Annotated in this window: 82 protein-coding genes, 1 tRNA gene and 1 pseudogene; 37 read left to right on the forward strand and 47 right to left on the reverse strand. The window is 60.0% G+C overall.

What is annotated here, in order from left to right; genetic code table 11:
* Positions 1–64: 64 nt before the first annotated feature.
* The 4 genes from ACW9IN_RS15355 to ACW9IN_RS15370 all read right to left on the reverse strand — a co-directional run bounded on the left by ACW9IN_RS15355 (position 65) and on the right by ACW9IN_RS15370 (position 4736).
* Complete coding sequence (locus tag ACW9IN_RS15355; RefSeq protein WP_457366690.1) at positions 65–1039, reverse strand: serine/threonine protein kinase; 975 nt, start codon at positions 1037–1039, stop codon at positions 65–67.
* Between the two features lie 158 nt (positions 1040–1197).
* Positions 1198–3096 carry a PhoX family protein gene (locus ACW9IN_RS15360; RefSeq protein WP_457366691.1) on the reverse strand — a complete coding sequence of 633 codons (1899 nt, stop codon included), beginning with the start codon at positions 3094–3096 and terminating at the stop codon, positions 1198–1200.
* A gap of 80 nt (positions 3097–3176) precedes the next feature.
* Positions 3177–3941 (reverse strand): TOBE domain-containing protein, encoded by a 765-nt coding sequence (locus tag ACW9IN_RS15365; RefSeq protein WP_457366692.1) that lies wholly within the window; start codon positions 3939–3941, stop codon positions 3177–3179.
* A 57-nt stretch (positions 3942–3998) separates the two neighbouring features.
* Entirely contained in the window at positions 3999–4736 is a 738-nt protein-coding gene (locus ACW9IN_RS15370; RefSeq protein WP_457366693.1) for a ComF family protein, read from the reverse strand.
* A 92-nt stretch (positions 4737–4828) separates the two neighbouring features.
* On the opposite strand from ACW9IN_RS15370, the gene bioB reads away from it, so the two are divergent.
* From bioB to ACW9IN_RS15420, 10 genes are all read left to right on the forward strand, one after another.
* Positions 4829–5884, forward strand: coding sequence for a biotin synthase BioB (gene bioB, locus ACW9IN_RS15375; protein ID WP_457366694.1), 1056 nt, complete (start codon positions 4829–4831; stop codon positions 5882–5884).
* A 170-nt stretch (positions 5885–6054) separates the two neighbouring features.
* Positions 6055–7236 carry an 8-amino-7-oxononanoate synthase gene (gene bioF, locus ACW9IN_RS15380; RefSeq protein ID WP_457366695.1) on the forward strand — a complete coding sequence of 394 codons (1182 nt, stop codon included), beginning with the start codon at positions 6055–6057 and terminating at the stop codon, positions 7234–7236.
* Positions 7229–7960: an alpha/beta fold hydrolase gene (locus ACW9IN_RS15385; RefSeq protein ID WP_457366696.1), complete on the forward strand. Its 732-nt coding sequence runs from the start codon at positions 7229–7231 to the stop codon at positions 7958–7960. The genes bioF and ACW9IN_RS15385 overlap by 8 nt, the downstream gene beginning before the upstream one ends.
* Positions 7953–8765: a malonyl-ACP O-methyltransferase BioC gene (bioC, locus tag ACW9IN_RS15390; protein WP_457366697.1), complete on the forward strand. Its 813-nt coding sequence runs from the start codon at positions 7953–7955 to the stop codon at positions 8763–8765. Before ACW9IN_RS15385 ends, bioC begins: the two co-directional genes overlap by 8 nt.
* Positions 8762–9442 (forward strand): dethiobiotin synthase, encoded by a 681-nt coding sequence (gene bioD / locus ACW9IN_RS15395; RefSeq protein WP_457366698.1) that lies wholly within the window; start codon positions 8762–8764, stop codon positions 9440–9442. The genes bioC and bioD overlap by 4 nt, the downstream gene beginning before the upstream one ends.
* Positions 9443–9562: 120 nt before the next feature.
* The gene (locus tag ACW9IN_RS15400) at positions 9563–9844 is read left to right on the forward strand and encodes a pyrroloquinoline quinone biosynthesis protein PqqE (RefSeq protein ID WP_457366699.1); all 282 of its coding nucleotides are present in this window, start codon (positions 9563–9565) and stop codon (positions 9842–9844) included.
* 315 nt (positions 9845–10159) lie between these two features.
* Positions 10160–11965 (forward strand): phenylacyl-CoA dehydrogenase, encoded by a 1806-nt coding sequence (locus tag ACW9IN_RS15405; RefSeq protein WP_457366700.1) that lies wholly within the window; start codon positions 10160–10162, stop codon positions 11963–11965.
* A gap of 271 nt (positions 11966–12236) precedes the next feature.
* Positions 12237–13529, forward strand: coding sequence for a diguanylate cyclase (locus ACW9IN_RS15410; protein WP_457366701.1), 1293 nt, complete (start codon positions 12237–12239; stop codon positions 13527–13529).
* A 90-nt stretch (positions 13530–13619) separates the two neighbouring features.
* Entirely contained in the window at positions 13620–15392 is a 1773-nt protein-coding gene (locus ACW9IN_RS15415) for an acyl-CoA dehydrogenase C-terminal domain-containing protein (protein WP_457366702.1), read from the forward strand.
* Positions 15393–15511: 119 nt separating this feature from the next.
* A complete protein-coding gene (locus ACW9IN_RS15420; RefSeq protein ID WP_457366703.1) occupies positions 15512–17290 on the forward strand; it encodes an acyl-CoA dehydrogenase C-terminal domain-containing protein in 1779 nt (592 codons plus the stop codon).
* Positions 17291–17528: 238 nt separating this feature from the next.
* Here ACW9IN_RS15420 and ACW9IN_RS15425 read toward each other — a convergent pair whose 3' ends face one another.
* On the reverse strand, positions 17529–18428 hold the full coding sequence (locus ACW9IN_RS15425; RefSeq protein WP_457366704.1) for a LysR family transcriptional regulator: 900 nt from the start codon (positions 18426–18428) through the stop codon (positions 17529–17531).
* Between the two features lie 209 nt (positions 18429–18637).
* Between ACW9IN_RS15425 and ACW9IN_RS15430 the strand changes: the two genes are divergently transcribed.
* Complete coding sequence (locus ACW9IN_RS15430) at positions 18638–19906, forward strand: aspartate aminotransferase family protein (protein WP_457366705.1); 1269 nt, start codon at positions 18638–18640, stop codon at positions 19904–19906.
* 183 nt (positions 19907–20089) lie between these two features.
* Entirely contained in the window at positions 20090–20248 is a 159-nt protein-coding gene (locus ACW9IN_RS15435; protein WP_003228885.1) for a YqaE/Pmp3 family membrane protein, read from the forward strand.
* A 5-nt stretch (positions 20249–20253) separates the two neighbouring features.
* On the opposite strand, the gene pqqE is transcribed toward ACW9IN_RS15435, so the two are convergent.
* The 14 genes from pqqE to ACW9IN_RS15505 form a co-directional block, all read right to left on the reverse strand.
* The gene (pqqE, locus tag ACW9IN_RS15440; RefSeq protein WP_457366706.1) at positions 20254–21384 is read right to left on the reverse strand and encodes a pyrroloquinoline quinone biosynthesis protein PqqE; all 1131 of its coding nucleotides are present in this window, start codon (positions 21382–21384) and stop codon (positions 20254–20256) included.
* Entirely contained in the window at positions 21377–21652 is a 276-nt protein-coding gene (gene pqqD / locus ACW9IN_RS15445; protein WP_457366707.1) for a pyrroloquinoline quinone biosynthesis peptide chaperone PqqD, read from the reverse strand. Before pqqD ends, pqqE begins: the two co-directional genes overlap by 8 nt.
* Positions 21649–22401 carry a pyrroloquinoline-quinone synthase PqqC gene (gene pqqC / locus ACW9IN_RS15450; RefSeq protein ID WP_457366708.1) on the reverse strand — a complete coding sequence of 251 codons (753 nt, stop codon included), beginning with the start codon at positions 22399–22401 and terminating at the stop codon, positions 21649–21651. Before pqqC ends, pqqD begins: the two co-directional genes overlap by 4 nt.
* 11 nt (positions 22402–22412) lie before the next feature.
* Positions 22413–23324, reverse strand: a complete 912-nt coding sequence (pqqB, locus tag ACW9IN_RS15455) for a pyrroloquinoline quinone biosynthesis protein PqqB (RefSeq protein ID WP_457366709.1) — start codon at positions 23322–23324, stop codon at positions 22413–22415.
* Between the two features lie 66 nt (positions 23325–23390).
* Entirely contained in the window at positions 23391–23465 is a 75-nt protein-coding gene (gene pqqA, locus ACW9IN_RS15460; protein WP_003194766.1) for a pyrroloquinoline quinone precursor peptide PqqA, read from the reverse strand.
* Positions 23466–23624: 159 nt separating this feature from the next.
* Positions 23625–25973, reverse strand: coding sequence for a pyrroloquinoline quinone biosynthesis protein PqqF (pqqF, locus tag ACW9IN_RS15465; RefSeq protein ID WP_457366710.1), 2349 nt, complete (start codon positions 25971–25973; stop codon positions 23625–23627).
* A 48-nt stretch (positions 25974–26021) separates the two neighbouring features.
* Positions 26022–26816 (reverse strand): carbon-nitrogen hydrolase family protein, encoded by a 795-nt coding sequence (locus ACW9IN_RS15470; protein ID WP_457366711.1) that lies wholly within the window; start codon positions 26814–26816, stop codon positions 26022–26024.
* Positions 26817–26826: 10 nt separating this feature from the next.
* Positions 26827–28518, reverse strand: coding sequence for a flavin monoamine oxidase family protein (locus ACW9IN_RS15475; protein ID WP_457366712.1), 1692 nt, complete (start codon positions 28516–28518; stop codon positions 26827–26829).
* Between the two features lie 146 nt (positions 28519–28664).
* Positions 28665–29111, reverse strand: a complete 447-nt coding sequence (locus tag ACW9IN_RS15480; RefSeq protein WP_457366713.1) for an Lrp/AsnC family transcriptional regulator — start codon at positions 29109–29111, stop codon at positions 28665–28667.
* A gap of 574 nt (positions 29112–29685) precedes the next feature.
* Positions 29686–31968, reverse strand: coding sequence for a DEAD/DEAH box helicase (locus ACW9IN_RS15485; protein WP_457366714.1), 2283 nt, complete (start codon positions 31966–31968; stop codon positions 29686–29688).
* Positions 31958–32683: a hypothetical protein gene (locus ACW9IN_RS15490; RefSeq protein WP_457366715.1), complete on the reverse strand. Its 726-nt coding sequence runs from the start codon at positions 32681–32683 to the stop codon at positions 31958–31960. The genes ACW9IN_RS15485 and ACW9IN_RS15490 overlap by 11 nt, the downstream gene beginning before the upstream one ends.
* A gap of 596 nt (positions 32684–33279) precedes the next feature.
* Positions 33280–34986 carry an ATP-binding protein gene (locus tag ACW9IN_RS15495; RefSeq protein WP_457366716.1) on the reverse strand — a complete coding sequence of 569 codons (1707 nt, stop codon included), beginning with the start codon at positions 34984–34986 and terminating at the stop codon, positions 33280–33282.
* 4 nt (positions 34987–34990) lie between these two features.
* Positions 34991–36298, reverse strand: coding sequence for an SIR2 family protein (locus tag ACW9IN_RS15500; protein WP_457366717.1), 1308 nt, complete (start codon positions 36296–36298; stop codon positions 34991–34993).
* 878 nt (positions 36299–37176) lie between these two features.
* Positions 37177–37425, reverse strand: a complete 249-nt coding sequence (locus ACW9IN_RS15505; protein WP_457366718.1) for an antitoxin VbhA family protein — start codon at positions 37423–37425, stop codon at positions 37177–37179.
* Positions 37426–37943: 518 nt separating this feature from the next.
* Between ACW9IN_RS15505 and ACW9IN_RS15510 the strand changes: the two genes are divergently transcribed.
* The gene (locus tag ACW9IN_RS15510) at positions 37944–38258 is read left to right on the forward strand and encodes a hypothetical protein (RefSeq protein ID WP_457366719.1); all 315 of its coding nucleotides are present in this window, start codon (positions 37944–37946) and stop codon (positions 38256–38258) included.
* 585 nt (positions 38259–38843) lie between these two features.
* Here ACW9IN_RS15510 and ACW9IN_RS15515 read toward each other — a convergent pair.
* The 6 genes and pseudogenes from ACW9IN_RS15515 to rpsU form a co-directional block, all read right to left on the reverse strand.
* Positions 38844–39080 (reverse strand): annotated as a pseudogene (locus ACW9IN_RS15515) (site-specific integrase); the annotation flags it as partial.
* 88 nt (positions 39081–39168) lie between these two features.
* A tRNA-Ile gene (locus ACW9IN_RS15520) sits at positions 39169–39245 on the reverse strand.
* Between the two features lie 16 nt (positions 39246–39261).
* Positions 39262–43005 (reverse strand): EAL domain-containing protein, encoded by a 3744-nt coding sequence (locus ACW9IN_RS15525; RefSeq protein WP_457366720.1) that lies wholly within the window; start codon positions 43003–43005, stop codon positions 39262–39264.
* Between the two features lie 134 nt (positions 43006–43139).
* Complete coding sequence (gene rpoD, locus ACW9IN_RS15530) at positions 43140–44990, reverse strand: RNA polymerase sigma factor RpoD (protein WP_457366721.1); 1851 nt, start codon at positions 44988–44990, stop codon at positions 43140–43142.
* A 67-nt stretch (positions 44991–45057) separates the two neighbouring features.
* Positions 45058–47028, reverse strand: coding sequence for a DNA primase (gene dnaG / locus ACW9IN_RS15535; RefSeq protein ID WP_457366763.1), 1971 nt, complete (start codon positions 47026–47028; stop codon positions 45058–45060).
* Between the two features lie 445 nt (positions 47029–47473).
* The gene (gene rpsU / locus ACW9IN_RS15540; RefSeq protein WP_002551877.1) at positions 47474–47689 is read right to left on the reverse strand and encodes a 30S ribosomal protein S21; all 216 of its coding nucleotides are present in this window, start codon (positions 47687–47689) and stop codon (positions 47474–47476) included.
* Positions 47690–47891: 202 nt separating this feature from the next.
* Here rpsU and tsaD point away from each other — a divergent pair, with 202 nt between their 5' ends.
* Complete coding sequence (tsaD, locus tag ACW9IN_RS15545) at positions 47892–48917, forward strand: tRNA (adenosine(37)-N6)-threonylcarbamoyltransferase complex transferase subunit TsaD (protein WP_457366722.1); 1026 nt, start codon at positions 47892–47894, stop codon at positions 48915–48917.
* A 32-nt stretch (positions 48918–48949) separates the two neighbouring features.
* Here the strand turns inward: tsaD and plsY are convergent, their stop codons facing one another.
* Positions 48950–49519: a glycerol-3-phosphate 1-O-acyltransferase PlsY gene (gene plsY, locus ACW9IN_RS15550; RefSeq protein WP_457366723.1), complete on the reverse strand. Its 570-nt coding sequence runs from the start codon at positions 49517–49519 to the stop codon at positions 48950–48952.
* A gap of 74 nt (positions 49520–49593) precedes the next feature.
* On the opposite strand from plsY, the gene folB reads away from it, so the two are divergent.
* The gene (folB, locus tag ACW9IN_RS15555) at positions 49594–49947 is read left to right on the forward strand and encodes a dihydroneopterin aldolase (RefSeq protein ID WP_457366724.1); all 354 of its coding nucleotides are present in this window, start codon (positions 49594–49596) and stop codon (positions 49945–49947) included.
* Complete coding sequence (folK, locus tag ACW9IN_RS15560) at positions 49938–50456, forward strand: 2-amino-4-hydroxy-6-hydroxymethyldihydropteridine diphosphokinase (protein WP_457366725.1); 519 nt, start codon at positions 49938–49940, stop codon at positions 50454–50456. The genes folB and folK overlap by 10 nt, the downstream gene beginning before the upstream one ends.
* Before the next feature lie 58 nt (positions 50457–50514).
* Here folK and ACW9IN_RS15565 read toward each other — a convergent pair whose 3' ends face one another.
* The 11 genes from ACW9IN_RS15565 to ACW9IN_RS15615 form a co-directional block, all read right to left on the reverse strand.
* Positions 50515–51744, reverse strand: coding sequence for a multifunctional CCA addition/repair protein (locus ACW9IN_RS15565; RefSeq protein WP_457366726.1), 1230 nt, complete (start codon positions 51742–51744; stop codon positions 50515–50517).
* Positions 51745–51807: 63 nt separating this feature from the next.
* Positions 51808–53373: a SpoVR family protein gene (locus ACW9IN_RS15570; RefSeq protein ID WP_457366727.1), complete on the reverse strand. Its 1566-nt coding sequence runs from the start codon at positions 53371–53373 to the stop codon at positions 51808–51810.
* Positions 53370–54641: a YeaH/YhbH family protein gene (locus ACW9IN_RS15575; RefSeq protein WP_016977872.1), complete on the reverse strand. Its 1272-nt coding sequence runs from the start codon at positions 54639–54641 to the stop codon at positions 53370–53372. Before ACW9IN_RS15575 ends, ACW9IN_RS15570 begins: the two co-directional genes overlap by 4 nt.
* Positions 54642–54754: 113 nt before the next feature.
* A complete protein-coding gene (locus ACW9IN_RS15580) occupies positions 54755–56677 on the reverse strand; it encodes a PrkA family serine protein kinase (protein ID WP_457366728.1) in 1923 nt (640 codons plus the stop codon).
* Positions 56678–56962: 285 nt separating this feature from the next.
* The gene (glpE, locus tag ACW9IN_RS15585) at positions 56963–57292 is read right to left on the reverse strand and encodes a thiosulfate sulfurtransferase GlpE (RefSeq protein ID WP_457366729.1); all 330 of its coding nucleotides are present in this window, start codon (positions 57290–57292) and stop codon (positions 56963–56965) included.
* 9 nt (positions 57293–57301) lie between these two features.
* Positions 57302–58153: a symmetrical bis(5'-nucleosyl)-tetraphosphatase gene (locus ACW9IN_RS15590; RefSeq protein ID WP_457366730.1), complete on the reverse strand. Its 852-nt coding sequence runs from the start codon at positions 58151–58153 to the stop codon at positions 57302–57304.
* Positions 58153–58533 carry a Co2+/Mg2+ efflux protein ApaG gene (gene apaG / locus ACW9IN_RS15595; protein WP_061434361.1) on the reverse strand — a complete coding sequence of 127 codons (381 nt, stop codon included), beginning with the start codon at positions 58531–58533 and terminating at the stop codon, positions 58153–58155. Before apaG ends, ACW9IN_RS15590 begins: the two co-directional genes overlap by 1 nt.
* A gap of 169 nt (positions 58534–58702) precedes the next feature.
* Positions 58703–59515 carry a 16S rRNA (adenine(1518)-N(6)/adenine(1519)-N(6))-dimethyltransferase RsmA gene (rsmA, locus tag ACW9IN_RS15600; RefSeq protein WP_457366731.1) on the reverse strand — a complete coding sequence of 271 codons (813 nt, stop codon included), beginning with the start codon at positions 59513–59515 and terminating at the stop codon, positions 58703–58705.
* Positions 59512–60501: a 4-hydroxythreonine-4-phosphate dehydrogenase PdxA gene (gene pdxA, locus ACW9IN_RS15605; RefSeq protein ID WP_457366732.1), complete on the reverse strand. Its 990-nt coding sequence runs from the start codon at positions 60499–60501 to the stop codon at positions 59512–59514. Before pdxA ends, rsmA begins: the two co-directional genes overlap by 4 nt.
* On the reverse strand, positions 60498–61838 hold the full coding sequence (locus ACW9IN_RS15610; protein ID WP_457366733.1) for a peptidylprolyl isomerase: 1341 nt from the start codon (positions 61836–61838) through the stop codon (positions 60498–60500). Before ACW9IN_RS15610 ends, pdxA begins: the two co-directional genes overlap by 4 nt.
* The gene (locus ACW9IN_RS15615; protein ID WP_457366734.1) at positions 61813–64623 is read right to left on the reverse strand and encodes an LPS-assembly protein LptD; all 2811 of its coding nucleotides are present in this window, start codon (positions 64621–64623) and stop codon (positions 61813–61815) included. The genes ACW9IN_RS15610 and ACW9IN_RS15615 overlap by 26 nt, the downstream gene beginning before the upstream one ends.
* Before the next feature lie 130 nt (positions 64624–64753).
* Here ACW9IN_RS15615 and ACW9IN_RS15620 point away from each other — a divergent pair, with 130 nt between their 5' ends.
* Genes ACW9IN_RS15620 through ACW9IN_RS15630 form a run of 3 tightly spaced genes read left to right on the forward strand, consistent with a single transcriptional unit; the run spans position 64754 to position 67219 of the window.
* The gene (locus tag ACW9IN_RS15620; RefSeq protein WP_457366735.1) at positions 64754–65779 is read left to right on the forward strand and encodes an aminoglycoside phosphotransferase family protein; all 1026 of its coding nucleotides are present in this window, start codon (positions 64754–64756) and stop codon (positions 65777–65779) included.
* Positions 65776–66450 (forward strand): N-acetylmuramate alpha-1-phosphate uridylyltransferase MurU, encoded by a 675-nt coding sequence (gene murU, locus ACW9IN_RS15625; RefSeq protein ID WP_457366736.1) that lies wholly within the window; start codon positions 65776–65778, stop codon positions 66448–66450. The genes ACW9IN_RS15620 and murU overlap by 4 nt, the downstream gene beginning before the upstream one ends.
* A 1-nt stretch (position 66451) precedes the next feature.
* Positions 66452–67219: a TerB family tellurite resistance protein gene (locus ACW9IN_RS15630; protein ID WP_457366737.1), complete on the forward strand. Its 768-nt coding sequence runs from the start codon at positions 66452–66454 to the stop codon at positions 67217–67219.
* Positions 67220–67226: 7 nt separating this feature from the next.
* Here the strand turns inward: ACW9IN_RS15630 and ACW9IN_RS15635 are convergent, their stop codons facing one another.
* On the reverse strand, positions 67227–68201 hold the full coding sequence (locus ACW9IN_RS15635) for an alpha/beta hydrolase family protein (RefSeq protein ID WP_457366738.1): 975 nt from the start codon (positions 68199–68201) through the stop codon (positions 67227–67229).
* 77 nt (positions 68202–68278) lie between these two features.
* Between ACW9IN_RS15635 and ACW9IN_RS15640 the strand changes: the two genes are divergently transcribed.
* From ACW9IN_RS15640 to ACW9IN_RS15705, 14 genes are all read left to right on the forward strand, one after another.
* Positions 68279–70273: a histidine kinase gene (locus tag ACW9IN_RS15640; RefSeq protein ID WP_457366739.1), complete on the forward strand. Its 1995-nt coding sequence runs from the start codon at positions 68279–68281 to the stop codon at positions 70271–70273.
* 18 nt (positions 70274–70291) lie between these two features.
* Entirely contained in the window at positions 70292–70921 is a 630-nt protein-coding gene (locus ACW9IN_RS15645; RefSeq protein ID WP_457366740.1) for a response regulator, read from the forward strand.
* A 225-nt stretch (positions 70922–71146) separates the two neighbouring features.
* On the forward strand, positions 71147–72259 hold the full coding sequence (locus ACW9IN_RS15650; protein ID WP_457366741.1) for an ABC transporter ATP-binding protein: 1113 nt from the start codon (positions 71147–71149) through the stop codon (positions 72257–72259).
* Positions 72260–72303: 44 nt separating this feature from the next.
* A complete protein-coding gene (locus ACW9IN_RS15655) occupies positions 72304–73344 on the forward strand; it encodes an ABC transporter substrate-binding protein (RefSeq protein ID WP_457366742.1) in 1041 nt (346 codons plus the stop codon).
* A 162-nt stretch (positions 73345–73506) separates the two neighbouring features.
* Complete coding sequence (locus ACW9IN_RS15660; RefSeq protein WP_457366743.1) at positions 73507–74754, forward strand: ABC transporter permease; 1248 nt, start codon at positions 73507–73509, stop codon at positions 74752–74754.
* A gap of 13 nt (positions 74755–74767) precedes the next feature.
* A complete protein-coding gene (locus ACW9IN_RS15665) occupies positions 74768–75592 on the forward strand; it encodes an ABC transporter permease (protein WP_457366744.1) in 825 nt (274 codons plus the stop codon).
* Positions 75593–75822: 230 nt separating this feature from the next.
* Entirely contained in the window at positions 75823–76971 is a 1149-nt protein-coding gene (locus ACW9IN_RS15670; protein ID WP_457366745.1) for an iron-containing alcohol dehydrogenase, read from the forward strand.
* A gap of 84 nt (positions 76972–77055) precedes the next feature.
* Positions 77056–77730 carry a ribulose-phosphate 3-epimerase gene (gene rpe / locus ACW9IN_RS15675; protein WP_457366746.1) on the forward strand — a complete coding sequence of 225 codons (675 nt, stop codon included), beginning with the start codon at positions 77056–77058 and terminating at the stop codon, positions 77728–77730.
* Entirely contained in the window at positions 77727–78545 is an 819-nt protein-coding gene (locus tag ACW9IN_RS15680) for a phosphoglycolate phosphatase (protein ID WP_457366747.1), read from the forward strand. Before rpe ends, ACW9IN_RS15680 begins: the two co-directional genes overlap by 4 nt.
* A 68-nt stretch (positions 78546–78613) precedes the next feature.
* Positions 78614–80095: an anthranilate synthase component I gene (gene trpE, locus ACW9IN_RS15685; protein WP_457366748.1), complete on the forward strand. Its 1482-nt coding sequence runs from the start codon at positions 78614–78616 to the stop codon at positions 80093–80095.
* Positions 80096–80105: 10 nt separating this feature from the next.
* Positions 80106–80699: an aminodeoxychorismate/anthranilate synthase component II gene (locus tag ACW9IN_RS15690; RefSeq protein ID WP_457366749.1), complete on the forward strand. Its 594-nt coding sequence runs from the start codon at positions 80106–80108 to the stop codon at positions 80697–80699.
* A gap of 9 nt (positions 80700–80708) precedes the next feature.
* Positions 80709–81758, forward strand: a complete 1050-nt coding sequence (gene trpD, locus ACW9IN_RS15695; protein WP_457366750.1) for an anthranilate phosphoribosyltransferase — start codon at positions 80709–80711, stop codon at positions 81756–81758.
* Complete coding sequence (gene trpC, locus ACW9IN_RS15700) at positions 81755–82591, forward strand: indole-3-glycerol phosphate synthase TrpC (RefSeq protein ID WP_457366751.1); 837 nt, start codon at positions 81755–81757, stop codon at positions 82589–82591. Before trpD ends, trpC begins: the two co-directional genes overlap by 4 nt.
* Before the next feature lie 149 nt (positions 82592–82740).
* Entirely contained in the window at positions 82741–83436 is a 696-nt protein-coding gene (locus ACW9IN_RS15705) for a lipoate--protein ligase family protein (protein WP_457366752.1), read from the forward strand.
* On the opposite strand, the gene crp is transcribed toward ACW9IN_RS15705, so the two are convergent.
* Complete coding sequence (gene crp, locus ACW9IN_RS15710) at positions 83433–84077, reverse strand: cAMP-activated global transcriptional regulator CRP (RefSeq protein WP_457366753.1); 645 nt, start codon at positions 84075–84077, stop codon at positions 83433–83435. The genes ACW9IN_RS15705 and crp overlap by 4 nt on opposite strands.
* 248 nt (positions 84078–84325) lie before the next feature.
* Between crp and ACW9IN_RS15715 the strand changes: the two genes are divergently transcribed.
* Positions 84326–84748 (forward strand): OsmC family protein, encoded by a 423-nt coding sequence (locus tag ACW9IN_RS15715; RefSeq protein WP_017138086.1) that lies wholly within the window; start codon positions 84326–84328, stop codon positions 84746–84748.
* A 55-nt stretch (positions 84749–84803) separates the two neighbouring features.
* Here ACW9IN_RS15715 and coq7 read toward each other — a convergent pair whose 3' ends face one another.
* The 6 genes from coq7 to hemJ form a co-directional block, all read right to left on the reverse strand.
* Positions 84804–85451 carry a 2-polyprenyl-3-methyl-6-methoxy-1,4-benzoquinone monooxygenase gene (gene coq7 / locus ACW9IN_RS15720; RefSeq protein ID WP_457366754.1) on the reverse strand — a complete coding sequence of 216 codons (648 nt, stop codon included), beginning with the start codon at positions 85449–85451 and terminating at the stop codon, positions 84804–84806.
* Between the two features lie 118 nt (positions 85452–85569).
* Positions 85570–85908, reverse strand: coding sequence for a histidine triad nucleotide-binding protein (locus ACW9IN_RS15725; protein WP_457366755.1), 339 nt, complete (start codon positions 85906–85908; stop codon positions 85570–85572).
* A 46-nt stretch (positions 85909–85954) separates the two neighbouring features.
* The gene (locus tag ACW9IN_RS15730) at positions 85955–86743 is read right to left on the reverse strand and encodes an SDR family NAD(P)-dependent oxidoreductase (RefSeq protein ID WP_457366756.1); all 789 of its coding nucleotides are present in this window, start codon (positions 86741–86743) and stop codon (positions 85955–85957) included.
* Between the two features lie 63 nt (positions 86744–86806).
* Complete coding sequence (locus tag ACW9IN_RS15735; RefSeq protein ID WP_457366757.1) at positions 86807–87772, reverse strand: DUF805 domain-containing protein; 966 nt, start codon at positions 87770–87772, stop codon at positions 86807–86809.
* Positions 87773–87841: 69 nt separating this feature from the next.
* Positions 87842–88804: an NAD(P)H-dependent flavin oxidoreductase gene (locus tag ACW9IN_RS15740; protein ID WP_457366758.1), complete on the reverse strand. Its 963-nt coding sequence runs from the start codon at positions 88802–88804 to the stop codon at positions 87842–87844.
* A 24-nt stretch (positions 88805–88828) separates the two neighbouring features.
* The gene (gene hemJ, locus ACW9IN_RS15745; protein WP_457366759.1) at positions 88829–89257 is read right to left on the reverse strand and encodes a protoporphyrinogen oxidase HemJ; all 429 of its coding nucleotides are present in this window, start codon (positions 89255–89257) and stop codon (positions 88829–88831) included.
* A 135-nt stretch (positions 89258–89392) separates the two neighbouring features.
* Here hemJ and argC point away from each other — a divergent pair, with 135 nt between their 5' ends.
* Both argC and erpA read left to right on the forward strand, forming a co-directional pair.
* Complete coding sequence (argC, locus tag ACW9IN_RS15750) at positions 89393–90427, forward strand: N-acetyl-gamma-glutamyl-phosphate reductase (RefSeq protein ID WP_025857068.1); 1035 nt, start codon at positions 89393–89395, stop codon at positions 90425–90427.
* A 165-nt stretch (positions 90428–90592) separates the two neighbouring features.
* Positions 90593–90943, forward strand: a complete 351-nt coding sequence (gene erpA, locus ACW9IN_RS15755; protein WP_007906865.1) for an iron-sulfur cluster insertion protein ErpA — start codon at positions 90593–90595, stop codon at positions 90941–90943.
* A 75-nt stretch (positions 90944–91018) separates the two neighbouring features.
* On the opposite strand, the gene ACW9IN_RS15760 is transcribed toward erpA, so the two are convergent.
* Both ACW9IN_RS15760 and ACW9IN_RS15765 read right to left on the reverse strand, forming a co-directional pair.
* Positions 91019–92110 (reverse strand): anhydro-N-acetylmuramic acid kinase, encoded by a 1092-nt coding sequence (locus ACW9IN_RS15760; protein ID WP_457366760.1) that lies wholly within the window; start codon positions 92108–92110, stop codon positions 91019–91021.
* A gap of 3 nt (positions 92111–92113) precedes the next feature.
* Entirely contained in the window at positions 92114–93532 is a 1419-nt protein-coding gene (locus ACW9IN_RS15765) for a peptidoglycan DD-metalloendopeptidase family protein (protein ID WP_457366761.1), read from the reverse strand.
* Between the two features lie 209 nt (positions 93533–93741).
* Here ACW9IN_RS15765 and tyrS point away from each other — a divergent pair, with 209 nt between their 5' ends.
* Complete coding sequence (tyrS, locus tag ACW9IN_RS15770) at positions 93742–94941, forward strand: tyrosine--tRNA ligase (RefSeq protein ID WP_457366762.1); 1200 nt, start codon at positions 93742–93744, stop codon at positions 94939–94941.
* Positions 94942–95018: the final 77 nt, after the last annotated feature.

The following is a 95018-nucleotide window of genomic DNA, read 5'->3' on the forward strand; positions in this document are numbered from 1 at the left end:
TCGGTACTCCTGCAAAACCGAGGCGTCTGCATCGCGGGCAAGCCCGGCTCCCACAGAGAAGCAGTCAGAAGAGTTTCAGGGGTTCTTCGTTGAGGGCGGCCAATTGCTCGCGCAATGCCAGCACCTGATCGCCCCAATACCGCTCGCTGCCAAACCACGGGAAGCTGCGGGGGAACGCCGGGTCGTCCCAGCGCCGTGCCAGCCAGGCGCTGTAATGCATCAGGCGCAAGGCACGCAGGGGTTCGATCAGCGCCAGTTCACGCGGATCGAAGTCATGAAATTCTTGGTAGCCGTCCATCAATTCCGACAACTGCCCCAGACATTCCTGACGGTCGCCAGCGAGCATCATCCACAGGTCCTGCACCGCCGGGCCCATGCGGCAGTCGTCCAGGTCGACGATATGGAACATCTCGTCGCGGCACATCATGTTGCCGGGGTGGCAATCACCGTGCATGCGAATGTTCTGGTGCGGCGTGGTGTCGTAAACCTCTTGCACCCGCTTGAGCAGGTCGCGGGCGACAGACTCGTAGGCCGGCAGCAGGCTCCTGGGAATGAAGTTGCTTTCCAACAGGGTGGTGAGGGAGTCCTGTCCGAAGTTTTTCACGCCCAGGGCTTCGCGGTGTTCGAACGGGCGTGTGGAGCCCACCGCGTGCAGACGGCCAAGCAGTTGGCCAAGGCGGTAGAGCTGGTCAAGGTTGCCCGGTTCCGGCGCGCGGCCCCCTCGGCGGGGAAACAGGGTGAAGCGAAAACCCGCGTGTTCGAACAGGCTCTCGCCGTGGTGAATCAGCGGCGCGACCACCGGCACATCGCATTCGGCCAGTTCAAAGGTAAAGCGGTGTTCTTCAAGAATCGCCTCGTTGCTCCAGCGCTGGGGGCGGTAGAACTTGGCGATCAATGGCTCGGCGCCTTCGATGCCCACTTGATACACGCGGTTTTCGTAGCTGTTGAGCGCCAGTACGCGCGCATCGCTGAGAAAACCGATGCTTTCGACCGCATCGAGGACCAGATCGGGGGTGAGTGTTTCAAACGGGTGGGCCATGCGAACTCCTGCGCGCAGCAGGGCGCCGCGTCCGGCCGGGTATGGTAACAGTGATAGGTGGTGACTGTGCGGACGCCTTCGCGGGCAAGCCCGCTCCCACATGTTGAGTTGTGAATGCGGTCGAGTGTGGGAGCTGGCTTGCCTGCGATGAGGTCCTATCAGGCGCCGACGATGCCACCATCATCCCGACGAATCGCCATCACCGAGGAACGCGGCTTGCCATTCGGCAGGTGCTCCGGCCAGGTCGAGCCGCCGGTTTCCCCCGGGTGCTGGATGCCCACGAACAGCGTCTTCTGATCCGGCGAAAAGCTGATGCCCGTCACCTCACACGCCACCGGTCCTACCATGAAACGACGGATTTCGCCGGTGCCCGGATCGGCGCAAAGCATCTGGTTGTTGCCCATCCCCGCGAAATCCCCCGCGTTGCTGTAGTCGCCGTCGGTGAGAATCCACAAGCGTCCAGCCTTGTCGAAACCCAGGCCGTCGGGGCTGTTGAACATGTTCTGCGGGTTGATATTCGACGAACCGCCCTTCGGTTGACCGGCATGTACAGTCGGGTTGCCCGCTACCACGAACAGGTCCCAGGTGAAGGTGGAGGCGCCGTGGTTATCGGCGTCGGCCTTCCAGCGCAGGATCTGCCCGTAGACATTTTTCTCGCGTGGGTTGGGGCCGCCAACCGGCTGGCCGTCTTCGCCGCGCTTGGCGTTGTTGGTGAGGGTGCAATAGACCTGACCGTCGGTAGGGCTGACCACGATCCATTCCGGGCGGTCCATGCGCGTGGCTTTCACCACACTGGCGGCCAGGCGCGCATGGATCAGCACTTCGGCCTGGCTGGCGAAACCGCTGCTGGCATCGATGCCGTTTTTGCCATGGGTCAACTCGACCCACTGGCCTTGGCCCCGAGGGTGGTCGGCGTTGCCATCGCCCGCGTCGAAGATCGCCACATACAAGGTGCCATGGTCGAGCAGGTCTTTGTTGGCCTTGGGGTTCTTGTGGTTGATCTTGTCGCGGCTGACGAACTTGTAGATGAATTCGCCGCGCTCGTCGTCGCCCATGTACACCACGGCGCGGCCATCGCGGGTTTCGGCCAGGGCGGCGTTTTCGTGCTTGAAGCGGCCCAGGGCGGTGCGCTTGACCGGCGTGGATTTCGGGTCGAACGGGTCGATCTCCACTACCCAGCCATGGCGGTTGAGTTCGTTGGGGTTCTTGGCGATGTCGAAGCGCGGGTCGTGGGGGTGCCAGTTGATGTCTTTGCTGGCTGCCACCACACCGTAGCGTTTTTGCCCGGCATCAAAAGTCTGCTGTGGGTTGCTGCTGCCGAAGCAGTCGGTGAAGTTCTCTTCACACGTCAGATAAGTGCCCCATGGCGTCTTGCCGTTGGCGCAGTTCTGGAAGGTGCCGAGGACGTTCTTGCCACTCTTGTCGGCGGCGGTTTTCAACCAGGCGTGGCCGGCGGCGGGACCGCTGAGGCGGATCGGCGAGTTGCCGTGGATACGGCGGTTGTAGCGCGAATCCTGGACGAACTGCCACGTGTCGCCCTGGCGGCGCACTTCGATCACCGACACGCCTTCGCTGGCTTGGGCCTTGTGCACGTCTTCGGCCGATTGCGGTGCGCCGCCATGGGCGTAGAGGTAGCGGTAGTTGGTGTATTCGTTGTTGATGGCCATCAGCGCGCGGTTGTCATCGCCGGGGAAGGCGAACAGGCTCATGCCGTCGTTGTTGTCACCGAACTGCTCTTCCTGGGCTTTGGCAGTGCCGTTGCCGGACGGGTCAAAGGCTGGTGCGTGCTTGCTCAGTGGCTGGCCCCAACTGATCAGCACCGAGGCGCTGTAGCCGGGCGGCAGGGTGATGGCGTCCGAGGTGGCCGCGGCGATGCTGGCAAAACCCAGCAGCGGGCTGGTGGTGGTGGCGTTCACGGCCAGGGCGCTGCGGGTCAGCAAGTTGCCGCCCAGGAACATCGCGGCGCCGCACAGGGCCCCGGCGCCGATGAAGCGACGGCGGGTGAGGCCGACCATCTGTTCCAGGTCGGTGGCTTGGTTTTCTTCTAATAGGCTCATTTCAGGCTCCCTGCGGTTTTTGCAGACACCTTAAGGAGCGCGCGTGACGAAATTGTTGCAGTCAGGTTGCAGGCGCGGCGCTACACCGGCGTGCCCAGCAAGACATGGCTGGGGGCGAATTGCACCTGGATCGGTTGGCCCTCGACGGCGCCCAGTGACTCAAGCACGGCAGGCTGCGCTTGGGCGCATAAAACCAGGCCGTTGGGCAGGCGAATACGCACCTCGCTCGGGCCATCATCGGCATGGAGCAGGGTGTCGATGACACCGCTCATGCAATTGTGTCCAGGTGTTGCAGGTTGCCCGGCAGCGAGCAGCTCCAGCCAGCCGGCCTTGATCAGGGCGACCACTTCCACCCCGGCTTGCAGTTCAAGGTGTTGGGTGCTGTCGTGGGTGATTTGCGCTTCCAGGGTCAAGCCGCCGGCCAGTTGCAGGCGGATCAGGTCATTGCGGCCGTGGCTTTCGATCGCGATGACCTGGCCGTGCAACTGGTTGCGCGCGCTGGTGCGCAGCATCAGGCGGCCCAGCAGGTTGAAGTCGCTGGCATCAGTGTCCGAGCCCAATACTTCGGCCTGCAGCACTTGCAGGCGTTGGTAGAGGCGCAGCACCCGCTCACCTTCCTCCGTCAACCGGGCGCCGCCGCCGCCCTTGCCGCCGACACTGCGTTCCACCAGCGGTTTCTGCGCGAGGTTGTTCAGTTCGTCGATGGCGTCCCAGGCGGCCTTGTAGCTCAAGCCGGCACTTTTTGCGGCACGGGTGATCGAGCCCTGCTCGGCGATGTGCGCCAGCAAGGCAATGCGCTGGGGGCGACGGATGATGTGTTGGCTGAGGTCGGCGGGCAGGGACATGGCAGTACGCTTGGATGAGATGAAGGGACGGTGCAGCCCGAGCGCTCCGGAGTCAAGTCAGCTGCCCGGTTTGGGCGTGCGCGCCAGGCAGTACACGTCGACCTGCCGCGCTCCGGCGTTGATCAATAGCCGCGCCAGGCTGTGGGCGGTGGCGCCGGTGGTCAGCACGTCGTCCACCAGCGCCAGATGACGGCCTACCATCCGGGCATCGGCGGCCAGGGCAAAGGCCCCGAGCAGGTTGCGCTGGCGGGTCTTGGCATCGAGGGCTTGTTGCGCCACGGTTTCATGGGGGCGTAACAACAACTGTTCATCGTGGGCGATGCCGAGGTCCTGGCTGAGCCATCGCGTCAGCATCAGCGCCTGGTTATAGCCGCGTCGGCGCAGGCGTTTACGTGCCATGGGCACCGGCAGAAGGCAGTCGGGGCGGGTGAGTTCGGCGTTGTCGAAACGGTGCTCCAGGTGCTGCCCCAGCAACTCCGAGAGCATTCGCCCCAGCGGCCAGCGTGCCTGGTGCTTGAAGCGGCTGATCAGGGTGTCGACGGGAAAGCTGTAGGTCCAGGGCGCGATGACTTGAGTGAACGCAGGCGGTTGTCGCTGGCATTGGCCGCAGACCAGGCCATCCATTGGAAGGGGCAGGGCGCACACTGTGCAGTGTTCCATCAGCCAGGGCAGTTCGGCTTCGCAGGCGTTGCACATGCAGTGGGGGGAATCGGTAGATTCATCGCAGATTAAACAGGTTTGTTTGTTTTTTAGCCAGATGTAAACCTTGTGTTTGTTGTCAGGTTGACAGTGCATGAATCTTCCTTAAATATGCCGAGCATCCGTGTCGCGCTTGTGGGTATTGCCCTTCCCGCAGCGTTTGCCCAAGCATAATCAAGGAATCGCCCATGAGCGCCAGCACCACCGCCACCTTGCGTCACGATTGGTCCCTCGCCGAGGTCAAAGCGCTGTTCGTCCAGCCGTTCAACGACCTGCTGTTTCAGGCGCAGACCGTGCACCGCGCGCATTTCGACGCCAACCGCGTGCAAGTGTCGACGCTGCTCTCGATCAAGACCGGTGCCTGCCCGGAAGATTGCAAATATTGTCCGCAGTCGGGCCACTACAACACGGGCCTGGAAAAAGAGAAGTTGATGGAAGTGCAGAAGGTCCTCGAAGAGGCTGCCCGCGCCAAAGCCATTGGATCGACCCGCTTCTGCATGGGCGCCGCGTGGAAGCACCCGTCGGCCAAAGACATGCCGTACGTGCTGCAAATGGTCAAAGGCGTGAAAGCCATGGGCCTGGAAACCTGCATGACCCTCGGCCGTCTCGACCAGGACCAGACCGAAGCCCTGGCCCAGGCTGGCCTGGACTATTACAACCACAACCTGGACACCTCGCCGGAGTTCTACGGCAGCATCATTACCACCCGCACCTACAGCGAACGCCTGCAAACCCTGGCTTACGTACGTGATTCCGGGATGAAGATCTGCTCTGGCGGCATCCTCGGCATGGGCGAGTCTCTCGACGATCGCGCCAACCTGCTGATCCAACTGGCCAACCTGCCGGAGCATCCGGAATCGGTGCCGATCAACATGCTGGTGAAAGTGGCCGGTACGCCGCTGGAAAATGCCGACGATGTGGACCCGTTCGACTTCATCCGCATGCTGGCGGTGGCGCGTATTCTGATGCCGCAGTCCCATGTGCGCCTGTCGGCCGGTCGCGAAGCCATGAACGAGCAGATGCAGGCCCTGGCCTTCCTCGCCGGTGCCAACTCGATTTTCTATGGCGAAAAACTGCTGACCACCGCCAACCCGCAAGCTGACAAGGACATGCAGCTGTTCTCGCGCCTGGGGATTTTGCCGGAGGCCCGTGAAGAACACGCCGACGAGGTGCATCAGGCCGCCATCGAGCAGGCGTTGGTGGAGCAGAAGAGCAGCGAGCAGTTCTATAACGCCGTTGTGTAACTGAAATACCATTCCCTGTAGGAGCTGGCTTGTGTGGGAGCTGGCTTGCCTGCGATAGCATCACCACGGTGTAACTGATACACCGAGGTGCTTGCATCGCGGGCAAGCCCAGCTCCCACAAAAGTCAGCTCCCACATTGGATCGAGTTCACCTGATCTCCCGAGGCCTGCATGTCTTTCGATCTCGCCGCGCGCCTCGCTGCCCGCCGTGCCGAACACCTTTATCGACAACGCCCGCTACTGGACAGCCCCCAAGGCCCGGAGGTGGTGGTGGACGGCCAGCCGTTGCTGGCGTTCTGCAACAACGATTACCTGGGCCTGGCCAATCACCCGCAGGTGATCGAAGCCTGGCGCGCCGGCGCGTCCCGTTGGGGCGTGGGCGGCGGCGCGTCGCACCTGGTGGTCGGCCATGCCACGCCGCACCATGAGCTGGAAGAGGCCCTGGCCGACCTGACGGGCCGACCGCGTGCGTTGCTGTTCACCACCGGCTACATGGCCAACCTCGGCGCCGTCACGGCACTGGTGGGACAGGGCGATACGGTGCTGCAAGACCGACTGAACCACGCCTCGCTGTTGGATGCGGGCCTGCTGTCCGGCGCGCGTTTCAGCCGCTACCTGCATAACGATGCCGAGAGCCTGACCAAGCGCCTGGAGAAAGCCACCGGCAATACGCTGGTGGTCACCGATGGCGTGTTCAGCATGGACGGCGACTTGGCCGACTTGCCGGCATTGGCCCGTGAGACGCGGGCCAAAGGCGCCTGGCTGATGGTGGATGACGCCCACGGTTTCGGCCCGTTGGGCGCCAACGGTGGTGGGATCGTCGAACATTTTGGCTTGAGCCAGGAAGACGTGCCGGTATTGGTGGGTACTCTTGGCAAGGCGTTCGGTACCGCCGGGGCGTTTGTGGCGGGCAGTGAAGAACTGGTCGAAAGTCTGATCCAGTTCGCTCGCCCTTACATCTACACCACCAGCCAACCGCCGGCACTGGCCTGCGCCACCCTCAAAAGTCTGGAGTTGTTGCGCACCGAACATTGGCGCCGTGAACACCTCAACGGGCTGATCCGCCAGTTCCGCCAGGGCGCCGAGCAGATCGGCCTGGCCTTGATGGACAGTTTTACGCCGATCCAGCCGATCCTGGTGGGTGACAGCGCCAAGGCTGTGCGCCTGTCGCAGATGCTGCGCGAGCGCGGCCTGATGGTGACGGCCATTCGCCCCCCCACTGTGCCGGCGGGCAGTGCGCGCCTGCGGGTGACATTGACGGCGGCCCACAGCGCGGCACAGGTGCAGCTATTGTTAGACGCATTGGAACCGTGTTTCCGCGTGTTAAGCCGTTCGGAGCCCGACCATGCGTGATCGATTGATATTGCTGCCCGGTTGGGGCCTCGGCGTTTCGCCGCTGGAGCCTTTGGCCGCGGCCTTGCAGGGGCTCGACGAGCACCTTCAGGTGCAGATCGAACCCTTGCCTGCGCTGGCTTCCAGCGACCTGGAGGAATGGCTCGACGAACTCGACGCCACGCTGCCGGACAATGCCTGGCTGGGGGGGTGGTCCCTCGGCGGCATGCTCGCTTCCGAGTTGGCGGCCCGTCGCGGCGAGCGTTGTTGCGGCCTGCTGACCCTGGCGAGCAACCCGTGTTTTGTCGCCCATGAGGGCTGGCCGAATGCGATGCCTGCCGAGACGTTCGACGCATTCCTCGCCGGTTGCCATGCCGACTCCCAGGTCACGCTCAAGCGCTTCGGCCTGTTGTGCGCCAAGGGCACCGAGGACCCGCGTGGCTTGTCGCGATTGCTGGTCAGCGGCGCGCCGAATGCGCCTGCCAGTGAGTTGATGCCAGGCCTTGAACTGCTCGCTCAACTGGACACCCGCGAAGCTTTGCAGGTGTATCGCGGCCCGCAGTTTCACCTGTTTGCCGGTCTGGATGAACTGGTGCCCGCCGCAGCGGCCGGCGCGCTGTTGAACCTGCTGCCCGATGTGGAAATCGGCCTGATTGAACGGGCCGGTCACGCGTTTCTTCTGGAAGACCCCCACGGAGTGGCGGGGGCGATCCAGGCTTTTTTGCATGAGTGCGTTGATGACTGATCTCACCCATCCTCCACTGCCCGGCGGCCTGCCGGACAAACGCCAGGTGGCGGCATCGTTTTCCCGCGCGGCGGCCAGTTATGACAGCGTCGCCGAGTTGCAGCGTGCGGTGGGGGCGCAGTTGCTGGCGCGTGTGCCGCCCGCCACCCTGCCGCAACGCTGGCTGGATATGGGCTGTGGCACGGGGTATTTCAGTCGCGTGCTGGGCGAGCGTTGGCCTGCCAGCCAAGGCGTCGCGCTGGATATCGCCGAAGGCATGCTCAACCATGCGCGACCGCTGGGCGGCGCGCAGCACTTTATTGCAGGCGACGCGGAACGCCTGCCGCTTCAGGCACGCAGCGTGGATTTGATTTTTTCCAGTCTGGCGGTGCAGTGGTGCGCCCATTTTGACGCGGTGCTCAGTGAAGCGTTTCGCGTGCTGCAACCAGGCGGGGTGATGGCCTTCGCCAGCCTGTGCGTGGGCACTCTGGGAGAGCTGCGCGACAGCTGGCGTGCGGTGGACGGGTTGGTTCACGTCAACCGCTTTCGCACCTTCGAGGCCTATCGGCAACTGTGCGCGGCCAGCGGACTGCGAGTGGTAAACCTGGAGCGTCAGCCCCATGTGCTGCATTACCCGGACGTGCGCAGCCTGACCCATGAATTGAAGGCATTGGGTGCTCACAACCTCAACCCGGGTCGCCCGGGAGGGTTGACGGGGCGCGCGCGGATTGCTGCACTGGTGCAGGCTTATGAGCGGTTCCGCCAGGCCGAGGGCCTGCCGGCGACCTATCAAGTGGTGTACGCCGTACTGGAGAAACCTCAATGAGCGCCGCTTACTTCGTGACGGGCACCGATACCGATGTCGGTAAAACCACCATCGCCGCCGGCCTGCTGCATGCGGCTCGCCTGGCCGGCAAGAGCACGGCGGCGGGCAAGCCGGTGGCCTCGGGTTGCCAGGTGACTGCCAAAGGTCTGCGCAATGCCGATGCCCTGGCGTTGCAGGCCGAGTGTTCGCTGCCGTTGAGTTATGCCGAGGTCAACCCGGTGGCGTTCGAACCGGCTATCGCCCCGCATCTGGCGGCGCGGGAAGCCGGTGTCGCGCTGACGGTGCAATCGTTGCTGAAGCCGATGCAACAGATTCTGGCGCGGCAAGCGGACTTCACGCTGATCGAAGGCGCGGGTGGCTGGCGAGTGCCGTTGGCTGATCAGGCCAACCTGTCGGACCTGGCCATGGCGCTCAAACTGCCGGTGATCCTGGTGGTGGGGGTGCGGCTGGGCTGTATCAGCCATGCCTTGCTTACCGCCGAAGCCATTGCGCGGGACGGTCTGCCGCTGGCGGGCTGGGTGGCCAATATCATCGACCCCAAGACCTCTCGCCTGGAGGAAAACCTTGCCACCCTGGCTGAGCGCTTGCCCGCGCCGTGCCTGGGCCGCGTACCGAAACTCAAGCAGGCCGGGGCCGAAGCGGTAGCGGCTTACTTGCAACTGGATCTGCTGGATTGACGCGATCTGACTGATTTTGGCTATCGCCAAGGCATTATGCCATTAGTGTTTTTGACGGGCGTTTCGTCGCAATCTTTGCTTCAATCAGCGTTCATGATTCTCTCAAGGCAGGCTTACGCCATGGAAATCTCTGGAAGCAGCGCGTTTTATTCGGGCCTGAGCAGCATTCAGGCCGGGCAGAACCGTGTCGACCAGGCTGCGGGCAAGATCGCCAGCGCCGCAACGACCCAGCCTTCGGATGCGCAAAACGACCGTTTGCGCGCTACTGACCGCGCCCAACCGGCGAACTCGGCCAGTGACATGGTCGAAATGGCCGAGGGCAAGTTTCAAGTGGAGCTGGGCGCCAAAGTCGCCAAGGCTTCGGATGAAATGCTCGGTACGTTGATCGATACCTACGCTTAACTTTCCCTTCGGGTAGGCCGGCTCTCCTGTGGGAGCTGGCTTGCATGCGATAGCTTCTACCCTATTTTCCTGATACGCCGCGGCGTCTGCATCGCAGGCAAGCCAGCTACCACATTCCCCCTGAACTTCTATCCTCTATGTGGCAACACGCCGCAGACGTTGCCGTGCACGCCTTTAATCCACGCCATGACAAACGGCATCCGGACGACGCTTGACATCCCCAGGTCGTAAACGTATGTTTCAAACACCTGTTTGACCGCCACAACACTTCCACGCGGTTGTTCATTCCAGATACATCAGCAGAGGTTTATCGCTATGCCTGACTACAAGGCCCCCTTGCGTGATATTCGCTTCGTTCGTGACGAACTGCTCGGCTATGAAGCGCACTATCAGAGCCTGCCGGCTTGCCAGGACGCTACCCCGGACATGGTTGACGCCATCCTTGAAGAAGGCGCCAAGTTTTGCGAGCAAGTGCTGGCCCCGTTGAACCGCGTGGGTGACATCGAAGGGTGCACCTGGAGTGAGTCAGGCGTTAAGACCCCTACTGGTTTCAAAGAAGCCTACAAACAATTCGTCGAAGGCGGCTGGCCAAGCCTGGCCCACGACGTGGAGCACGGCGGCCAGGGCCTGCCGGAGTCCCTGGGCCTGGCGGTGAGTGAAATGGTCGGCGCCGCGAACTGGTCGTGGGGCATGTACCCGGGCCTGTCCCACGGTGCGATGAACACTATTTCCGAGCACGGCACCCCCGAGCAGCAGTCGGCCTACCTGACCAAGCTGGTGTCGGGCGAGTGGACCGGTACCATGTGCCTGACCGAACCGCACTGCGGCACCGACCTGGGCATGCTGCGCACCAAGGCTGAACCTCAGGCTGATGGTTCTTACAAGGTTTCCGGCACCAAGATCTTCATCTCGGCCGGTGAGCACGACATGGCCGACAACATCGTCCATATCGTACTGGCCCGCCTGCCGGACGCACCGGCCGGCACCAAAGGCATTTCGCTGTTCATCGTGCCGAAGTTCCTGCCGAACGCCGACGGGTCGATTGGCGCGCGCAACGCCGTGAGCTGTGGCTCGCTGGAACACAAGATGGGCATCCACGGCAACGCCACCTGCGTGATGAACTTCGACGCGGCCACCGGTTTCCTGATCGGCCCGGCGAACAAAGGCCTGAACTGCATGTTCACCTTTATGAACACCGCGCGTCTGGGTACTGCACTGCAAGGTTTGTCCCACGCCGAAATCGGCTTCCAGGGCGGCCTGAAATATGCCCGCGACCGCCTGCAAATGCGCTCGCTGACCGGCCCCAAAGCACCGGACAAGGCCGCTGACCCGATCATCGTGCATCCTGATGTGCGCCGTATGCTGCTGACCATGAAAGCCTTCGCCGAAGGCAACCGTGCAATGGTGTACTTCACTGCCAAGCAAGTGGACATCGTCAAATACGGCACCGACGACGAAGCCAAGAAGCAAGCCGATGGCCTGCTGGCCTTCATGACCCCGATCGCCAAGGCGTTCATGACTGAAGTCGGTTTTGAGTCTGCCAACCACGGCGTGCAGATCTACGGCGGTCACGGCTTCATCGCCGAGTGGGGCATGGAACAGAACGTTCGCGACAGCCGCATCTCCATGCTGTACGAAGGCACCACCGGCATCCAGGCGCTGGACCTGTTGGGCCGTAAAGTGCTGATGACCCAAGGCGAAGCGCTCAAGGGCTTCACCAAGATCGTGCACAAGTTCTGCCAGGCCAACGAAGGCAATGAAGCGGTCAAGGAATTCATCGCACCGCTGGCGGCACTGAACAAAGAGTGGGGCGAGTTGACCATGAAGGTCGGCATGGCCGCGATGAAGGACCGCGAAGAAGTCGGTGCCGCCTCGGTGGATTACCTGATGTACTCCGGTTACGCGTGCCTGGCTTACTTCTGGGCCGACATGGCGCGCCTGGCCGCCGAGAAGCTGGCTGCCGGCACCACTGAAGAGGCGTTCTACACGGCCAAGCTGCAGACCGCGCGCTTCTACTTCCAGCGTATCCTGCCGCGTACCCGTACCCACGTGGCCACTATGCTGTCGGGCGCCAACAACCTGATGGAGATGAAAGAAGAAGACTTCGGCCTGGCTTACTAAGCCTTACCGGGTTCGCTTCAATAGCCGCCGCTCCTTCACGGGAGCGGCGGCTTTTTTGTATTCGGGACGCGCGTTCGTTCCGTCTGCCCGCGTCATTGTTGACGATCTTCGCGAGCAAGCCCCGCTCCTGCAAAAAACCGCAGCGCAGCACTCAGGGATTGCGACCGGCTGCCGTTAAAGTGATGGCAATGTGATACATGTCACGCAGGTTGTGCTTAACTGTCTGTGTGAAGGCAATGTGCCATCTTTTTTGCGGGTCGGAGTTTTACCCTTGTCACGCGTGTCCGCTTTACGTTTCAGTCATTTCCTTCCTTCGTTGCTGCTCTTGCTGGCCGGGCTCTCGGCTGCTTACGTCAAGGATCTCAACGTCTTCTTCACCTCGCTGTTCAACGTATTGCCGACTCTGGTGCTCCTGCTGGGCGGATCGTATTGCGCGGTGTATCGCCGCCAGCGCGAACTGTTCTTGATGATCACGGTGTATATCGCCTATTTCCTGCTCGACACCCAGACAGACTTCTACCGCGACCACGGTCGCGTGCGCGAAGACGCTGCGGTGGTGTTTCACCTGTGCTGCCTGCTGTTGCCGCTGCTGTTCAGCATCTATGCGCTGTGGCAGGAAAAGACTCACCTGTTCCGTGACTTTGTGGCCCGTGGTGCGGTTTTGTTGGCGGTGGGCAGTGTGGCGCTGGCGCTCGAGCAAAGTTATCCCCAGGCGGTGCTGAACTGGTTGGCGGAAATCCGTTGGCCGGCGTTGCACGGTAGCTGGATGAGCTTGATCCAGTTGTCGTACCCGATGTTCCTGATTGGCTTCCTTACCCTCGCGGCGCAGTACTGGTACCAGCCCCGCCCGCTGCATGCGGCGCAACTGGTGGGGTTGCTGGGCATGTTCTGGATGTTGCCGCAAACCTTCATCCTGCCGTTCACCCTGAACATCATGTGCAGCCAAGTGATGTTGATGATTGCCGCCGGCGTGGCCCATGAGGCGTATCAAATGGCGTTCCGCGACGAATTGACCGGTTTGCCGGGGCGTCGCGCGCTCAATGAGCGCATGCAGCGGCTGGGGCGCAACTACGTGTTGGCCATGACTGACGTCGATCATTTCAAGCGCTTCAACGACACCCATGGTCACGATGTGGGGGACCAGGTGCTGCGCCTGGTCGCGAGCAAACTGTCCAAGGTCAACGGCGGTGGGCGTGCCTATCGCTATGGCGGTGAAGAGTTCGCGGTGGTGTTCGCCGGCAAGAGCCTGGAGGAATGCTTGCCGCACCTGGAGGAAATCCGCGAGATCATCGCCGACTACGACATCAAGCTGCGCAACCAGGACAGCCGCCCCCAGGACGATCAGCAGGGTCGTCAGCGCAGGGCAGGCAGTGGCGCGTCGAGTGTGTCGGTGACCATCAGCATCGGTGTGGCCGAACGCCAGGCCGAGCAGCGTACGCCCGAAGAAGTGCTTAAGTCAGCCGACCAGGCGTTGTATGCCGCCAAGGGCGCCGGGCGTAACTGTGTGGTCGCTTCCGGGCAGACCCGGCGGGGCGCGGTACGCATGGAAGGCGCTGCCGGTTGAGTGATGGCGGTGTATTCAGCGACTCGACAGTGATTGTTCGGCGGGGTGGCCGGCATTAGGTTGAAACCATCTGCTGCCGGAGACATTGCCATGCCTGAGTACAAAGCTCCCCTGCGCGATATGCGCTTTCTGATCGACCACGTGTTTGATTTCCATGGCCACTACGCTGCGCTGGGGGCGACAGACGCCAGCCCGGACATGGTCAATGCGATTCTCGAAGAAGGTGCGAAATTCTGTGAGAACGTGCTCGCGCCGCTCAACCGCAGCGGCGATGAAGAGGGCTGCCATTTCGACAACGGCGTGGTGACCACGCCCAAGGGCTTCAAGGAAGCCTTTGCCCAATACGTGGAAGGCGGCTGGCACGGCGTGGCTGCGGACCCTGCCTACGGCGGCCAAGGCTTGCCGCAATCGCTGGGCCTGGTGCTGAGTGAGATGATCGGTTCGAGCAACACGTCGTGGGGCATGTACCCGGGCCTCACCCACGGTGCGATGTCGGCCATTCATGCCCACGGCACCGCCGAGCAGAAAGAGACCTTCCTGAGCAAACTCACCGCCGGCGAGTGGACCGGCACCATGTGCCTCACCGAGGCCCATTGCGGTACGGACCTGGGGCTGATCAAGACCCGTGCCGTGCCCCAGGCGGATGGCAGTTACGCGATTACCGGCAGCAAGATCTTCATCTCGGCCGGCGAGCATGACATGAGCGCCAACATCATCCACCTGGTATTGGCCAAGTTGCCGGATGCGCCGGCGGGCACCAAGGGTATTTCGCTGTTTATCGTGCCCAAGTTCCATGCCGATTCCGGCGCGCGCAACGCGGTGCACTGCGGCTCCATCGAGCACAAGATGGGCATCAAGGCGTCGGCGACGTGTGTACTGAACTTCGACGGCGCCAAGGGCTTTTTGATCGGCGAGGCGAACAAGGGCCTCAACTGCATGTTCACCATGATGAACCATGCGCGCCTGGGCACCGGCATGCAGGGGTTGTGCAATGGCGAGGCGAGCTTCCAGGGCGCGATCCAGTACGCCAATGATCGCTTGCAGATGCGCTCATTGACGGGCGCCAAGGCCCCGGAAAAGGCCGCCGACCCGATCATCGTGCACGCCGATGTCCGCCGCATGCTGCTGACCATGAAGGCGTTCAACGAAGGCAACCGCGCACTCACCTACTTCACCGCGCAATTGCTCGACACGGCGCACCTGAGCAGCGACGCCAACCAGCGGCAGGAGGCCGAAGACCTGCTGGCGCTTCTCACGCCCATCTGCAAGGCGTTCATGACCGAGACCGGGCTGGAGGTGACCAACCACGGCATGCAGGTGTTCGGCGGCCATGGTTACATTCGTGAGTGGGGCATGGAGCAACTGGCGCGCGATGCGCGGATCGCGCCGATCTACGAAGGCACCAATGGCATCCAGGCGCTCGACCTGCTGGGGCGCAAGGTGTTGGGCAGCCAGGGCAAGTTGCTGCGCGGGTTCACGAAGATCGTGCATAAGTTCTGCGCAGCGAACGACGAGCATCCGCAGTTCAAGGGGGCTGTGGCACAACTCAATCAGTTGAATCAGGAATGGGGCACGTTGACCACCCAGGTCGGTATGGCCGCGATGAAAAACCCGGATGAAGTGGGCGCGGCGGCAGTGGATTACTTGATGTACAGCGGTTACATCATCCTCGCCTACCTGTGGTTGCGCATGGCCATGGCGGCGCAGGCGCAAGGCGATGCCGAGTTTGCCCAGGCCAAGCTTGCCACCTGCGACTTCTACTTCAAGCGCCTGTTGCCGCGTACCGCGACCCATCGGGCGGCTGTGGAGGCAGGCAGCGACTGTCTGATGAGTCTGCCTGCGGAGGCTTTTGCGCTTCGGTGACTTAAAAATACCGATCAGTCACAAAGGGACCCTATGTGTCTGAAAAGTTGTTCGGGTACACTCGGAGCCTGTAAAACCGATCCTATCGAACCACTTTTCATGTTCTCACGAGGTTTGCCATGGCTGATTACAAAGCGCCGCTGCGGGATATGCGCTTCGTCCTCAATGAAGTCTTTGAGGTCGCCACTACTTGGGCCCGGTTGCCGGCATTGGCAGACACCGTCGATGCCGAAACCGTTGAGGCAATCCTCGAAGAAGCCGGCAAAGTCACTGCCAAGTCCATCGCCCCGCTCAGCCGTAGTGGCGATGAGCAAGGTTGCCGCTGGGACAACACGGCGGTGTTTACCCCGGAGGGTTTCCCACAGGCCTACAAAACCTACGCCGAAGGCGGCTGGGTGGGTGTAGGCGGTGACCCGCTCTTTGGCGGCATGGGCATGCCCAAGGCGGTATCGGCCCAGGTCGAAGAGATGATCAACTCGTCGAGCCTGGCGTTCGGCCTGTATCCGATGCTGACCTCGGGTGCCTGTGTGTCGATCAACACCCACGCCAGTGAAGCGCTCAAGGCCACTTACCTGCCGAATATGTACTCGGGCGCGTGGTCTGGCTCCATGTGTCTGACCGAAGCCCATGCCGGTACCGACCTGGGCATCATTCGCACCAAGGCCGAGCCGCAGGCGGACGGATCCTACACGATCAGCGGAACCAAGATCTTTATCACCGGCGGTGAACACGACCTTACCGAAAACATCATCCACCTGGTGCTGGCCAAGTTGCCCGATGCGCCGGCCGGTCCCAAGGGGATTTCGCTGTTTCTGGTGCCCAAGTTCATGGTGAACGCTGACGGCAGCCTCGGCGCGCGCAATACCGTGAGCTGTGGTTCCATCGAGCACAAGATGGGGATCCAGGCGTCTGCCACCTGTGTGATGAACTTCGACGCCGCGGTGGGCTTCCTGGTAGGCGAGCCCAACCGTGGACTGGCGGCGATGTTCACCATGATGAACTATGAGCGCCTGGGGGTGGGTATCCAGGGGTTGGCGTCTGGTGAGCGTTCCTATCAGAACGCCATCGAGTATGCGCGTGACCGGCTGCAGAGCCGTTCGCCGACCGGTGCCAAGTCCCGGGACAAGATGGCTGATCCGATCATCGTCCACCCGGACGTACGCCGCATGCTGCTGACCATGAAGGCGGCGAACGAGGGCGGTCGTGCGTTCTCCACTTACGTGGCCACGCAACTGGACATCGCCAAGTTCAGCGACGATGCCGCTGCCCGTGAACGTGCAGATAGCCTGGTGGCGTTGTTGACCCCGGTGGCCAAAGCGTTTCTGAGCGACCTGGGCCTGGAAACCACCGTGCTGGGCCAGCAGGTGTTTGGCGGCCACGGCTACATCCGCGAGTGGGGCCAGGAGCAACTGGTGCGCGACGTGCGCATCACCCAGATCTACGAAGGCACCAACGGCATTCAGGCTCTGGATTTGATGGGGCGCAAGATCGTTGGCAGCAATGGCGCGTTCTATAAGCTGTTCGCCGACGAAATTCGCCAGTTCATCGCTTCTGCCGGGACCGAACTGGCCGAATTCACCAAGCCACTGAGCGCCGCGCTGGACAATCTGGACGAGTTGACGGCGTGGGTGCTGGACCGCGCGAAAACCAATCCCAATGAGATCGGTGCCGCTTCGGTGGAGTACCTGCACGCGTTCGGGTACATGGCCTACGCCTACATGTGGGCAAGGATGGCCAAGGCCGCGCTGGGCAAAGAGGCCGAGGACGACTTCTACGCCAGCAAACTGGGGACGGCGCGCTTCTACTTTGCCCGCTTGCTGCCGCGTATTCATTCGCTGAGCGCGTCGGTCAAGGCGGGCAGCGAATCGCTGTTTTTACTGGATGAAGCGCAGTTCTGAGGACGGGGAGAGCGTGTAAGCATTCTCTTACATGACGTGCTGCTAATCGTCCTCTATCGCCAGATTGGATCCACGGATAATCTACTTGCCATGGACGTCGCGCAGGAAGCGCAAAGCAAAAACACGGACACGTAGGATTCTGCCAGGGTGGCGGAGTGAAATGGATGTCAGGGAAACAGTCTGCAAAGCCCCGCTTCGGCGGGGTTTTCTTTTGTCCGCGAAAAAGTCAGGCCGCCGTTCAAGTCTGTGCCTGCGGGGCATTCATCACGTCCTCCAGCAAGGTGCGCAGCAATGCCACCGTCGCTTGCTGGCGCTGCACATCGCGACACACCAGGCCGACTTTCAGCGGCACTCGCGGTTCGCTCAACGGCTTCCAGAGCAGCGACTGGCTGTTGTGTTCGTCTTGGGAGCGCCCGGGCAACACGGTCGCCAGTTGGGTATGGGGCAGGCTGTCGAGAATCCCCACCATGGTATTCAGTTCGGCCTGTACTTGCGGGCGACGCCCGAGGTTGGACAACTGCCCCTGCCAGATTTGCCGGATCTGGAATTCTTCCCCGAGCAACAGCATCGGCAACTCGGCCGCCTGTTTCAGCGAGACCTTCTTGAATTCACGCAAGGGATGATCCTCGGGGATCACCACCTTCAGCTCATCTTCATACAACAGCACACCGTGCAGCCCTGGCTGGCGCGGTGGCAGATAGCTGATGCCGATATCCAGCGAGCCATTGAGCAAGCGCCGCTCAATCTCAAGACCGGTCAGTTCGTAGATCTGCACAACAAGATGCGGCTGCGCCTTGCGCACGCGTTCCAGCATCTGCGGCACCAGGCTGGTGTGCACGGTTTGCAGCACGCCGATGGCCAGGGTGCGCATCGCCTGGCCCTTGAAGTTTCGCAAGGCTTCGACGGCTTGCTGCATGCCGTCGATCAACGGCAATGCGTGGTTGTACAGCGTGTGTGCGGCCAGTGTGGGCAAAAGGCGCTTGCTGCTGCGCTCGAACAGGCTGACATCCAGATTCTGTTCCAGTTGGCGAATCTGTTGCGACAGGGCCGGCTGTGAGATTGACAGGCGCTCGGCGGCTCGACCGACGTGGCCTTCTTCATACACCGCGACGAAATAACGCAGTTGCTTGAAATCCATAAGACTTACTTATCGAAAAAGCTGGAAAATCGAAATGGCCGCAGCCCCCCGAGACGCCTAGTCTAGCGCCTATCCACAAGGCTTACAGGGCCAGATCGGGCAATGAACAGCGTTTATGTTGGTAGCGTTTACATAGGCAAGTCAAAAAATCCAAAGACGGCGTATAGGGGGAGCATCGACCAAGGTCCGGTTGCCATCGAGTGTGACCTGTGAACCTGTTCAACCTTCGTCGTCCCGCGCCGAGCCTGGATGACCTGATGCTCGACCCCGTGCGTGACAACCCGTCCGCTGAGCGTCTGATGCCGACTGCGGTGCGGCCCCCGCAGGTGTTCACACGCGGCCAGGGCTCGTGGCTGTGGGACAGCGACGAGCGCGCCTACCTCGACTTCAGCCAGGGCAACGCGGCCAACAGCCTGGGCCACAGCCCCCAGGTGCTGATCAAGGCCATGGCCGATCAGAGCCAGATGCTGATTCACCCCGGTCATGGCCTGCACACGCCTGCGCAACTCAACCTTGTCGAGCGTCTGTGTCACCGCACCGGCAGCGACCAGGCCTACTTGCTCAACAGCGGCTCGGAAGCGTGCGAGGCGGCCATCAAGCTGGCGCGTAAATGGGGGCAACTGCATCGCGGCGGTGCCTATCGCATCATCAGTGCGAGCCATGCGTGCCATGGCCGCAGTTTCGCCGCGATGGCGGCCTCGGCGGGCGCAGGTGTGAACCGCTTCGAACCGTCATTGCCGGGCTTCAGCCACGTGCCTTTCAACGATCTGCCGGCTTTGCACGCAGCGGTGGATGCGCAGACGGTCGCCATCCTGCTTGAACCCATTCAGGGCGAGGCCGGCGTGATTCCGGCGACTGAGCATTACCTCAAGGGGGTCGAGCGGCTGTGCCGCGAACTGGGCATTCTGCTGATCCTCGATGAAGTGCAGACGGGCATGGGTCGCTGCGGGAGCTTGCTCGCCGAACAAGCCTACGGCGTCCGCGCGGATATCATCACCCTCGGTAAAGGCCTGGGCGGCGGCATCCCCCTGTCGGCGTTACTGGCGCGGGGTAAAGCCTGTTGCTTCGAGCCCGGCGAGCTCGACGGTACGCACCACGGTAATGCACTGCTGGCGTCGGCCGGGCTCGCTGTGCTCGATACCGTGTTGGCGCACGGTTTTCTCGAACAGGTTCGCGCGTCGGGCCTTTACCTGGGCGAAGGACTGGCCCGCCTGGCGTATCGCTATGAGCATGGCCAACTGCGCGGGCAAGGTCTGATGTGGGGCCTCACGCTGTCGGATGATTCCGCAGAGGCGGTCGTAAAAGCGGCGTTGCATGAAGGCCTGATCCTGAATGCCCCACAACCCGACTGCCTGCGTTTCACTCCTGCCCTGACAGTCAGCAAAAGCAACATCGACGAAATGCTCCTGCGTCTGGCACGGGCTTTCTCCCGTGTGCGCTCCGCGCAACTGCACTGCCGCAAGGGCATCGCCGTCTGATTCCTTGATCCAGAACCGTCTCGCGGCATACGCGGTGCCTCCAGCCTGACTCTTTTGGCTGGGGGCATTTTTTTGCCCCGCACCAGGGCAGTGGCTCTGTGCCAGATCCCACTGAACCCTCACGAACCTCCAGGGTCGATTAGCTACACGGCTCGCACGAGCCGATTTTCAGGAGCTGATCCCATGGATTTCATTCGTATCATCATCGCCATTCTGTTGCCGCCACTGGGTGTATTCCTGCAAGTAGGCTTTGGCGGCGCGTTCTGGCTGAATATTCTGCTGACCCTGTGCGGCTATATCCCGGGCATCGTGCATGCGGTGTACATCATAGCCAAGCGCTGAGGCCGTCAGCCTTTTGCAATGAGCCGTGAGTTGCGCTCATTGCGAAAGGCCAGTTGCGCGATGGTCTGGGTGGCCTGTTCGGCATCTTCCCGTGCTTGAAGGATGATGCCGTGCTGTTCGGACTTGCTGCACACCGGGTCGGCATTGCTGGCGTCGCCCGTGAGCATGAAGGCCTGGCAGCGGCAACCGCCGAAGTCCTTTTCCTTTTCATCGCATGAGCGGCATGGCTCGGGCATCCAGTCGTAGCCACGAAAGCGGTTGAAACCGAACGAGTCGTACCAGATGTGTTGCATGCTGTGGTCGCGCACGTTGGGAAATTGCACCGGCATCTGTCGGGCGCCGTGACAGGGCAAGGCTGTGCCGTCCGGCGTCACTGTCAGAAAGATACTGCCCCAGCCGTTCATGCAGGCTTTCGGGCGCTCTTCGTAATAGTCCGGCGTCACGAAGATGAGTTTGCACGGGTGACCTTCGGCTTCAAGCCGGGCGCGGTATTCGTTGGTGATGCGTTCAGCGCGCACCAGTTGCTCCCGGGTCGGCAACAGTCCCACGCGATTGAGCTGCGCCCAGCCATAGAACTGGCAGGTGGCGAGTTCGACGAAGTCCGCCTCCAGGGCGATGCACAGCTCGATAATGCGGTCGATCTTGTCGATGTTGTGCCGATGAGTGACGAAGTTCAGCACCATCGGGTAGCCGTGGGCCTTCACCGCGCGGGCCATCTCCAGCTTTTGCGCGAACGCTTTTTTGGAACCGGCCAGCAGGTTGTTCACCTGCTCATCACTGGCCTGGAAACTGATCTGGATATGGTCCAGACCGGCCTTCTTGAAGTCGCTGATTTTCTGCTCGGTAAGGCCTATCCCTGAGGTGATCAGGTTGGTGTAAAAACCCAGCTTGCGTGCCTCGCCGATCAACTCGGCGAGGTCCTGGCGCACCAGCGGCTCACCACCGGAAAAACCCAGTTGCGCGGCGCCCATTTCGCGGGCTTCGCGAAATACCTTGAACCACTGCTCGGTGCTCAGCTCCTTGCCTTGCTCGGCGAAATCCAGCGGGTTCGAGCAATACGGGCACTGAAGCGGGCAGCGATAGGTCAGCTCGGCGAGCAGCCACAGCGGCAGGCCGACGGGCGGCTTTTCAGGCAAGGGTGATCCAGTGCTCGGCACGGGCGACCTCCATGAATTGCTCGATGTCATCGCCCAACTCAGGCACACCGGGGAATTGCTGTTCCAGCGCAGCGATGATGGCTGCCACGTCGCGCTCGCCATCGATCAAGCCACCGATCAACGCTGCGCTTTCGTTGAGCTTGATCATGCCCTCCGGGTAGAGCAGCACATGGCCTTTTTGCGCGGGCTCGTATTGGTAGCGATAGCCCTGGCGCCAGGCGGGTTTTTTGCTGCGATCAAAGCTCATAGGGTGATCCCTTTATGCCATACCCGTTGCTCGGTCACGCTGTGATACGGCGGGCGTTTGAGTTCGTAGGCCATGCTCATGGCGTCCAGCATGCTCCACAGGATGTCCAGTTTGAACTGCAGAATTTCCAGCATGCGCTCCTGGCCTTCCCGGGTGGTGTAATGCTGCAGGGTGATCGCCAGGCCGTGTTCCACATCGCGACGTGCCTGGCCCAGGCGGGTGCGGAAGTATTCGTAGCCGGCCGGGTCGATCCAGGGGTAATGCTGCGGCCAGCTGTCGAGGCGCGACTGGTGGATCTGCGGCGCGAACAGTTCGGTCAGTGAACTGCTGGCGGCTTCCTGCCAACTGGCGCGACGGGCGAAGTTGACGTAGGCGTCCACCGCAAACCGCACACCGGGCAGCACCAGTTCCTGGGAGCGCAACTGGTCGGGGTCAAGGCCGACCGCCTGGCCCAGGCGTAGCCAGGCTTCGATGCCACCGTCTTCACCCGGGGCTCCGTCGTGATCAAGCAGGCGCTGGATCCATTCGCGGCGGATTTCACGGTCCGGGCAGTTGGCCAGGATCGCGGCGTCTTTCAGCGGAATATTCACCTGGTAGTAGAAGCGGTTGGCGACCCAGCCCTGAATCTGCTCGCGGCTCGCGCGGCCCTCGTACATCGCCACGTGGTAGGGGTGATGAATATGGTAGAAGGCGCCCTTGGCGCGCAGGGCTGCCTCGAATTCGGCGGTGCTCAATGGCGTGTCAGTCATGTCGTCTGTTCCTACAGTTCAATGCTCATGCCGTCGTAAGCCACTTCGACATTACGCCGCACCAATTCCGCCCGCTCGGGGGAGTCTTCATCGAGGATCGGGTTGGTGTTGTTGATGTGGATAAGCACTTTGCGCTGTTCGGGCAACTGTTCCAGCACTTCGAGCATGCCGCCGGGGCCGTTCTGCGCCAGGTGGCCCATCTCGCGTCCGGTCCGCGTGCCGACGCCGCGGCGTTGCATCTCGTCGTCGTCCCACAGCGTGCCGTCCACCAGCAGGCAATCGCTGCCGGCCATGATCTCCAGCAACGGTGCGTCGACCTTGCCCAGCCCTGGGGCATAGAACAATTTGCCGCCGCTGCGCAGGTCTTCGACGATCAGGCCGATGTTATCGCCCGGGTGCGGATCGAAGCGATGCGGCGAGTAGGGTGGCGCCGCGCTGCGCAGCGGCAGTGGGGTGAAGCGCAGGTTGGGGCAGGCCGGGACGGTGAAGCTGGCGTCCAGTTCGATACGGTTCCAGACCAGGCCGCCGTTCCAGTGGGTGAGCATGGTGAACAGCGGGAAACCGGTACTCAGGTCTTCATGGACCATGTCGGTGCACCACACTTGGTGGGGGCAACCTTCACGCAGGCTGAGCAGGCCGGTGGTGTGGTCGATCTGGCTGTCCATCAGGATGATCGCGCTGATGCCGGTGTCGCGCAGGGCACGGCCGGGTTGCATCGGTGTGAAGCCCTGCAATTGCGCGCGAATGTCCGGCGAGGCGTTGCACAGCACCCAATTGACGCCGTCATCCGAGATCGCGATGGACGACTGCGTACTCGCCTGGGCTCGCAGGCTGCCATTACGAAAACCCGCGCAGTTCGCGCAATTGCAGTTCCATTGCGGGAAACCACCGCCGGCGGCGGAACCTAGAATCTGGACAAACATGGTCGCTCCATCAAGCTCAAAACAAAAACGCCCCGGGCGAACCGAGGCGTTGTATTACCCAGCCGATTAACGGCTGGCGAAGTACATGGTGACTTCGAAACCAATACGCAGATCAGTGTAAGCAGGTTTGGACCAGGTCATATTCTTACTCCTACGAAGGGATGGGACGTTTACTACTGAGTAATACATATAGTCCACCTCCAGTCGGAGATGTTCAGATGTGTGCGTAGGAATGTTACGCAATTCTTTTCAAGTTAGCGCTGTCTTGGTGGAAAAAGCCTGTTGCAGGGTTGGCAATGATCAGCCTTCCAGGCGCCAGTCCTCTGTGATGCGCGGGCCGTTGGCCACGCAGCGCCAGCCGCCTGCAGCGTCATTCAATTGCCGGGCTGCGTGGTGCAGATCTTCACGGGTGCAGCCGGAGATCAACGACTGCAGCTGTTCCAGATAACCCGACGGATGGCCAGCCAGCCGGGCGTGCCAAAGCAGCTCCGCGCCTTGGGCTACCGGCAGGCTGTGTGCCGAGAATTGCTCTGCCAGGGCTTGATTGCCCAGGTCTTCGCAGCTGTCGATCAGGCTCGGCAGCTGCGCCATGAAGGTTTGCATGTGCTCAACGATGCCTTCCAGCGCTACGTCAGGTGACTGCACGCCCAGCAGCAGGCCAGTTTGCCCGTTGATCTGTCGGATTACGCTGAACACCGCGTAGCCGATTTGCAGCTCCACTCGCAGGCGTTGATAGAAGGGCCCCTGAAGTACATGGGCGAGCAGGCGCCATACGGCTTCATCTGCCAATGCCTGGCTCGGAACGGGGCAAAACAGCAACAGCGCGGCTTCACGGGAGTCGGTGTTCACTTCATGCCAGATTCGCCGGCCACCGAGAGACGGTGCCGCAATGTCCAGGCTCGCGGGTTGCCCGGGCAGACGCGCGGCTGCGACCTTGATGGCGGCTTCGTGCGCGGAAGGGAACCCCAGCCCCAGGCCTTGCCAGCGCGCGGCGCTCCACGATGCCGGCTGAGGTTCCAGGTGAACGCAACAAGTCGGTAGCGCCTTGAGCAATTCCCGGATGGCAATCATGGGAGGCAAAGCGGCGTGGACCGGTGGCGCCTGTTTCAGGCTGAGTGCCAAGGCGTCCAGTATGGCCGGCATGGGTTCGCACAATCCGGTCATCTTTACCAGCCAGTCATTACCCAGGCTTTCGCATGAAAGCTCGACACCGGCCTGGCGGGCATTCTCGCGCAGCGATTGCAATGCGCTTTCCAGGCCCGAAGGCGCCGACTGCCATTGCAGGTACAGCGCCGCTTCATCACTGTCGTTCGCCAGCGCCGGGCTGAAGGCCAGCGCCGAGGTTTCGCGACGTCCGCGGGTGCGGTCCTGGGCGAAGGTGCGCAAGCCTCGATGGGCGCTGGTCTGGCCGCGAATCAGGCCGGCGCGTTCTTCTTTGGCTTGTGGGCGCAGGAAGGGATTGCACGGTGGCAGTTGCCAGGCGTGCGCAGAGGGTTGCAGGTGCAGGCCGTCGAGCATGGCTTTCAACGCAGCGAGGCTTTGGTCCGACAGATCCCCGCAGTCGTTGCGGGCCAAGGCGAGCGCACCTTGGGTCTGTTGTTGACGAGTGATCAGCAGCGCGAACTCTTCGCGCAATGAAGTCCAATCGCTCTGTGCGAAAAAGCTCAGCCAGTCGTACAGCAGCGCCTCGATTTGCGTCGCCGAAGCGTCCTGGCTGCTGAGCGTAAAGTCGATATCCAATACAGCTTGCCCGGCGAAGTGATAGGGCACCGAGGCATGCAGGGCGCTGGCCAGTTGCTGTGTTTGCAGTGCGGCCAGCAACCCGCCCGGCGTCGAGGCGTTGAGCCAGGTGCAAAGGAAATCCAGGGCTTCTCGGGGGGCGTCGCAGGTGATGACCTGATGCAGGTGCTGGTTGGCCTGATGCTGATAGCGAGTGGCTTGACCGTGCATCAATGACGGTGGTGCGGATTGTGGGTGCAGCGGCCCGGAGGTCAGCTGTTCGCTGAAGCGCTGCGCCAGGCTTTCCAGCTCTTCCAACGTCAGTGGGCTGGCCAGGCTCAGGGTCATCTGCCCGCTCTGATAGAAATGCGTGTGAAATTCCCGCAACGCCTGCTGAAAGGCCTCACGCTCCACCGGCAAACTGTCGCGATTGCCCGCGTGAAAGCCCCGCAGCGGGTGGTCAGCTGCAAGTCCTTCCAGCAGCGCGACCTGTTGCTGCGCCTGGGCATCCTGGGACCAGGCGACGAACTCGGCGTGCAGCACTTCGCGCTCGCGCAGTTGATCTTCCAGCGCCAGGCGCGGGTGGGTCAGCATATCGGCCAGCCGCTCCAGTCCATCGGCAAACGTCGCAATCGGCAGCTCGAAGAAGAAGTCCGTCGTGCGTTCACGGGTGCTGGCGTTGACCTGGCCGCCGTGCCTTTGCACGTAGGCCATCAATCCTTCGCTTGTGGGAAAACGCGCTGTGCCCAAGAACAGCAAATGCTCAAGGAAGTGTGCCAGGCCCGGCCATGCCAGCGGCACGTCATGGCTGCCGGCGGCCACTCTCAGTACGGCCGCGCAACGCTTCAAACGCGGCGCATGCTGCAAGGAAACGCGCAGGCCGTTGGCAAGCGTCAGATGGATAGGGTGAGGGTGGACCGGCGCAGGCATGGGCACTTCCAAAACGTAGGAAGCGCCTATGCTAGCAAACCCGTTGAATCAGGGCTTGTGCAGCGCGCCGTACAACTCGGGGCGGCGGTCTTGCAGGTAGTGGTTGGCCGCACGGGCGTCGAGGATCGCCTGGCGATCCAATTGCCCGACGATCAGGGCTTCATCCAGTCCTGCCTGGGCAATGCGCTGGCCATTCGGTGCAGCGATGCTGCTTTGCCCGCAGTACTGAATCTCGCCCTCGTGCCCGCAATAATTGGCATAGGCCACATAGCACTGGTTTTCAAAGGCCCGCGCCCGCACGGTCACGTCGGCGACAAAGTCGAACGGCACCATATTGGCGGTGGGTACCAGGATCAGTTCCGCACCGGCCAGCGCCAGTCGTCGAGTGTTTTCGGGGAACTCCAGGTCGTAGCAGATCAGGCAGCCCAGTTTCCAGCCGTTGAGTTCCACCACCGGGAAATCATCATCGCCAGCGCTGAACATCGCGTGATCCAGATCGCCGAACAAGTGGGTCTTGCGGTAGTTGCACAGGCGCTGGCCGTGGGCGTCGATCAGTTGCACGGCGTTGTAGATCTGCCCGTCGTCGGCCCGCTCCGGGTAACCGTACAGAATCGCCAGCCCGGCGCTTTTGGCCAGCTCGGCAATCGCCTGTGCGGATGGTCCATCCTGCGCTTCGGCCAACGCGCCGACGGCTTCGGCGCCGATGTTGTAGCCGCTGAGGAACATCTCCGGCAGCACCAGTACGTCGGCGCCGGACGCTTCATGCGCTAACGAGTGCAGGCGCTTGAGATTGCCGGCCACATCCAGCGGTAGTGGCGGGCATTGGTACAGAGCGACGCGCATACTCAACTCCTTAATCGGCCAGGGCAATCGGGCCGATTTCGTCAAAGACATCACCCGGGCCCGGGTTCTCCGGGTGAGTGCTGCCGCCGAAGTGAGTCATGATGCCCCACACCGCATTGAGAGAGGTTTGCACAGCGCCTTCTACCCATGCCGGGGTCCAGGATACGTCGTCACCTGCGATGAAAATCCCGCGCTGTTCGCCAGGCATGTCCTTCTGCATGAAGTGCGCGTACATGCGCTGGTTGTAGCGATAGTGGCCCGGCAGCGCCCCCTTGAAGGCGCCGAGGAAGTGCGGGTCGGCTTCCCAGGACACGGTTATCGGGTCGCCGATGATGCGCGCCTTGATATCGACTTTCGGGTAGATCTTCTTCAGCGCATCCAGGGCCAGTTTCACGCGCTTGTCGATGGGTTGCGGCAGCATCTTCAATGCATCGCTCATCCATGAATAGGACAGGCAGATCACCCCCGGCTTGTCGTCGCCGTTGTCGAACAGGTAAGTGCCACGGGTCAGGCGATCGGTGAGGGTCATGCTCATCAGGTCGCGGCCAGTCTCCGGGTCTTTGTCCTTCCAGAATGGGCGGTCGACCATCACGAAGGTTTTCGACGATTGCATGTAGCGGGTGCGGTCGAGGGCCATCCACATCTTTTGCGAGAACAGGGTTTCGTCGCATTCGATCTGGGTGGTCAGCAGCCAGCTTTGGCAGGTGGTGAGCACGGCCGCGTATTCACGGGTGTCGCCGTAGTTGTCAGTCACCGCAAAACGTCCGTCGGCGGCGTGGGCGATGCGCTTCACCCCGGCCCGGGGCGCGCCACGATGCAGTGAGCTGAGGCTGGTACCGGCCGGCCAGTGGGCGCAGCGCTCCGGCACATGGCGCCAGATGCCCATGGGTACCTGGGCCACGCCGCCGACGACCAAGTGCTGATGGTCGTCGCAGTTGGTCATCACCACGCGGAAGATTTCCAGCATGGAGTTGGGAAAGTCCGAGTCCCAGCCGCCGGTACCGAAGCCCACCTGGCCGAACACTTCGCGGTGCGCAAACGAGAGCTTGGCGAAGGCTTTGGACGTGGCGACAAAGTCGTAGAAGGTGCGGTCATCCCACAGCGGCACGAGTTTGTTCCACAGCGCCTTGAGACGCGGTACGTCACGGTCGCGGATGGCTTGCTGGATATCGCCGAACTGCGAGCCGGCTTCCAGGGCATCGGCCCAGGCATCGGCCACTTCCTGGAACAACACCGGCAGGTCGGAGAGTTTCTGCGCGTAGTGGGTCTGGCCTTCGAGGTCGATCACCGTGCTGCCGGAGGCTGGGGTCAGCGGGTTGGGGAAGGGTTTGGTCTCCAGCCCGAGTTTGTCCACGTAGTGATAGAACGCAGTGGACGACACCGGAAAGCGCATGCCGCCCAGTTCGGCGATGATGCCTTCGGCACCTTCAAACGCCTGGGAGCGCAAGCGCCCGCCCATCTTCGAGGCTTCGTACACCACCGGCTTCAGGCCGAGTTTCATCAATTCGTAGGCGGCCACCAGGCCCGCGATGCCGGCACCGACAATCGCCACTTCCGCGCCATGCTGGGCGGCAGGAATACTGCCCAGTCCGGCGGGGTGTTCGATCCAGTCATCAAAGGCGAACGGGAAATCCGGGCCAAAGATGGTGATGGGTTTTTTACCGTCTGCTGGGTGGCGATTTTTTTTGTTGAATGCGTTCATGGCAAACCTGGCTGGTCACTCGGCGGGGCACGACCCGCTGAGTATAGGAAAAGATGGCAGCCAGTTTAGGGAGCGTTGCGCTCGTTAATAAGACGCAAAGTGTCGTCGAATTGAACTGTTTTTAGTCATAGTGACGATAAGGTTGATCAAATTGGCTGGCCACGGTCCAGTTTGCTGCTGAGGATGATCGACGTGGTGGTTTTTTCCACGCCGTCGACGCTGCCAATCTGGTCCAGCAATTGGTCGAGTTGCTCCGGCGAATCCGTGCGCAGCCACGCCACGTAATCGAACTCGCCACTCACCGCACACAACTGCTGCACTTGAGCCATGGCGCTCAGTCGGCGCAGCACTTCCTTGCCCGAGCGTGGCTGCACGGTAATGCCCACGTAAGCCTGCAATCCCCCATCCGCCACCCTCTGGCCCAGCCGCACGCCATAACCGGTGATCACCTGGGTTTTCTCCAGGCGCGCCAGGCGTGAGGTCACCGTAGTGCGCGCGATACCCAACTGCCGAGCAAGCATGGCCACGCTCTCGCGGGCGTTGATCTGCAAGGCGGCGATCAGTTGGCGGTCGATTTCGTCGAGGATGGGCAAGGGAAGAGCTCCAGTGCGGGCGGCAATGGTGGGCTATGTTACAGGCTTCCAGACACACAAAAGCCGCGCATTGCGCGGCTTTCTTATTTGGTGGGCCCACACGGACTTGAACCGTGGACCAAAGGATTATGAGTTGCTGGGCGAGCTGCTATGCCTAGAGAAAGCGTTCGTAGGTGAACGTAGGTTGGCATAGCTGAAGGCACCGTGGTTGTTGATGGTGAGGGTAGTTTAGCGAAACCCACAGAAGCTGGGCATTGTACTGTCAACGTACCGAATTTTATCTCCAAGTGAAGGTTCGATTTCGCCAGTTGAGTGCTTCGTAACCAGAAGAGCATGGTGACCAGGGACGCTCTCAAATGTAAGACTAGCCACCCTACCAGCTGTTGCCACGAAAACGAGTTCGCGGGTGGCGTCCGCAGGAGCAGCCAGCCTCAGAAGAAGTAGATACGACTCAACCCTGACTTTCTTTCAGATTGCTTCTAGATGTCCTGATGGCTGTGCTGATAAGAAAATGTTAGTAAGCTTCTCTATGAGAAAAGGCATGCGACAGCACGCTTTAATTTTATTGTATTACCTATGGAAGGTACCACTCTACCATATTTCTAATATACATAGGCGCTTCATGTATCGTGCCTTTAAAGGCAATGTCAGACTCTGAAATGCTCCGTATGTATGGGGTTATCTCTGCTACTTCTTCGGGGGGGAAACCATAGCGCATCAATAACATATGCATTGCGTCATTGGTGCCGAATCGCAAGAGTTCGATCATCTTATCAGCGCGGCTATCGGATCTTATATTTCTATAAATTTTAAACGCAGCAGCAAAAACATCTGATAGCGAAAATGAAACAACCTGATCTAAGTAGTCATATGTATCGAAAACGATAGCATCATAACTGACATTTCTGGCGGGAGTTCCCTTCTCGTATATTGAGTATGTTTTTTTTAAGCTGCTATCCGGTAACTGGTTTGCAGGTTGTGAGAACTCAGCATCTCCTTTTTTTCCATCGCTGCGACGAGAAATGAAGCTATAGCGAATTCCTACAATTTCTTTAAAAGACCTTCCCAGAAATGTTTGAAGCATTATGCTTATAGCACTTTTGAATACCGCTAACTCACCTGTGAACAAAGTTCGGCCTAAAGCACCTTCAAATATTGTTAGAAAATACTCATATAGCCTTGCTCGTTTTTCCTGATTGGCTTTGCCGTGCAGAGCTTCTTTAAGGGATATGCCTGGGCTGTAAAGGGTATCAAGTATTTTCGCTACTGCATCGAGAACTACTGCGGAGGAAAGACGCTCAATTTTGGATTTTGGTAAATGTAGTTCGTCATCAAAAGTACCATCTTTTATCGCGTCGAGAAGCTCGGCGGCATCATCGCTTTGATCGTATGGCACGTCAATAACAGATTTTTCATTTAGCCTGAAATTTTGGTTGACCCGCTCAATAAATAGCTCTGGGTTCTTTGTGAATACATACCCATAGTCAAATTTTTCTTTGTCCGAAAGCCTTCCGGCTCTCCCTATAAGGTTTTTGAAAGATAAAGATTTTTCTCCATCTCCCTCGCCTTGAAAGCGCATGTTATCAAGCCATACAATATCAAAAGGCATGTTAACACCTTGAGCTAAAGTGCTTGTTGCAAAGCAAATTTTTGCAAATCCAGATCGAATGAAATTTTCGACCATGAATCTGACCTCCAAGGGGACAGATCCGTGATGAATTACAACACCTTTTTTTAGAAGATCAACCATTCTTGAACGGTGGTCCTCTTGATTGGCTCCAAGTAGGTTTTGAACTGAATCTATTATTTCTTGAGCTTTAGAGTCTAATATTGGTGGAAAATTATCTATGTATTCTTCATATCCTTCGATGAATGTTCCGTTGTAAATGGATGCCTTGGATACATATATAAGTATCGAGTGTTCGCCATTAAAGGCAAAATTATTGAATCCGCCTTCAAACTCTACGCACTCTCTGATTCTGTGGCCATTTTCGTCGAATGGTGAAAATATGTAGTCACGGCCGTTTTTATGCTGAAAAACACAGATCTTTCCTACCGTGCCATGCGTGTAGGATCTGGCATAGCCGCTATCTAAGGATATTCCATGCTTTTTGAATTGTGCGTCTGGGTTGTCAACAAAAGGATGTGCAAAAATAAGTTTGGCGTTGGGGAATGCTTTTTGAATACGTCTGACCAATACGTCAAAAACTATCCCGCGGGAGCGATCTTCGGAGACATGTGCTTCATCGAAAAAGAAAACCCTAACATCAAGTTTGTTTTCTGAGATAAAAAGGTCCCTCGCTCTCTCAGGCGTAAGGACAAATATTCTCCTTAGATTTCTACTAGTAAAGATTACGTCGATGAAAGGTGTGATCATTACCCCTTTAACACCATGAAACCGCTCCTTCATAGTGTTGATGTACTCCGCGATTAAGGCTCGAGAAGGGACGACAACGACGGCGTCGCCTTCCTGCTCTGCAATAAAATCTCGAATTGAGTATGATTTTCCTGCACTGGTTGGAGCGGAGATTGATATAAATTGTTTATTGTCAACTGCGCGTCTTACGCTTGCTTGAACTGGGGTGAGATATTTTCCGTATGCGTTCTTATGCGCCTCTCCAATAGAGCTCAAAAGGAGCGAATAAAGATTATCTGGGTTTGATATTTTGTAAAATAAGCCTAGTGCAGAAATTATTTTTTCTTCCAGCTTGGCGAATGCTGTAGGGTGAAATATACGAAAGCAGGTCAGCGTTTCGAGAATATCTGAGCTAAAAGGACCGTGCCGATGAATTTCATCAAAAACGTTGGCTAGATCTCCATGCGGGTCAGCACTGTCTCTAATTCTTCTAACCTTCATGGGTTACTCCCACCAGACTTACGTTTTTCTCTTTGGCAAACTCAGCCGCCCTTTGCAGCGCGTTTTTGTATATTGTCAGATGATCCTTTGCATGTATTGAAAATGCTGCAACAACGCCGTGAAGATTGTTGTTCAGATTCTTAATGCTTGCAGGAGAGGCTAGGCTTGTCAGGTGCACCCAATCTCGCTTGTGCTTTTTTGTAGATAAAAAATCGCTTGCTTGATCTAAGGCTATACCGTAGGTGGTGCTGTTTGAAGAATATTTTGCTTCGCCAAAGTTCAGGTGATCAGCACTGCAAACACTATGGAAATCAAATCCTTCGTTTTGCTTTGCTTGGGGCTTCCAGAGTTCAGCAATTGGGATTAGCGTATGGCTAAATAGTACTTCCAAGGACTTAGCCGCCCCCATAGACACCATGAGTTCGCCAAAATCGTCTACAATAGTACCGGCTTTTTCTGCTGCGTTAAAAATTTGAACAAGTAAGGCTGCGGTTTCTTGGACGGTAAATTCGTAGGCCTCTCTGGCGCCCTCATCTAGGTCTACCATCCATGAAGTGTCGACCACAGAAATGGCAAGCATCTTTGAGATTTGCGATATCTCCGACACATGGACATGGCAAAGCCTGACGAACTGCATCTCTGTTGAATTAAGGATTTCGGTAAATTCACATCCCCACAATGCATTGGAAGTCATTTGCCCATAATTTATGGTCATATAAAAACCCTGCGTAGACGGACCGCAGGATGTGCGCGTCCTGCTGCTTCACGTGGTGCCGTCGATCCTTCCGAAGGACAGTAAGCGTGCTCGTCTGATTGCCGGTAAGCCACGAAATGCACGAGTAGGTCGCCGATATGACCTTCGGACCACGACGACTTGAACTGAGCAACCAAGAATGCGGCCGGTATAAGCCCGCCCGCGGTGGTCTTGGCTTGGGCGATGATATGGGGAAAGTCCATTTTTAACCTTTTACCGAAATCCCTTGTTATCTGAATATTACCGAAATTTAGCGTAATGGCACGATAGTATTGCAGTTCTTTCGCAATCAGATCTCAGATCTGCACGGTGACAGGGTGACGAGGGCCGGCGGCGAGAGGACCGTGTAGCTTTCTAGATCGCTCTGGTGGCGTACGGAGGTAGATTTCGACGATTTGGCGGAGACCTGCATTTTATGCCCACCTCAAATCGCTCACCTCTCTGGGGAGAGGTAAGCACGTTATTTCGGTAGGTACCTATGAATTACGTTGTGAAGGCAATCATGCAACACGCTACGCAATTGTTCTAAAAAGGTATTCGTTCGGGAAATCACCTAGCTACCAGAGGTCTTGAAAACTTGGCCCGTCAGAAATAGGCGGCTGATTGGGACGAGCGATTTGGATGGTTACCGGAATAGGAAAATCCACACCTACCATGGCTACTTCACCTTGCTTCAGGTTCGGAAGAAAGGCCGCTGCAGACCGATCAATTTCACCGCATGCACGCTCTACAACCTCTCGGTCGCGGTCATTCGTCAGCCTATGGACGAGGAGGGTGCCCATCTGGCTTAGCACACCTTCGGTGATGTCGCGTGGCCTTTGTGTCGCCAGGCAGATGTTTAGCCCATATTTGCGCCCTTCTTTGGCTATTAATTCAAACGCATCCAGATGTTGAACGTCGTCCTCGGAGCCTAGCGTTTTCCCAAGGAAATTATGCGCCTCGTCCAGAATCACAATCAGCGGTCGCTGTCTGAAGGTCTCGCTGCGTGCACGTTGTAGTAAGAGCCGTCCAATAGCATTGGCGATGACTTCTCTAGCATTAAACTCGTATCCCACTGAGCTCAGGCAAATTCGGAGCAGGCGCCTGTCATCAGCGAAGAACTCGTCGAATTTTTCTACTAGACTAGGCAGCCCCTCTGCCGGGCGAAAGATGCTACTTAGGGATGTTGATTCCATTACGCTCAGTATTCTGGTCATAAGCGATGAGCAATAAGAGAGTTCGTTACTGGCACCTCCCCACTTATTCATGTCATTCCCATAACCGGTTGGATGACAACACTCCTCTATGATTTGACGCACGAGTAGGCTGGGATCAAATGGTTGACTGGGACTTCCTACTAGGTTGGCATTATTGCCGCGATTCATCGCTTCCCTGAATGTCACCCTCGGCTGGTCGAGTTTGCGAACAATGCCTTCTGGAAATAAATCAGGAGCCAATTGCGCAAGACGCAGGCTTTTGATCGCATCCCGCAGTTTCGGCCCTTGTGTTTTGCCCGAGGGCTGAAACAGAGCAAGAAAATCAGTTTCGCTAAAGCTGGTCGGAGGAATAGATACCTCAGTCGATCCTGCTGCACGGTGGAGAGGTGTACCTAGGTGATGGTGGGCGGTGTCCGGCCCCGTCTGAGACCGATATTCCCCTGTCGCATCAATAAGCACAATTTTGCAGCTGTACCTGCGGCACTCTTCGATAAGCTTGGAGGTTGTCCAGCTTTTGCCCCCGCCGGTCGATCCAAGAATCGCGCAATGGCGTCCAAATAATTTTTCCGGGGTCACAGCAATCGGAAAACCACCATCCCCTGACACGTGTCCTAAATCCAGCGAAACGCGGGGTGGTTCACCATCAATGCCCGTAGAGGTAAGTAGAGGGATCTGTGAAATAAAGGATCCAGGTGCCGAGTACACCCGATCTCCAAGGCGCGGGTATGAGCTAACGCCGGCTGTGACTTTCAATGTATGTAGGTCTACTGAACCGAGCAGTCGGATGAAGCCGATTGCGTCAATTTGACTCGTCCCAGCAAAATCTTGAGATATCTCACTACGGTCGCGATCTGGGAGGCTGATCTCAGTGATTCGGCCCAAGAGCACAGCTTGCTGGCCTTCGATCAGCACTAGCTCACCGACCTCGCCTTTGCCGTATCGATTGGAGCCGAGGTACCTACCGCTCACTTCGCCAGCGTGGGCCAGGTTTGTTTTGATTAGCTGAGCACCTACGCTGGACACCACGCCTATCTTAAGGGCGCTATTGAGAATGCCATCTGGTGACATGAGCTTACCTCGCCACTGTACGTTTAACTGCGTTGGCTAATTGCTCTGCCGGCGACGCGGTACGTAGGTGTGGTATGTGGCTGACCGTATCGCTGAACGAGCCGCTGATGAAATGGACATCGAATCCTTGTAGGGCCAAATCGTGGAACTTTCCCCAATAGGGGCTTGAACCGTGAAATCCTCGGTTGTGCACATGGTTGATGCATTGGAAGTCACACAGGATTAGCTTCAGGCTAGGGTTGGATTGAATTGCCGAGTAGATCGGCTCAGAAAGGTGGTCATCGTTGAAGCCAAAACCTGCGACAACTAAGCAACCGTTTGACTGACGTAGGAACTCAAGAAAGCGGGAAAGGAGCTCCAAGTGTGGCTGCAGGAATGTCTGCTGATACTTGCCTTTTGCAGGGTAGATTAAGCATGCATTTGTGGCATCGGGGGTAGCATGCTCGTAGATCTCGTTCCCTTCTCGGCTCCAACTCACTGAACCGTGTAGCTTGAGTAAATGGAAAATTCCTTCGGCGAACTCGTGGCTGTCCGCTTCTCGACGCACGATGTCATAAGTGAAGTGCTTTCCATCGAACCGCCGTTTGCGGGTATATGAAAATCCGTCGATCGCGACCATGCCTAGGTCTGAAGCGGCCGTTTCAAAACACATGTCATAGTTGGTCGTGAAAACCCTCAATCGAGGATCGCGCACCCTGCGCCTGGCAAGTTTTTGTAGCAGGTTGCGATAAGCAGAGATGTCAGAGTTTGGCGAGCTTAGGAATCCGGAACAAGCCCTCAAGATAATAGCTTTTACATTCGCTAGAAACGCTCGAACTGTGCCGTCTTCGTTAAAAGAGAGATAGGCATCGCATTGTGACAGAAAGTGCTCAATGTTCGGGTTGGCACGTTCGACGTAACGGACGGCATCTGCTACGTGAGAAGCCGCTGCTGTTAGGTCGCTAGTTCCGGGTAAGCACATCGCTTCTTGCCATAGCTGCCACATGCTCGGGCCACCGACAGCGCCAAGTGATGTACCGCTTCCAGCAAAAAAACCGAGGTTCGGCACTTGGAGAGCCGATGAGAACATATCTCCTAGCAATGACCTATTAGAGCGAATCTGTGAGCTGTCAGCAGGGTCGGCGCCATTAATGACTTGGTATGCATCGGGATTAAGCGGCAGCCACTCTGGAGCGCCTGGTGGGAGGTATGCCTGTAGCCCTCTGAAACTGTCCGCCAGTGGGGCTGGGGGAATGGGTGGTAGCGGCGGCGGGAGAGGAGGTGGCGGTGGCTGTTCTATGGCCGGGCCAGGTGCAGGGGCATCAATTGTCATAGAAACACGATCCTTTGTTTTGAACAAAGCAGGCTCAAGCATCAAGATCTACTGCCTGCCTATGTGATTCGAGCAACATGTGCTGGGCAAGCCACTAGTATCATAGCGCCATACCCACACTATGCGGTCTCTTACGTCAACGTCCAGTAAATTGCCCCGGTAACAACCCGGCGGTTTGCCCATCCTGCTTTAGCCCTCAATAGCGCCTTCATAGTGTGTTTTTTCGACATGACGAAATTCTCGACGCTAATGAGGCAGCGGTTTTGCTCACTCACTTCAAAAATGCGTCTGTATGACGAAGTTACGGCGTTTTGCCTATCCTGCACTAGATCTCCATGCGCTGAATCCTTGTTCATGAACAAGCTTTGGGCGTCTATTAACCGGCGATCTGCCTATCCTGCACTAGTGCTTCACTGCTTTTCAGGCATGACCCCGCTTGCATTGCAGTTGGTGACCGACTGCACCTGCTCAGCCTGACGGCCTTCCTTGAGGGGCTTGAATGAAGTTGGTTGCTACAGCAGGAGCATGATAGAACTCGTCCAACGATGATTCGAAGGTTGTGCGGTTATGTGCGAGAGCGAACGTTGGACCGTGAAATGTCAGGGTACTGCTGATGGAAGTGGCGACGTCATCGTCGAGTTGCCGTTGGAACTACTCGCAAAAATGGGCTTAGCCCTTGGGGACGATTTGGATGTCGAGGTGTTGGATGACGCGATTCTCCTCAAGCCCAAACGTCTCATCGACGCCCCATCATGACAACCCCTGATTTGAGCCGACAGCTCCGGAGTCGTTGTTTCGCCGGGCTTGTGGCGTCGAGTGGCTCTCTGCCGACCGTGGCCAAACCCTACGGAAAGACCGCTCAGGTCGGCTGGTGGGCTTTATTTCATCGCGTTTGCTACGAACTCATCCAATTCAATCTCACCATTGATGTAGCGCTCGCCTAGAAGCTGCATTGCTTCGGTGACTTCAAATCCCGACTGGATTAGTGACGCAGTGGCAAAGCTCACAGCTTTTATCCGCTCACTCCGTTCGGACTCGGTGAGCAGCTCTGTGTCTGGCCGATCGTCACTGGTTGAGGGGGCAACTTTGCCTTGCTGTTTGGCTGCGTTTTGATTTTCGAAGGTCATACCTGTCCCTGACGAGCTTGAGAAACTTTGTTCATGCACAAAGGAATTGAAGTTGACGACCCTCAGGCTGCGCACGTTGACCAGACAACAGGATCTTGATGGAAGCCTTGGTATACATGAAATCGTGCATTAGCCAAAATGCCAAGGTTCTTGCTGGATGTGGTGTCAATGGCGGCACCGGAGGCCGCATGCGGAGCGGAGCCGAAGGCGAGCACCGAACGGGCGAGGATGCCGGGCGTAGCTGTACCCTTGACGCCACAGGAAGCGCTCAGCCTATCGCCAGGGGTAGGTCAAGGGCTCCGCCCGCCGTGCCTGCCCCGCAGCCAGTCCGGCAAGTTCGGACACGGGATGCAACCGAAGGGGTTGCCCAAGCAGGGCGCGGAGCTTCGAGGCTGATGTTCAAACATTCCAATCGTTTGGATTTCTGATCCGTGTCTGCGTGTCCCCTGATGACTCGCTGGGGAGAACATCCGTTAGACTAGCGGTTCTTCAAGGAAGCTTTTCAAAGGAGTGAACCGGTGCAAACCAATCAAACCGTCAGTTGCCCACATTGCATGAACGACGTCCCGTGGGGCGCCTCAGTTTGTAGAGGCTGTCATGCGGAAATTGCCTACGGCACGCCAGGGACAATCACCATCTTTTTCATTGTCGTTTCAGTGGCGGCAGGTTGGTATGCGGCGAAGCTCGTTCATGATCACCTCTCCACCAATTCGACATTCCTCTGGATTGTGTTTGGGGTCGTACTGGTGCTGGTAGGCATTCTGTCCATCAAGATCTGTAAACGTCTTTACAAAGGTAAGACTTGGTTTCGAAGGATTTATCGGACCAAGTGACCGTCCGGTCTTGAACGTTTGTGTACGCAAATACCATCGCTGCGTACACGCTGAAACTGTCTTGTTTTTTGCCGTTAGGTAGTTAAATTCAATAGGTTAACGTTCTTTTGTATCCCATCCCCCCGCCCTTCCCGCAAGCGGGAAGGGAGCGAGTCGCCCTCTGTCGTCAAGGGTGCAGGGGAGGCCTCCGGCCTTGATCCCCTACACCCGTGCGGTGAGCATGGGTCGCTTCTGCCGCATCAAGGGGCCGGGTCCTCGTCGCTTCGCTTCTGCGGGCCGCACCAACCCCTTGACCCGTCATCCGCTTGTTGAAGGTGCTCAAAAAAAGACCTCGCCAAAGCGAGGTCTGATGAACTTTGATTCAAGGCCTAGCGGTTCACTTTTCCCCCTGTCGCATTGCCCCAGTTTTTGCCCATATTCTGCATGACGTGCTGTCGGTACGCGGGGTTCCAGGCTGTGTTACCCGCCGCAAGGTGGTTCAGTCGTCCAGCGGTGACTATTTGCCCTGACTGCATGTTGCGGCGTGTGGACTGTCGGTTAAGCCCCTTTGGTAACCGGAGAGGCAGCACCGTCGATTCCACGAATGGTGGGCTCCTTGGTGGACGTTATGTCGCTCAGGTAGCACTTAAGTGCAGCCCCTAATGTCATTTTCTCCGAGCCACTACGCCGGATGTACACGCCACGTACCATTTCTTCTTCGGTTCGCCTCGACCAGTCCTCCGCATCACGCTTTGTGCGGAAGGTTTTGGCGACAGTGGGTCAGCCATTTTTGCGAACAAACGCCTTCTAAGTGCCGGAAGAGGTTTTGACGAGAGTAGTCATGAGAGGTTGCTCCTAGGCGGCTGGCGAAGCAGCACCGCACCTGGATCAACCAGAAACGCGAAAGCCGCGCAATGCGCGGCTTTGGAGTTGGTGGGCCCACACGGACTTGAACCGTGGACCAAAGGATTATGAGTCCTCTGCTCTGACCAACTGAGCTATAGGCCCTGTAACAGGTCGCGGATTATAGCGACGGTTTCTCTGCTGTGCTATCCGAAAAATCCTCGAGGTGCGTGCGAAGGAAGGTGGCGGCGAAGCGCTCGGGCGGCAAGGGCAGGCTGACGATGAAGCCTTGCATCTGTTCGCAGCCCTCGGCGGCAAGGAAGGCTTGCTGGGCGGGGGTTTCCACGCCTTCGGCGATGATGGTGAATTGCATGCTGTGGCCCAGGGCGATGATGGCGCGCACGATCGCGGCGTCGTGGGGATCGTCGGGCAGGCCGCGGACGAAGGATTGATCGATTTTCAGGTAGTCCAGCGGCAGGCGCTTGAGGTAGCTGAGGGATGAATAACCCGTACCGAAGTCATCGATTGCCAGTTGCACGCCCAGGCGTTTGAGCTGGTGCAGGACCTCCAGTGCTTCTTCGGCTTGGCTCATGATGAAATTTTCGGTGATTTCCAGTTGCAGGCACCCGGGGTCCAGGCGGTAGTCGTGCAGCAGCTGTTTGATGCGTGACAGCAGGTTGGGATGCCGCAGCTGGGCGCCGGCGAGGTTGACCGACAGGGGGCCGAAGTCGTCGAAGGTACGTTGCCAGATGTGCATCTGTCGGCAGGCCTGCTCCAGGACCCAGTCGCCAATTTGCAGGATCATGCCGTTCTCTTCGGCCAGGGCAATGAAATGCTCGGGCGGCACGTCACCGAAGGTGGGGTGCCGCCAGCGAATCAGTGCTTCGGCGCCGATCAGTTCCTGGGTCATCAGGCTGCGTTTGGGCTGGTAGTACAGGGACAGTTCGTCACGCTCGATGGCGCGGCGCAGTTCGTGCTCCAGGGCCACGCGTTCGTTGGCCTGGGCGGTGAGGTCGCAGGTGTAGCTTTCGACGCGGTTGCGGCCCTTGGCCTTGGAGCGGTACATCGCTGCGTCGGCGTTCTTGACCAGGGTCGCCACGTCCGTACCGTCCTGGGGATACAGGCTGGTGCCGATGCTGGCGCTGATGAAAAACTCATGCTCACCGGCCTGGAACGGCGGGGTGAAGCAAGCCAGCAGCTTGTTGGCCAGGTGTTCCGCATCGCTGGCGTGTTGCAGGCCGGGCAGCAGGATGATGAACTCGTCGCCGCCCAGGCGGGCCACGGTGTCGATGTCGCGCAGTTGCTCCTTGAGGCGAACGGCGATGTCCTTGAGCAGCAGGTCGCCGATGGGGTGGCCGAGGCTGTCGTTGATGTGTTTGAAACGGTCCAGGTCGAGAAACAGCACCGCGCCCTGCTTGCCGGTTTCCTGATGACCGTTGAGCGCCGCCTGCAGCCGGCTTTCGAACAAGGTGCGGTTGGGCAGGCCGGTCAGTGGGTCGTGGTGCGCCTGGTAGTCGAGACGCGCCTGGGCCAGCTTGAGGCTGGAGATGTCGGCGAACACCGCAACGAAGTGCGTGATCGACTGCTCGCGGTTGCGCACGGCACTGATGGTCAGCCAACTGGGGTACAGCTCGCCGTTCTTGCGACGGTTGGAAATCTCGCCCTGCCAGTGGCCCTGGGCGGTCAGCTGGTGCCACATCGCCGCGTAGAAGGCGCTGTCATGCAGGCCGGAGGCGAGCAGGCGCGGGGTCTGGCCGAGCGCTTCGAGCTCGCTGTAGCCGGTGATCTCGGTGAACGCACGGTTGACGGCGCTGATCTTCTGGCGCGTGTCGGTGATCAATACACCTTCGGCGGTGCTCTCGAACACGGTGGCGGCCTGTTGCAGCTTTTCCTGCATCAGCTGGCGATCGGTAATGTCCCGAGCGATGGTCAGCATGCAGTCGTCATCACCGATGGGTAATGGGCGGCTGGACAGCTCGCACAGGCGAATCAGGCCGTCGGCGCGGCGAATATGGCAGGTGAAGTCACGCACGAAACCGTCGCGTTGCAGCAATTCCAGCATGTGCTTGCGTTCGTTGAGGTCGACCCAGATGCCCAGGTCGAGGGTCGACTGGTCGAGAGAGGTGGCGCTGGTGAAGCCGGTCAGGCGACTGAACCCTTCGTTCACCTCAATCAGCAAACCATCGCGCTGGCGGCTCAGCAGCAAGCCGTCGGGCGAAGCGTGGAAGGCTTTGGCGAATTTCTCTTCCGACGTTTGCAGCAACTGCTGGGTTTCCTTCAGTTGGGTGATGTCGCGCACCACCACGACAATGGCTTCGACGGTATCGAGCTGGAACGGTTCGGCGGAGATCAGGCCGGTGAACGCCTGGCCGTTGCTGCGCAGGAAGGGCATTTCCAGATTGCGAATGCTGGTGGTCTGGAGCCGTTGCAACAGGCCCGGGCCGACGCCCTGGATGCCCCAGATATTCAGTTCGGTGGCGGTTTTGCCCACCACGTCCACTGCCCTCAGGCCGATCTGGTCTTCGAAGGCTTTGTTGACCTCCAGCAGGCAGCCGTCGGACAAGCGTGCGATCACCAGAATGTCCGGGCATTGCTGGAACACCGAGGCGAACTTCTGCTCGGACAGTTGCAGGGCTTCCTCGGTGCGCTTGGCCTCGCTGATGTCGATCATCAGGCCGCGCAGCACGGGCTCATGGCCGTGTTCGATCAGGCTGACAATGTCCCGCACCCACAGGCAGCGCCCATCGGCGGTGATCACTCGGTAATCGAGGCTGTGGTCGCGGTTGGCGCGGGTTTCGCGGTAGCAATAGGCTTCGGCGCGGGTCAGGTCGGCGGGGTGAATAATGTTGCGCCAGAAGCCAGGGATCAGCCAGTGCGCGCGGGGATAACCCAGCAGTTCCTCGGCATGGGGCGACACATAGCTGTAGGTGAAATCGACAACGCTCGCTTCCCAGGCAATGGCGGACAGGCTCTCCACCAGGCCGCGATAGTGGTATTCGCTGCTGCGCAGCTCCTGCTCCAGGGCGACCCTGCGGGAAATTTCCGAGCTGAGGCGACGATTGATCCGAATCACGATGGCCAACACGGTGCTCAATAGCAAAACCGCTGGTAGGCCGTAAAGCAGCAGATCGGTCCAGAAGGTGCGGTGATCGGTGAAGCTGCCGACCCAGTGTTGCTGGATGGCCTCGGTTTCGTCCGGAGTGAGGTCGGCGAGCACTTTGTCCAGAATGCCCACCAGCATTTTGTCGTCGCGGGGTACGCCCATCGCCAGTTGATAGCGGTAAGGCGTTTCGCCGCTGACGTAGAGCCCATCGAGCTTGAGTTGGCGCAGGCTCCACACGCTGGACGCGAGATCGCCGACCACGGCGTCCACCTCATCGGTGGCCAAGGCTTGCAGGGTCGAGCTGACATTGGGCATGGCGACCAGGTTGAGGTCGGGGTGGTGGGTGCGCAGCAATTCGTGGGGCGCGTAATTTTCCACCACCGCGATTTTCAGCCCGTACAGGTCCTTGAGGTTGCGCGGTTGTGCACCGCCTTCATGGGCGAGGATCACAATGGGGAAGTCGAGGTAGGGGCGCGTGAAGGCCAGGAAACTTTGACGCTCCGGCGTGGACATGATGCCGGGCAACAGGTCGAGCTGATTGTTGTGGGCCTGCTCCAGCACGGCGCTCCAGTTCGCCGGCTCGATCAGTTTGATCCGCACGCCCAGGCGGTCCTGGATCAGGCGCACATAGTCGGCGGCCAGACCCTGATAGCGGCCATTCTCGTCGCGGTATTCGAAGGGTGGCCATGAGGCGTCCACCCCCAGGCGCAGCTCCTGATGGTCCGCCAGCCAGCCACGCTCATCATCAGTAAGAGTCAACGCGCCAGCCGTTGCGGTCCAGGTCAGCAGCGACAGCAGTAACACAGTCGGCAATCTGGGCATAACGGTCTCGTTATGGCACGGGGAATGTTTCGAGTGTAGACGGGCATTGCCGGGGAGGAGGGATGCAAGGCAGTTAATCTGTGATAACTGATTGCACAAAGCAAAACCCCCGGCCTGGGCCGGGGGTTCTGGTATCACTCGTCGAGGAAGGAGCGCAAGTGCTCGCTTCGCGTCGGGTGGCGCAACTTGCGCAGCGCCTTGGCTTCGATCTGACGGATCCGCTCGCGGGTCACGTCAAACTGCTTACCGACTTCCTCGAGAGTGTGGTCGGTATTCATGTCGATGCCGAAACGCATGCGCAGTACCTTGGCTTCACGGGCGGTGAGGCCGGACAGTACGTCGCGAGTCGCTTCTTTCAGGCTCTCAACGGTGGCGACATCGATTGGCGACTGCATGGTCGAGTCTTCGATGAAGTCACCCAGATGGGAGTCTTCGTCATCACCGATCGGGGTTTCCATGGAGATCGGCTCTTTGGCGATCTTCAGTACCTTGCGGATCTTGTCCTCAGGCATTTCCATGCGTTCGCCCAGCTCTTCCGGGGTCGGTTCACGGCCCATTTCCTGCAGCATCTGCCGGGAAATACGGTTGAGCTTGTTGATGGTCTCGATCATGTGCACCGGAATACGGATGGTGCGGGCCTGGTCGGCGATCGAGCGAGTGATCGCCTGACGGATCCACCAGGTGGCATAGGTCGAGAACTTGTAGCCGCGACGGTATTCGAACTTGTCCACCGCTTTCATCAAGCCGATGTTGCCTTCCTGGATCAGGTCAAGGAATTGCAGGCCACGGTTGGTGTACTTCTTGGCGATGGAGATCACCAGACGCAAGTTCGCTTCGACCATCTCTTTCTTCGCGCGGCGGGCCTTGGCCTCACCGATCGACATGCGACGGTTGATGTCCTTGATCTCGATGATCGTCAGGCCGGTTTCGGCCTCGAGTGCGGTCAGCTTCTGCTGGCAACGGATGATGTCCGGCTGCAGGCGACCAATGGCTTCGGCGTATTTCGCCTTGCCTTTGGCCAGTGCGTCGGTCCAGCTTTCGTCCACTTCGTTGCCCGGGAACTGGCGCAGGAAGTCGGCACGCGGCATGCGTGCATCACGAACGCAGAGCTGCATGATCGCACGCTCTTGTGCACGCAGGCGATCAAGGGCGCTGCGAACACGTTCAACCAGGCCTTCGAACTGCTTCGGTACCAGCTTGATCGGCATGAACAACTCGGCCAGGGCCAACAGCTCGGCAATCGCCTGCTTGTTGGTGCGACCGTGCTTCTTCAGAGCCTTGCGGGTGATTTCCATCTGATCGGAAACCGCACCGAAACGCTGGGCTGCAATGATCGGGTCCGGACCGCTTTCAACTTCTTCCTCGTCATCGCCGCTGCTTTCAGCGTCGTCGTCGTCGGAATCGTCGTCTGCTTTCGCGACCTTGGCATCGACCGGCGGCGGTACTTCCGCAGCAGGCGGTGCAATGCCGTCGTCCGGGTCGATGTAACCGCTCAGGACGTCGGACAGGCGGCCACCTTCGGTGGTTACGCGGTTGTACTCGGAGAGAATGTGGTCAACCGTGCCAGGGAAGTGCGCGATTGCGCCCATCACTTCACGGATACCCTCTTCGATACGCTTGGCGATTTCGATTTCGCCTTCACGTGTCAGCAGCTCGACGGTACCCATTTCACGCATATACATGCGCACAGGGTCAGTCGTGCGACCGATGTCGGTCTCCACCGCGGCCAGCGCTGCAGCGGCTTCTTCAGCGGCTGCCTCGTCGGTATCGGCGTCGGCCAACATAAGGGCGTCCGCATCCGGAGCACTCTCGTGTACGGGGATCCCCATGTCGTTAATCATGCGGATGATGTCTTCCACCTGCTCTGGATCTGAAATATCCTCAGGCAGGTGATCGTTGACCTCGGCGTAAGTCAGATACTTCTGCTCACGGCCCAGGGTGATCAACTCTTTGATACGAGACTGCTGTTGCGCTTTTCCGGACATAACACCCTATCCACTGAAGGTCTTGGCGGGCAAAAAACAAGCCGAGGATTATACCCGAGCTATGACCTCACACGCCAGCTGAGGTCGGGTTTGATGCGGAAACATTCTGTTTTAAGAGGTCCCGCATCTGCTTTGCTATCTGAATTTGCTCTTCAGCCGTCAATCCCGGCTGCCTGGCTCTCTTGATGAGTTCTTCGAGAGTCTGCGTATGCTGGCCCTCGGATAACCTAGTAATGGTGTCTAAAAACTGTTGTTCAAGGTTGTCGCCGTCAATTAGCCACTCCTTTTCCGCGAGCGCTTTCAGCAAGCGACCTTGCTCCGTGCCGTGCCAGCGGGCCATCAGCTGAATTGAGTTTAGCCCAGGATTTTTCTGCACGGCCTCGATCAGGGCGATCAGCACCTGGGCATAGGTATTGCTCTCGTTGGCAAAGTGGTCGGCGCTCTCGACCTTGCCCGCCAGCTGCGGGTGATGGATGAGCGTGCGCAGGGCGATCAGCATCGGCGCCTCCACGGCAACCGGTGTGCGCGGGGCGTAGGCCTCGTCACGATCGCCGCGCTTGCCGTTCTTGCTCCAGGGCTTCTTGTCCCACTTCTTGCCGCCGGCGCCGGGTTTTTTCGGTGTCCATTCCTGCTGGGGCGCGTAGGCCTCCTGCGGTTGATGGAAATCCGAATAGTCCGGCATGGCGTCGTAGTCCATGCCGGGGTCGTAGGCCGGTGGCGCCTCTTGCGGCGCGTTGTGTACCAGTTGGCTGACGGCTTCGCCACTCAACCCGGTGATTTCCAGCAAGCGCTGGCGCATCAGGGTGCGCAGGTTGGCGCCGGGTACCTTGTCGATCAGCGGGGCGGCGAGAGTGGCCATATGGGCCTTGCCTTCGAGGGAGCGCGGATCGGCTTCTTCGGTCAGTTGCTGAAAGAAATAATCCGCCAGCGGCTGCGCATGCTGGTTGATACGGGCGCGGAACGCATCGGTGCCTTCGGCGCGCACCAGGGTGTCCGGGTCTTCGCCTTCGGGCAGGAACAGGAAGCGCGCCCGGCGCCCATCCTGCAGGCTCGACAGCGTGGCTTCGAGTGCGCGCCAGGCGGCATTTCGGCCGGCCTGGTCCCCGTCAAAGCAGAACAGCACGCTGGGCACGACGCGAAACAGGCGTTTCATATGCTCTTCGCTGGTGGCGGTGCCCAGCGTGGCCACGGCGTTGCGCAAGCCCTGTTGGGCGAGAGCGATCACGTCCATATAGCCTTCAACCACGATGATTTCATCGAGGTTGCGGTTGTTCTTGCGGGCTTCGAACAGCCCGTAGAGTTCCTGGCCTTTGTGAAACACGGCGGTTTCCGGCGAGTTCAGGTACTTGGGCTTATCGTCGCCCAGCACCCGGCCGCCAAAGGCGATGATGCGGCCACGCGTGTCACGAATCGGGAACATCACCCGGTCGCGAAAACGGTCATAGCGTTTGCCGGTCTCAGCGTTTTCCACCAGCAGTCCGGCGTCAATCATGGCTTTTTGTTGCAGGGTGTCGCTGCTCAGGTGTTTGTACAGGTTGTCCCAGCCCGGCGGGGCGAAGCCGAGGCCGAAGTCACGGGCGATTTCGCCGGTGAGGCCGCGACCTTTCAGGTAGTCGACGGCGGCCCTGCGCTGCGGGTGGCTTTTGAGTGCCTGGCGATAAAATTCGGCGGCGGCCGTCAGCAGCGGGTACAGCGGCGAGTCGGTGGGCTGTCGCGGTTTGTGCGAACGGCCGCTTTCTTCGCGGGGGATTTCCATGCCGGCGGCTTTGGCCAGCTCCTCGACCGCCTGGGGGAAGTCCAGGTTGTCGTGGTCCATGATGAAGCCAAGAGCATTGCCGCCAGCGCCACAGCCAAAGCAATAGTAGAACTGCTTGTCAGGGCTGACGCTGAAAGACGGGGTCTTTTCCTTGTGAAACGGGCAGCAGGCCGTGTAGTTCTTGCCCGCCTTCTTCATTTGCAGGCGCGAGCTGACCACATCGACGATGTCGGTGCGGTTCAGAAGGTCGTCAATAAAGCTCTGGGGAATCAGCCCGGCCATGGCGTTCTCGTCATCACTGCGTGTCAATGAGGCTCGTGAAGTGCTCAAGCGCACAGGTCGAGTGCTCGATCATCAATCGTCTGCTTGGGCTGTCAGGAAGTGTATCTGCCGAACATTCACTGACGTTAGTCTCTATCAGCCTTCGGTGCAGAAAGGTTGCCCTGGCGTCCGGTCGTGGCCAATGGCGGGCCTCGGAAGCTCATTCGATGGGCGCAGTCGACCACGTGGTCGGCTGTTTGTAAAAAGGGGGTGTGCTCGTCAGTAGCCTTGTTAGGCTCGTCAGAAGAGACGTGCACCGCTGGCAAAAGAGCCAGTCCTGACGTGTGAAGCGGTTGTATCGGTCGCATGTGCGGCGTCAACAGTGAAGCATCAAGCGATATCCGCAAATGCCAATAGCCCGGCTGAGGGCCGGGCTTGGCAGAAGCTTGCTACGAACGTCTGTGTATTAGTACAGACGAACGGCGCGGCGCTGTTCGCGCTGAACTTTCTTGGCGTGACGCTTAACAGCGGCTGCTGCTTTGCGCTTACGCTCAGAAGTTGGCTTCTCGTAAAATTCGCGGCTACGAACTTCGGCCAGTACACCGGCTTTTTCGCAGGAGCGCTTGAAACGACGCAGAGCTACGTCGAAGGGTTCGTTCTCTTTAACTTTGACGGCTGGCATCCAGAGCTACCTTCTTTCATTACCGGGATCAACGTTCTCGTCGCGAAAAACTCGCGGCTGAGGTCGTCGGTTTTTAAGGGTTGCGGATGTTAACCCCTCATTGCCCGGAATGCAAAGCCTCTGATCGAAAACCGCTGGTCGGAAGGGGGAGCGGCGACTATTATGCGCGCCTTCGAATTCAGCCTCTACAAGGCGCAAACCCATGCTAGTACTGGGACTTGAAACTTCCTGCGACGAAACCGGCGTCGCACTTTACGACAGTGAACGCGGGCTGTTGGGCGATGCGCTGTTCAGTCAGATCGATTTGCACCGCGCCTACGGCGGCGTGGTGCCCGAGCTGGCCAGCCGGGATCACGTCAAGCGCATGCTGCCGTTGATTCGCCAGGTGCTGGACCAGGCCGGCTGCGCGCCGACCGAGATCGACGCGGTTGCGTATACCGCTGGCCCGGGACTGGTCGGTGCCCTGCTGGTCGGGGCTTCCTGCGCCCAGGCCCTGGCATTTGCCTGGGATATTCCGGCGTTGGGTGTGCACCACATGGAGGGGCATCTGCTGGCTCCCATGCTGGAAAAAACTCCGCCGCAGTTCCCGTTCGTCGCTTTGTTGGTTTCGGGCGGTCATACGCAGCTGGTTCAGGTGGATGGCATTGGCCAATACACCCTGTTGGGCGAGTCCCTGGACGATGCTGCCGGTGAAGCGTTCGACAAAACCGCCAAGATGATGGGGCTCAATTACCCCGGCGGCCCGGAAATCGCCCGTCTTGCCGAAAAAGGTGTGCCGGGCCGCTACACCTTCCCGCGTCCGATGTGCGATCGCCCGGGCCTGATGTTCAGTTTCAGCGGCCTGAAGACCTCTGCGCTCAACACCTGGCAACAGAGCGTCAGCGCCGGAGACGACAGTGATCAAGCCCGTTGCGACATCGCGCTGGCGTTCCAGCAGGCCGTGGTGGAGACTTTGACCATCAAGTGCAAGCGCGCCCTGAAACAGGCCGGCATGAAGCGCCTGGTGATTGCCGGTGGCGTCAGCGCCAACAAAGCCTTGCGCAGTTCGCTGGAAAAAATGCTCGGCGACATGAAGGGCGATGTGTTCTACGCGCGGCCAGAATTTTGCACCGATAACGGCGCGATGATCGCCTATGCGGGCTGCCAGCGCTTGCAGGCCGGCCAGCACGAAAGCCTGGCGATCAGCGTGCAGGCACGTTGGCCGATGGAGCAGTTGTCGCCGCTGTAGGTTTCAGGGTGAGCCGGGCTCATCGACGGTATTTAAAAATGCCGTTCGCGCCCGGCAAGCAGGTCGCGTAAATTGCCGCGGTGGCGCCACACGATCAGCAGTGTCAGCACGCTCATCGGCAACAGTGCCGCCGGTTCCTGCCAGGCGAGCAGCGGCAGGGTCAGCGGCGTGGCGATCAGTGCCGCCAGCGAGCTGGTGCGGGTCAGGTAGAACGTCAGCAGCCAGGCAAGCACGGCCAGCAACGCTGCCGGTGGGTAGATTCCCAGCAGCATGCCAGCTGCCGTGGCGACACCTTTACCGCCGCGAAAGCGGAAATACAGCGGAAACAGATGGCCCAGGACGGCGCACACGCCCACCCAGGCCTGTTGTTGCAGGGGCAGACCGGCGAGGCTGGCGATCAGCACGGGCAAAAGGCCTTTGCAAACATCGCCGAGCAACGTCAGTACGGCGAGCTTTTTGCCCGCCAGGCGCAACATATTGGTGGCGCCGGCATTGCCTGAACCACTCATTCGCGGGTCGGGATTTCCCGTGAGGCGGCTGAGCACGATGGCGAAGGAGAGCGAGCCAAGCAGGTAGGCGAAAATCGCCAGTGACCAAAACATGCTAACTATTCCGGGCGAGGGTGCCCTGATTCTAACGGGGCATCGCGCCCTTGTCGTGCAGCGGAGAAGAGTGCTTGGACAGAGTGTTTATCGAGGGCCTGGAAGTCGACACCGTGATCGGAGCCTACGACTGGGAGCGCGGGATCCGGCAATGCTTGCGTCTGGACCTGAGCTTCGCCTGGGATAACCGTCCGGCGGCGGCCGGCGATGACCTGAGCCTGGCGCTGGATTACGCCAGCGTATCCGTGCGCATCCAGGCCTTTGCCGAGCAGTCCCGGTTCCAGTTGGTGGAAACCTTCGCCGAGCGTTTGGCCGAAGTGCTGATGAGCGAGTTCCAGATCCCCTGGCTGCACCTCAAATTGACCAAGCCGGGAGCCGTGCCGGCTGCCAAGGGCGTGGGCGTGGAGATCGAGCGCGGATGCCGCTAACTCAGGTTTACCTCGGCCTTGGCAGCAACATCGAGCGCGAGACGCATCTGCGTGCCGGCCTGGATGCGCTGGCCGGTTTCTTGACGGATATGCGCTGTTCGGCGGTGTTCGAAAGCCAGCCGGTTGGCATCAAGAGTGGCCCGTTCTTCAATCTGGTGGTGTCGGCCTATACCGACTTGCCACTGAGGGAGCTGGATCGTCGGCTGAAGTTCATCGAGACCGACAATGGCCGCTACGCGCCGGACCGTAAAGGGTTGCCGCTGGATATCGATGTGCTGCTGTATGGCGATCTGGTGGGTAATTTCGACGGACTGATTCTGCCCCGTGCAGAAATCCTCAAGAACGCGTTTGTGCTCTGGCCGCTGTCGCTGATGGCGCCCGAGCGCGTGCATCCTGAAGTCGGTAAGACGCTGGCCGAACTGTGGCGCGATGCGCAGATTGACCAGGTGCTGGCGCCTGTCGCATTTGAATGGCAGGGGCAGCCGCTCACGCCGAACACGTTCCTGTAGACGCTCGGCTTGCCAGCGATGGCGTACCTGAGGTTGCTATCGCCGGCAAGCCGGGCTCCTACAGTGCGTGGTGTTCTTTGTAGATTTTCAGTGCCTTGAGCCGTTCGCGCTTGAGCGCCTCGCCTAGTTCCGGGCCTTTGAAGCCTTTCTCCAGCAGCGGTGCTACGGCGACGTCGCGCGCCGCCTTCGCCGCGCCGCGCAAGTAATCCGCTTGTGGATAACTTCTTTGCTCCAGACCTTTGCGGCCCCGGGCGTCCATCTCGCACGCCACCACAAATTCTTCAAAGCGCTGCGGGCGACGGTACACATCGAAACTCTGCAACAACTCCAGCAATGTCGAGGCTTTCAGCTCCAGGGCGCGATGGCCGTGAGTGTGATATTCGCCCACCAACAACGCTAATTCCTGGCAGTCTTTCGGCACCTTGAAACGTTCGTTGACCGCCTTGATCAGTTTGAGGCCCTTGAACTCGTGGGCAATGTGCCGGGGCAACTTATCCACAGGCGTCAGGCCTTTGCCCAAGTCGTGCAACAGGCAGGCCCAGCGTACGCTCAGTGGTTGTTGGTACAAGGCCGCCTGTTCCAGCACGCTCAAGGTGTGTATGCCGGTGTCGATTTCAGGGTGATGGGCCTCGGGCTGCGGTACACCGAACAGGGCGTCCACTTCCGGCATCAAGGTTTTCAGTGCGCCGCAGTCGCGCAGTACCTGGATGAATACCTGTGGCTGATCTTCCATCAGAGCGCGGGAAATTTCCTTCCAGCTGCGTTCAGGTGTCAGGGCTTCAAGTTCGCCGGACTCACTGAGCTGGCGCATCAACGCCAGCGTTTCCGGTGCGACCCTGAAACCCAGGGAGGCGTAACGCGCAGCGAAACGTGCAACGCGCAGTACTCGCAGCGGATCTTCGGCAAATGCCGGTGAAACGTGGCGCAAAATACGAGCTTCAAGATCATGCTGACCTTGATAAGGATCGGTCAGGTTGCCGTCATCGTCCTCCGCCATCGCATTGATGGTCAGATCACGGCGAATCAGGTCTTCCTCCAGCGTGACCTCGGGACTGGCATGGAACACAAAGCCGCCATAACCCCGGCCACTCTTGCGTTCAGTGCGGGCGAGGGCATATTCATCGCCGTTTTTGGGGTCGAGAAACACCGGGAAGTCAGCGCCAACCGGTTTGTAACCCTTGGTCAGCATCTCGTCAGCCGTCGCGCCGACCACCACGCGGTCGATATCGGTGACCGGAATGCCCAAGAGACGATCCCGCACCGCACCGCCGACTTTGTAGATTTTCATGAAAAAGCCTCCATTAGCGGCACAGGATACCGCCTGAGCCTGGCCAATGGAGGCTTTGCTGTTTCAGAGATGAACGACGGCCAGGTCCAGGCGGCCGTAGTCGTTGTCGTTGTGATCGCTGCGCGGCGGTACGTGATGGGTTTTCATCACCTGTTCGCCCTGCAGGGTTTCCAGATGGATGTCGAAGCCCCATAGCCGATGCAGGTGTTTGAGTACTTCTTCGGTGGATTCGCCCAACGGTTTGCGATCGTGCTGCTGGTGACGCAGGGTCAGTGAGCGGTCCCCACGCACATCGATGCTGTAGATCTGGATGTTGGGTTCGCGGTTGCCCAGGTTGTACTGGGCTGCCAGGGTTTCGCGGATGGTGCGATAGCCCGGTTCATCATGGATGGCCGGTACCACCAGGTCATCTTTCAAGTCGTCATCCAGAATGCTGAACAACTTGAGGTCGCGGATGACCTGCGGCGACAGGTACTGCAGGATAAAACTCTCGTCCTTGAAGCTGCTCATGGCGAATTTGATGGTGGACAGCCAGTCGCTGCCGGCGATTTCCGGAAACCAGCGGCGATCCTCTTCGGTGGGGTGTTCGCACATGCGCCGGATGTCGCGGTACATGGCAAAACCCAGTGCGTAGGGATTGATGCCGTTGTAGTACGGGCTGTCGAAGCCGGGCTGGAACACCACGCTGGTGTGGGAGGTCAGGAACTCCATCATGAAGCCGTCGGTGACCAGCCCTTCGTCATACAGGTCGTTCATCAGCGTGTAGTGCCAGAACGTCGCCCAGCCTTCGTTCATGACCTGGGTCTGGCGCTGTGGATAAAAGTACTGCGCGATCTTGCGCACGATGCGCACGATTTCCCGTTGCCATGGTTCCAGCAGAGGGGCGTGCTTTTCCAGGAAGTACAGGATGTTTTCCTGGGGTTCGGCGGGGAAGCGTGCATTGTCCTTGTCGTTGTTTTTGCCGGCGCGTTTGGGAATGGTGCGCCACAGGTCGTTGATCTGCTTTTGCAGATGCTCCTCACGCTCCTTCTGGCGCAGGCGTTCTTCCTCGGCGGAGATAGGATAAGGGCGCTTGTAGCGGTCGACGCCGTAGTTCATCAGGGCATGGCAGGAGTCGAGCAGGTCCTCCACCGCGTCGATGCCGTGGCGCTCCTCGCACTGCATGATGTACTGCTTGGCGAATACCAGGTAATCGATGATCGAACTGGCATCGGTCCAGGTGCGAAACAGGTAGTTGCCCTTGAAGAAGCTGTTATGCCCATAGCAGGCATGGGCCACTACCAGGGCCTGCATGCAGATGGTGTTTTCTTCCATCAGGTAGGCGATGCACGGGTCGGAGTTGATGACGATTTCGTAGGCCAGGCCCATTTGGCCCCGGGTGTAGGATTTCTCGGTGCTGAGAAAGTGTTTGCCGTAGGACCAGTGGTGGTAGCCCAGGGGCATGCCCACCGAGGCATAGGCGTCCATCATCTGTTCGGCGGTGATCACTTCGATCTGGTTGGGGTAGGTGTCCAGGGCATAACCCGCCGCAATGCGGCTGATTTCGCGGTCATAGGCCTGGATCAATTCAAAGGTCCACTCGGAACCCGTTGAAATGGGTTGGCGCTTGTTCTCTTTTTTGGCGGTCATGTCACTAACCTGCGCTGGAAGAGTTCACGGAAGACCGGGTAGATATCGCCGGCCGAGACCAGTTGCTGCTGGGCGAATGTGTCGGCAAAGGCTTCGCCAATGCGTTCGTATTCGAACCACAGGGCCTGATGCTCACGGGGGGTGATTTCGACGTAAGTGTAGTACTGCACGAACGGCATGATCTGGTTGATCAGGATGTCGCGGCAAATCGGCGAATCGTCGTTCCAGTTGTCACCGTCCGAAGCCTGGGCGGCGTAGATGTTCCACTCGTTGGCCGGGTAGCGCTCGGCCATGATCTCCTGCATCAGCTTCAGGGCGCTGGATACGATGGTGCCGCCGGTTTCCCTTGAATAGAAGAACTCCTCTTCGTCCACTTCCCGGGCGCTGGTGTGATGGCGGATGAACACCACGTCGATCTTGTCGTAGTTTCGCTTCAGGAACAGATACAACAGGATAAAGAAGCGCTTGGCTATGTCCTTGGTGGCCTGGGTCATCGAACCGGACACGTCCATCAGGCAGAACATTACGGCCTTGGAGCTGGGGTTGGGCTGCTTGACCAGCAGGTTGTACTTCAAGTCGAAGGTGTCGAGGAACGGTACGCGATGTATGCGCGCGCTGAGCTTCTCGATTTCAGCTTCGATTTCCTGAATATCGCCGAAGTTGTCCGGTTCTTCGCGCTTCAGGCGAGCAAGTTCTTCCTTGGCCTCCTTCAGTTTGGCGCGGCTGCTGCCCGACAGGGCGATACGCCGAGCGTGAGCCGAACGCAGGGTGCGGATGATGTTGATGCGGGAGGGGTTGCCCTCGTTGCTGATCCCCGCGCGCACCGTCTTGAAGGTGTCGGTTCCGGTCAGGTTGCGCTTGACCAGGTTGGGCAGTTCCAGGTCTTCGAACATGAACTCCAGGAATTCCTCCTGGGTGATCTGGAACACGAATTCGTCCATACCCTCGCCGGAATTGCCGGCCTTGCCCGGGCCTTTGCCGCCGCCACCGCCCTGTGGGCGCTGGATATGTTCGCCGGTGGTGAATTCCTTGTTGCCCGGATGCACGACGGTTTGCTTGCCGCCGCGCCCGTGGTGCAGCACCGGTTCGTCGATGTCCCGTCCGGGAATGCTGATTTGTTCGCCGTGTTCCATGTCGGTGATGGACCGGCGGCTGACGGCCTCTTCGACGGCCTTTTTGATGTGGTCACGGTAACGCCGCAGGAACCGCTGGCGGTTCACCGTGCTCTTGTTCTTGCCATTGAGGCGTCGGTCGATCACATAGCTCATGGGGAGCCCTCCGGGCAGCTTCACGTTACAAGCTTCAAGCCGCGAGCTGGAAGCTTAGAGACAAGCGGTCAGCTGCCAGGCCAGTGGCCTGGCAGTTCACGCCCGTCGCTGCCTTACTGCGATTTGCGCACCCGTAGGTACCACTCGGAAAGCAGTCGTACCTGTTTGTCGGTGTAGCCGCGCTCGACCATCCGTGTAACGAAATCGTTGTGTTTTTGCTGGTCCTCCTTGCTGGCCTTGGCATTGAAGCTGATGACTGGCAGCAGATCCTCGGTGTTGGAGAACATTTTCTTCTCGATGACCACCCGCAGCTTCTCGTAGCTGAGCCAGGTAGGGTTCTTGCCGTTGTTGTTGGCGCGGGCGCGCAGTACGAAGTTGACGATTTCGTTGCGGAAATCCTTCGGATTGCTGATGCCGGCGGGTTTTTCGATCTTTTCCAGTTCCTCGTTGAGGGCGACGCGGTTGAGGATTTCGCCGGTTTCCGGGTCGCGGTACTCCTGGTCCTGAATCCAGAAGTCCGCATACAGCACGTAGCGGTCGAAGATGTTCTGGCCGTACTCGCTGTAGGACTCCAGGTACGCGGTCTGGATTTCCTTGCCGATGAACTCGATGTAGCGCGGCGCCAGGTACTCCTTGAGGAAGCGCAGGTAGCGCTCACGGGTTTCGGCCTGGAATTGTTCCTGCTCGATCTGCTGTTCCAGCACGTAGAGCAGGTGCACCGGGTTGGCGGCGACCTCGTGGGGGTCGAAGTTGAAAACCTTGGACAGGATCTTGAACGCAAAGCGTGTCGACAGGCCGTTCATGCCCTCATCTACACCGGCGGTGTCGCGGTATTCCTGGATCGACTTGGCCTTGGGGTCGGTGTCCTTGAGGTTTTCGCCGTCATACACACGCATTTTCGAATAGATATTCGAGTTTTCCGGCTCCTTGAGTCGCGACAGCACGGTGAACTGGGCCAGCATCTTCAGGGTGTCGGGGGCGCAGTGGGCCTTGGCCAGCGAGCTGTTGAACAGCAGTTTGTCGTAAATCTTGATTTCGTCGCTGACCCGCAGGCAGTACGGCACCTTGACGATGTAGATGCGGTCGATGAAGGCTTCGTTGTTCTTGTTGTTGCGGAAGGTGTGCCATTCCGATTCGTTGGAGTGGGCCAGCAGGATCCCCGTGAACGGAATCGCGCCCAGGCCTTCGGTGCTGTTGTAGTTACCTTCCTGGGTAGCCGTGAGCAGTGGGTGCAGTACCTTGATCGGGGCCTTGAACATCTCCACGAATTCCATCAGGCCCTGGTTGGCGCGGCACAGCGCGCCCGAGTAGCTGTAGGCGTCGGCGTCGTTCTGTGGGAATTCCTCGAGCTTGCGGATATCGACCTTGCCCACCAGTGCCGAAATGTCCTGGTTGTTCTCGTCGCCCGGTTCGGTCTTGGCCACACCGATCTGGTTGAGGATCGATGGGTAGAGCTTCACCACGCGGAACTGGCTGATGTCCCCACCGAACTCGGCCAGGCGCTTGGTGGCCCAGGGCGACATGATGGTGTTGAGGTAGCGCCGCGGGATGCCGAAGTCTTCCTCGAGGATCGCGCCATCTTCCGTGGCGTTGAACAGCCCCAAAGGTGATTCGAAGACCGGAGAGCCCTTGATGGCGTAGAAGGGCACCTTCTCGATCAGTTGTTTGAGCTTTTCGGCCAGGGACGATTTACCGCCGCCGACGGGGCCGAGCAGGTAGAGGATCTGTTTCTTTTCTTCCAGGCCCTGGGCGGCATGCCGGAAGTAGGACACGATCTGGTCGATGCACTCTTCCATGCCGTGGAAGTCTTCAAAGGCCGGGTAGCGGCGGATCACCTTGTTGGAGAAGATTCGCGACAGGCGCGAATTGTTGGAGGTGTCCACCAGTTCCGGTTCACCGATGGCCAGCAGCAGGCGTTCGGCGGCGGACGCGTAGGCGCTGCGGTCCTGTTTGCACAGCTCGAGATACTCTTGAAGTGTGAGTTCTTCCTGCCGTGTGGACTCGAAGCGTTGTTGGAAGTGGCTAAAAATGCTCATGACGTCGTCACCTCGCTCGATACGTGGAGCCGACGCCGGATCAATCAGTCGATGCTGGCAGTCATTGACGATCGCCAATGGCCGTTTTCCCCCCAGAACATCCTGAAACGCTACCGATGACCCGTACGCCGGTGTACCGGCTCTCCCCTGATTCGGATGGCCTGCGCTTAAGGATAGTTCGGAATCCGGGAGGTCAAGGCGCGATACGCAATTAGTTTGGTTGCGCCGTTCGTCAGAAACGGCGCTAGGCCAAGCGTCATGCGGGGTAGCGGGGTGTGAAAAAAATTATTGCGAATCGCCGGAGGCAATTTCTGTCGGATAGGTCGTACGCCACAGTTCGAAGCCACCGTCCAGGCTATAGACGTCGGAGAAACCCTGGCTGACCAGATAGGCTGCCGCGTTCTGGCTGGAGTTGCCGTGGTAGCAGGCCACGATCAGCGGCGCGTCAAGGTCGGCGGCACGGATGAAATCGGCGATGTTGACGTTATCCAGGTGCTTGGCGCCGGTGATGTGTGCAGCGGCGTAGGTCGGCTGGTCGCGGATATCAACCACTACCGCGCCTTGCTCGCGCAGGGCCTGGGCTTGTTCGGGGGGGATACGTTTGAATTCGCTCATGGCGGGCTCCTAGGACTTGGCAGTGGCCGGCAGTGTAACGGGAAGGGTCGATTCACACTGGCAGCTGTGACGCTCGCCGGTGTCGATGTTCATCAGGGTCATGGCGCCGCCCCACACGCAGCCTGTGTCGAGGGCGAACACCCCGGGCTCGTCGCATTTGCCTTCAAGCGCTGCCCAGTGGCCGAAGACGATCTTCGTGTCGCGGGTCTTGCGTTCCTTGTGGGCAAACCAGGGTTTGTAGCCGGGCAGCGCGGTTTCGGCGCCTTCCTTGCTCTTGAGGTCCAGCTTGCCTTCGGCCGTGCAGAAACGCATGCGCGTGAAATAGTTGGTGATCACACGCAGGCGCGCGACGCCGCTGAGGGCGTTGTCCCACTTCACCGGTTCGTTACCGTACATGCCGTCGAGGTAAGCGGTGTACAGATTGTCATCGGCCAGGGCACTTTCGACTTCGGCGGCGCACTTGAGGGCTTTCTTCAGCGTCCACTGCGGCGGGATGCCGGCGTGGACCAGTGCCATATTACGAGCTTCGTCGTAGTGCATGAGTTTTTGACGGCGCAACCAGTCGAGCAGCTCGGCACGGTCTGGCGCCTCGAGGATTTCCCGCAGGGTGTCACCCTTTTTCAGGCGCTCGATCTTGTTGCCGGTGGCCAGCAGGTGCAGATCATGGTTGCCCAGAACGCACACCAGGGAATCACGCAGGCTATATAAGTAGCGCAAGGTCTCGAGGGATTCGGGGCCGCGGTTGACCAGGTCGCCCACTAACCACAAGCGATCCTTTGCCGGGTCGAAGGCGACACGCTCGAGCAGGCACTTGAGTGGCGCCAGGCAGCCTTGCAGGTCGCCGACCGCATAGGTCGCCATCAGTGCAGGGCTCCCGGCACGGCGAGGCGGAAGGGCGCGATGATCGCGTCGAACAGTTGGCCATCGGTGGCTTTCATCTGGTAGGAGCCCTGCATGGTGCCGACCTTGGAGGTCATGACCGTGCCGCTGCTGTAGGTGTGGCTGGCGCCGCTGTCGATCAACGGCTGTTGGCCGACGACGCCTGCGCCACGGACTTCTTCGACCTGACCGTCACCATCGGTGATCACCCAGTGGCGCGACAGCAGCTTGGCCGGCACCAGCCCGTTGTTTTTCACCGTGATGGTGTAGGCAAAGGCGAAACGGTTGTGTTCGGGTTGGGACTGGTCCGCCAGGAAGCGGGTGACGACGCTGACGTCGATCTGGTAGCGAGGATCGGACATGCAAGGGGCCTTAAAAGCAAAAGCGAAGGACAGCAGATGCGAGTCAGTCTAGGCCATCAGCCGGGCACTAGGCCAGACATGTGGGAGCTGGCTTGCCTGCGATTGCATCAACGCGCGCTGACGGATGTTCCGCGGCGCATGCATCGCCGGCCAGCCGGCTCCGACACGGTCACTCGGCGGCTGGCGCAGGCTTGATGGCAAGCTGGTCAGCCAGGCGCACGAACGCGGCCAGGTCCAATTGCTCGGGGCGCAGGCTGCCATCCACGCCGGCGGCTTCGATTTCGGCATTGGTCAACAAGGCCTTGAGCGTATTGCGCAGAGTCTTGCGGCGTTGGTTGAAGGCTTCACGCACCACTCGCTCCAGCAGGCGATGGTCCTTGGCCGGGTGTGGCAGCACGGCGTGAGGCACCAGGCGCACGATGGCCGAATCGACTTTCGGCGGCGGGTTGAAAGCACCGGGGCCAACGTTGAACAGGTGTTCGACGCGGCAATGGTACTGAACCATGATCGACAGACGGCCCCAATCGCCACCGCCAGGCCCAGCCGCCAAGCGCTCCACCACTTCTTTTTGCAGCATGAAGTGCATGTCGCGGATGATCCCGGCGTTGTTCAGCAGGTGGAAGATCAACGGTGTGGAGATGTTGTAAGGCAGGTTGCCGACGACCCGCAGGCTGTTGGGCGCGGCATTGAGCGTGTTGAAGTCGAACTTCAGCGCGTCGCCCTGGTGCAGGTTGAAATTGGATTGGCCGGCGAACTGCTGATTGAGGATCGGGACCAGGTCCTTGTCCAGCTCAACCACGTCCAGCTGGGCACCGCTGGCCAGCAGGCCCTGGGTCAGCGCGCCCTGGCCTGGACCGATTTCCAGCAGACGGTCTTCGGGTTTGGCATGGATGGAGCGCAGGATGCGGTCGATCACGCCAGCGTCGTGCAGGAAATTCTGTCCGAAGCGCTTGCGCGCCCGGTGTTGGTAATGCTCGGTCATATACGGGTCTCGGCCATCTGATAGGCGGTTTCCAGGGCCACGTGCAGGCTGCCGGTATCGATCTTGCCGCTGCCCGCCAGGTCCAGGGCGGTGCCATGGTCGACGGAGGTGCGGATGATCGGCAGGCCCAGTGTCACGTTGACGGCGGCGCCAAAGCCTTTGTATTTAAGCACCGGTAGCCCCTGGTCATGGTACATCGCCAGCACTGCGTCGCAGTGCTCCAGATATTTGGGGGTAAACAGAGTGTCTGCAGGCAATGGGCCGCGCAGGTCCATGCCCTCCTGGCGCAGACGCTCCAGGGTAGGTTCGATGATGTCGATTTCTTCATGGCCCAGGTGGCCGCCTTCGCCGGCATGGGGGTTGAGCCCACAAACCAGGATGCGCGGGTGGGCGATGCCGAACTTCTGTTGCAGATCCGCGTGCAGGATGCGCGTTACGCGCTCCAGGCGCTCGACGGTGATCGCATCTGCAATATCGCGTAATGGCAGGTGCGTAGTGACCAGCGCGACGCGCAAGCCGCGCGTCGCCAGCATCATCACCACTTGGGCGGTGTGGGTCAGCTCGGCGAGGAATTCGGTGTGGCCGGAGAAGGCGATGCCGGATTCGTTGATCACGCCCTTGTGCACCGGGGCGGTGATCATCCCGGCGAAGTCGCCGTCGATGCAGCCTTGCCCGGCACGGGTCAGGGTTTCCAGCACAAATGCGGCGTTGGCCTTGTCCAGTTGCCCGGCAACCACGTGGGTCGCGAGCGGGGTATCCCACACATACAGGCTGCCCGCCGGTGCCGGCAGGTCGGGCCAGTTGCCAGGCGCCACCTCCAGTAGATCGACGACCACGCCCAACTGCGCGGCCCGCTCGATGAGCAGGTCGCGGCTGGTAATGGCAATCAGGGGGTGTGGCTGGGGCTGTGAAGCGAGCAGCAGGCACAGGTCTGGACCAATGCCGGCCGGCTCGCCGGGTGTCACCGCGAAACGCTGGGGTTTCACTGGGCTGCCTGGTCGGTGCCTGTTTGCTCGGCACCTGGCAGCTTGTTCTCTACATAGGCTTCGTCACGGATCTGACGCAACCAGGTTTGCAGCTCTTCATCGTACTTGCGGTTACGCAGTACGTTCAGGGCTTGCTGCTCACGAGCCTGAGCGGTGTTGTCGGTGGCGCGACGGCCAAGGACTTCCAGCACGTGCCAGCCATATTGGGTCTTGAACGGCTTGGACAGCACGCCCTGTGGCGTGGAGGCCATCACTTGCTGGAATTCTGGCACCAAGGCTTTCGGATCGATCCAGTTCAGGTCGCCGCCATTGAGCGCCGAACCCGGGTCTTCCGAGAAACTCTTGGCCAGGGTGGCGAAGTCTTCACCGCTTTCGATGCGGTCGTAGATCTTCTGGGCCAGTTCCTTGGTTTGCGCTTCAGTGCGGATTTCGCTCGGTTTGACCAGGATATGACGGACGTGCACTTCGTCTTTCAGCGAGGTCTCGCCGCCACGACGCTCCAGCAACTTCAGAATGATGAAGCCGCCTGGCGTACGCGCTGGTTGAGTGATGCCGCCGACTTCCATCGCGCTCAGTTCACGGTCGAACGGAGGTGGCAGTTGAGCGGCTTTACGCCAGCCCATGTCACCGCCTTCGAGGGCGTTGTCACTGCCGGACACGGCAATGGCCGTCTGGGCAAAGTCGGCACCCGCCTTCAGGCGGTCATAGACAGCCTGGGTTTTGGCGGCGGCTGCGTTGAGCTGCTCGGAGTTGGCGCTGTCCGGGGTCGGGATCAGGATATTGGCCAGGTGCAGTTCTTCGGAAAGCTGCATCTTGCCCAGGTCCGACGCCAGGAAGTTTTTCACTTCCTGTTCCGAAACCTGAACCCGCTCTGCCACGCGGCGCTGACGCACACGGCTGATGATCATTTCACGGCGGATCTGGTCACGGGCGTCCTCATAGGACAAACCGTCATGGGCCAGGGCCGCACGGAACTGGTCGATGCTCATGTTGTTGCGCTGGGCGATGGTGCCGACCGCCTGGTTGAGCTCTTCATCCGAGATACGGATACCGGAGCGATCACCGATCTGCAGTTGCAGGTTCTCGACGATCAGACGCTCCAGCACCTGTTGGTCCAGGACGCTGGTCGGAGGTACGCCGCCGCCACGTTTGGCGATGGTTTGCTGAACTTCCTTGACCCGTTGGTCCAGCTGGCTTTGCATGATCACGTCGTTGTCGACGATGGCCACTACTTTATCCAGCTGTTGAACCGCAGCGTGTGCCGATGCGGTCCCCAGGAACAGCGCGCCCAGTACGAGCGGGCGCAGACAATCAGAAAGCTTGGTCTTCACGTTCACGATAACCTTCAATGCCTTTGTCGAGGAAGCTCTCTACCTTGGCGCCGGTCAGGCCGCCGAGTCCTTTGAGGACGATCTGGAAGAAGAGCCCGTGGTCACCCTTTTCGTTCAACGGGGCGATCTGAGTGTATTCGTCGTTGGAAACCCAATAACGGTTGATCACGCGAAGTTTCCAGCAGCAGTTGTCGTACTCGAAGCCACCGAAGGCCTCCAGTGTACGGTTGCGTGCGTAGTCATACTGCCAGCGGGTGATCAGGTTCCATTGTGGAATGATCGGCCACATCATCGAGAAGTCGTGTTGCTGGATTTTGTAGTAATCCTTCACGAAGTTCTCGTCGCCTGGCTTGCCGTAGTCACCACCGAACTGCCATTTGCCGGTCAGCTGGTTGTAGACCACCTGGTCGTTGCGATAGCGGTAACCGACGTTGATGATCTTGTTCGGGTTGTCTTCCGGCTGATAGTGAAGCATCGCGCTGCCGGAACGAGGACTGTGGTTCTCGGTGTCCCAGTTGTAGTCGGCGGTGGCGCGCCAGTCGCGGTTGAAACGGAACTCGTAGTCCAGGGCCACCGGCGAAACGTCGGTGTTGGCGTCGGCGCGGTCGGCGGCGAGGATGCCTGGCAACTGCACCTGGCGGTCCTTGAAGTACAACGCCTGGCCTATCGACGCCCGCTGACGTTCGAAGCCGTTGTCTTCGATCCAGCGGCTGGTCAAGCCCAGGGACAGCTTGTTCTCGTCACCGATACGGTCGTTGCCGCTGAAGCGGTTGTCGCGGAACAGCGACGCGTAGCTGAACGAGTATTCGCTGGTGTCGAACACCGGAATGTCGCTCTGGTCCTTGTTCGGCACGTACAGGTAGAACGCGCGAGGCTCGAGGGTCTGGCGATAGTTGGTGCCGAACCAGTTGGTATCGCGGTCGAAATACAGGCCGCTGTCGATGCTGGCGACGGGAACTGCACGGTCCTGGGAACTGCTGAAGCTGCCACCGGCATACGGGTTGGCGGCGGTCGAAGCCGCCTGCGCCGCGATGATCTGGTTCTTGCCGATGCTGTCCAGGTCCAGGTCGTACTTGGTGTAGACGTACTTGAGCTTCGGCGTCACGAAGCCGTAGGTCCAGTTCATCGGGTAATCGACAGCCGGGGCAACGTTCAGGCGCGTACCGTTGGCACGGGTCAGGCCGGTCACGTAGGTGTCCAGGCGCGGCGATACCAGGCCGTTTTCGTCGGTGAAGGTGCCGTTCTCCAGGTCGCGCTCGAAGCGCACGGCTTCGGTCTCGTACGTGAAGTTCACACCGCCCGGATGGTACGGCAGGGTGCCATTGAAGGTGATCTGCGGCAGCCGGTCATACGGGGTGATCTGGGAAATCGTCGCCAGCTGGTACGCCTGCAGGTTGAGGCGCGCCTGGTAGGAGTCGCCGCGATAGGTCACGGAACCCTGCTGATTGATGTAGTCGCTGCTCTTCACGCCTTCCTGGAAAGACTTGAGGTCCTGGAAGTAGTAAGGGTCGCTGATATTGGTGTAGTCGACCTGGGTCAGTACACGCGAATCCAGCCCGCCCTTGTGTTGCCAGTTGAGCATGTAGCGGGTTTTTTCGTAATCGGTCTGACGCTTGCGCTCGTCGTTGTCGTCGTTCAGGTACGCGCCGCCGACCTGGCCTTCGCTGGACTTGGTGAGGTAGCGGAATTCGCCTTCCATCAACAGGCCGCGCTTGGTCATGTATTGCGGGTACAACGTGGCGTCGTAGTTCGGCGCCAGGTTGAAGTAGTACGGCGTCACCAGGGTAAAGCCGGTCTCGCCGCCGGTGCTGAAGCTAGGCGGCAGGAAGCCGGATTGACGACGGTCGTCGATCGGGAAGTAGATGTAAGGGGTGTAGAGGATCGGAATGTTCTTGACCCGCAACGTCGCGTTGGTCGCCGTACCGAAGCCGGTGGCCGGGTTCAACGTGATGTTGTTGCCCTTGAGCTGCCAGGCGTTGCTGTCTGGCTCGCACGTGGTGTACGTACCGTCCTTGAGACGGATGATGGCGTTTTCGGCGCGCTTGGCGTACAGCGCGTTACCGCGAATGCGCGATTTGTGCAGCACGTATTCGGCGTTGTCGATCTGTGCCGCACCGGTGTCCAGCTGGACCTGGGCGTGGTCGCCGACGATCAGGGCGCCGTTGTCGCGCAGACGGACGTTGCCGTCCAGTTCGCCACGGCTCTCGGCCTGATACAGGCTGGCTTCCTGCGCTTCGAGCTGCATGCTGCCCTGGCGCATGACGACGTCACCGGCCAGGGTTGCAACCTGTTGCTCCTGCTCGTAGCGCGAAGCCTTGGCGCCGATAAAGGTCGGTGCATCGCTCTTGCTCGTCTTGTCGTTCATGCCGGGACGAGTCGGCTCGATATACGCACCGCCGCAGTACGGACCGGTTTCAGCCAGTTGGGCCGCGGTCAGTTTCTCGCGCGGTACCCAGTCCAGGTGGCTGTAGTCGGCGCTGCGCGAACGCAGGCCGCGGCCCTTGGATTCGGTGACCAGCGTGTTCTGCGGCACGGCCTCGGCTTTGCCGCCGGTCTCGCCGGATGGCGTGCCGGAGGTCGAGCTGACGGCTGCACCGTCATGCACCGGACGCGGTGGCAACGGGGCAGCCGCGGTTTTCGGCGCGCAATCCCAGGCACCCGAAGCAGAGACTGAGCAGTCATACTGTTCCGCGGCGACCACGAATGAGGTGGCGAAGGGTTGCATGGCCAGCAGACTGCCGGTTACCAGCAACGGAAATTTTCTACGAAACGCGGGGGATTTCAATGCCATCTTATTAGTCCGGGCTTCCTGCGTGCCATCTGCCCGCGGTGTGGGCCGCACGCCTCTCGATGGTCTGAAAAAGATGCGTGATAATAAAGCATGACCCGCTTGACGGCTAGCGCCGTCGGAGACCCTTGTAATGCCCGAGCAAGATCTGCGTTTACAACAGCTGAAAGTCTGGCTGGATGAGCAACTTCCGATCCTTTTCAACGCTCAAGGCTGGGGTGCGGTACCCCCGGCCACATTGACCGCGGCCAGCAGTGACGCGAGTTTCAGGCGTTACTTCCGCTGGGAGGGCGGCGATCGGACTTTCGTCGTGATGGACGCGCCACCGCCCCAGGAAAACTGCAAACCTTTCGTCGATATCGCTCATTTGCTGGCGAAGTCAGGAATAAATGTTCCACAAATTTATGCAGAAGATTTGCCGCGAGGCTTTCTTTTGCTCAACGATCTGGGCACGAAAACCTACCTGGACGTGATTGACGAGCAAAACGCCGATCCATTGTTTGCCGATGCCATCGATGCGTTGCTGGCGTTCCAGCAGTTGCCGATGGACGCGCCGCTGCCCAGTTACGACGTTGCGCTGTTGCGCCGTGAGCTGGAATTATTTCCCGAGTGGTACGTGCGACGGCACCTGGGCATCGAGTTCGATACCCGGCAACAGGCGCTCTGGCAGCGCGTGAGCACGCAACTGATCGACAGCGCCCTGGCCCAGCCGAAAGTTCTGGTGCACCGCGACTATATGCCACGCAACCTGATGATCAGCCAGCCGAACCCGGGCGTGCTGGATTTCCAGGACGCAGTCTACGGCCCGGTGACCTACGACATCACCTGTCTGTTCAAGGATGCGTTCCTCAGTTGGCCGAAGGCCCGTGTGCGGGAATGGCAACGCGGCTACTGGGCGCGTGCGGGGCAAGCGGGAATCCCGGTGCAGGCGGACTTCGAAGACTTTCTGCGCGCCAGCGATCTGATGGGCGTGCAGCGTCACCTCAAGGTCATCGGCATTTTTGCGCGTATCTGCCATCGCGACGGCAAGCCGCGTTACCTGGCCGACGTACCGCGCTTCTTTGCTTATATAGAAGCGGTGCTGGAAGACCGTCCGGAGTTGAGCGAGCTGGGTGAGTTGCTGGCCAGCCTGCGTCTGCCCGCCGAGGCGAGCCTATGAAGGCGATGATTCTGGCCGCTGGTAAAGGTGAGCGGATGCGTCCGCTCACCTTGCACACGCCCAAGCCGTTGGTGCAGGCCGGCGGCAAGCGCTTGATCGAGTATCACCTGGAGGCGCTGGCCAAGGCGGGTTTTACCGAGATCGTGATCAACCATGCGTGGCTCGGCCACCAGATCGAAAGCTACCTGGGTGACGGTGCACAGTTTGGCCTGCGTATCCGTTACTCGCCGGAAGGCGAGCCGCTGGAGACCGGCGGCGGGATTTTCCAGGCACTGCCACTATTGGGAGGTGAGCCCTTCCTGGTGGTCAATGGCGATATCTGGACCGACTATGACTTCGCCCGTCTGCGACAACCTATCGAGGGACTGGCGCATCTGGTGATGGTCGATAACCCGGCGCATCACCCCTCGGGAGGCGATTTCTATCTTGCGCAAGGTTTGCTTCAGGATGCCGTCGTCGGTGCCGATAACCTGACCTTCAGTGGCATTTCCGTGCTCGACCCCAAGCTGTTCGCGGGTTGCAGCGCAGGTGCCTTCAAGCTGGCACCGCTGTTGCGGGCGGCCATGGCCAAAGGTCTGGTAACGGGGGAACACATGACGGGACGCTGGATCGATGTCGGTACGCTGGAGCGTCTGGCGCAAGTCGAAACCCTGCTGACAGCGGGGCACTAGGATGTTGTGGCCAGGGACGCTGATCGGCGCGGGAGCTGGGTTTGCCATTGCCAGTATCCCCGGGGCCATGCTGGGTGCATTGCTGGGGCAGGCGCTCGACCGCCGCTTGCAGCTGCACAGCTGGGCGCACTTGCGTGAGCGCCTGGGCGGGCGTCCAGCGTTGCGCAACGACGAATTGCTGTTTGTGTTGCTCGGACGCCTGGCCAAAAGCAATGGCCGGGTCGCAGACGGACATATCCAGCAAGCCCGTCAGGAAATGCGCTCATTGGACATGAATGAGTCGGCGCAGCGCCGCGCGATCGCGGCGTTCAACCGTGGCAAATCCGGCACTGATCGGGTTCGGCGCTATCTGCGTGTGCTCAAGGCCCAGCCCCATGCGGCGGAAGGCGTGCTGCGTGCGTGCTGGCGGATGGCGTGGGCCGACGGCAAGGTCGACCATGCCGAGCGCGACCTGATCGGGCTGTGGGGCAAGTGGCTGGGCTGGACGCCGCTGCAATTGCAGGCGCTGGCCGCCGACTACACGCCGGAACGCAAGCCATTGGCCAATCGGGGCGGCGCTTATCAGGAAGCGCTGCGCATCCTCGGGGTGACGGCTACCACCGAACCTTCGGTGATCAAGCGCGCTTATCGCCGGTTGCTCAGTCGCCATCACCCGGACAAGATCGCCGGCAGTGGCGCCAGCCCTGCGCAAGTGCGCGAGGCGACTGAGCGCACCCGCGAATTGCACAATGCTTATGCATTGATTCGCGAGCGGCGCGACTTTCGCTGAGCGACGGTCAGTCGGCGCTGGCCTGGGGGCTCAACCAGCCGCGAATGCGCCGATACAACTGCTCTTGCTCGGCGGCGTTGTTGCCGGGCAGAGCCTTGAGCGTGACCTGTTTATAGCCCTCGTTTTTTGCACGTTTGGCCGCCTGGGCACGTTCCTGCGCCGCTTTGCGTGACGCGGGGCTGTCCTGGTAGAACAGGTCGGCCGTGGGTAGCTTCAGGACGGGGGCCAGTTGTTGCACATCCGGCTGACGGCCAGCGGGCGTCTTCGCCGCGACCATGACCAGCTTCTGCACCTGGGACGGTTGTTTTTCGCTCAAGTAACGCGCGGCCCACCAGGCACCGGTGCCATGTCCCATCAGCACTACGCTGCGCGCACCCTGGGTCTGGGCGAAGGCCACGGCGGCATCGATGCGGGCGAAGATGCGCGAGGCGTCGGTCTTGTCCTGCTCGTCGGTGCCCGGCACCACGGACGGGTCGGTGCCTTCGGCTTCGGCGCTGGCGGCTTGTTCGATGGGTTTGTCGGTGGTGCTCGCCTCTTTGCTGCTGGTATCGACGGTGGCCTTGGGCGCCTCCATCACGCGGGGTGGCAAGGTGTCCACGCTCACATCCGGCAGCGACAGACTGAGGGTGCCCCAGTTGGCGTTCGGCAATTTGCGGCGCAACGGGCCGATTGCTTGCGGCCAGTCAGCATTTTCACCGGCGCCGGGCACGATAATGGCCACACCTTCGGGTTCGGCGCTGTTTGCCGGTTTCCACAAGGCCAGGAATGAGTCGCTGCCGGCCTGCAATTGCTGCTGCTCTTGTTGCGGAATGTTGCGTTGCAGCGCGCTGGCTTCTTCCTGGCTGCGCTCGGGGAGGGGTTGGCGCTCGACCGGTTTTTCGGCGGCGGGCGCAGGGGCGTCGGCGGCCTGGGCAGAAAACGCGCTGGTCAGTAGCAGAGACAGGCACAATGCCGGCAGTGCTGTACGGTTTCGATGGGGCATCGTGGATTCCCGGCCAGAAGTGATTCCAGCAGCCTAAAGGGTTGGTCAGTATTTGTCAGTGATGTGAGGCGTGGATCATGGGTTTTCGCTATCTGCTGGTTATCGGCGGCTTGTGTGTTGCCTTGATGGCAACGGCTGCGCCCGCGCCTGTCATCGCGCAGGCGCCCCTCAATGCCCAGCAGCGTGAATGGCTGGCCCAGCACCCGGAACTACGGGTCGGCGTGGTCTTGCAGGCACCCTATGCGCAATACGATCGTCGCTTGCAGCGTTTGTCGGGGGCCAATGTCGAGGTGATGCAGTGGTTGGCCAAGGCGCTGAACATCGAACTGACCTGGCGTAACTTTCCCACCCAGGAGCAACTGGAGGACGCGGTGCGCGAGGGCGAGGTCGATATCGCGCCCGGCCTGCAACAGACCCCGGCCGGCCTGCGTCTCTGGCTGTTCACCGACCCCTACATGCGGGTGCCTCAACATATTGTCGGCGTGCGCGAAGGCGGTGGTGCGGTGGAGCTGGAAAAGCTCGACGAACAGTCCCGTGTCGCCGTGCGCATGCCCAGCGCGGTGGCCGATTACCTGCGCAGTACTTACCCCGGCTTGAACCTGCAAGGCGTGCCCATGGAGCGTCAGGCCTTGCAGTTGCTGGTGAGCCAGCAGGCACGTTATGCGGTGGTGGATGAAGCGCAACTGAGCCGGCTGTCGGCCGAACCGGAGTTCGCCGGGCTGGCGGTGGTAGGGGATATCGGACTGCCGCAACTGCTGCGGGTGGCGACGCGCCGCGAGTGGCCGGAACTGGCCGGCATCATGGAAAGCGCGTTGCGCGCAATACCGGCCCGCGACCTGGACCAGTTGCACAGTCGCTGGTTGCAGCCCAAATACCCACGGCTGTCGGAGTCGCCGGGGCTGTGGCAGAACCTGACCCTGTTGTTGGGCCTGTTCCTGCTCGCCAGCCTCACGGTCGTGTTCTGGCTGCGTCGCCAGCAACGGCTGCTGGAGCACAGCCTGCTGGCCGCGCGTGAAGAAAGCGCGGCCCGGGCCGCCGGTGCCGAAGCGTTGCGGTTGACGCAATTTTCCATCGACCAAAGCACCGTCGGCATCCTGTGGGTCAATTGGGACAGCCATGTGCGCTACGCCAACCGCGCCGCTGAAACCATGCTGGGTTATGGCCCTGGGGCGTTGATCGAGCGACCGTTGAGCGATTTTGACCCCACTCTGGACATGGACCGCTGGCTGAACCTGTGGAAGCGCGCCCGGGCCCATGAGGAGGGGCCGCAGAACTTTTCCGCCGACTGCCTGCGCGCCGATGGCAGTCGCTTGCCCGCTACGGTGTCCTTGAGTTTTCTGCGCTTTGCCGATGCCGAGTACCTGGTGGTTTACCTCAATGATGTCACCGAGCTGCGCCGCACGCTGGCGGCGCTGCAGCAAAGCGAAGCGCAATTGCGCGAGCTGTCCGCCCACCTGGAAACCGTACGCGAAGAAGAAAAGGCGCGTATCGCCCGGGAAGTGCACGATGAACTCGGGCAGATGCTCACGGTGCTCAAGCTGGAAACCTCCATGTGCGAATTGGCCTATGCGCAACTCGACCCGGGCCTGCACGAGCGCTTGAACAGCATGAAACGTCTGATCGCCCAGTTGTTCCAGCTGGTGCGTGACGTGGCCACTGCGCTGCGTCCGCCGATTCTCGATGCGGGCATTGCCTCGGCCATCGAATGGCAGGCACGGCGTTTTGAAGCGCGCACACAAATCCCTTGCCTGGTTCAGGTGCCGGACAATCTGCCGATCCTCAGCGACGCCAAGGCCATCGGCCTGTTTAGGATCCTGCAAGAAGCGCTGACCAATGTGATGCGCCATGCCCAGGCGCATACTGTCGAGCTGACGCTTGCCCGTGAAGGTGCCGCGCTGCGGCTGACCATCAGCGACGACGGTGTGGGGTTCGTCCAGGCGCAAGGCCGTCCGTTGTCGTTCGGCCTGGTGGGCATGCGCGAGAGGGTGCTGATCATGGGCGGGCAACTGCACCTGGAAAGCGCGTTGGGGGAGGGCACCACGCTAAGTGTGACGGTGCCGCTGGATGCCTAGGACCAAGAGGAAGTTTCTGTGATTCGTGTACTGGTAGCCGAAGACCACACCATCGTTCGGGAAGGCATCAAGCAATTGATCGGCCTGGCCAAAGACCTTCAGGTTGTCGGGGAGGCGAGCAATGGTGAACAGTTACTGGAGACCCTGCGCCACACCCCTTGTGAGGTGGTGTTGCTGGATATCTCGATGCCCGGCGTCAATGGTCTTGAAGCCATCGCGCGGATTCGGGCGCTGAACCACCCGCCGGCGATCCTGGTGCTGTCCATGCATGATGAAGCGCAGATGGCGGCCCGGGCCTTGAAGGTGGGGGCGGCGGGGTATGCGACCAAGGACAGCGACCCGGCGCTGCTGCTCACGGCGATCCGCAAGGTGGCGGCTGGCGGGCGTTACATCGACCCGGACCTGGCCGACCGCATGGTGTTCGAAGTCGGCCTCACCGATACGCGGCCCTTGCATTCGTTGTTGTCGGAGCGGGAGTTTTCGGTGTTCGAGCGCCTGGCCCAGGGCGCCAACGTCAATGACATCGCCCAACAACTGGCGCTGAGCAGCAAGACCATCAGTACTCACAAGGCGCGGCTGATGCAAAAACTCAATATCACCTCGCTGGCCGAACTGGTGAAGTACGCCATGGAGCACAAGCTGCTATAGCCACATACCTGATAACGACACCGCGAAAACCCCGCCGAGCCCACTCTTGCCGCTTGCAGCTCGCCACTTGTCGCTGCACCGTTCCGTGCGCGTCATCTGTGTAGGGCGATCCCTACCCCCAACCTTCCATCCGACTGATGCGATTCTCTCCCGGCCCCCGATTTCCGCGGCCTTGCGCCTGGACTACGCTTGTTCCACAGCAGTCCAAAACAAAAAGGTGCGGGTATGAGCGAGGTGGATTCAAATGATGTGCTGGTCAGCTTTCGTGGCGTGCAGAAGAGCTACGACGGCGAGAACCTGATCGTCAAAGACCTCAACCTGGAGATTCGCAAGGGCGAGTTCCTCACCTTGCTCGGGCCTTCGGGTTCAGGCAAGACCACCAGCCTGATGATGCTTGCCGGTTTCGAGACGCCGACCGCGGGTGAGATCCTGCTGGCCGGGCGCTCCATCAACAACGTGCCACCGCACAAGCGCGATATCGGCATGGTGTTCCAGAACTACGCATTGTTCCCGCACATGACAGTCGCCGAGAACCTGGCGTTTCCGCTGTCGGTGCGGGGTTTGAGCAAGACCGACATCAGCGAGCGGGTCAAGCGCGTGCTGAGCATGGTCCAGCTTGACGCCTTCGCCCAGCGCTACCCGGCCCAACTCTCCGGTGGCCAGCAACAGCGCGTGGCCCTGGCCCGGGCGCTGGTATTCGAACCCCAGCTGGTACTGATGGACGAACCCCTCGGCGCTCTCGACAAGCAACTGCGTGAACACATGCAGATGGAGATCAAGCACCTGCACCAGCGCCTTGGCGTGACCGTGGTGTACGTGACCCACGACCAGGGCGAAGCGCTGACCATGTCTGACCGCGTGGCGGTGTTCCACCAGGGCGAGATCCAGCAGATCGCCGCACCGCGCACGTTGTATGAAGAGCCGAAAAATACCTTTGTCGCCAACTTCATCGGCGAGAACAACCGCCTCAATGGTCGTCTGCACAGCCACACCGGCGAGCGTTGCATGGTGGAGCTGGCGCGGGGCGAGAAGGTCGAGGCACTGGCGGTGAACGTGGGCCAGGTCGGCGGCCCGGTGACCTTGTCGGTGCGGCCGGAGCGCGTGAGTCTCAACGGTTCCAGCGAAAGCTGCGTCAACCGTTTTTCGGGACGGGTGGCGGAGTTCATCTACCTGGGCGACCACGTTCGGGTGCGTCTTGAGGTCTGCGGCAAGACCGATTTTTTTGTGAAACAACCCATTGCCGAGCTGGACCCAGCCCTGGCCGTTGGCGACGTGGTACCGATTGGCTGGCAAGTCGAGCACGTTCGCGCGCTCGATCCACTTCTAGAGGCGAATTGATCGCCCTCCTGGCTTCACCAACCCTGCACGTGGAGAGAACAACAATGTTGAGATCCCTTAAGTATTCCGCCCTGGCCATGGGCCTGATCGGCGCGACCCAGGCCATGGCAGGCCCGGACCTGACAGTCGTGTCCTTCGGTGGCGCGAACAAGGCGGCCCAGGTCAAGGCGTTCTATGCACCGTGGGAAAGCGCGGGCAACGGCAAGATCGTCGCCGGCGAGTACAACGGCGAAATGGCCAAGGTGAAAGCCATGGTCGACACCAAGAGCGTGTCCTGGGACCTGGTGGAAGTCGAGTCGCCGGAATTGTCCCGCGGCTGTGACGAAGACATGTTCGAACAGCTGGACCCGAAGCTGTTCGGCAATGGCGCGGACTACGTGAAAGGCGCTATCCAGCCGTGCGGCGTGGGCTTCTTTGTATGGTCGACCGTGCTGGCGTACAACGCCGACAAGCTGAAGGCACCGCCAGGCGGCTGGAAAGATTTCTGGGACGTGAAGCAATTCCCGGGCAAGCGCGGCTTGCGTAAAGGCGCCAAGTACACCCTGGAATTTGCCTTGATGGCCGACGGCGTGGCACCGAAGGACGTCTACAAAGTGCTGGCCGGCAAAGATGGCCAGGACCGCGCGTTCAAGAAGCTCGATGAACTCAAGCCTTACATCCAATGGTGGGAAGCGGGCGCCCAGCCGCCGCAATACCTCGCCTCGGGTGACGTGGTGATGAGTTCGGCCTACAACGGCCGTATCGCCGCCGTGCAGAAAGAAAGCAACCTGAAGGTGGTGTGGAACGGCGGCATCTACGACTTCGATGCATGGGCCATTCCCAAAGGCCTGGCCAAGGACCGTGCGGATGCGGCGAAAAAATTCATCGCTTTCTCGGTGCAACCGCAGCAGCAGAAGACCTATTCGGAAAACATCGCCTACGGCCCGGCCAATAGCCAAGCCGTACCGTTGCTGGATAAAGGCATCCTGAAAGATATGCCGACCACGCCGGAAAACATCGCCGACCAGGTGCAGATCGACGTGAGCTTCTGGGCGGATAACGGCGAGCAACTGGAGCAGCGCTTCAACGCCTGGGCAGCCAAGTAACCCTACTGCTGTGTTGGATGGGCCTTTGTGGGAGCTGGCTTGCCTGCGATGCAGACATCTCGGTGTATCTGATGTACCGAATCGATGCCATCGCGGGCAAGCCCGGCTCCCACAGAAAGCCCCATCCACAGTGAAACCACCTTAGATTTTCCGGAGTTAGCCATGGCCATCGCCGTTCCCCCGAACGAGGTCAACAGCCCCACCCTCAAGCAGCGTCTGGCGCGTGCCGAGCGGGTCAACCGCTGGAAAGCCCAGGCCTTGATTGCGCCGCTGGTGCTGTTCCTGGTGCTGGTGTTCCTGGTGCCGATCGTTGCGTTGCTTTACAAAAGCGTCGGCAACCCGGAAGTGGTGGGCGGCATGCCGCGCACGGTGATGGCGATCAATACCTGGGATGGCCGCGGTTTGCCTGGCGAGCCGGTGTATCAGGCCCTCAGCGAGGACCTGGGCGAGGCGCGTAAAAACCAGACACTGGGCGATTTGTCCAAACGCTTGAACATGGAGCTGGCCGGCTATCGCAGCCTGCTCACCAAGACCGCGCGGGCGCTGCCGTTTACCGAAGCGCCCGCTTCCTATAAAGAAGCGCTGGAAAACCTGGACGAGCGTTGGGGCGACCCGGCGTATTGGCAGGCGATCCGGCGCAACACCAGCAGCCTCACGCCGTATTACCTGCTGGCGGCGGTCGATCACCGGATCGACGACCTGGGTGAAGTCGCCCCGGCCACGCCCGACCAGGCGATTTACCTGGACATCTTCGCCCGTACATTCTGGATGGGCCTGGTCATCACCTTTGTGTGCCTGCTGCTGGCCTATCCCCTGGCGTATCTGTTGGCCAACTTGCCGTCGCGACAAAGCAACCTGCTGATGATTCTGGTGCTGCTGCCGTTCTGGACCTCGATTCTGGTACGGGTGGCGGCGTGGATCGTGCTGCTGCAGTCCGGTGGCTTGATCAACAGTGCGCTGATGGGCCTGGGCCTGGTCGATAAACCGGTGGAGCTGGTGTTCAACCGCACCGGGGTCTACATCTCCATGGTGCATATTCTGTTGCCATTCATGATTCTGCCGATCTACAGCGTGATGAAAGGCATCTCGCCCACGTATATGCGCGCGGCGATTTCCCTGGGCTGTCACCCGTTCGCCAGCTTCTGGCGCGTGTACTTCCCGCAGACCTACGCCGGCGTCGGCGCCGGTTGCCTGCTGGTGTTCATCCTGGCGATTGGTTACTACATCACCCCGGCCTTGCTGGGCAGTCCCAACGACCAGATGGTCAGCTACTTCGTGGCGTTTTATACCAACACCAGCATCAACTGGGGCATGGCCACCGCGCTGGGCGGCTTGCTGCTGCTGGCCACCGTGTTGCTGTACCTGATCTACAACCGGCTGGTAGGCGCCAGTCGCCTGCGCCTGAGCTGAGGAGACTTTTGCGATGCTGAGCCCTTATATGTCGCCCATCGAACGGGTGTGGTTCTACAGCTTGCGGATTCTCTGCGGCTTGATCCTGCTGTTCCTGATTTTGCCGGTGCTGGTGATCATCCCGCTGTCGTTCAACAGCGGGAGTTTCCTGGTGTATCCGCTGCAAGGTTTCTCACTGCATTGGTACCAGGACTTCTTCGGCTCGGCCGAGTGGATGCGCGCGCTGAAGAACAGCATCATCGTGGCCCCCGCCGCGACGGTGCTGGCTATGGTCTTCGGTACCCTGGCAGCGATTGGCCTGACCCGTGGCCACTTCCCCGGCAAGGCGCTGGTGATGGCCTTGGTGATTTCACCGATGGTGGTGCCGGTGGTGATCATTGGCGTGGCCAGCTACCTGTTTTTTGCGCCTTTGGGTCTGGGCAACAGCTTCTTCTCGCTGATCGTGGTACACGCGGTGCTGGGTGTACCGTTTGTGATCATCACCGTGTCGGCCACCTTGCAGGGTTTCAACCATAACCTGGTGCGGGCAGCGGCCAGTCTCGGGGCGTCGCCGCTGACCACGTTCCGCCGGGTGACCTTGCCGTTGATTGCGCCGGGGGTGATTTCCGGGGCGCTGTTTGCCTTTGCGACATCGTTCGACGAAGTCGTGGTGACGCTGTTCCTTGCCGGCCCCGAGCAAGCGACCTTGCCGCGCCAGATGTTCAGCGGTATCCGCGAAAACCTCAGCCCGACGATCGCGGCGGCGGCGACCCTGCTGATTGCCTTCTCGGTGTTGCTGTTGCTCACCCTGGAATGGCTGCGCGGGCGTAGCGAGAAACTGCGGACCGAGCAGGTCTGACTGTGGCAACGCGATCCAATGGATGTGGCTTTTGTGGGAGCCGGGCTTGCCCGCGATGCAGGCGACTCGGTCTATCAGTCAAACCGAGGTGATGCCATCGCAGGCAAGCCAGCTCCCACACTGACCGTGCCCACTTTGAATCACCTGTGCATTCAATTGCTGAATAGCTGACAACACGCCGCAGGAAGCTACGCTTGTGCCAGCCCATCACTCAACAAGAGGCCGCGCACATGAGTACTTCCTCATTCAAGATCGCCCACAAGCTGTTGACCGGCCAGGGGGCCATCGAACAACTGGCCTTCGAACTCTCGCGTCTGGATGTGGATAACCCGCTGATCGTGACTGATGCCGCGCTGGTCAAGTCTGGCACTGTGGCGCTGGCGCTGGAGCACTTGGGCGAGCGTACCTACGAAATTTTCGACCGCGTGCTGCCCGACCCGGAAATCGCCATCGTCGAGGACTGCATGCAGGTGTACCGTGACGGCGGGCATGACGGCTTGATCGGGGTGGGCGGCGGCAGTGCCATCGATATCGCCAAAAGCGTGGCGGCCTATGCCGGTTATCACGGTGCACTGGCGGATCTGTTCGGTGTCGACCAGGTGCCGCGCAAAGGGCCGCCGCTGATCGCCATCCCGACTACCGCCGGCACCGGTTCGGAAGTGACTAATGTGGCGATCCTTTCCGACAAGGTTGCCCAACTGAAAAAAGGCATTGTCAGTGATTATCTGCTGCCGGATGTGGCGCTGATCAGCCCGCAAATGACCCTCACTTGCCCGCGCGGCGTCACTGCCGCCAGTGGCGTGGATGCGCTGGTGCACGCCATCGAGTCCTACCTGTCGCTGAATGCATCGCCGATCACCGACGCCCTGGCCATCGGCGCGATCAGGTTGATTGCCGGCGCCTTGCCCAAGGCCTACGCCAACCCGGGCAACCTGCAAGCCCGTGACGATATGGCCACCGCCAGCCTGATGGCCGGCATGGCCTTCGGCAATGCCGGGGTCGGTGCGGTGCATGCGCTGGCCTATCCGCTGGGCGGGCGTTTCAATATCGCCCACGGCGTCAGCAATGCGCTGTTGCTGCCCCATGTGATGCACTGGAACAAGCTGGCCTGTGTGGAACGCATGCAGGACATTGCCCAGGCGATGGGGGTGAATGTTTCAGGTTTGAGTGTCAATGACGCGGCCGATCAAGCGGTGGAGGCCATGGCGCGACTGTGTGCCGCCGTGGAGATCCCGGCGGGCTTGCGCAGCTTCGGGGTGCCCGAGGACGCGATCCCGGCCATGGCCACGGAAGCGGCGGGCATCGAACGGCTGATGCGTAACAATCCGCGCCAGCTCAGCGCAGCCGATATCGAGAAAATCTATCGGGCCGCCTACTAACCGTTGAGTTAGGTCACGGTGCGCAGGGCAAAGCATGCGGTATACAATGCGCGCCATCGTGATTTAGCTCAAAAAAGGTGCGTCATGCAGCCCTTCGTCATTGCTCCATCGATTCTCTCCGCCGACTTCGCCCGCCTGGGTGAGGAAGTGGACAAGGTGTTGGCCGCCGGTGCCGACTTCGTGCACTTCGATGTCATGGACAACCATTACGTGCCCAACCTGACCATCGGTCCGATGGTCTGCGCCGCACTGCGCAAGTACGGCATTACCGCGCCCATCGATGCACACCTGATGGTCAGCCCGGTCGATCGCATCATCGGTGACTTCGTTGAAGCCGGCGCCACTTACATCACCTTCCACCCGGAAGCCTCGCTGCACGTGGACCGTACCCTGCAACTGATCCGCGAAGGCGGTTGCAAGGCGGGCCTGGTGTTCAACCCGGCCACGCCGTTGAGCGTGCTTGAGTACGTGATGGACAAGGTCGACATGATCCTGTTGATGAGCGTCAACCCAGGCTTCGGCGGGCAGAAGTTCATTCCCGGCACGCTGAACAAGCTGCGCGAAGCCCGTGCGCTGATCGACGCTTCGGGGCGTGATATCCGCCTGGAGATCGACGGTGGTGTCAACGTCAACAATATCCGCGAAATCGCCGCCGCTGGCGCCGACACCTTCGTGGCCGGCTCGGCGATCTTCAACGCCCCGGACTATCAGGAAGTGATCGCCAAGATGCGCGCCGAACTGGCGCTGGCGCGTCCATGAGCGGTTTTGAGCAGTTGTTCCCTGGCAAGTTGCCACGGCTGGTGATGTTCGATCTGGACGGTACCTTGATCGATTCGGTGCCCGACCTGGCCGCGGCGGTGGACGAAATGCTGCTCAAGCTGGGACGCAAGCCCGCGGGTATCGAGGCGGTGCGCGAATGGGTCGGCAACGGCGTGCACATGTTGGTGCGCCGGGCCCTGGCCAACCACATCGATGCCGACGGTGTGGATGAGGTGGAAGCCGAGCACGCCCTGGAACTGTTCAATGCTGCCTATGAAGACGGCCACGAACTGACCGTGGTTTACCCCGGCGTGCGCGACACCCTCAAGTGGTTGAGCAAGCAGGGCGTGGAAATGGCCCTGATCACCAACAAGCCGGAGCGCTTCGTCGCGCCGTTGCTGGACCAGATGAAAATCGGCCGTTATTTTCGCTGGATCATCGGTGGCGATACGCTGCCGCAAAAGAAACCCGATCCGGCGGCGCTGTTTTTCGTGATGAAGATGGCCAATATCCCGGCCTCCCAGTCCTTGTTCGTCGGCGATTCGCGCAGTGATGTGCAGGCAGCAAAAGCTGCTGGTGTGCAGTGCGTGGCCCTCAGTTATGGTTATAACCATGGCCGGCCGATTGCCGATGAGTCGCCGGCGCTGGTGATTGATGACCTTCGGCTGCTAATCCCCGGTTGCTTGGGAGCGGGCGCTGAGATAACGTTGCCCGACATTGAATCAACCCCTTCTGGAAACGCCATCGTGGTGGTCACTCGCAAACTCTGGATGAAAGTCATCAAGGCCCTGGCCCGTTGGCGTTGGCGCGCCTGACTGATCCTGGCCGCGCTGCGGCACGTTTGCATACCTGACTGTTTGATCCTCAAGCCACGAGGCACATCATGATTCGCGAAGAATTCCTGCGTTTGGCCGCTGCCGGCTATAACCGCATTCCCCTGGCCTGCGAAACCCTGGCCGACTTCGACACGCCGCTGTCGATCTACCTGAAACTGGCCGACGAGCCCAACTCCTACCTGCTGGAATCGGTACAGGGCGGCGAAAAGTGGGGCCGTTACTCGATCATTGGCTTGCCGTGCCGTACCGTCCTGCGGGTACACGATCACCATGTGAGCGTTACCCATGACGGTATCGAGATCGAAAGCCATGACGTAGAAGACCCGCTGGCGTTCGTCGAAACCTTCAAGGCGCGCTACAACGTACCGACCATCCCTGGCCTGCCGCGTTTCAACGGTGGCCTGGTGGGGTATTTCGGCTACGACTGCGTGCGCTATGTGGAAAAACGCCTGGGTAAATGCCCGAACCCGGATCCGCTGGGCGTGCCGGACATTCTGCTGATGGTCTCTGACGCCGTGGTGGTGTTCGACAATCTTGCCGGCAAGATGCACGCGATCGTCCTCGCCGACCCGGCCCAGGCGGACGCCTTCGAGCAAGGCCAGGCCAGCCTCGAGGCCCTGCTGGAAAAACTGCGCCAGCCGATCACCCCGCGTCGCGGTCTGGACCTCAGCCGTCCGCCGGCGGCCGATCCGATCTTTCGTTCAAGCTTTACCCAGGGTGACTATGAGCGCGCGGTGGACACCATCAAGGAATACATCCTCGCCGGCGACTGCATGCAGGTGGTGCCTTCGCAACGTATGTCCATCGACTTCAAGGCCGCGCCGATCGATCTGTACCGTGCGCTGCGCTGCTTCAACCCGACGCCGTACATGTACTTTTTCAACTTTGGTGACTTCCACGTGGTGGGCAGCTCGCCGGAAGTGCTGGTGCGGGTCGAAGACAACCTGATCACCGTACGCCCCATCGCCGGCACCCGCCCGCGCGGCGCGACCGAAGAGGCGGATTTGGCGCTGGAAGAAGACCTGCTCAGCGATGACAAGGAAATTGCCGAGCACTTGATGCTGATCGATCTGGGCCGCAACGATACCGGGCGCGTCTCGGAAATCGGTTCGGTGAAGCTCACCGAGAAAATGGTGATCGAGCGGTACTCCAACGTCATGCACATCGTGTCCAACGTCACCGGTGAACTGAAAGCCGGCCTGACCGCGATGGACGCACTGCGGGCGATCCTGCCGGCGGGCACCTTGTCGGGGGCGCCGAAGATTCGCGCAATGGAGATCATCGACGAGCTGGAGCCGGTCAAGCGCGGTGTCTACGGCGGCGCCGTGGGTTATTTCGCCTGGAACGGCAACATGGACACGGCCATTGCGATTCGCACCGCCGTGATCAAGGACGGGGAACTGCATGTGCAGGCCGGTGGCGGGATCGTCGCCGACTCGGTGCCGGCCCTCGAATGGGAAGAAACCCTCAACAAGCGCCGCGCGATGTTCCGCGCCGTTGCGCTGGCTGAACAGACCCCCAATTTCTGAGGTTTCCCCCATGCTCCTGATGATTGATAACTACGATTCCTTTACCTACAACGTGGTGCAGTACCTGGGCGAACTCGGTGCCGAGGTCAAGGTGGTGCGCAACGACGAACTGAGCGTGGCCGAAATCGCCGCGCTGAACCCCGAGCGCATCGTGGTTTCGCCGGGCCCGTGCACGCCGACCGAAGCGGGCATTTCCCTGGAGGCCATCCAGTATTTCGCCGGCAAATTGCCGATCCTCGGTGTGTGTCTGGGCCACCAGTCCATCGGCCAGGCCTTTGGTGGTGACGTGGTGCGCGCGCGTCAGGTGATGCACGGCAAGACCAGTCCGGTATTCCATCATGATCTGGGTGTGTTCCATGGGCTCAACTTGCCGGTGACGGTGACCCGCTATCATTCACTGGTGGTCAAGCGCGAAACCCTGCCGGACTGCCTGGAATTGACGGCCTGGACCCAGCTGGAAGACGGCTCGGTGGACGAGATCATGGGCCTGCGTCACAAGACACTGAACATCGAGGGGGTGCAATTTCACCCTGAATCGATCCTGACCGAGCAGGGCTACGAGCTGTTCGCCAACTTTTTGAAGCAGAGCGGCGGCACGCGCTAAGGACTTTTCATGGATATCAAGACTGCCCTGAGCCGTATCGTCGGCCATCTGGACCTGAGCACCGCTGAAATGAGCGATGTGATGCGCGAAATCATGACCGGTCAATGCACCGACGCGCAGATCGGCGCGTTCATGATGGCGATGCGCATGAAGAGCGAGAGCATCGACGAAATCGTCGGTGCGGTCTCGGTGATGCGCGAGCTGGCGGACAAGGTCGAACTCAATACCCTCGACGGCGTGGTCGATGTGGTGGGTACCGGCGGTGACGGTGCGAATATCTTCAACGTGTCGACGGCGTCCTCCTTTGTGGTCGCAGCGGCAGGCTGCACCGTGGCCAAGCACGGCAACCGTGCCGTGTCCGGCAAGAGCGGCAGCGCCGATCTGCTGGAAGCCGCCGGGATCTACCTGAACCTCACGCCGGTACAAGTGGCGCGTTGCATCGACAGCGTCGGCATCGGCTTCATGTTTGCCCAGTCCCACCATGGGGCAATGAAGCACGCCGCTGGCCCGCGCAAGGACCTCGGCCTGCGCACCCTGTTCAACATGCTTGGCCCGCTTACGAATCCGGCCGGTGTGAAACATCAGGTAGTGGGCGTGTTCAGCCAGGCACTGTGCCGACCCTTGGCCGAGGTGTTGCAGCGCCTGGGCAGCAAGCATGTGCTGGTGGTGCACTCCAAGGATGGCCTGGACGAATTCAGCCTGGCGGCACCGACCTTCGTGGCGGAGCTGAAGAATGACCAGGTCACCGAATATTGGGTCGAGCCGGAAGACCTGGGCATGAAGAGCCAGAGCCTGCACGGTTTGTCGGTGGAAAGCCCGGCCGCCTCACTGGAGTTGATCCGGGATGCCCTGGGGCGTCGCAAGACCGAAAACGGTCAGAAAGCGGCGGAAATGATTGTGCTCAACGCGGGCGCGGCGCTGTATGCCGCCGACCACGCCTCCAGCCTCAAAGAAGGCGTGGCCCTTGCACACGATGCGTTGCACACCGGGCTTGCCCGGGAAAAGCTCGAAGAACTGGGTGCCTTTACTGCGGTGTTCAAGATGGAGAATGAAGGATGAGTGTGCCGACCGTTCTGGAAAAAATCCTGGCCCGCAAAGCTGAAGAAGTCGCTGAGCGCCGTGCCCGTGTCAGCCTGGCCGAGCTGGAAAGCCAGGCGAAGATCGCCGATGCGCCACGGGGTTTCGCCAATGCGCTGATCGCCCAGGCCAAGCTCAAGCAGCCGGCGGTGATTGCCGAGGTGAAAAAAGCCTCGCCAAGCAAGGGCGTGATCCGTGAAAACTTCGTGCCGTCGGAAATCGCTGTCAGCTATGAAAAGGGCGGGGCGACCTGCTTGTCCGTGTTGACCGATATCGACTACTTCCAGGGTTCCGACCTGTTTCTGCAGCAGGCCCGCGCCGCGTGCAAGTTGCCGGTGATCCGCAAGGATTTCATGGTCGATCCGTATCAAATCGTTGAAGCCCGCGCCTTGGGCGCCGACTGTGTGCTGCTGATCGTCTCCGCACTGGACGACGTGAAGATGGCCGAGCTGGCGGCCGTGGCCAAGGACGTTGGCCTGGATGTGTTGGTGGAGGTGCACGACGGCGACGAGCTGGAGCGAGCCCTGAAAACCCTCGACACACCGCTGGTGGGGGTCAACAACCGCAACCTGCACACCTTCGAAGTCAGCCTGGAAAACACGCTTGACCTGCTGCCGCGCATTCCGCGTGACCGTCTGGTGATCACCGAGAGCGGCATCGTCAACCGTGCCGACGTGGAGCTGATGGAAATCAGCGGCGTGTATTCGTTCCTGGTGGGCGAGACGTTCATGCGTGCCGAGAACCCGGGGGCGGAGTTGCAACGTCTGTTTTTCCCGGAGCGTGGCGTGGCAGTCAGCGGCTCGACATTGGACTGACCAAAACTTGGAATGCGGCTTGAATGTGGGAGCGGGCTTGCTCGCGAATGCGGTGTCTCAGTTAATACATATGTGACTGATGTATCGCATTCGCGGGCAAGCCCGCTCCCACATTTGATTCTGTGTTTGTTTAGATAGGTAGGTGTTTGATGGTTAATCCCGTAAGGATGACGGTTGAAGCAGGCCTTGCCGCCGAGCAAAGCCTGTTGGCCGCCGTTTGCGCGGGCGAACAAGCGTTCGGGCTGCTGTTCTGGCAACCCATTGATCAAGCCTTGGTGATGCCGCGGCGTTTGAGCCGTCTGCCGGCGTTCGACGCCGCCAGCCAGGTCTCGGCCGATGCCGGTTGGCCCGTGCTGTTGCGGGAAACCGGGGGGGAGCCGGTGCCGCAGTCGAGCGCCACCGTCAACATTGCCCTGGTTTATGCGCCGCCGCGCAGCGAAGGCGATCAGCATCGTATCGAAACCGGCTACTTGCGCCTGTGCCAGCCAATCTGTGATTTGTTGGTTGAGCTGGGCGGCGACGCGTCAGTCGGTGAAATCGACGGCGCGTTTTGCGACGGTCGCTACAACGTCAACCTCAATGGTCGCAAGATGGTCGGCACCGCACAGCGTTGGCGGCAGAGCGGTGGTCGTCCGGTGGGGTTGGTGCACGGTGCATTGTTGCTGGAAAACCACCGTGACGAGTTGATTGCCGCGGTCAATCGCTTCAATGAAGCCTGCGGCCTCGACCAGCGCGTTCGCGCCGACAGCCACATCGCCTTGCACGAGGCTTTCCCGGCGCCGGATGCGATCAGTCGACTGGATGCGTTGTATCGCCAGATGCTGGCCGGTTTTCTGCCGGTTTAACGTGTTCCGAACACCACCATGGTCTTGCCTTTGACGTGGACCAGGTTGCGTTCTTCCAGGTCCTTGAGCACACGGCCGACCATTTCTCGCGAGCAGCCGACAATCCGTCCGATTTCCTGGCGGGTCACCTTGATTTGCATGCCGTCGGGGTGGGTCATGGCGTCGGGTTGTTTGCACAGTTCCAGCAGGCAACGGGCCACCCGACCGGTGACATCGAAGAACGCCAGGTCGCCCACTTTGCGTGTGGTGTCTCGCAACCGTTGAGCAATCTGACCGCTCAGGGCATACAGAATGTCCGGGTCATGCTGAGCCAGTTCGCGGAATTTGGTGTAGCTGATCTCGGCCACTTCACACTCCACCTTGGCCCGCACCCAGGCGCTGCGCTCCTGCTCTTTGCCAGCTTGCTCGAACAGTCCCAGTTCACCAAAAAAATCCCCGGAATTGAGGTAGGCGATGATCATTTCCCGACCGTCTTCATCCTCGATCAGGATGGTGACCGACCCCTTGATGATGAAAAACAGCGTTTCGGAGCGTTCACCCGCGCAGATGATGTTGTGCTTGGAGGGATAGCGCCGGCGCTGGCAATGCATCAGCAGCTTGTCGAGGTTCTTGATCTTGGATATGGGAGTAAGGGCAACCATGGTTGTATCCCGAAAAGACTGCACGGTGTGATTGGAGTTGTTTTTATCCAGCGATATATCGGCATTGATACACGCTGTACAAAGGATGGCAATGCGCCATTTCGCTGGCGCCAGCTTACCAGACACATTCTGACTCGATTAGCGAATTTGCGACCCAAACCCTGCTGTTGATCGCTTTCATGGGAAACACTGTTGCCGGTGGCCCCTGTGCTAAGCTGGCGACCCTTTTTTAGAGTGGAGTCTGGGCGATGAAGGCACGCATCCAATGGGCGGGCGAAGCCATGTTCCTCGGTGAGTCGGGCAGTGGCCATGTCGTGGTCATGGACGGTCCGCCGGACGCCGGTGGCCGTAACCTGGGTGTACGCCCGATGGAGATGCTGCTGCTGGGCGTGGGCGGCTGCAGCAATTTCGATGTGGTCAGCATCCTGAAAAAGTCTCGCCAGGCCGTGGAAAGCTGCGAAGCGTTCCTGGAAGCTGAGCGCGCCACTGAAGACCCCAAGGTGTTCACCAAGATCCACATGCATTTCGTGGTCAAGGGCCGGGCGTTGAAGGAAGCCCAGGTCAAGCGGGCCATCGAGCTGTCGGCCGAGAAGTATTGCTCGGCCTCGATCATGCTCGGCGCGGCGGGCGTTGCCATCACCCATGATTACGAGATCATCGAACTGGGTTGATGACAAAACCGGCAGGCAAAAAGAAAGGGCGCTTCGAGAGCGCCCTTTTTGTGGGTCAGATGCGGTAGGTGCTTTTGGTCATGACCTTGGCCAAAAGGCTCATGCCGAACCTGACCGGCGCCGGGAAGCGGAAACCGCCAGCATCCAGCGCGCTTTCGGCGTGGTGTTCTTCATCGATGCGTATCTGCTCCAGGATGGCCCGGGACTTTTCGTCTTCAGGCGGTAATTGCTCCAGGTGCTCATCGAGGTGCTTGCAGACTTGATGTTCGGTCGCCGCGACAAAACCGAGGCTGACTTTGTCGCTGACCAGCCCGGCAACGGCGCCGATACCAAACGACAAGCCGTAAAACAAAGGATTGAGCACGCTCGGGTGACTGCCGAGCTGGCGAATGCGTTGTTCGCACCAGGCCAGGTGGTCGATCTCTTCCTCGGCCGCGTGTTCCATGGCGGCGCGTACCTGTGGCAGCTTGGCGGTCAGGGCCTGGCCCTGGTACAGCGCCTGGGCACAGACTTCGCCGGTATGGTTGATGCGCATCAGGCCGGCGACGTGACGGGTCTCGGTCTCGCTCATCTGGGTGTCGGGCCGCACGATCGCGGGCGACGGGCGGTACGGTTGGCCGCTGAAGGGCAGCAGCGTGCGCATGGCCGTATCGGCTTGCAGCAACAGGCGGTCGATGGGCGAGTAGTGCCGTTGGGTAGTCATGCTGACCTCCGGGAAGAATCTCGGCGGCCAGTTTACCGCATGAGAGGTGAAAGCGTTCGGGCGGAGTCAAGGGCATAGCGTCGCAGCCTGGGGCCGCGACCCTCAAGACCCACGCCAATCAGCCCGGCGGCCAGTTCATCTGGCGCTGACCGAGCACATGCATATGAATGTGATACACGGTCTGACCGCCTTTCGGGTTGCAGTTCATCACCACGCGGAAGCCTTCCTCGCAACCTTGCTCCAGGGCCAGGCGCTGGGCGGTGAACAGAATATGACCGGCCAGGGCTTTGTCTTCTTCGGTCAGGTCATTGAGGGTGGGGATGTGCTTTTTCGGGATGACCAGAAAATGGACAGGCGCCGCGGGGGCGATGTCCTTGAAGGCGAGGATCTGATCATCTTCGTAGATGATGTCCGCCGGTATTTCGCGGTTGATGATCTTGGTGAACAGAGTATCCACAGCTGTTTCTCCATTATGAAAGTGCAGGGTGAGTGTACTGAGCCGATCAGCGTGGGCAATAGGCCTTGTTGATGGCGCCGGCAATTCTGCGGGTCAGCCAGCGCGGGCTGAAACGCGGGCTGAAAGCGATCCAGCGGTTGCGTCGGCCAGGAATGATGATGGCTTTGTTCTTATCCAGTGCACGCACGGTGTAGAGCGCCACTTCCTCTGGGCTCATCAGTTTTTCGCTGGCGTCGAGCTTGGCGGTGTCCATCTGCGCAGTGCCGTAGAAGGCAGTGCGCGTCGGGCCGGGGCATAGCACCGAGACCTTGATGCCGCAGGTTTTCAGTTCTTCGCGCAGGCCTTCGGAAAAATGCAGCACATACGCCTTGCTGGCGTAGTAAGTGCTCATCCACGGGCCGGGTTGGAACGCTGCGACCGAGGCCACATTGAGGATTTGCCCACCGCCGTGCAGGGCCATGGCGTTGCCAAGCGCATGGCACATGCGGGTCAAGGCCAGGATGTTGACTTCCATCAGGTCCTGCTCGGTCATCCAGTCCTGGGCGAGAAACGGTCCGCTGGTGCCGATGCCGGCGCAGTTCACCAGCAGGTCGATTTGCCGCTCGCCTTCTTCAAGCTCCAGCAGAAACCCGGACAAGCGCAGCGGTTCGCCCAGGTCGCAGGCGCGAAACAGCACCTCGACGCCGAAGCGCTGGGTCAATTCGAGTGCAATGCTTTCCAACTGATCACGCTGGCGGGCCACCAGAATCAAGCTACGGCCGCGACGGGCCAGGGCTTCGGCCAAGGCCAAGCCGATGCCGCTGGAGGCACCGGTGATCAGAGCGTAACGGGTCATGCCTTTCTCCATCGTAACGCCGCCGAGCCTGTGACTGAGCCATCACAGGCGGCGGACGTTTCTTTACTGTTCTTCTGGAGAGTCTACAGGTTCGGCCGCCTCGTCAGCACTTTGCGCTTCGTCTTCATCAATGACACCGTTTTGGTCAGCGTCATCGTCGGCGGTGATGGAGCTGCTTTCGTAGCCGCTGTCCACATTGGCTTCAAGTTGGTCCAGATAGCCGTTCATGCCCAGCGTGACCACAATGGCAAGCATCACCGGAATAAACGCCAGCCACAGGGTGGCCAGGACTTTTACCGCGGTGGAGTTGCGCGGTGGTGGCGCGCCGTACTGGTTGGCGCCGGTATTGCCCGGCAGCACCAGCAGCAAGAGCGGGAAGATGCTGTTGACCAGTGGCACCAGGTTCAGGAACCACAGCCAGCCGGACCAGCCCAGGTCATGCAAACGCTGTACGGCGATCTGCACGCTGACCCAGAGCAGCGCGACGAACAGCGCGAACCCCAGCAGCGAACCCAGGATGATGCCCGCCGTCGGGGACGCAGTCGCCACCGCAAAGCCGGCGGTAGCGATGATGCCCGAGGCAACGAGCATCGCAACCGTCAATACCAGCGTCCATGCCAGGTAGCGCAGCCGACCGATACGGCCGTGGATCGTGAAGACTTTGAGTGTTGCGTACTCCGGCAAGCTGTCACCCACGGCGGCACGGGGTGGTGCGTAGGGGGAGGTGGCCGGGCGGGAGAAGTCAGAGGCGCCGGTATCGGTTTCGTGAGTCTCGGCGAGGCTGAAGGCGACGGGTTGTTCGGGTTCGATACGCGCATCCACCCCGGCATTTTTCAGCGCATTGAGGTAAGTGTCGGCGTCTGCGCGGGAGAGGTCGCGTTTCAGCGCGACGGGGCGGCCGGTGAAAAGCTTTTCGATGGCGTCGACATCGCTTTTGAACAGCTCGGCCAGGTTCAGTTTGGCAGTGGTACTTTCGACCCCCGGGAGCAAGGCTCCGTCAAACACAATCTTGAAGCGGTTGTCGCTCATGCGGGCATCCTTGTCACTGATTCATTGGGTGAGTGCAGGCCTGCTCGAACGGCAGGCCTTGCGGTGGGTTCAGCGTGGCCAGCGCAATTGTACTGCGTGTTCGCGCGCCTTGCGGTATTCGGCATCCAGGCGCGCAACGAGTTCATCGACGCTGGGCAGATCATCAATCTCTCCGACACCCTGGCCGGCGGACCAGACGGTCTTCCAGGCCTTTGCCTCGTCGTTCAAGGGCTTGAGCTTGGAGCCGAAGTTGACTTCACCCTTGGCTTGCAGCGCGGCGAGGTCGAAACCGGCGTTTTCCAGGCTCTGGCGCATGAAGCTCGCAGGTACGCCGGAGACAGCGGGAGTGTGCACGATGTCGGCGGCACGCGATGTGAGCAGCATCTCTTTATACGCATCCGGAGCGTGGCTTTCGGTGGTGCCGATGAAACGGGTGCCGAAATAGGCCAGGTCTGCGCCAAGCAACTGGGCGGCGAGGATTTCGTGCCCATGGTTGAGGCAACCGGCGAGCAGCAGGGTTTTGTCGAAAAACTGGCGAATCTCGGCGATCAGCGAGAGCGGGCTCCAGGTGCCGGCATGGCCGCCGGCGCCCGCTGCCACGGCAATCAAGCCATCCACCCCGGCTTCAGCGGCTTTTTCGGCATGGCGCCGGGTGGTGACATCGTGAAACACCAGGCCGCCGTAGCTGTGTACGGCGTCGACCAACTCTTTGACCGCGCCCAGGCTGGTGATGACGATGGGTACTTTATGGTCGACGCAGATCGCCAGGTCAGCCTCCAATCGCGGGTTGCTGTTGTGCACGATGAGGTTCACTGCGTAAGGCGCGGGGTTGTCCAGTTGAGCCAGGCCTGCTTCGATTTCTTCCAGCCAGGCCTTGAAGCCGCTGCTTTCACGCTGGTTGAGGGCCGGGAAACTCCCGACCACCCCATTGCGACAGCAGGCCAATACCAGTTGCGGGTTGGAAATCAGGAACATCGGCGCCGCCACCACAGGCAGGCGCAGGCGTTGTTCGAGCAAGGCAGGCAGCGACATTGGAAGTCCCCCGAGTCATTGAAGTTAGAACGGTTTGACCACGACCAAAATTACGATAGCCAGCAATATCAGAACCGGCACTTCATTGAACCAGCGATAAAAGACATGGCTGCGGGTGTTTTCGCCACGGGCAAAACGTTTTACCTGCGCGCCGCACATATGGTGGTAGCCGATCAGGATGACCACGAGGGTCAGCTTGGCGTGGATCCAGCCGCCTGAATGAAAGATGCCGGGGTTGAGGGTGATCAGCCAGATGCCGAACACGAGCGCGGCAACCATCGCCGGGCCCATGATGCCGCGATACAACTTGCGCTCCATGACGCTGAAGCGTTCCTTGCTGACGGCATCTTCGCTTTGTGCGTGGTAGACGAACAGGCGTGGCAGGTAGAACAGCCCGGCAAACCAGCAGACGATGCTGACGATATGGAAGGCTTTGACCCATAGATAAAGCATTTTTAGTTATTCCCAGGTTCACGGTAGCGAAGATAGTAGTGGCTGATGCGCCCGTACGTCACGTTGACGGTTGTCGCAGGGCGATACGGCCCCTATTATCGACGGCTTTCCAGTGGGTTCGTTGAGGGCAGGTTTATGGTCAAGGTCGGTATCGTCGGCGGCACGGGTTACACCGGTGTCGAATTGCTGCGTCTGTTGGCTCAGCATCCGCAAGCTGAGGTGGTGGTCATCACCTCCCGATCCGAGGCTGGCCTGGCTGTGGCCGATATGTACCCGAACCTGCGAGGTCATTACGACGGCCTGGCGTTCAGCGTTCCGGACATCAAGACCCTCGGCGCCTGTGACGTGGTGTTCTTTGCCACGCCTCATGGTGTAGCCCACGCACTGGCGGGTGAGTTGCTGGCGGCGGGCACCAAGGTGATCGACCTGTCGGCGGACTTCCGCCTGCAGGACGCCGATGAATGGGCCAAGTGGTACGGCCAGCCACACGGCGCGCCAGAGTTGCTGGAAGAAGCGGTGTATGGCCTGCCGGAAGTCAATCGTGAGCAGATCAAGCAGGCGCGGTTGATCGCGGTGCCGGGTTGCTATCCGACCGCTACACAGTTGGGCTTCCTGCCATTGCTGGAAGCTGGGCTGGCAGACGCTTCGCGTTTGATCGCAGACTGCAAGTCGGGCGTCAGCGGCGCCGGTCGCGGCGCGGCGGTGGGCTCGCTGTACTCCGAGACGTCGGAAAGCATGAAGGCCTATGCGGTAAAAGGGCATCGCCACTTGCCGGAAATCCGCCAGGGGCTGCGTCGCGCTGCGGGCAAGGATGTGGGCCTGACTTTCGTGCCGCACCTGACCCCGATGATCCGTGGTATCCACTCCACGTTGTACGCAACCGTGGTGGATCGCTCGGTCGATTTGCAGGCGCTGTTTGAAAAGCGTTACGCCAACGAGCCGTTCGTCGACGTGATGCCGGCGGGCAGCCATCCGGAAACGCGCAGCGTGCGCGGCGCCAACGTATGCCGGATTGCTGTGCACCGTCCGCAGGATGGCGACCTGGTGGTGGTGTTGTCGGTGATCGACAACCTGGTCAAGGGCGCGTCGGGCCAGGCTGTGCAGAATCTGAACATCCTGTTCGGCCTGGACGAGAAACTGGGGCTGTCCCACGCGGGCATGCTGCCTTAAGGCTGTCGAGTCGCTAAGCAAAAGGCCCGTTGATCGGGCCTTTTGTGTTTTTAATGGCGGCAATGCAGATTGATATACCGTAACAATAGTTGACCGCTTTTCTAGGAGAAGCGGATAATGCCCGCCATTACGCAGTTGGCGGCGGTACGCCGGGAGATTATCAGCATGAGCGTTGAATCCTTCACCCCCACGGCTTTGCAATTCACCCACGGTGCTGCGCACAAGGTGAAGAGCCTGGTCGATGAAGAGGGTAATGATCGCTTGAAGCTGCGCGTATTCGTTACGGGCGGCGGTTGTTCAGGGTTTCAGTACGGCTTCACCTTCGATGAGGAAGTGGCCGACGACGACACCATCGTTGAGCGCGAGGGCGTGAGCCTGGTCGTGGATCCGATGAGCTTCCAATACCTGGCGGGTGCCGAGGTGGATTATCAGGAAGGTCTTGAGGGGTCGCGTTTTGTGATCAAGAACCCCAATGCCACGACTACCTGTGGTTGCGGGTCTTCGTTCTCGATCTGATCGGCAGCCTGATTCCGGCAAATAAAAACGCCGCTTGGCTTTGATGGGCCAAGCGGCGTTTTGCTGTCTGGAGGTTTATGCCGGGTAGATCGCGCCCAGTACTCGCAGCCCGCGTGCGCCGGTGACACTGGGGCGGTTTGCGGCGATGCCTTCCAGGCAGCAGTGGGCCAGCCAGGCGAACGCCATGGCTTCGACCCAGTCGGGGTCCACGCCATAGGTGGCGGTGCTGCTGACGTGGGTGGTCGGCATCAACGCGGCCAGGCGGTTCATGAGCGTGGCGTTGTGGGCGCCGCCGCCACAGACCAGCAATGTTTCGGTATCGGATTGTGCCGCCTGCAGGGACTCGACGATGGTCTGTGCGGTCAGTTCGAGCAGGGTGGCTTGCACGTCTTGGGGCTGGAATGATGGCAGTCGCCCGAGGTGTTGCTGCAACCATCCCAGGTTAAAGACTTCGCGTCCTGTACTTTTCGGGCCTTGGGTCACGAAGAAGGGGTCGCTGAGCAGCGCGTTGAGCAATTGAGGCGCGACCTTGCCGCTGGCGGCCCACCGACCATCGCGGTCAAAGTGTTCGCCCCGTTGCTGGTGAATCCAGGCGTCGAGCAGAACGTTACCTGGGCCGCAGTCGAAACCGGCTACAGGCTTTCCAGTCTCGATCAGGCTGAGATTGCTGAAACCTCCCACATTCAATACGGCGCGGTTACCGCTGCGCGCCTCAAACAACGCTTCGTGGAAGGCGGGCACCAGGGGGGCGCCCTGTCCGCCGGCGGCGACATCGCGGCTGCGGAAATCACTGACGACGGTGATGCCGGTCAGCTCTGTGAGCAGTGCCGGGTTGCCGATCTGTACGGTAAACCCGCGGGCGGGCTCATGCCGGATGGTCTGGCCGTGGCTGCCGATTGCCCGGACGGCCTGGGGTTCTAGGTTTTGTTGCTTGAGCAGAGAGTGAATGCCTTGTGCGGCGAGTTTTACCCAGTTTTGCTGGGCAATGGCCGAGCGAGCGATCTCGTCCGGCCCGCTGGCGCAAAGGCTAAGCAGCTCGCTGCGCAGGGTGTCTGGCATGGGAATGTAGTGAGTGGCGATCAACGTGATCGACGAATCCTGTTCGATCAGGGCGATGTCCAGGCCGTCGAGACTGGTCCCGGACATCACACCCATATAGAGCGGCATGGCTTAACGCTTCGCCGAAGCGAGCAAGGTGGAGCGCTCTTGGTCCATGCGGGCCATGAGCGGCTGGCTTTGTTGCAGGAAGCGAGCGCGTTCGGCCTTGGCGATCGGATCGGCCATCGGAAGTTTCTGACCCAGCGGATCGACGTGCACACCATTGACCTGGAATTCATAGTGCAAGTGCGGGCCAGTGGACAGGCCAGTGGTGCCGATGTAGCCGATCACCTGACCCTGTTTCACGTTGCTGCCGGTCGAAACGCCTTTGGCGAACCCTTGCATATGGCCATACAGCGTGCGGTAGGTATTGCCGTGCTGGATGATCACAGTATTGCCGTAACCACCGCGACGTCCGGCCAGCAGTACCTTGCCGTCACCGGCGGCCTTGATGGGCGTGCCGCGTGGGGCTGCATAGTCGACGCCTTTGTGTGCGCGAATTTTGTTCAGGATGGGGTGTTTGCGGCCCATGGAAAAACGCGAGCTAATGCGAGCGAAGTCCACCGGCGTACGGATGAACGCCTTGCGCATGCTGTTGCCATCAGCCGTGTAATAGCTGCTGTTGCCCTGTTTGTTGGTGTAACGCACGGCGGTGTAGGTTTTGCCACGGTTGGTGAAGCGTGCTGAGAGAATATTGCCGGTGCCGACGACTTTGCCATTGGCGACTTTCTGCTCGTAGATCACGTCAAATTCGTCGCCTTGGCGGATGTCCTGGGCGAAGTCAATGTCGTAGCCAAACACGTTGGCCATGTCCATGGTCATGCTGTGGGAGAGGCCGGCACGGGCAGCCGACTGCGACAGGGAGCTGTTGATTACACCGTGTACATAGGCGGAGCGCATCACTGGCTTGGTGGTGACGCGATTGAAGGCGAAGCCTTTGGCACCCTTGGTCAGGGTGATGCTTTCAAGGTCGCTGACACTGCTGTGCAAGTTGTTGAGCAGGCCGTCGGGTGTCAGTTCAAACTCGAGTTTCTGGCCGTGCTTGAGTTGGGTGAATTGTTTGGCTTGCTTGTCGCTGGCTAGCACCTCGTTGACCGTGGCGGCAGGCAGGCCAACCTTTTCGAACAGGGTGGAGAGTGTGTCGCCCTTGGCCACAATCACTTCGCGGTGCAGAGGGTTCTTTGTCGTATTTGCAGTGGGCGCAGGTTCTTCCTGGACGGCTTGCCGGGTGTCTTCGGGGCTGCTTTCTATTTGGGCGAACGGCGATTCGGTCGGTGCATTTGTGGCTTGTTGTGCGTCGGAAGCGTCTTGATCTTGTGTCAGTTGTTCAACTGGGCTTTCCAGGTCAAGGCTCAGGGACGTTCGTTTGGCTTCTACGTCACTGGAAGGGAATACCAGGAGTGCCAGGCTGAGAAGAGCGGCGATACCACTTGCGGCGAGCAGGTGGGTCTTCGGGTAAAGCGGCGGCGCTTTAGACGGTTCTGTGGTCATAAGTAATTTTGACTTTGAAGATGAAATGGAAAAGATGAATGACATGATGAAGATGAAATAACTGTATAAAATATAACCAAATCATCTGTGGTGCAAGCTCGCGAATGCCGGGCTTGCTGAACGGTGTCCGTTCGCAGGGCAAAACTTGTATTTAGTTCCTGATCTTGTATGGTTGGTTCCCTTTTGAATCTGAGCCTTGCGGGTCTGTTATGAAGTCGGTTGAAGAGCAGCTAGCGCTGATAAAACGTGGTGCGGAAGAACTGTTGGTCGAGGCTGAGCTGGTCGAAAAGCTCAAGCGTGGCCAGCCCCTGCGTATCAAGGCCGGCTTTGATCCCACTGCGCCGGATCTGCATCTGGGTCATACCGTGCTTATTAATAAGCTGCGCCAGTTCCAGGAGCTGGGGCATCAGGTCATCTTCCTTATTGGTGATTTCACCGGAATGATCGGTGATCCGAGCGGCAAGAGCGCAACGCGTCCACCGTTGACCCGCGAGCAGGTGCTCGATAATGCCGAGACTTACAAGACTCAAGTGTTCAAGATTCTTGATCCGGCCAAGACTGAGGTGGCCTTCAACTCTACTTGGATGGATCAGATGGGCCCGGCGGACTTCATTCGCCTGACTTCGCAGTACACCGTTGCACGCATGCTTGAGCGGGATGACTTCGATAAGCGCTATTCCACCAATCAGCCGATTGCCATTCACGAGTTCCTTTATCCGTTAGTGCAGGGGTATGACTCAGTGGCCCTTCGTGCGGATGTCGAGCTGGGCGGTACCGATCAGAAGTTCAATCTGCTGATGGGGCGTGAGTTGCAGCGTGCATATGGCCAGGAGGCTCAATGCATTCTGACCATGCCGCTGCTGGAAGGTCTGGATGGCGTCAAGAAGATGTCCAAGTCTCTGGGCAACTACGTGGGCATTCAGGAAGCGCCGGGTGTGATGTACGGCAAGCTTGTCTCCATTCCTGATGCGCTGATGTGGCGTTATTTCGAGCTGCTGAGCTTCCGCTCGATGGATGAGATCAATGCGCTGCGTGCGGATGTAGAGGCGGGCGCGAATCCGCGTGATGTGAAGATCAAGTTGGCTGAGGAGATTGTTGCGCGTTTCCATGGCGAAGAGGCTGCGGCGAATGCTCACCGGGCTGCGGGTAATCGCATGAAGGATGGCGAGTTGCCGGATGATCTGCCTGAGATTGAATTGTCTGCTACTGAAGCGATGCCGATTGCTGCTGTGCTTAATAAGGCGGGGCTGGTCAAGAACTCGGCGGTTGCGCGTGACCTCTTGAGTTCGGGTGGTGTGCGTGTTGATGGTGAGGTTGTGGATCGCGCCTTTATATACGAACTGGGCGCTACCCATGTTTGCCAGGCAGGGAAGAAGGCGTTTGCGCGGATTACGCTCAAATCCGAATAAACCTGAAATTAAGTGTTGACGGCGAATTTTATCTGTCTATAATTCGCCCCACTTCCGGCGCAGTCGAAACGTAAAAC

The organism is Pseudomonas sp. SDO5271_S396 (genome assembly GCF_054071795.1).

Coding starts and splice junctions, on each gene's coding strand:
- ACW9IN_RS15690 (WP_457366749.1), top strand. CDS start 80,106: ATGCTCCTGATGATTGATAACTACGATTCCTTTACCTACAACGTGGTG.
- rpe (WP_457366746.1), top strand. CDS start 77,056: ATGCAGCCCTTCGTCATTGCTCCATCGATTCTCTCCGCCGACTTCGCC.
- ACW9IN_RS15420 (WP_457366703.1), top strand. CDS start 15,512: ATGGCTGATTACAAAGCGCCGCTGCGGGATATGCGCTTCGTCCTCAAT.
- erpA (WP_007906865.1), top strand. CDS start 90,593: ATGAGCGTTGAATCCTTCACCCCCACGGCTTTGCAATTCACCCACGGT.
- ACW9IN_RS15715 (WP_017138086.1), top strand. CDS start 84,326: ATGAAGGCACGCATCCAATGGGCGGGCGAAGCCATGTTCCTCGGTGAG.
- ACW9IN_RS15425 (WP_457366704.1), bottom strand. CDS start 18,428: ATGGATTTCAAGCAACTGCGTTATTTCGTCGCGGTGTATGAAGAAGGC.
- ACW9IN_RS15680 (WP_457366747.1), top strand. CDS start 77,727: ATGAGCGGTTTTGAGCAGTTGTTCCCTGGCAAGTTGCCACGGCTGGTG.
- glpE (WP_457366729.1), bottom strand. CDS start 57,292: ATGAGCGAATTCAAACGTATCCCCCCCGAACAAGCCCAGGCCCTGCGC.
- ACW9IN_RS15655 (WP_457366742.1), top strand. CDS start 72,304: ATGTTGAGATCCCTTAAGTATTCCGCCCTGGCCATGGGCCTGATCGGC.
- pqqF (WP_457366710.1), bottom strand. CDS start 25,973: ATGCCTGCGCCGGTCCACCCTCACCCTATCCATCTGACGCTTGCCAAC.
- rsmA (WP_457366731.1), bottom strand. CDS start 59,515: ATGACCGAGCATTACCAACACCGGGCGCGCAAGCGCTTCGGACAGAAT.
- ACW9IN_RS15660 (WP_457366743.1), top strand. CDS start 73,507: ATGGCCATCGCCGTTCCCCCGAACGAGGTCAACAGCCCCACCCTCAAG.
- dnaG (WP_457366763.1), bottom strand. CDS start 47,028: ATGGCCGGGCTGATTCCCCAGAGCTTTATTGACGACCTTCTGAACCGC.
- ACW9IN_RS15620 (WP_457366735.1), top strand. CDS start 64,754: ATGCCCGAGCAAGATCTGCGTTTACAACAGCTGAAAGTCTGGCTGGAT.
- ACW9IN_RS15705 (WP_457366752.1), top strand. CDS start 82,741: ATGGTTAATCCCGTAAGGATGACGGTTGAAGCAGGCCTTGCCGCCGAG.
- bioF (WP_457366695.1), top strand. CDS start 6,055: ATGTCTTTCGATCTCGCCGCGCGCCTCGCTGCCCGCCGTGCCGAACAC.
- ACW9IN_RS15615 (WP_457366734.1), bottom strand. CDS start 64,623: ATGGCATTGAAATCCCCCGCGTTTCGTAGAAAATTTCCGTTGCTGGTA.
- ACW9IN_RS15415 (WP_457366702.1), top strand. CDS start 13,620: ATGCCTGAGTACAAAGCTCCCCTGCGCGATATGCGCTTTCTGATCGAC.
- apaG (WP_061434361.1), bottom strand. CDS start 58,533: ATGTCCGATCCTCGCTACCAGATCGACGTCAGCGTCGTCACCCGCTTC.
- ACW9IN_RS15385 (WP_457366696.1), top strand. CDS start 7,229: ATGCGTGATCGATTGATATTGCTGCCCGGTTGGGGCCTCGGCGTTTCG.
- ACW9IN_RS15575 (WP_016977872.1), bottom strand. CDS start 54,641: ATGAGCTATGTGATCGACCGACGCCTCAATGGCAAGAACAAGAGCACG.
- ACW9IN_RS15650 (WP_457366741.1), top strand. CDS start 71,147: ATGAGCGAGGTGGATTCAAATGATGTGCTGGTCAGCTTTCGTGGCGTG.
- ACW9IN_RS15485 (WP_457366714.1), bottom strand. CDS start 31,968: ATGAAGGTTAGAAGAATTAGAGACAGTGCTGACCCGCATGGAGATCTA.
- ACW9IN_RS15565 (WP_457366726.1), bottom strand. CDS start 51,744: ATGAAAATCTACAAAGTCGGCGGTGCGGTGCGGGATCGTCTCTTGGGC.
- rpoD (WP_457366721.1), bottom strand. CDS start 44,990: ATGTCCGGAAAAGCGCAACAGCAGTCTCGTATCAAAGAGTTGATCACC.
- ACW9IN_RS15360 (WP_457366691.1), bottom strand. CDS start 3,096: ATGAGCCTATTAGAAGAAAACCAAGCCACCGACCTGGAACAGATGGTC.
- pqqD (WP_457366707.1), bottom strand. CDS start 21,652: ATGAGCTTTGATCGCAGCAAAAAACCCGCCTGGCGCCAGGGCTATCGC.
- ACW9IN_RS15500 (WP_457366717.1), bottom strand. CDS start 36,298: ATGACAATTGATGCCCCTGCACCTGGCCCGGCCATAGAACAGCCACCG.
- ACW9IN_RS15665 (WP_457366744.1), top strand. CDS start 74,768: ATGCTGAGCCCTTATATGTCGCCCATCGAACGGGTGTGGTTCTACAGC.
- pqqC (WP_457366708.1), bottom strand. CDS start 22,401: ATGACTGACACGCCATTGAGCACCGCCGAATTCGAGGCAGCCCTGCGC.
- crp (WP_457366753.1), bottom strand. CDS start 84,077: ATGGTTGCCCTTACTCCCATATCCAAGATCAAGAACCTCGACAAGCTG.
- tsaD (WP_457366722.1), top strand. CDS start 47,892: ATGCTAGTACTGGGACTTGAAACTTCCTGCGACGAAACCGGCGTCGCA.
- rpsU (WP_002551877.1), bottom strand. CDS start 47,689: ATGCCAGCCGTCAAAGTTAAAGAGAACGAACCCTTCGACGTAGCTCTG.
- ACW9IN_RS15735 (WP_457366757.1), bottom strand. CDS start 87,772: ATGAGCGACAACCGCTTCAAGATTGTGTTTGACGGAGCCTTGCTCCCG.
- ACW9IN_RS15365 (WP_457366692.1), bottom strand. CDS start 3,941: ATGTCCCTGCCCGCCGACCTCAGCCAACACATCATCCGTCGCCCCCAG.
- folK (WP_457366725.1), top strand. CDS start 49,938: ATGCCGCTAACTCAGGTTTACCTCGGCCTTGGCAGCAACATCGAGCGC.
- pqqB (WP_457366709.1), bottom strand. CDS start 23,324: ATGTTTGTCCAGATTCTAGGTTCCGCCGCCGGCGGTGGTTTCCCGCAA.
- ACW9IN_RS15635 (WP_457366738.1), bottom strand. CDS start 68,201: ATGCCCCATCGAAACCGTACAGCACTGCCGGCATTGTGCCTGTCTCTG.
- bioC (WP_457366697.1), top strand. CDS start 7,953: ATGACTGATCTCACCCATCCTCCACTGCCCGGCGGCCTGCCGGACAAA.
- ACW9IN_RS15740 (WP_457366758.1), bottom strand. CDS start 88,804: ATGTCGCTGCCTGCCTTGCTCGAACAACGCCTGCGCCTGCCTGTGGTG.
- ACW9IN_RS15470 (WP_457366711.1), bottom strand. CDS start 26,816: ATGCGCGTCGCTCTGTACCAATGCCCGCCACTACCGCTGGATGTGGCC.
- ACW9IN_RS15580 (WP_457366728.1), bottom strand. CDS start 56,677: ATGAGCATTTTTAGCCACTTCCAACAACGCTTCGAGTCCACACGGCAG.
- ACW9IN_RS15640 (WP_457366739.1), top strand. CDS start 68,279: ATGGGTTTTCGCTATCTGCTGGTTATCGGCGGCTTGTGTGTTGCCTTG.
- ACW9IN_RS15505 (WP_457366718.1), bottom strand. CDS start 37,425: ATGACCTTCGAAAATCAAAACGCAGCCAAACAGCAAGGCAAAGTTGCC.
- coq7 (WP_457366754.1), bottom strand. CDS start 85,451: ATGACTACCCAACGGCACTACTCGCCCATCGACCGCCTGTTGCTGCAA.
- ACW9IN_RS15475 (WP_457366712.1), bottom strand. CDS start 28,518: ATGAACGCATTCAACAAAAAAAATCGCCACCCAGCAGACGGTAAAAAA.
- bioB (WP_457366694.1), top strand. CDS start 4,829: ATGAGCGCCAGCACCACCGCCACCTTGCGTCACGATTGGTCCCTCGCC.
- murU (WP_457366736.1), top strand. CDS start 65,776: ATGAAGGCGATGATTCTGGCCGCTGGTAAAGGTGAGCGGATGCGTCCG.
- ACW9IN_RS15435 (WP_003228885.1), top strand. CDS start 20,090: ATGGATTTCATTCGTATCATCATCGCCATTCTGTTGCCGCCACTGGGT.
- trpD (WP_457366750.1), top strand. CDS start 80,709: ATGGATATCAAGACTGCCCTGAGCCGTATCGTCGGCCATCTGGACCTG.
- argC (WP_025857068.1), top strand. CDS start 89,393: ATGGTCAAGGTCGGTATCGTCGGCGGCACGGGTTACACCGGTGTCGAA.
- tyrS (WP_457366762.1), top strand. CDS start 93,742: ATGAAGTCGGTTGAAGAGCAGCTAGCGCTGATAAAACGTGGTGCGGAA.
- ACW9IN_RS15400 (WP_457366699.1), top strand. CDS start 9,563: ATGGAAATCTCTGGAAGCAGCGCGTTTTATTCGGGCCTGAGCAGCATT.
- ACW9IN_RS15730 (WP_457366756.1), bottom strand. CDS start 86,743: ATGACCCGTTACGCTCTGATCACCGGTGCCTCCAGCGGCATCGGCTTG.
- ACW9IN_RS15525 (WP_457366720.1), bottom strand. CDS start 43,005: ATGCCCAGATTGCCGACTGTGTTACTGCTGTCGCTGCTGACCTGGACC.
- ACW9IN_RS15495 (WP_457366716.1), bottom strand. CDS start 34,986: ATGTCACCAGATGGCATTCTCAATAGCGCCCTTAAGATAGGCGTGGTG.
- ACW9IN_RS15370 (WP_457366693.1), bottom strand. CDS start 4,736: ATGCACTGTCAACCTGACAACAAACACAAGGTTTACATCTGGCTAAAA.
- hemJ (WP_457366759.1), bottom strand. CDS start 89,257: ATGCTTTATCTATGGGTCAAAGCCTTCCATATCGTCAGCATCGTCTGC.
- bioD (WP_457366698.1), top strand. CDS start 8,762: ATGAGCGCCGCTTACTTCGTGACGGGCACCGATACCGATGTCGGTAAA.
- ACW9IN_RS15490 (WP_457366715.1), bottom strand. CDS start 32,683: ATGACCATAAATTATGGGCAAATGACTTCCAATGCATTGTGGGGATGT.
- ACW9IN_RS15355 (WP_457366690.1), bottom strand. CDS start 1,039: ATGGCCCACCCGTTTGAAACACTCACCCCCGATCTGGTCCTCGATGCG.
- ACW9IN_RS15765 (WP_457366761.1), bottom strand. CDS start 93,532: ATGACCACAGAACCGTCTAAAGCGCCGCCGCTTTACCCGAAGACCCAC.
- ACW9IN_RS15760 (WP_457366760.1), bottom strand. CDS start 92,110: ATGCCGCTCTATATGGGTGTGATGTCCGGGACCAGTCTCGACGGCCTG.
- ACW9IN_RS15590 (WP_457366730.1), bottom strand. CDS start 58,153: ATGGCGACCTATGCGGTCGGCGACCTGCAAGGCTGCCTGGCGCCACTC.
- plsY (WP_457366723.1), bottom strand. CDS start 49,519: ATGTTTTGGTCACTGGCGATTTTCGCCTACCTGCTTGGCTCGCTCTCC.
- trpC (WP_457366751.1), top strand. CDS start 81,755: ATGAGTGTGCCGACCGTTCTGGAAAAAATCCTGGCCCGCAAAGCTGAA.
- ACW9IN_RS15630 (WP_457366737.1), top strand. CDS start 66,452: ATGTTGTGGCCAGGGACGCTGATCGGCGCGGGAGCTGGGTTTGCCATT.
- ACW9IN_RS15405 (WP_457366700.1), top strand. CDS start 10,160: ATGCCTGACTACAAGGCCCCCTTGCGTGATATTCGCTTCGTTCGTGAC.
- trpE (WP_457366748.1), top strand. CDS start 78,614: ATGATTCGCGAAGAATTCCTGCGTTTGGCCGCTGCCGGCTATAACCGC.
- ACW9IN_RS15570 (WP_457366727.1), bottom strand. CDS start 53,373: ATGACCGCCAAAAAAGAGAACAAGCGCCAACCCATTTCAACGGGTTCC.
- ACW9IN_RS15670 (WP_457366745.1), top strand. CDS start 75,823: ATGAGTACTTCCTCATTCAAGATCGCCCACAAGCTGTTGACCGGCCAG.